This window comes from Georgenia halophila (assembly GCF_039541595.1).
Window position 1 is genome coordinate 1 of sequence record NZ_BAABGN010000004.1, and the last position, 115343, is coordinate 115343.

At 71.5% G+C, this 115343-nt stretch carries 96 protein-coding genes, 1 tRNA gene and 2 pseudogenes (1 of these 99 running past the window's edge); 34 read left to right on the forward strand and 65 right to left on the reverse strand.

All coding sequences use genetic code 11. The annotated features are described in order from the left end of the window. On the reverse strand, positions 1-271 hold a 271-nt coding region (locus ABD907_RS05520), incomplete at its 3' end, for a hypothetical protein (protein WP_345214759.1). 682 nt (positions 272-953) lie between these two features. Between ABD907_RS05520 and ABD907_RS21225 the strand changes: the two are divergent. Further along, a pseudogene (locus ABD907_RS21225) lies at positions 954-2770 on the forward strand (L-lactate permease). Between the two features lie 78 nt (positions 2771-2848). Here ABD907_RS21225 and glcF read toward each other — a convergent pair. The 6 genes from glcF to ABD907_RS05560 all read right to left on the reverse strand — a co-directional run bounded on the left by glcF (position 2849) and on the right by ABD907_RS05560 (position 11668). Beyond that, on the reverse strand, positions 2849-4294 hold the full coding sequence (gene glcF / locus ABD907_RS05535) for a glycolate oxidase subunit GlcF (RefSeq protein ID WP_486334049.1): 1446 nt from the start codon (positions 4292-4294) through the stop codon (positions 2849-2851). Between the two features lie 26 nt (positions 4295-4320). After that, positions 4321-5592, reverse strand: coding sequence for an FAD-binding oxidoreductase (locus ABD907_RS05540; protein WP_345214763.1), 1272 nt, complete (start codon positions 5590-5592; stop codon positions 4321-4323). Further along, entirely contained in the window at positions 5592-7052 is a 1461-nt protein-coding gene (locus ABD907_RS05545) for an FAD-linked oxidase C-terminal domain-containing protein (RefSeq protein WP_345214764.1), read from the reverse strand. The genes ABD907_RS05540 and ABD907_RS05545 overlap by 1 nt, the downstream gene beginning before the upstream one ends. Before the next feature lie 91 nt (positions 7053-7143). Continuing rightward, positions 7144-8694, reverse strand: coding sequence for a malate synthase A (gene aceB, locus ABD907_RS05550; protein WP_425555692.1), 1551 nt, complete (start codon positions 8692-8694; stop codon positions 7144-7146). Positions 8695-8959: 265 nt separating this feature from the next. Further along, positions 8960-10078, reverse strand: coding sequence for a glycerate kinase (locus tag ABD907_RS05555; RefSeq protein ID WP_345214766.1), 1119 nt, complete (start codon positions 10076-10078; stop codon positions 8960-8962). 81 nt (positions 10079-10159) lie between these two features. Beyond that, positions 10160-11668, reverse strand: a complete 1509-nt coding sequence (locus ABD907_RS05560; RefSeq protein WP_345214767.1) for an NAD-dependent malic enzyme — start codon at positions 11666-11668, stop codon at positions 10160-10162. A gap of 92 nt (positions 11669-11760) precedes the next feature. Between ABD907_RS05560 and ABD907_RS05565 the strand changes: the two genes are divergently transcribed. Next, positions 11761-12504, forward strand: a complete 744-nt coding sequence (locus ABD907_RS05565; protein ID WP_345214768.1) for an IclR family transcriptional regulator — start codon at positions 11761-11763, stop codon at positions 12502-12504. A 158-nt stretch (positions 12505-12662) separates the two neighbouring features. Here the strand turns inward: ABD907_RS05565 and gatB are convergent, their stop codons facing one another. The 4 genes from gatB to ABD907_RS05585 all read right to left on the reverse strand — a co-directional run bounded on the left by gatB (position 12663) and on the right by ABD907_RS05585 (position 16501). Continuing rightward, positions 12663-14186 (reverse strand): Asp-tRNA(Asn)/Glu-tRNA(Gln) amidotransferase subunit GatB, encoded by a 1524-nt coding sequence (gatB, locus tag ABD907_RS05570; RefSeq protein ID WP_345214769.1) that lies wholly within the window; start codon positions 14184-14186, stop codon positions 12663-12665. Beyond that, entirely contained in the window at positions 14183-15709 is a 1527-nt protein-coding gene (gene gatA, locus ABD907_RS05575) for an Asp-tRNA(Asn)/Glu-tRNA(Gln) amidotransferase subunit GatA (protein WP_345214770.1), read from the reverse strand. The genes gatB and gatA overlap by 4 nt, the downstream gene beginning before the upstream one ends. After that, positions 15706-16005, reverse strand: coding sequence for an Asp-tRNA(Asn)/Glu-tRNA(Gln) amidotransferase subunit GatC (gene gatC / locus ABD907_RS05580; RefSeq protein ID WP_345214771.1), 300 nt, complete (start codon positions 16003-16005; stop codon positions 15706-15708). Before gatC ends, gatA begins: the two co-directional genes overlap by 4 nt. 76 nt (positions 16006-16081) lie before the next feature. Then, positions 16082-16501 carry a pilus assembly protein CpaE gene (locus ABD907_RS05585; protein ID WP_345214772.1) on the reverse strand — a complete coding sequence of 140 codons (420 nt, stop codon included), beginning with the start codon at positions 16499-16501 and terminating at the stop codon, positions 16082-16084. A gap of 182 nt (positions 16502-16683) precedes the next feature. Here ABD907_RS05585 and ABD907_RS05590 point away from each other — a divergent pair, with 182 nt between their 5' ends. Beyond that, positions 16684-17970 (forward strand): phospholipase D-like domain-containing protein, encoded by a 1287-nt coding sequence (locus ABD907_RS05590; RefSeq protein WP_345214773.1) that lies wholly within the window; start codon positions 16684-16686, stop codon positions 17968-17970. Positions 17971-18009: 39 nt separating this feature from the next. On the opposite strand, the gene ABD907_RS05595 is transcribed toward ABD907_RS05590, so the two are convergent. Together ABD907_RS05595 and ligA are read right to left on the reverse strand one after the other, a co-directional pair. Further along, positions 18010-18576 (reverse strand): GNAT family N-acetyltransferase, encoded by a 567-nt coding sequence (locus ABD907_RS05595; protein WP_345214774.1) that lies wholly within the window; start codon positions 18574-18576, stop codon positions 18010-18012. Between the two features lie 14 nt (positions 18577-18590). Continuing rightward, positions 18591-20900 carry an NAD-dependent DNA ligase LigA gene (gene ligA / locus ABD907_RS05600; RefSeq protein ID WP_345215398.1) on the reverse strand — a complete coding sequence of 770 codons (2310 nt, stop codon included), beginning with the start codon at positions 20898-20900 and terminating at the stop codon, positions 18591-18593. Between the two features lie 235 nt (positions 20901-21135). On the opposite strand from ligA, the gene ABD907_RS05605 reads away from it, so the two are divergent. The 4 genes from ABD907_RS05605 (at position 21136) to ABD907_RS05620 (ending at position 26707) form a co-directional block, all read left to right on the forward strand. Beyond that, positions 21136-22479: a sensor histidine kinase gene (locus ABD907_RS05605; protein ID WP_345214775.1), complete on the forward strand. Its 1344-nt coding sequence runs from the start codon at positions 21136-21138 to the stop codon at positions 22477-22479. Beyond that, positions 22469-23200: a response regulator gene (locus ABD907_RS05610; RefSeq protein WP_345214776.1), complete on the forward strand. Its 732-nt coding sequence runs from the start codon at positions 22469-22471 to the stop codon at positions 23198-23200. The genes ABD907_RS05605 and ABD907_RS05610 overlap by 11 nt, the downstream gene beginning before the upstream one ends. Positions 23201-23384: 184 nt before the next feature. Continuing rightward, complete coding sequence (locus ABD907_RS05615; protein ID WP_345214777.1) at positions 23385-24149, forward strand: ABC transporter ATP-binding protein; 765 nt, start codon at positions 23385-23387, stop codon at positions 24147-24149. Continuing rightward, positions 24146-26707 carry an ABC transporter permease gene (locus tag ABD907_RS05620; protein ID WP_345214778.1) on the forward strand — a complete coding sequence of 854 codons (2562 nt, stop codon included), beginning with the start codon at positions 24146-24148 and terminating at the stop codon, positions 26705-26707. The genes ABD907_RS05615 and ABD907_RS05620 overlap by 4 nt, the downstream gene beginning before the upstream one ends. 118 nt (positions 26708-26825) lie before the next feature. On the opposite strand, the gene ehuA is transcribed toward ABD907_RS05620, so the two are convergent. The 4 genes from ehuA to ABD907_RS05640 are packed head-to-tail and all read right to left on the reverse strand — an operon-like array spanning position 26826 to position 29921. Continuing rightward, positions 26826-27650: an ectoine/hydroxyectoine ABC transporter ATP-binding protein EhuA gene (gene ehuA, locus ABD907_RS05625; RefSeq protein WP_486334040.1), complete on the reverse strand. Its 825-nt coding sequence runs from the start codon at positions 27648-27650 to the stop codon at positions 26826-26828. Beyond that, the gene (locus tag ABD907_RS05630; protein WP_345214779.1) at positions 27637-28278 is read right to left on the reverse strand and encodes an amino acid ABC transporter permease; all 642 of its coding nucleotides are present in this window, start codon (positions 28276-28278) and stop codon (positions 27637-27639) included. Before ABD907_RS05630 ends, ehuA begins: the two co-directional genes overlap by 14 nt. After that, a complete protein-coding gene (locus ABD907_RS05635; protein ID WP_345214780.1) occupies positions 28278-28988 on the reverse strand; it encodes an amino acid ABC transporter permease in 711 nt (236 codons plus the stop codon). The genes ABD907_RS05630 and ABD907_RS05635 overlap by 1 nt, the downstream gene beginning before the upstream one ends. Positions 28989-29000: 12 nt before the next feature. Next, positions 29001-29921, reverse strand: coding sequence for a transporter substrate-binding domain-containing protein (locus tag ABD907_RS05640; protein ID WP_345214781.1), 921 nt, complete (start codon positions 29919-29921; stop codon positions 29001-29003). A 650-nt stretch (positions 29922-30571) separates the two neighbouring features. Here ABD907_RS05640 and ABD907_RS21075 point away from each other — a divergent pair. Both ABD907_RS21075 and ABD907_RS05645 read left to right on the forward strand, forming a co-directional pair. Next, positions 30572-30703, forward strand: a pseudogene (locus ABD907_RS21075) (FHA domain-containing protein); the annotation flags it as partial. Positions 30704-30862: 159 nt separating this feature from the next. Continuing rightward, positions 30863-33835 carry an FtsK/SpoIIIE domain-containing protein gene (locus ABD907_RS05645; protein ID WP_345214782.1) on the forward strand — a complete coding sequence of 991 codons (2973 nt, stop codon included), beginning with the start codon at positions 30863-30865 and terminating at the stop codon, positions 33833-33835. Here ABD907_RS05645 and ABD907_RS05650 read toward each other — a convergent pair. After that, positions 33796-34206 (reverse strand): hypothetical protein, encoded by a 411-nt coding sequence (locus ABD907_RS05650; RefSeq protein ID WP_345214783.1) that lies wholly within the window; start codon positions 34204-34206, stop codon positions 33796-33798. The two genes, ABD907_RS05645 and ABD907_RS05650, sit on opposite strands and share 40 nt — an antisense overlap. Before the next feature lie 262 nt (positions 34207-34468). Here ABD907_RS05650 and ABD907_RS05655 point away from each other — a divergent pair, with 262 nt between their 5' ends. Beyond that, complete coding sequence (locus tag ABD907_RS05655) at positions 34469-34717, forward strand: WhiB family transcriptional regulator (protein ID WP_345214784.1); 249 nt, start codon at positions 34469-34471, stop codon at positions 34715-34717. Between the two features lie 228 nt (positions 34718-34945). Here the strand turns inward: ABD907_RS05655 and ABD907_RS05660 are convergent, their stop codons facing one another. Beyond that, positions 34946-36406 carry a sensor histidine kinase gene (locus ABD907_RS05660; RefSeq protein WP_345215400.1) on the reverse strand — a complete coding sequence of 487 codons (1461 nt, stop codon included), beginning with the start codon at positions 36404-36406 and terminating at the stop codon, positions 34946-34948. A 93-nt stretch (positions 36407-36499) separates the two neighbouring features. On the opposite strand from ABD907_RS05660, the gene ABD907_RS05665 reads away from it, so the two are divergent. Next, positions 36500-36997 carry a DUF2505 domain-containing protein gene (locus tag ABD907_RS05665; RefSeq protein WP_345214785.1) on the forward strand — a complete coding sequence of 166 codons (498 nt, stop codon included), beginning with the start codon at positions 36500-36502 and terminating at the stop codon, positions 36995-36997. Positions 36998-37165: 168 nt separating this feature from the next. Here the strand turns inward: ABD907_RS05665 and ABD907_RS05670 are convergent, their stop codons facing one another. Beyond that, positions 37166-38602, reverse strand: coding sequence for a glucose-6-phosphate dehydrogenase (locus ABD907_RS05670; protein WP_345214786.1), 1437 nt, complete (start codon positions 38600-38602; stop codon positions 37166-37168). Positions 38603-38669: 67 nt separating this feature from the next. Between ABD907_RS05670 and ABD907_RS05675 the strand changes: the two genes are divergently transcribed. The 7 genes from ABD907_RS05675 (at position 38670) to ABD907_RS05705 (ending at position 43798) form a co-directional block, all read left to right on the forward strand. Then, positions 38670-39128, forward strand: coding sequence for an OsmC family protein (locus ABD907_RS05675; protein ID WP_486334050.1), 459 nt, complete (start codon positions 38670-38672; stop codon positions 39126-39128). After that, the gene (locus ABD907_RS05680; protein WP_345214788.1) at positions 39125-39808 is read left to right on the forward strand and encodes a hypothetical protein; all 684 of its coding nucleotides are present in this window, start codon (positions 39125-39127) and stop codon (positions 39806-39808) included. The genes ABD907_RS05675 and ABD907_RS05680 overlap by 4 nt, the downstream gene beginning before the upstream one ends. Before the next feature lie 50 nt (positions 39809-39858). Beyond that, positions 39859-40596, forward strand: a complete 738-nt coding sequence (locus ABD907_RS05685; protein ID WP_486334051.1) for an aldo/keto reductase — start codon at positions 39859-39861, stop codon at positions 40594-40596. Between the two features lie 22 nt (positions 40597-40618). Then, positions 40619-41596, forward strand: coding sequence for a prolyl aminopeptidase (gene pip, locus ABD907_RS05690; protein WP_345214790.1), 978 nt, complete (start codon positions 40619-40621; stop codon positions 41594-41596). A gap of 304 nt (positions 41597-41900) precedes the next feature. Beyond that, entirely contained in the window at positions 41901-42347 is a 447-nt protein-coding gene (locus ABD907_RS05695) for an Hsp20/alpha crystallin family protein (protein WP_345214791.1), read from the forward strand. Positions 42348-42527: 180 nt separating this feature from the next. Continuing rightward, complete coding sequence (locus ABD907_RS05700; RefSeq protein WP_345215401.1) at positions 42528-43301, forward strand: thymidylate synthase; 774 nt, start codon at positions 42528-42530, stop codon at positions 43299-43301. Continuing rightward, positions 43301-43798, forward strand: coding sequence for a dihydrofolate reductase (locus ABD907_RS05705; RefSeq protein ID WP_345214792.1), 498 nt, complete (start codon positions 43301-43303; stop codon positions 43796-43798). The genes ABD907_RS05700 and ABD907_RS05705 overlap by 1 nt, the downstream gene beginning before the upstream one ends. A gap of 20 nt (positions 43799-43818) precedes the next feature. On the opposite strand, the gene ABD907_RS05710 is transcribed toward ABD907_RS05705, so the two are convergent. Beyond that, positions 43819-45531, reverse strand: coding sequence for a dihydroxy-acid dehydratase (locus ABD907_RS05710; RefSeq protein WP_345214793.1), 1713 nt, complete (start codon positions 45529-45531; stop codon positions 43819-43821). A gap of 365 nt (positions 45532-45896) precedes the next feature. On the opposite strand from ABD907_RS05710, the gene ABD907_RS05715 reads away from it, so the two are divergent. After that, positions 45897-47054, forward strand: a complete 1158-nt coding sequence (locus ABD907_RS05715) for a DUF6880 family protein (RefSeq protein WP_345214794.1) — start codon at positions 45897-45899, stop codon at positions 47052-47054. Here ABD907_RS05715 and ABD907_RS05720 read toward each other — a convergent pair. Continuing rightward, positions 47051-47836 carry a hypothetical protein gene (locus ABD907_RS05720; protein WP_345214795.1) on the reverse strand — a complete coding sequence of 262 codons (786 nt, stop codon included), beginning with the start codon at positions 47834-47836 and terminating at the stop codon, positions 47051-47053. The two genes, ABD907_RS05715 and ABD907_RS05720, sit on opposite strands and share 4 nt — an antisense overlap. Positions 47837-47862: 26 nt before the next feature. Continuing rightward, the gene (locus ABD907_RS05725) at positions 47863-48945 is read right to left on the reverse strand and encodes a hypothetical protein (RefSeq protein WP_345214796.1); all 1083 of its coding nucleotides are present in this window, start codon (positions 48943-48945) and stop codon (positions 47863-47865) included. Between the two features lie 345 nt (positions 48946-49290). Here ABD907_RS05725 and ABD907_RS05730 point away from each other — a divergent pair, with 345 nt between their 5' ends. After that, the gene (locus ABD907_RS05730) at positions 49291-50304 is read left to right on the forward strand and encodes a zinc-dependent alcohol dehydrogenase (protein ID WP_345214797.1); all 1014 of its coding nucleotides are present in this window, start codon (positions 49291-49293) and stop codon (positions 50302-50304) included. 94 nt (positions 50305-50398) lie between these two features. Here ABD907_RS05730 and ABD907_RS05735 read toward each other — a convergent pair. Further along, a tRNA-Met gene (locus tag ABD907_RS05735) sits at positions 50399-50472 on the reverse strand. Positions 50473-50546: 74 nt separating this feature from the next. Further along, entirely contained in the window at positions 50547-53576 is a 3030-nt protein-coding gene (locus tag ABD907_RS05740) for a UPF0182 family membrane protein (protein ID WP_345214798.1), read from the reverse strand. Positions 53577-53777: 201 nt separating this feature from the next. On the opposite strand from ABD907_RS05740, the gene ABD907_RS05745 reads away from it, so the two are divergent. Then, complete coding sequence (locus ABD907_RS05745; protein ID WP_345214799.1) at positions 53778-54353, forward strand: PPA1309 family protein; 576 nt, start codon at positions 53778-53780, stop codon at positions 54351-54353. A gap of 38 nt (positions 54354-54391) precedes the next feature. On the opposite strand, the gene ABD907_RS05750 is transcribed toward ABD907_RS05745, so the two are convergent. Then, positions 54392-55546 (reverse strand): YlbL family protein, encoded by a 1155-nt coding sequence (locus tag ABD907_RS05750; protein ID WP_345214800.1) that lies wholly within the window; start codon positions 55544-55546, stop codon positions 54392-54394. Positions 55547-55685: 139 nt separating this feature from the next. Here ABD907_RS05750 and ABD907_RS05755 point away from each other — a divergent pair, with 139 nt between their 5' ends. Both ABD907_RS05755 and ABD907_RS05760 read left to right on the forward strand, forming a co-directional pair. Beyond that, entirely contained in the window at positions 55686-57200 is a 1515-nt protein-coding gene (locus ABD907_RS05755) for a zinc-dependent metalloprotease (RefSeq protein WP_345214801.1), read from the forward strand. 173 nt (positions 57201-57373) lie between these two features. Then, positions 57374-58429 carry a ubiquitin-activating E1 family protein gene (locus tag ABD907_RS05760; protein ID WP_345214802.1) on the forward strand — a complete coding sequence of 352 codons (1056 nt, stop codon included), beginning with the start codon at positions 57374-57376 and terminating at the stop codon, positions 58427-58429. A 60-nt stretch (positions 58430-58489) separates the two neighbouring features. Here ABD907_RS05760 and ABD907_RS05765 read toward each other — a convergent pair whose 3' ends face one another. Both ABD907_RS05765 and ABD907_RS05770 read right to left on the reverse strand, forming a co-directional pair. Beyond that, a complete protein-coding gene (locus ABD907_RS05765; protein ID WP_425555693.1) occupies positions 58490-58750 on the reverse strand; it encodes a WhiB family transcriptional regulator in 261 nt (86 codons plus the stop codon). Between the two features lie 534 nt (positions 58751-59284). Next, positions 59285-61342, reverse strand: coding sequence for an ATP-dependent DNA helicase UvrD2 (locus ABD907_RS05770; protein WP_345214804.1), 2058 nt, complete (start codon positions 61340-61342; stop codon positions 59285-59287). A 141-nt stretch (positions 61343-61483) separates the two neighbouring features. Between ABD907_RS05770 and ABD907_RS05775 the strand changes: the two genes are divergently transcribed. After that, on the forward strand, positions 61484-61744 hold the full coding sequence (locus ABD907_RS05775; protein WP_345214805.1) for a mycoredoxin: 261 nt from the start codon (positions 61484-61486) through the stop codon (positions 61742-61744). Between the two features lie 5 nt (positions 61745-61749). Here the strand turns inward: ABD907_RS05775 and nudC are convergent, their stop codons facing one another. The 5 genes from nudC to ABD907_RS05800 form a co-directional block, all read right to left on the reverse strand. Beyond that, positions 61750-62712: an NAD(+) diphosphatase gene (gene nudC / locus ABD907_RS05780; protein WP_345214806.1), complete on the reverse strand. Its 963-nt coding sequence runs from the start codon at positions 62710-62712 to the stop codon at positions 61750-61752. 144 nt (positions 62713-62856) lie between these two features. Further along, the gene (gene mnmA, locus ABD907_RS05785; protein ID WP_345214807.1) at positions 62857-63984 is read right to left on the reverse strand and encodes a tRNA 2-thiouridine(34) synthase MnmA; all 1128 of its coding nucleotides are present in this window, start codon (positions 63982-63984) and stop codon (positions 62857-62859) included. Beyond that, on the reverse strand, positions 63984-65189 hold the full coding sequence (locus tag ABD907_RS05790) for a cysteine desulfurase family protein (RefSeq protein ID WP_345214808.1): 1206 nt from the start codon (positions 65187-65189) through the stop codon (positions 63984-63986). The genes mnmA and ABD907_RS05790 overlap by 1 nt, the downstream gene beginning before the upstream one ends. A gap of 94 nt (positions 65190-65283) precedes the next feature. After that, positions 65284-66261, reverse strand: coding sequence for an electron transfer flavoprotein subunit alpha/FixB family protein (locus ABD907_RS05795; RefSeq protein ID WP_345214809.1), 978 nt, complete (start codon positions 66259-66261; stop codon positions 65284-65286). A 9-nt stretch (positions 66262-66270) separates the two neighbouring features. Further along, positions 66271-67089 carry an electron transfer flavoprotein subunit beta/FixA family protein gene (locus tag ABD907_RS05800; RefSeq protein WP_345214810.1) on the reverse strand — a complete coding sequence of 273 codons (819 nt, stop codon included), beginning with the start codon at positions 67087-67089 and terminating at the stop codon, positions 66271-66273. 133 nt (positions 67090-67222) lie between these two features. On the opposite strand from ABD907_RS05800, the gene glgX reads away from it, so the two are divergent. Beyond that, the gene (glgX, locus tag ABD907_RS05805; RefSeq protein ID WP_345214811.1) at positions 67223-69529 is read left to right on the forward strand and encodes a glycogen debranching protein GlgX; all 2307 of its coding nucleotides are present in this window, start codon (positions 67223-67225) and stop codon (positions 69527-69529) included. A 143-nt stretch (positions 69530-69672) separates the two neighbouring features. Continuing rightward, positions 69673-70788, forward strand: a complete 1116-nt coding sequence (gene trpS, locus ABD907_RS05810) for a tryptophan--tRNA ligase (protein ID WP_345214812.1) — start codon at positions 69673-69675, stop codon at positions 70786-70788. 149 nt (positions 70789-70937) lie between these two features. Here the strand turns inward: trpS and glgP are convergent, their stop codons facing one another. Beyond that, the gene (gene glgP / locus ABD907_RS05815; protein WP_345214813.1) at positions 70938-73532 is read right to left on the reverse strand and encodes an alpha-glucan family phosphorylase; all 2595 of its coding nucleotides are present in this window, start codon (positions 73530-73532) and stop codon (positions 70938-70940) included. A 119-nt stretch (positions 73533-73651) separates the two neighbouring features. Here glgP and ABD907_RS05820 point away from each other — a divergent pair, with 119 nt between their 5' ends. The 4 genes from ABD907_RS05820 (at position 73652) to glgB (ending at position 81543) form a co-directional block, all read left to right on the forward strand. Further along, the gene (locus ABD907_RS05820; RefSeq protein WP_425555654.1) at positions 73652-75727 is read left to right on the forward strand and encodes an alpha-1,4-glucan--maltose-1-phosphate maltosyltransferase; all 2076 of its coding nucleotides are present in this window, start codon (positions 73652-73654) and stop codon (positions 75725-75727) included. After that, complete coding sequence (gene treS / locus ABD907_RS05825; protein ID WP_425555655.1) at positions 75724-77754, forward strand: maltose alpha-D-glucosyltransferase; 2031 nt, start codon at positions 75724-75726, stop codon at positions 77752-77754. Before ABD907_RS05820 ends, treS begins: the two co-directional genes overlap by 4 nt. After that, positions 77754-79232: a maltokinase N-terminal cap-like domain-containing protein gene (locus ABD907_RS05830; protein WP_345214814.1), complete on the forward strand. Its 1479-nt coding sequence runs from the start codon at positions 77754-77756 to the stop codon at positions 79230-79232. The genes treS and ABD907_RS05830 overlap by 1 nt, the downstream gene beginning before the upstream one ends. A 100-nt stretch (positions 79233-79332) precedes the next feature. Then, the gene (gene glgB / locus ABD907_RS05835; protein WP_345214815.1) at positions 79333-81543 is read left to right on the forward strand and encodes a 1,4-alpha-glucan branching protein GlgB; all 2211 of its coding nucleotides are present in this window, start codon (positions 79333-79335) and stop codon (positions 81541-81543) included. A gap of 63 nt (positions 81544-81606) precedes the next feature. On the opposite strand, the gene ABD907_RS05840 is transcribed toward glgB, so the two are convergent. The 3 genes from ABD907_RS05840 to ABD907_RS05850 all read right to left on the reverse strand — a co-directional run bounded on the left by ABD907_RS05840 (position 81607) and on the right by ABD907_RS05850 (position 84972). Beyond that, positions 81607-82575: a tetratricopeptide repeat protein gene (locus tag ABD907_RS05840; protein ID WP_345214816.1), complete on the reverse strand. Its 969-nt coding sequence runs from the start codon at positions 82573-82575 to the stop codon at positions 81607-81609. 127 nt (positions 82576-82702) lie between these two features. Beyond that, on the reverse strand, positions 82703-83716 hold the full coding sequence (locus ABD907_RS05845; protein WP_345214817.1) for a DUF8094 domain-containing protein: 1014 nt from the start codon (positions 83714-83716) through the stop codon (positions 82703-82705). After that, complete coding sequence (locus tag ABD907_RS05850) at positions 83713-84972, reverse strand: hypothetical protein (protein ID WP_345214818.1); 1260 nt, start codon at positions 84970-84972, stop codon at positions 83713-83715. The genes ABD907_RS05845 and ABD907_RS05850 overlap by 4 nt, the downstream gene beginning before the upstream one ends. A gap of 254 nt (positions 84973-85226) precedes the next feature. On the opposite strand from ABD907_RS05850, the gene ABD907_RS05855 reads away from it, so the two are divergent. Further along, on the forward strand, positions 85227-86552 hold the full coding sequence (locus ABD907_RS05855; protein ID WP_345214819.1) for a coiled-coil domain-containing protein: 1326 nt from the start codon (positions 85227-85229) through the stop codon (positions 86550-86552). A 10-nt stretch (positions 86553-86562) separates the two neighbouring features. Here the strand turns inward: ABD907_RS05855 and ABD907_RS05860 are convergent, their stop codons facing one another. Then, positions 86563-87045, reverse strand: coding sequence for a GNAT family N-acetyltransferase (locus ABD907_RS05860; protein WP_345214820.1), 483 nt, complete (start codon positions 87043-87045; stop codon positions 86563-86565). 116 nt (positions 87046-87161) lie between these two features. Here ABD907_RS05860 and ABD907_RS05865 point away from each other — a divergent pair, with 116 nt between their 5' ends. Continuing rightward, positions 87162-87593 carry a hypothetical protein gene (locus ABD907_RS05865; RefSeq protein WP_345214821.1) on the forward strand — a complete coding sequence of 144 codons (432 nt, stop codon included), beginning with the start codon at positions 87162-87164 and terminating at the stop codon, positions 87591-87593. 224 nt (positions 87594-87817) lie between these two features. Further along, positions 87818-88057, forward strand: coding sequence for a hypothetical protein (locus tag ABD907_RS05870; protein ID WP_345214822.1), 240 nt, complete (start codon positions 87818-87820; stop codon positions 88055-88057). A gap of 11 nt (positions 88058-88068) precedes the next feature. Here the strand turns inward: ABD907_RS05870 and ABD907_RS05875 are convergent, their stop codons facing one another. From ABD907_RS05875 to ABD907_RS05970, 20 genes are all read right to left on the reverse strand, one after another. After that, on the reverse strand, positions 88069-88875 hold the full coding sequence (locus ABD907_RS05875; protein ID WP_345214823.1) for an alpha/beta fold hydrolase: 807 nt from the start codon (positions 88873-88875) through the stop codon (positions 88069-88071). A gap of 50 nt (positions 88876-88925) precedes the next feature. Then, positions 88926-90152, reverse strand: coding sequence for a CehA/McbA family metallohydrolase (locus tag ABD907_RS05880; protein ID WP_345214824.1), 1227 nt, complete (start codon positions 90150-90152; stop codon positions 88926-88928). Next, complete coding sequence (locus ABD907_RS05885) at positions 90149-91003, reverse strand: ChbG/HpnK family deacetylase (RefSeq protein ID WP_345214825.1); 855 nt, start codon at positions 91001-91003, stop codon at positions 90149-90151. The genes ABD907_RS05880 and ABD907_RS05885 overlap by 4 nt, the downstream gene beginning before the upstream one ends. Further along, the gene (locus ABD907_RS05890; protein WP_345214826.1) at positions 91000-92409 is read right to left on the reverse strand and encodes an MFS transporter; all 1410 of its coding nucleotides are present in this window, start codon (positions 92407-92409) and stop codon (positions 91000-91002) included. Before ABD907_RS05890 ends, ABD907_RS05885 begins: the two co-directional genes overlap by 4 nt. 216 nt (positions 92410-92625) lie before the next feature. Then, the gene (locus ABD907_RS05895; RefSeq protein WP_345214827.1) at positions 92626-92931 is read right to left on the reverse strand and encodes a hypothetical protein; all 306 of its coding nucleotides are present in this window, start codon (positions 92929-92931) and stop codon (positions 92626-92628) included. Continuing rightward, complete coding sequence (locus tag ABD907_RS05900) at positions 92931-94388, reverse strand: glycoside hydrolase family 1 protein (protein ID WP_345214828.1); 1458 nt, start codon at positions 94386-94388, stop codon at positions 92931-92933. The genes ABD907_RS05895 and ABD907_RS05900 overlap by 1 nt, the downstream gene beginning before the upstream one ends. Continuing rightward, positions 94385-95581, reverse strand: coding sequence for an N-acetylglucosamine-6-phosphate deacetylase (locus tag ABD907_RS05905; protein ID WP_345214829.1), 1197 nt, complete (start codon positions 95579-95581; stop codon positions 94385-94387). Before ABD907_RS05905 ends, ABD907_RS05900 begins: the two co-directional genes overlap by 4 nt. 244 nt (positions 95582-95825) lie before the next feature. After that, on the reverse strand, positions 95826-96521 hold the full coding sequence (gene nucS, locus ABD907_RS05910; protein ID WP_345214830.1) for an endonuclease NucS: 696 nt from the start codon (positions 96519-96521) through the stop codon (positions 95826-95828). Positions 96522-96630: 109 nt separating this feature from the next. Then, positions 96631-97008, reverse strand: a complete 378-nt coding sequence (locus tag ABD907_RS05915; protein WP_345214831.1) for a DUF2550 family protein — start codon at positions 97006-97008, stop codon at positions 96631-96633. A gap of 36 nt (positions 97009-97044) precedes the next feature. Continuing rightward, positions 97045-97305 carry a F0F1 ATP synthase subunit epsilon gene (locus ABD907_RS05920; protein ID WP_345215404.1) on the reverse strand — a complete coding sequence of 87 codons (261 nt, stop codon included), beginning with the start codon at positions 97303-97305 and terminating at the stop codon, positions 97045-97047. Positions 97306-97343: 38 nt separating this feature from the next. Then, on the reverse strand, positions 97344-98804 hold the full coding sequence (gene atpD / locus ABD907_RS05925) for a F0F1 ATP synthase subunit beta (protein WP_345214832.1): 1461 nt from the start codon (positions 98802-98804) through the stop codon (positions 97344-97346). Between the two features lie 22 nt (positions 98805-98826). Beyond that, on the reverse strand, positions 98827-99726 hold the full coding sequence (locus tag ABD907_RS05930; RefSeq protein WP_345214833.1) for a F0F1 ATP synthase subunit gamma: 900 nt from the start codon (positions 99724-99726) through the stop codon (positions 98827-98829). Positions 99727-99729: 3 nt separating this feature from the next. Beyond that, positions 99730-101364: a F0F1 ATP synthase subunit alpha gene (gene atpA, locus ABD907_RS05935; RefSeq protein ID WP_345214834.1), complete on the reverse strand. Its 1635-nt coding sequence runs from the start codon at positions 101362-101364 to the stop codon at positions 99730-99732. A 70-nt stretch (positions 101365-101434) separates the two neighbouring features. Beyond that, entirely contained in the window at positions 101435-102250 is an 816-nt protein-coding gene (locus ABD907_RS05940; protein WP_345214835.1) for a F0F1 ATP synthase subunit delta, read from the reverse strand. Further along, entirely contained in the window at positions 102250-102822 is a 573-nt protein-coding gene (locus tag ABD907_RS05945; RefSeq protein ID WP_345214836.1) for a F0F1 ATP synthase subunit B, read from the reverse strand. The genes ABD907_RS05940 and ABD907_RS05945 overlap by 1 nt, the downstream gene beginning before the upstream one ends. Next, positions 102822-103046, reverse strand: coding sequence for an ATP synthase F0 subunit C (atpE, locus tag ABD907_RS05950; protein ID WP_345214837.1), 225 nt, complete (start codon positions 103044-103046; stop codon positions 102822-102824). The genes ABD907_RS05945 and atpE overlap by 1 nt, the downstream gene beginning before the upstream one ends. 95 nt (positions 103047-103141) lie before the next feature. Beyond that, positions 103142-103927 carry a F0F1 ATP synthase subunit A gene (gene atpB, locus ABD907_RS05955; protein ID WP_345214838.1) on the reverse strand — a complete coding sequence of 262 codons (786 nt, stop codon included), beginning with the start codon at positions 103925-103927 and terminating at the stop codon, positions 103142-103144. Between the two features lie 268 nt (positions 103928-104195). Further along, positions 104196-104759 (reverse strand): Cg1360 family ATP-synthase-associated protein, encoded by a 564-nt coding sequence (locus tag ABD907_RS05960; protein WP_345214839.1) that lies wholly within the window; start codon positions 104757-104759, stop codon positions 104196-104198. A 78-nt stretch (positions 104760-104837) separates the two neighbouring features. After that, complete coding sequence (locus tag ABD907_RS05965; RefSeq protein ID WP_345214840.1) at positions 104838-105953, reverse strand: MraY family glycosyltransferase; 1116 nt, start codon at positions 105951-105953, stop codon at positions 104838-104840. Then, positions 105950-106690 carry an L-threonylcarbamoyladenylate synthase gene (locus ABD907_RS05970; protein WP_345214841.1) on the reverse strand — a complete coding sequence of 247 codons (741 nt, stop codon included), beginning with the start codon at positions 106688-106690 and terminating at the stop codon, positions 105950-105952. The genes ABD907_RS05965 and ABD907_RS05970 overlap by 4 nt, the downstream gene beginning before the upstream one ends. A 52-nt stretch (positions 106691-106742) precedes the next feature. Here ABD907_RS05970 and ABD907_RS05975 point away from each other — a divergent pair, with 52 nt between their 5' ends. Continuing rightward, positions 106743-107195: a VanZ family protein gene (locus ABD907_RS05975; protein ID WP_345214842.1), complete on the forward strand. Its 453-nt coding sequence runs from the start codon at positions 106743-106745 to the stop codon at positions 107193-107195. Here ABD907_RS05975 and prmC read toward each other — a convergent pair. From prmC to ABD907_RS06010, 7 genes are all read right to left on the reverse strand, one after another. Next, the gene (gene prmC, locus ABD907_RS05980) at positions 107143-108036 is read right to left on the reverse strand and encodes a peptide chain release factor N(5)-glutamine methyltransferase (protein ID WP_345214843.1); all 894 of its coding nucleotides are present in this window, start codon (positions 108034-108036) and stop codon (positions 107143-107145) included. The genes ABD907_RS05975 and prmC overlap by 53 nt on opposite strands. 13 nt (positions 108037-108049) lie before the next feature. Beyond that, positions 108050-109156 (reverse strand): peptide chain release factor 1, encoded by a 1107-nt coding sequence (gene prfA, locus ABD907_RS05985; protein ID WP_345214844.1) that lies wholly within the window; start codon positions 109154-109156, stop codon positions 108050-108052. A gap of 108 nt (positions 109157-109264) precedes the next feature. Next, positions 109265-109474 (reverse strand): 50S ribosomal protein L31, encoded by a 210-nt coding sequence (rpmE, locus tag ABD907_RS05990; protein WP_345214845.1) that lies wholly within the window; start codon positions 109472-109474, stop codon positions 109265-109267. A 186-nt stretch (positions 109475-109660) separates the two neighbouring features. Continuing rightward, the gene (rho, locus tag ABD907_RS05995; RefSeq protein WP_425555657.1) at positions 109661-111790 is read right to left on the reverse strand and encodes a transcription termination factor Rho; all 2130 of its coding nucleotides are present in this window, start codon (positions 111788-111790) and stop codon (positions 109661-109663) included. A gap of 274 nt (positions 111791-112064) precedes the next feature. After that, a complete protein-coding gene (gene thrB, locus ABD907_RS06000; protein ID WP_345214846.1) occupies positions 112065-112961 on the reverse strand; it encodes a homoserine kinase in 897 nt (298 codons plus the stop codon). Positions 112962-112965: 4 nt separating this feature from the next. Then, entirely contained in the window at positions 112966-114066 is a 1101-nt protein-coding gene (gene thrC, locus ABD907_RS06005; protein WP_345214847.1) for a threonine synthase, read from the reverse strand. Positions 114067-114070: 4 nt separating this feature from the next. Next, positions 114071-115343 carry the 3' portion of a homoserine dehydrogenase gene (locus ABD907_RS06010; RefSeq protein ID WP_345214848.1) on the reverse strand. The gene runs 47 nt beyond the window's last position, so only the last 1273 of its 1320 coding nucleotides appear in the window; its start codon lies off the right edge, out of view; its stop codon occupies positions 114071-114073.

Here is a 115343-nt window from a genome sequence, read left to right on the forward strand (position 1 = left end):
GTTCGTCCTGAGCCAGGATCAAACTCTCCGTTAAAAACATTCCCCAGCAGCACCCGACCCGAAGACCAGGCACCACGAGAAAAACCATACGAAGAAAACCCCCACCAAAAAAGCAGGAGCCATCAAAACCCAGCCCAACACACCAACCCAAGGACGGGGCCCCAGGCCAGCGCATCAAACCAAAAATACAAAACAGAACACCCAGAACAACCAGCAACCCGACCACCCCAAAAAAGGACCAGCCAAAGCCACCGACGCCCAGGCATCCCACATGGCATCAAAAAACTTGGCACACTGTTGAGTTCTCAAAAAACAGACACACACCGAACGAACCAGAACAACCGCCCTGACCCGAACCGGGGCAACCTCACCAATCTAACTGAGGCGACCGACGCTGTCAATTCGGCCGACTAGTGCTGACCAGGTCGCGCTGATCACATCGATTGGTATCCCGAGCAGGCGCGCCGAACTGCGGCGCTTCTGCTGTTTGGGAGCTCCGCGGGACCGGCCACCTTCTCGGTGTCCGTGCCTCCCTGGCGGAACTCGACAATATTAGGCAGGCGCTCGAGCGAGGGTCAATCCGGACGGACATGGCCTGAGTCACAGGCCGACGTTCACCCCGCGTTTACGGCAGGTTCCTGCCGTTCAGGGCGGTTCAGCGCAGCTTTGCGGGCGCTGCCGTGCTCAGACAGGGACAGGTCCGTTGCCTCCACCGCGCACGAGGGCCTCCTGGGCCCGTCTCCGTCCGCCCGTCTCCGTCCGCCGGTTTCCGTCCAGCCGTCTCCGTCCGCCCGTCCCGGATGCGCCCCTGCGTCCTGACCGACACTGACTCTCCCCGCCGTGCCTGTGTCGCGTCAGGCATGCTCGGTGCTAGGTAGACCGCGGCGTGGAGTGATTATTTCATTCTACGGAAAGTCGTCGATCCGGTGATGATGCCGGTACCTGGAGTGCTCATGGATAACCTCGCGGTCCTCGCACTGCTCGCCGTCCTGCCGATCCTCGTGATCGGCACCCTGCTGATCGGCTTCAGATGGCCGGCCAAGAAGGCCATGCCGGTCGGCCTCGTCGTCGTCATCGTCATCGCCCTGAGCGTCTGGCAGATGTCGTTCACGACGATCGCCGCGTCGATCGTGCAGGGCCTGCTCATCGCAGTGGGTCTGCTGTGGATCGTCTTCGGCGCGCTGCTGCTCCTCGAGACGATCACCAAGAGCGGCGCGCTCCAGTCCATCCGCGCCGGCTTCACGAACATCAGTGCCGACCGGCGTGTCCAGGTCGTCATCGTCGCGTGGCTCTTCGGGTCCTTCATCGAGGGCGCCGCCGGCTTCGGCACGCCGGCCGCCGTCGTCGCCCCGCTGTTGCTGGCGCTCGGGTTCCCGGCCATGGCCGCCGTCATGGCTGGCCTGATCATCCAGTCCACACCGGTGAGCTTCGGCGCGGTCGGAACACCGATGATCACCGGCATCGGCACCGGTCTCGCCGGCAGCGACGGCTCGCTCGTGAGCGGCGCGCAGGCACGCGCCGACTCGCTCGGGCTGGACCACATGGGCTTCGTCGCCCACACCGCCGCACAGGTCGCCACGATCCACGCCATCGTCGGCATCCTCGTCCCGCTGTTCCTGGTCACTCTCATGACCGGCTTCTTCGGCGAGAAGCGCAGCTTCCGGGACGGCCTCGCCGTCTTCCCGTTCACGGTCTACGCGGCGCTCGCGATGATCGTCCCGTACGTCACCGTCGCGTACGTCCTCGGCCCGGAGTTCCCGGCGATGATCGGCGGCTTCGTCGGCCTGGTGCTCGTGATGTACACGTCCTCCAAGGGCTTCCTCATGCCGAAGAAGATCTGGGACTTTCCGCCCCGGGAGCGCTGGAGCAACCGCTGGATGGGCACGGTGAACCCTGACGCGGAGGCCGCGACCCTGACGAAGCGCATGTCCCTGCCGCTCGCCTGGAGCCCATGGTTGTCGTCGCCGTCCTGCTGCTGATCACGCGGAACGTGCCGGCCATCCAGGAGTTCCTGAACGTGACGGCCGTGATCCCGATCCAGAACATCTTCAGCACCGGGATCTCTCAGGACATGAACCTGCTGTACTCCCCCGGCGCGATCTTCCTGGTGGCGTGCCTGACGACCTACCTCCTGCACCGGATGGGCCGCCGGCAGATTGCCTCCTCGTGGAAGGTCGCGAGCGGCCAGCTGGCCGGGGCGGCGTTCGCCCTGCTGTGCGCGCTGCCGCTGGTGCGGATCTTCATCAACTCCGGGCAGGGATTCAACGGCGCCGGGCTCGACTCCATGCCGATCACGCTGGCCGAGGCCGCGGCGAACGCAGCCGGTCAGGGCTGGCCGGTGCTCGCTCCCTTCATCGGCGCCCTCGGCGCCTTCGTGGCAGGGTCCAACACCGTGTCCAACATGATGTTCTCGTTGTTCCAGTTCTCCACCGGTGAGGGAATCGGCGCCTCCGCCCCGGAGACCGTCGTCGCCCTCCAAGCGGTCGGCGGCGCGGCGGGCAACATGGTCGCCGTGCACAACGTGGTGGCCGCGTCCGCCACCGTCGGACTGCTCGGCCGCGAGGGCGACCTCATCCGCAAGACCATCGTCCCGATGACCTACTACTGCCTCGCTGCGGGTTCGATCGGCTACATGTGGATCTTCGGGATCGGTCTCAACGTCGGCACGATCGTGTTCCTGGTCGTGGTCGCTGCGCTGGTCCTCGCGGCGGTACGCATCACGACGAAGACGGACATGGACAACCCGGAGCTGCAGCTCGCCAAGGTCTGACGGCCCACGTACCAGGCCCCCGTCGCGTTCGTCGCGGCGGGGGCCTGGTACATGCTCGAAGGGCGTGCCAGCGGGTGCTCAGCCGCCGCAGCCACCGTCCTTGCCGCACGCGCACGTGCCGCCGTCGGACGTCGTCCGGGCGACGTCCTGCCGGCCGGAGGCCGGCGGCTCCTGCAGAAGCGTCTCGATGCCCTTGCCGCGCAGGGACGCGTCCAGCACGAGGATCATGTGCGCCGTCGACATGTGCTTGCCCTGCCGACCGAGCGCGTCGGTGATCTGCAGCAGGCAGCCCGGGTTGGACGTGACGAGCAGCTCGGCCTCGGTGGCGGCCACATTGGCGGCCTTTCGCTCACCCAGCTCGCGTGCCGGCTCCGGGTTGGTGAGGTTGTAGATGCCGGCGGAGCCGCAGCACAGGTCACCCTCGGCGATCTCCTTGATCGTCAGGCCGGGGATCGCGCCGAGGAGCTGCCGGGGCTGCGAGCGCACGCGCTGCGCGTGGGAGAGGTGGCAGGCGTCGTGGTACGCGACCGTCACCGGAAGCGGATGGCGGCTGGCCACCGGACCGAGCTCGACCAGCACCTCGCTGATGTCGCGGACCTTCTCCGAGAACGCCTGGGCACGCTCGGCGTAGTCCGGGTCGTCGGCCAGCAGGTGGGCGTAGTCCTTCATGGTCGAGCCGCAGCCCGCGGAGTTCACCACGACGCGCTCGACACCGGCGTCAGTGAAGGCGTCGATGAGTCTACGGGCATACCGGAGGCCTTCCTCCTCGCGCCCGGAGTGCACCGACAGGGCGCCGCAGCAGCCCTGGGCCTGCGGCGTGACGACGTCGCAACCCTCCATGTTCAGCACACGCACCGTGGCCGCGTTGACACCCGGGTAGAACTCGCGCTGCACGCAGCCGAGCAGCAGCCCAACCGTCATCCGCTTCTCGCTGCGGGCGCGGACGAGCTCCGGGATGCGCACCTGCCGCTGCATCGGCGGCGCGATGGCCTCCATCGTCGCCAGCGTCGGGGAGAGCTTGTCGAGCACCCCGGACCGGCGCACCAGTGCGCTGAGTCCGCTGCGTTGGTACAGCGAGAGCGGTCCGCGAACGAGTCGGAGGCGGTCCGGCCGCGGGAACAGCGCGAAGATGGCCTCGCGGAGCGCACGGCCGGCCACCGAACGGTGCTGAGAGCCGCGACGCTCGACCTGCTGGCGCGTGGCCTCGATGAGCTTGTCGTACTGCACGCCGGAGGGGCACGCCGTCACGCACGCCATGCAGCCCAGGCACGCGTCGATGTGCTGAACCATCGCCGGCGACATGGGCTCGCCCTCGAGTCCTTCCTTCATCAGGTAGATGCGCCCGCGCGGCGAGTCCATCTCCTCGCCCCACAGCGTGTACGTCGGGCACGCGGGCAGGCAGAAGCCGCAATGCACGCAGTCGTCGACCAGCTCACGTGCCGGTGGGTGGTGGGCATCGAAGGCAGCCAGGCCGAGCACGTCGGGCAGGGTGCTGCCCGCCTCGACCGGTTCCGCCTCCCCCATCTGGCCCTTCGGGGCGTCGACGCTCATCAGATCCCTCCCACGAATCGTCCCGGCGCGAGGTTGCGGCCCGGGTCGAGCTGGTTCTTGATGCTGCGCATGAGGTCCAGACCGGCGACCGGACCCCACGCGTCGAGCCCGGCGCGCAGCTCCGGCGGCGCGACCAGCACCGTGACGGTGCCTTCGCGCGCGCTCGGGGCCGCGGCACGCAGACGGCCGACGACTGCGGCCACGGCGGCCGGGTCCGGCGCCGTGATCCCGAGGTGCAGCACACCGACGGCGGAGCCGCGCACCGCGACCGCGGCACCGTGCTCCTGCTCGGCCGCGCGGGCCGTCCTGAGCAGATCGCTGACCCCGGTGAGCGTGGCGGTGGCCTTGGCGGTCACATCACCGCCGGGCATCCGGGCCCACCACGACGGCGGCGCCTCCCCGACCTCGCCACCGACGAGCGCGGCGGCCTCCGCCGACCGGGACCGGACGGCGTCGTGGGTGCCCTCGAGCAGCACGGCGAGCGTCGCCTGGTCGCTTCCTGCCGCGCGGTCCAGCTCGACGGCGGCCGGTGCGAGCTGGGAGGCGACGACCTGACGCGCCAGGCGGGCGACCTCCTCCGTGGGACCGGCGCGGGTCACCGTGGCGCGCTCGGGGCGTGCGGGGTGGAGCCGGAAGGCTGCCTGCACGATGACGCCGAGGGTCCCCAGCGAGCCGGTCATGAGCTTTGCGAGGTCGTACCCGGCGACGTTCTTGACGACCTTGCCGCCGGAGGCGGTCACGGTCCCGTCGGCGAGCACGACGGTGGCGCCGAGGACGAGGTCGCGCAACGCCAGCCGCTGGAGGCGGCGGGGGCCGGAGGGGCCGGTGGCCAGGGCACCGCCGACGGTCGAGCCCGCGGCGAGGCGTTCGGGCGGCAGGTCAGCGACCAGCTCCTGGCCGGCACGGCCGACCCGCTCCTGCAGATCGCGCATCGCCAGACCGGCCTGGGCGACGACGACGAGGTCGCCGGCCTCGTGCTCGACCAGGCGGTCGAGCGCGGTCGTCTCGAGTAGCAGGTCGGCCCGCTCGGGCGGGTTGCCCCAGCTCATGGCCGTGCCCGCTCCGCGCGCGACGGTGACCAGCCCCTGCCCGGTCGCCTCGCGCAGCAGGGCGGACAGCGCTGCGACCGAGCTGGGGCGCGCGACGGCGGAGGCAGGGACGCCGTCGACCATGTCGTCGGGGCCGGCCTCACGGATCTCTCCGGCGCCGTCGAGACTGCGGTTGAGCGCAGCGAGATCGACCGGTGCGGCGGGGGACGTCGACGTCACCATCAGAAGACCTCCGCCACGCCGGCCTCCTGCAGCGGGTGCGCGCCCTGCTGCCGTCCGGGCCGCTCGCCGCACAGTCTCGGTGTGGGGAAGACCTTGCCCGGGTTGGAGACGTGGTCGGGGTCGAAGGCGCAGCGCACGGCCTGCATCGTGTCCAGGTCGTCCTCGGTGAACATCCTCGGCATGTACTTGGCCTTGTCCGAACCGACCCCGTGCTCACCGGTGATGGACCCGCCGTTGGTGATGCACAGGTCAAGGATGCCGCCGGCGACCTCCTCGGCCCGCTCCACGGCGCCCTCCTCCGAGTCGTCGAAGAGCACCAGCGGATGAAGGTTGCCGTCGCCGGCGTGGAAGACGTTCGCCACCCGCACGCCGTGCTCGGCGCCCAGGTCGGCGATCTGGCGCAGTACTGTCGGCAGCGCAGTACGAGGGATCACTCCGTCCTGGACGATGTAGTCGGGGCTGATGCGGCCGACGGCGGCGAACGCCGACTTCCGGCCCTTCCAGATCAGGGCGCGCTCGACGTCGTCGGCGGCGACGCGCGTCTCGAAGGCGCCGTTGTCCTGGCAGTGGTGCATGACCTCGTCGAACTCGCCGGCGACGTCGGCGGCGTGGCCGTCGAGCTCGATGACCAGGACGGCGCCGGCGCCGTCCGGGTAGCCGCAGTGCACGGCCGCCTCCGCGGCCTCGATCGCGAGTGCGTCCATCATCTCGATGGCGGCCGGGACGACGCCGGCCGCGATGATGGCGGACGTCGCGGCGCCGGCGTCGTCGATGGAGCGGAAGCCGGCGAGGATGGTACGCACCTCCTGCGGCAGCCTGGTCAGGCGCACCGTGACGGACGTCACGACGCCGAGGGTGCCCTCGGAGCCGACGAGGGCCCCGAGCAGGTCGTATCCGGGCGGGTCGGGCGCCGTCCCGCCGATCTCGACGAGCTCGCCCGCCGGGGTCACGAGATCGAGACCGGTGACGTGGTTGGTGGTGAAGCCGTACTTCAGACAGTGCGCGCCGCCGGAGTTCTCGGCGACGTTCCCGCCGATGGAGCACACGGACTGGCTCGACGGGTCGGGCGCGAAGTAGTACCCGTCCGGGCTCGTCGCCCCGGTCAGCTGGAGGTTGATCACGCCGGGGTCGACGACGGCGCGCTGGTTCTCGATGTCGATCTCGCGGATCTGCCGCATCTGGGACATCACGACGAGGACGCCCTCGGCCTGGGGCAGCGCGCCCCCGGACAGGCCCGTACCGGACCCTCGAGCCACGAAGGGGACTTGGTGCTCGGCGCACGCCCGCACGGTGGTGCGCACATCGTCGGCGTCGCGGGCGAGCACGACGAGGCCCGGCACCACCTTGTACTGGGCGAGCCCGTCGCACTCGTAGGTGCGCAGGCGCTGCCGGTCGGTGATGACCCGGTCCGGGCCCAGGGTCCCGGTGAGCTGTGCGGTGACGCTGCTCAGCGCTGACATGGCGTCAACCTCCTGCTGCCTGGTCGGTCTCGGTACCGCGCGACGGCGATGGCTCGGCGGCACGTACAGACTGCCACGCGAGACGAGGTGGTCAGGCCATGCGCTCGTATGCCGGCAGCGTCAGGAAGTCGGCGTAGTCGTCGGCGACGGCGACCTCGAGGAACGTCTGCTTCGCGTCCTCGTATTCTGCCGGGTCGCCGGGCAGCTTGGCGATCTCCTCGTCGACGATGCGGTCGATGAGCTCGCGGGTGACCGTGTGGCCGGTGTCGGCGAGCGTGACGTCGTTGTGCAGCCACTGCCAGACCTGAGAGCGCGAGATCTCCGCCGTCGCCGCGTCCTCCATGAGGTTGAAGATGGCGACGGCGCCGAGCCCGCCGAGCCAGGCCTGGAGGTACTGGATGCCGACGGAGACGTTGTTGCGCAGGCCGTTCTCGGTGCACTCGCCCGGGGTCGAGGCCACGTCGAGGAGCTGGGCGGCGGTGACGTCGACGTCGTCGCGGGTGCGCTCGATCTGGTTGGGGCGCTCGCCGAGCACGGAGGTGAAGACCTCCTTGCAGACCTCGACCATGCCCGGGTGCGCCACCCAGGAGCCGTCGAAGCCGTCGTTCGCCTCGCGCGTCTTGTCGTCGCGGACCTTGGCGTAGGCGGCCTCGTTGACCGCCTCGTCCTTGCTCGGGATGAACGCTGCCATGCCGCCGATCGCGTGCGCGCCGCGCTTGTGGCAGGTGCGCACGAGCAGCTCGGTGTACGCCCGCATGAACGGCACCGTCATCGTGACGGCGTTGCGGTCGGGCAGTAGGAAGTCCTTCCCGCGAGTACGGAAGCACTTGATGACGGAGAACATGTAGTCCCACCGGCCGGCGTTGAGGCCCGAGGAGTGCTCGCGCAGCTCGTAGAGGATCTCCTCCATCTCGAAGGCCGCCGGGTAGGTCTCGATGAGCACCGTGGCGCGCACGGTGCCGCGCGGGATGCCGAGGAGGTCCTGGGCGATGACGAACGCGTCGTTCCACAGCCGCGCCTCGAGGTGGGACTCCATCTTGGGCAGGTAGAAGTACGGGCCTTGGCCCTTCTCGATCTGGCGCAGACCCGCCGTCGCGATGTACAGCGCGAAGTCGACCAGCGACCCCGAGGTCTCGCGGCCGTCGACAAGGATGTGCTTCTCCGGCAGGTGCCAGCCACGGGGCCGGACGATGATGGTCGCCAGCTCGTCGTCCGGCTTGAGGGTGTAGGTCTTGCCGTTGTCGCCGGTGAAGTCGACCTTGCGGTCGATGGCGTCCAGCAGGTTGAGCTGCCCGCCGACGACGGCGCTCCACTGCGGGGTGTTCGCGTCCTCGTGGTCGGCGAGCCAAGCCTTGGCGCCGGAGTTGAGGGCGTTGATCGTCATCTTGCGGTCCGTCGGGCCGGTGATCTCCACGCGGCGGTCCTCGAGACCGGGCGCCGGCGGTGCGACGCGCCAGCTGTCGTCCTCACGGATGTGCTTGGTCTCGGGCAGGAAGTCGAGCGTGCCGCCGCCTGCCAGGTCCTCGATGCGACGCTCGCGGGCCTCGAGGAGCTCGAGGCGGCGGTCGTCCAGCTGGCGGTGCAGGGTGGCGATCACCTCGAGCGCCGCGGGAGTCAGCACCTCCTCGTACCGCTCGCCCATCTCGCCGTTGATCGTCACGCCGTCCGGAATCGTCACGCCGATCCTCCCTCTTCCGCAGTACGGAATCTAGTGTTTCCCTGGTGGAAACTCTAGGGCAGCGCGGTACCGCGGTCAACGCGGCTCGGGGCATCACGAACTGGCCCCGGACCCGTCCTCGGACTCGGGTGCGGCTTCCTGATCGGCCCATCCCGAACGCCCGTACCGCGGGTACGTGCAGCCCTCGAACCGGGCGCTCGCGTGGCGGGGCCGCGAGGTGGCGTTGCGGTCAGAGGGAGGCTGCGATGCGAGCGGCGAGGCGCTCGAGCAGGTTGCCGGCGTCGGCCACGCACCGAGCGACGTCCGGCTCGATGTCGGTGAGTGCGTGGACCGACTGCAGGCCGGCGTCACGTGCCCGCCGGGCATCGAGGGTGCTCCGGCCGCACACGGCGACGACCGGGATCCCGTGCGCGGCGGCGGCCCGGGCCACCCCGACCGGCGTCTTGCCGTGGAGTGACTGCTCGTCCAGGCTGCCCTCACCGGTGACCACGAGGTCCGCGCCCTCGAGGCGGCGGTCGAAGCCGGCCAGGTCGAGGACGACCTCGACCCCGGGCCGGAACTCCGCGCCGAGCAGCAGGCAGCCGTAGCCAACTCCCCCGGCCGCGCCGGCGCCCGGTTCCTCGGCGAGCCGCCGGGCCTCCGGCCGGACCGGCTCGAGCGCCGCCACCCAGGTGGCCAGCGCCGCGTCGAGGTCGTCCACGGTGGTGGGGTCGGCGCCCTTCTGCGGGCCGTAGACGGCCGCGGCGCCGGCGGGCCCGAGCAGCGGGTTGTCGACGTCGCTCGCCAGGACCAGGTGGGCGTCCGCCAGGCGTGGATGCAGCCCGCCCAGGTCCACGCGGGTGAGCGTGCGCAGCGCCTCGCCGCCGTTCGGCACGTCGCCGTCCGGGCCGGACAGGCGGGCGCCGAGCGCGGCGAGCATGCCGGCGCCGCCGTCGGTGCTGGCCGATCCCCCGATGCCGACGACCACGGTCTTGGCGCCGTGGTCCAGGGCGTGGGCGATGACCTCGCCGAGCCCGCGGGAGCTCGCCCGCCGGGCGGTTCCGCCGTCGGGCGTGATCATCTGCAGGCCGGTGACGGCGGCCATCTCGACGACGGCGACCTCCCCGCCCACCGCGTAGCGCGTCTCGACCGGTTCACCGAGCGGGCCGGTCGCGGTGACACGGACCGGCCGGAATCCGGCGGCCAGGGCGGCCTCGACGGTGCCCTCTCCGCCGTCGGCGACCGGCACCTCGTCGACGTCGACGGCGGGCCTTTCGCCGCGCAGCCCGGCCGCGACGCGCGCGGCCACCTCTGTGGCGCTGAGGGATCCCTTGAACTTGTCGGGGGCGACGACGACGCGAGGTGACATGGTGCTCAGTCAAGCAGGGCCGGCGTCGCCGGCCGAGGGGGTTCCACGAGACAGACTCAACCGCCGACGGCGGACCGTCCCTCAGTACGCCGGGTCGATCGACGGCCCACTGGCGGGGTCCATGGCGTACAGGGCCGGCGGCGAGGTGTCCGGCTCGTTTCCGGACTCGTCGGTCGACGCCCGCAGGCGGCGCTCCGCCTCGCTGCGCACGGCTTCGGCGACCGCCTCGGCCACGCGGGTGTCGAAGACGCCCGGGATGACGAATGCGGGGTTGAGCTCGTCATCGGAGACCACCTCGGCGATGGCCACGGCGGCGACCCGCAACAGCTCGTCGGAGATGTGTGTCGCACCGATGTCGAGCAGGCCGCGGAAGAGGCCCGGGAACGCGAGCACGTTATTGATCTGGTTCGGGAAGTCGCTGCGGCCGGTGGCGACGACGGCGGCACTGTCCCCGGCCGCGATCGGGTCGACCTCCGGCGTGGGGTTGGCGAGCGCGAAGACGATCGCGTCGTCGTTCATGCGGGCGACGTCCTCGCCGGTGAGGATGTTGCCGGCGGAGACGCCGATGAAGACGTCGGCCCCCTCGAGGCCGTCGCGGAGCGTGCCGGTGAACCCCTCGGGGTTCGTGCGGTCGATGATCCAGTCACGGTGCTGGTCGTCGTTGCGGACGCCGCCGTGGAGGGCACCGTTGCGGTCGAAACCCACGACGGTGCGGGCGCCCTGGGCGAGCAGGAGCTTGATGATCGCGGAACCCGCCGCACCGACGCCGGAAACGGCGATGCGCACGTCCTCCATCGACTTGCCGACGACCTTCAGCGCGTTGATGAGGGCGGCCAGGACGACGATGGCGGTGCCGTGCTGGTCGTCGTGGAAGACGGGGATGTCGAGCTCTTCGCGCAGCCGGGCCTCGATCTCGAAGCACCGCGGTGCGGAGATGTCCTCCAGGTTGACGCCGCCGTAGACAGGGGCGATCGCCTTGACGGTCGCGATGATCTGCTCCGTGTCCTTGGTGTCGAGGCACACGGGCCAGGCGTCCACGCCGGCGAACTGCTTGAACAGCGCCGCCTTGCCCTCCATCACGGGAAGGGCCGCGGCGGGCCCGATGTCGCCCAGACCGAGCACGGCCGTGCCGTCGGTGACCACGGCGACCGTGTTGCGCTTGATCGTCAGGCGGCGCGCGTCCTCGGGCTTGTCGGCGATGGCCAGACACACCCGGGCGACGCCCGGCGTGTAGGCGCGGGAGAGGTCGCGGCGCGTCTTCAGCGGGACCTTGGGGTTCACCTCCAGCTTGCCGCCGAGGTGCATGAGGAAGGTCGAGTCGGACATCTTGAGCACGCGCACGCCGTCCAGCGCGTCCAACGCGTTCCGAACCTGCTCACCGTGCTCGGCGTCGACCGTGTCGCACGTGACGTCGACGGTCAGCGAGGTCGTCGACGAGTGCGCGATGTCCACGCCCATGACGGCCGCGCCCGTTTCCGCGACGGCGTGCACGACGGTGCCCGTGGCCCGCTGCGACGCCGGGACCTCGACGCGCAGCGTGATGGTGTAGCTCGGGCTGGGCAGCGTGGACGGCGTGGAGCTGGCACCCATGTGGAGGTCCTTTCGGGAGACGCGACACGTGCGTTTCGACATATGAAAGACTACTTCCGATCTGGGCGCAGCAGTGACAGGGAAGGAACCACGTGGCCGAGTCAGGAGTCCAGTCGGTCGACCGGGCGATCGATCTGCTCGAGGCACTGACGGACCTGGGCGGCGACGCGGGCCTCAGCGAGCTGTCGGTCAGCTCGGGCCTCCCGCTGCCGACGATCCACCGCCTCATGCGGACCCTGGTGAGCCGAGGGTATGCCCGTCAGCTGCCCTCCCGCCGCTACACGCTCGGGCCACGGGTCATCCGGCTCGGCGAGGCCGCGGGCCGGCAGCTCGGCGCGGGAGCCCGCCCGTACCTCGAGCACATCGCGCGCGAGCTGGGCGAGACGGCCAACCTCGCGATGCTCGACCGCGAGATGGCGGTGTACGTCGCACAGGCGTCGTCCACGCACTCGATGCGAATGTTCACCGAGGTGGGGCGGCGCGTGTACTGCCACTGCACCGGCGTGGGCAAGATGGTGCTCGCCCAGCTCGACGACGACGCGGTGCGCGACCTCACGGCCCGCACCGGCCTGCCGGCCGCCACCGACCGCTCCATCACCGACATCGATGCCCTGCTGGCCGAGCTGGCCACCATCCGCGAGCGCGGGTACGCCGTCGACGACGGCGAGCAGGAGATCGGTGTCCGGTGCTTCGCGGTACCCGTGCCCGGCGCCCCGACGCCGACGGCGGTCTCGGTCTCCGGTCCGGCGGCGCGCGTCACCTTCGCGTTCGGTGAGCGTGCCGTGCCGGTGCTGCGCGAGACGGCCGTCGCCGTCGGCGAGCAGCTCGCCGGCTGACTGCCGAGAGTCGAGCACCCTCCCGCCGAGAGTTGAGCACCCTCCCGCCGAGAGCAGGCATCTGCACCGAAAGCAGCCGTTGAAGCACCAGCACTCGGTGCGATCGGCTGCTCTCGGCATGGGTGGGCGGTCGGCATGGGTGGTCGGTCGGGTCGGAGTCAGCCCTCGACTCGCGACATGATGATCTCGCGGACCCTGCCCGCGTCCGCCTGCCCGCGCGTGGCTTTCATGACTGCGCCGACGATCGCACCGGCGGCCTGGACCTTGCCGCCGCGGATCTTCGCGACGACGTCCGGGTTGGCGGCCAGCGCCTCGTCGACGGCGGCCTCGAGCGCACCGTCGTCGGAGACGACCTCGAGACCCCGGGCGGCCACGACCTCCTCGGGCGATCCCTCGCCCGCGAGGACGCCGCCGAGAGCCTGCCGGGCCAGCTTGTCGTTGAGGCGCCCGTCGTCGATCAACCGTTGCAGCTGCGCGATCTGCAGCGGGGTGACGGCGAGGTCCTCCAGCGTCACGCCGTCGGTCTTCGCGGTGCGGGAGAGCTCACCCATCCACCACTTGCGTGCGGCCGCGGGTGCGGCGCCGGCGGCGACGGTGGCCTCGATGAGGTCTGCGGCACCGGCGTTGACCAGGTCCCGCATCTCGGGGTCGGAGAATCCCCATTCGCCCTGCAGGCGGCGACGACGCAACGCGGGCATCTCGGGAAGGGCGGCCCGGATCTGCTCCACCCACTCCCGCGGTGGCGCGAGCGGCACCAGGTCGGGCTCGGGGAAGTACCGGTAGTCCTCCGCGTCGGACTTCACGCGCCCGGGCGAGGTCACGCCGGTGTCCTCGTGCCAGTGCCGGGTCTCCTGGACGACGGCGCCGCCGGCGTCCAGGACCCCGGCCTGGCGGGAGATCTCGTGGCGCACTGCGCGGTCGATGGACCGGAACGAGTTGACGTTCTTGGTCTCGCTACGGGTGCCCAGCGGCGAGGACGGGTCGGGTCGGAGCGAGACGTTGACGTCAGCACGCACGTTCCCGCGCTCCATGCGCGCCTCGGAGACGCCGAGGGCGCGGAAGATGTCGCGCAGCGCCGAGACGTAGGCGCGCGCCACCTCCGGGGCGCGCTCGCCCGCACCGACGATCGGCTTGGTGACGATCTCCACCAGCGGGATCCCGGCACGGTTGTAGTCCACCAGGGAGTACTCGGCCCCGTGAATTCGCCCGGAAGCGCCCACGTGGGTGTTCTTCCCGGCGTCCTCCTCCATGTGCGCGCGCTCGATCTCGACGCGGAAGACCTCGCCGTCGTCGAGCTCGACGTCCAGGTGGCCCTCGAAGGCGATCGGCTCGTCGTACTGGGAGGTCTGGAAATTCTTCGGCACGTCCGGGTAGAAGTAGTTCTTCCGGGCGAACCGGCACGTCTCAGCGATCTCGCAGTTCAGCGCCAGGCCGATGCGGATCGCGTACTCCACGGCTGTGCCGTTGACCACGGGCAGCGCTCCCGGCAGTCCCAGGGAGACGGGCGTGACCGCGCTGTTCGGCTCGTTGCCGAAGGTCTGCGGGGCGCCGTCGAACATCTTGGAGGCGGTGCCGAGCTCGACGTGCACCTCGATGCCCAGCACCGGGTCGTAGCGGCGCACCGCCTCGTCGTAGTCCACCATCGAAGCGGATGGCGTCGGCTGAGTCGTTGGCTGAGTCATCGGCTCGTCTCCAGCTCGGGGGCCTTGTCCAGGATCGGGCCGCCCCACTCCTGCGTCAGCAGACGCTCGAGCACCCCGCCGACGCGGTACAGGCGGGCATCCTCGCGCACCGGGGCCAGGACCTGGAAGCCGACGGGCAGCCCGTCGTCGCTCAACCCCGAGGGCAGGGAGAGGCCCGGGACCCCGGCGAGGTTCGCCGGGATGGTGGCGACGTCGTTGAGGTACATGGCCAGCGGGTCGTCGACCTTCTCGCCGAAGCGGAACGCCGTCGTCGGGGCCGTCGGGCTCACGAGCACGTCCGCCTGCGCGAACGCGGCGGCGAAGTCCCGCTGGATCAGCGTGCGGACCTTCTGCGCGGAGCCGTAGTACGCGTCGTAGTAGCCGGCGGACAGTGCGTGGGTCCCGAGGATGATGCGGCGCTTGACCTCGTCGCCGAACCCGGCGCCACGGGTGGCGGCCATCACCGTCTCCGCGGTCACCGGCCCCTCGTGCGGCTCCACGCGCAGCCCGAACCGCATGCCGTCGAACTTGGCGAGGTTGGAGGAGGCCTCGGCCGGCAGGATCAGGTAGTAGGCCGCGAGGGCGTAGTCGAAGCTCGGGCAGGAGACCTCGACCACCTCGGCACCAGCGCTGCGCAACAGCTCGACGGAGTGGTCGAAGCTGGCCCGCACGCCGGGCTGGTACCCCTCGCCGCCGAGCTCCTTGACCACGCCGACGCGCATGCCGGCGAGGTCGCCGGACCTGGCCGCCTCGACGAGCCCGCCGGCCGGGTCGGTCAACGACGTGGAGTCCAGCGGGTCGTGGACCCCGATGACCTCGTGCAGCAGGGCCGAGTCCAGGACGGTGCGCGAGACCGGGCCCGCCTGGTCCAGGGAGGACGCCAGGGCGATCAGCCCGTACCGGGAGACGCCGCCGTAGGTCGGCTTGACGCCCACCGTGCCGGTGACGGCCGCCGGCTGGCGGATCGAGCCGCCGGTGTCGGTACCGATGGCGATGGGCGCCAGATGAGAGGCGACGGCGGCCGCCGACCCGCCGCCGGAGCCGCCGGGGATGCGGTCGGTGTCCCACGGGTTGCGGGTGGGTCCGTACGCAGAGTGCTCCGTGCTGGAGCCCATCGCGAACTCGTCGAGGTTGGTCTTGCCGAGGATGGGCATGCCCGCCTCGCGAAGCAGCCGCACGAGCGTCGCGTCGTAGGGCGGGACCCAGTCCTCAAGGATCTTCGAGCCCGCCGTGGTCACCTGGTTCTTGGTGACGACGATGTCCTTGACCGCGATCGGGACGCCGGCCAGTCCGGGGAGGTCCTCCCCCGCGCCGCGGCGAGCGTCGACGTCGGCCGCGGTGGCGAGCGCCTCGTCGGTGTTGACGTGCAGGTAGGCGTGCACGGCACCGTCGACGGCGGCCATGCGGTCCAGGTGCGCCCGGGTGACCTCGACGCTGGAGACCTCGCCGGCCCTGAGGAGGTCGGCGAGCTCGGCGGCGGTCCTGCGGGTCAGGCCGTCCGCGTTCATGTCGGCAGTGCTCATGCGTCCTCCCCGAGAATCTGCGGCACCGCGAACATGCCGCTCGCGGCCTTCGGGGCGGCCCTCATGACGTCCGCGACGTCCAGGGTCTCGACCACCACGTCCTCGCGCCAGACGTTGGTCAGCGGGACCGGGTGGGAGGTGGCAGGTACGTCGGGGGTGGCGACCTCGTTGACCCTGGTCACGGCGTTCGCGATGACGTCGAGCTCGCCGGCGAGCCGGCCGATCTCCTGCTCCGTCAGCGCGATCCGGGCCAGGGCTGCGACGCGCGCGACCTCGTCGGAAGAAATGGTGGACATGGTGGCGATTCTACGGGCAGCCCCGGCCCCGGCTGTGCGGACCACCAGCTGCGGCGCTCGGGCGCTCAGGCGCTCGTCAGCCGTCCGAGCGGGCGATGAGGTCGAGGAGGGCTGCGCCGTAGGCGTCGGCGGCGGCCGGCGCAGCGTGCTCGACGTCCTCGCTGTCGCCGCCGGCCGGGAAGGTCGCGCGCACCCGGAAGTGGCCGTTCTCGCGCTCGAGTCCACGGAAGGTGCCACCGAGCAGCTCACGGAGCTGGTCCTCGCGCGGCAGCCACAACGTCTCCTCCAGCTCCACGGAGTCCAGCGCCCACTCGGTGGTGCCGTTGAAGCCCAGCACGGTGCCGGTCGAGAAGTCGTGCGGCTCCACGGTCATGTCCGAGACGGTGAAGACTTCCCCGGTCAGGTCGGGCTGGTCGATGGTGAAGCGGTCGCCGGACACCGGCTTCCACTGCAGGCCGGCGTCGGCAAGGGCACGGGCAAGGTCGAGAGAGATCACCCCTCCAGTATCGGCAATTCTCGCGCCGCGCACATGCAGAGCCGGCCGGCGCGCGGATTTGGGGCGCCGAGCCGCCGTGGCGGACGTCCGATCCGCCTCCAGATCGAATGGATCGGCGGGAAGACGACGGCGCACGGCACGGCCTGACGACGCAGGCCACCAGGTGTCCTAGGTTGCTTGTCATGCCCCTTCACAGCCGCCGCGCCACCCAGGCCCGCTTTCCGTACGTCCGTGTCCGCGACATCTGGCTGGCGGCCCGGTGGTACCTCGGCACCGTTGCCACGCTGCAGGCCGCCGCCGTGGTGGCCGTCCTCGCCGTCGACCGGGTCCGAAAACGACGGGAGCCGCCGTCGGGCGAGTTCCCGCACACCAGTCCCAAGACGGTGGACGTGGCCGAGTCCAAGGTGACCACCTTCACCTACGGGGCGGAGCTGTACGCCGACATGCTCGCCCGGATCAACGCGGCCGAGCGCACGGTCTTCTTCGAGACGTTCATCTGGAAGGCGGACGAGACGGGCCACGCCTTCAAGGACGCGCTCGTGGCGGCCGCAGAGCGCGGCGTCGACGTGTTCATCGCCTTCGACAGCTGGGGCAACGGCGTGGTGCCGCCGTCGTTCAAGCGCTTCCCCGAGATGCCGAACCTGCACGTGCTGCGCTTCCCCTTCTTCCGCCCAGGGGTGCTGACGTTCAACGTGCGCAAGACCGGCCGGGACCACCGCAAGGTGCTCGTCATCGACGCCACGACCGCCTACGTGGGTGGCTACAACATCGGCGACCTGTACGCCACGCGCTGGCGGGACACCCACATCCGCGTCGACGGGGCCTCGGCGTGGGAGCTGGAGAACGCGTTCGTCGACTTCTGGAACGACCACCGCAAGCGGGGCCAGCCGGCGATCCCGGACCGCGGCGCACGCTCGTGGGACGCGCGGATCCGGGCGGCGCAGAACTACCCGACACGGTTGATCTTCCCGGTGCGCGGGATCTACCTCGACGCCATCGACCGGGCGGAGCACCACGTCTACATCACTCAGGGCTACTTCATCCCTGACCGCGAGATCCTCGCGGTCCTCGTCGCGGCGGCCCGCCGCGGCGTGGACGTGCGCGTACTGATCCCGGAGGTCTCCAACCACGTGGTGGCCGACTGGGCGGCCCGCACCTACTACGCCACGCTCCTCGAGGCCGGCGTCACCATCTGGCTGTACCAGGACGCGATGGTGCACGCGAAGACGATGACGGTCGACGGCCGGTGGACGACCGTGGGGACGACGAACATCGACCGGCTCTCCATGACGGGAAACTTCGAGATCAATCTCGAGCTGTTCGACCGTGACCTCGCCGAGCACATGGAGACGGTCTTCCGCACCGACCTGACGAACTGCCGCCAGCTCACGCTCGAGGAGTGGGAACGCCGCGGCCTGCTCGCCCGGGTCGCCGAGCGGCTGCTCAAGCCGCTGGGTCCCCTGCTGTAGAGGTCGCGCCGGTCGTGGATCGGGGCGGCGGCCGCGGCGTCACTCGAGCGGCAGCTCGTACACCCACATCGACGGCTGCGGCTCCCACCAGCCCACGTAGTCGCGGGCCTGGTCGCGGCGGAAGCCCATGCGTGCGTACAGCCGGTGCGGCCTGCCGGGGCCGTCGGTGCTGACCACGGACAGCACGAGCGCCCGATGCCCCCGCTCCTCCGCCCAGCGCCGCGCCCCCCGCAGGAGCGCTTCGCCGGCGCCGCGACCCTGGACGCCCGGATCGACGGCGAGCATGCGCACCTCGACCTCGCCGTCGCGCGCCAGATCGGCCCAACGGCTTCCCGCCGGAGCGAGTGTGAGCGAGCCGAGGACGACCCCGCCCGCCCTGGCCACGAGGACGACGCCGTGGGTGGCACGTTCCTCGACCGAGCGCAGCGCCTCGGCGTACTCCTCGTTCAACGAGGGCTGCAGGGAGTCGGCCGCGGAGTAGGCCACGACCCCGATCTCCCCGATCCGCGCGAAGTCCTCGGGCCGCGCGGCCTCGACGGCCAACGGGACGGTGGTCACGGCCCCACCGGCGAAATCTTCCCGGGTCAGGGCGCCTTCCCGGGTCACGGCACCTTTCCGGGTCACGGCTTCTCCCCCAGCTCGACGCGGTCAGCGACGGCGTCCGGTCCGCCCTCGAGCAGGGCCGCGAAGCCGTCCTCGTCCAGGATGGGCCGGCCCAGCTCGCGGGCCTTGACCTCCTTGGAGCCGGCGTTGTCGCCGACGACGACGAAGTCGGTCTTCTTCGACACCGAACCGGACGCCTTGCCGCCCCTGGCGAGGACGGCCTCCTTGGCGGAGTCGCGGCTGAAGCCGGTCAGCGACCCGGTGACGACGACGGTGAGGCCTTCGAGCGTGCGCGGCGTCGACTCGTCCCGCTCGTCCGCCATCCGCACCCCGGCCGCGGCCCAGCGCTCGAGGATCTCGCGGTGCCAGTCGACGACGAACCACTCGGCGAGGGACTCGGCGATCGTGGGCCCCACGCCGTCGACGGCGGCGAGCCGCTCGACGTCGGCCTGCCGGATCGCGTCCAGCGAGCCCAGCTCGGTGGCCAGGGCGCGTGCCGCCGTCGGGCCGACGTGCCGGATCGACAACGCGACAAGGACCCGCCACAGCGGTTGGGACTTGGAGTTCTCGAGCTCGGCGAGCATCCGCTCGGTGTTCGCGGTGGGCTTGGCCTCCTCGCGGACCGTGCCGTCGGGGCGCAGCTTGGGCTGCGTCCAGAAGAACGGGCGCTGCTCCCAGAACCCGGTCCCGGCGCCTTCCTTGCGCACCTCGCGCCAGATCTTGACGTCCTTCAGGTCTTCGGCGGTGAGCTCGAAGAGTCGCGCCTCGGTGCTGAGGACCGGTTCCTGCCGGGGCGGCAGCTCCGCCTCGGCCGCTGCGAGCGCCGCCTCGTCGGGCACCGGTTCCTGACCCGACACGATCGCGCGCGCCGTCACCACCTTCTCGCGGGCGGCCTCGGGGTCGGTGAGCGCGAGGGCCGCCTCGCCGCCGAGGGCTTCGACGTCCAGGGCGCCCCGGGAGCCGATGTGCGCGATCCGCTCGGTAAGCTGGGCAGGACAGGAACGGGCGTTCGGGCAGCGCAGGTCGACGTCGCCCTCCTTGGCCGGGGCCAGGGCGGTACCGCACGAGGGGCACACCTCCGGCATGGCGAAGGCGCGCTCGGCGCCGTCGCGCAGGTCGACCACCGGCGCGACGATCTCGGGGATGACGTCCCCGGCCTTGCGCAGCACGACGGTGTCACCGATGAGCACGCCCTTGCGCTCGACCTCGCTGGCGTTGTGGAGGGTCGCCTGGGTGACGGTCGAGCCGGCCACCAGCACCGGCTCCATGACGCCGTAGGGCGTGACCCGGCCGGTGCGGCCGACCTGGACGCGGATGTCGAGCAGCCGGGTGTTGACCTCTTCCGGCGGGTACTTGTACGCGGCCGCCCAGCGTGGCGCCCGGGACGTCGAGCCCAGCTGGCGCTGGAGGGCGAAGTCGTCGACCTTGACGACGAGGCCGTCGATCTCGTGCTCGACGTCGTGCCGGTGATCGCCGTAGTAGGCGATCATCTCCTCCACCTCGGTGAGCGAGGTCACCAGGCGCGTCCGCGCGGAGACCGGCACGTGCCACGACGCCAGCAGCTCGTACAGGTCAGACATCGAGGACCACGGCTCGGGCGGCCCGGCGAGGCCCCAGTCGACGTGCCCGACGCCGTGGGCGACCATGTCTAGCGCCCGGGATGCGGTCACCCTCGGGTCCTTCTGGCGCAGCGAGCCGGCGGCCGAGTTGCGGGGGTTGGCGAACGGGGCCCTGCCCGCGTCCACCAGCGAGGCGTTGAGGGAGCGGAACGCCTCCACCGGGAAGAAGACCTCGCCACGGATCTCGATGGCCGCCGGGTGCCGGTCACCCGCGAGCTGGTGCGGCACCGAGTCGATCGTGCGCACGTTGAGAGTCACGTCCTCACCGGTCCGGCCGTCGCCGCGGGTCGCCGCCCGCACCAGCCGGCCGTGCTCGTAGAGCAGGTTGACGGCCAACCCGTCGACCTTGAGCTCGCACGTCATCGCGACGTCGCTCCGACCGATCTCGGCGTGCACCCGCGCGGCCCACTCGCGCAGCTCGTCGAGCGAGAACACGTCGTCGAGGCTCTGCATCGGCCGGAGGTGCTGGACGGTGGCGAACTCGGTCGAGTAGGTGCCGCCGACCCGCTGGGTCGGCGACGACGGCACTCGTAGGTCCGGGTGCGCCTCCTCGAGGGCCTCGAGCTCGCGCAGCTTGGCGTCGTACTCGGCGTCGGAGACCGTCGGGGCGTCACGCACGTAGTAGGCGAACTGCGCCGCGTCGAGGGCCTCGGCGAGCGCCGTCCACTCCTGCCGCGCGTCGGCGTCCGCCGCGGGCGGCGCGGTCACGTCGGCGGTCGCGGTGGCCTCGGCGGCGGCTGCTCCGGCGGGTGCAGCGGTGCTGACGGCTTCTGAGTCGGGCGAGGACGCGTTCACGGTCCCATGATGGCGCACGCCACCCACAGCGCGGCAGCCCGCTGATCCCTCGGTATGACGTCCCGAGCCGTGCCTGCGACCGTGGTGTGATGTGGTCGCGCCCGCGGGCCGATCCGCCCGGGCGGCGCGCTCTCTAGGCTGGGTGGCCATGGAGACGATCGGAAGGCTGCTCGCGCGGCTGCGCGATCCCGCCTCCTACCAGCGCGTCGACACCGTCGTCGCCGCCGTCGCTCTCGTCTTCCTCGGGATCCCGGGCGTCGTCGTGGCCGTCGGGTTCAGCCAAGGCGGGATGGCCCTCGGCCTCGTCACGGCCGCCGTCGCCGGCCTCTGCGCCCTCGTCCAGAGCGTCGCCATGGCCTGGCGCCGCACCCGGCCCGTCCACTCGGCAGTCATCGTCTACGCCGCGGCGCTCGTGCACTTCTGCGTGGGCGCCTTCACGCTGCCGACGGACGTCCTCGTCCTCGTCGCCCTCTACTCGGTGACGGTGCACACCGAGCCGCACCAGCGGTGGGCGCGCCGCGCCGGCCTGGCCGGCGCCCTGCTCGGTGCGCTGATGATGGGCGTGCTGCTCGCCGGCGGACCGGTCACCGCGGTCCGCGACGCCTCGCTCCTCGCCGGCGGCTTCCTCACCGTCGCCGCCATGGTGTTCGCCACCTGGGCGATCGCCCTGGCCCGGCGTGGCCGCGTCGAGCGGCTGGAGTCGCTCGAGGATCGCGCCCGGCGCCTGGAGATCGAGCAGGACCAGCAGATCCGGCTCGCCACGGCGGCCGAGCGCACCCGCATCGCGCGCGAGATGCATGACGTCGTCGCACACTCTCTCTCCGTGGTCATCGCCCAGGCCGACGGCGGACGGTACGCGGCCCGGACCGACCCGGCCGCCGCCGAACGCACCCTGTCCACCATCTCGACCATGGGGCGGGACGCCCTGGCCGACATGCGCCGCATCCTCGGGGTGCTGCGTGCCGACCCGGGCGGTGAGGGCGTCGCCCCGACCAGTCCGGAGCCCCAACTCGACGGCGCCGACCTGGAGACGCTGGTGGCCCAGGTGCGCGACGCCGGCCTCGCGGTCTCCCTGGTGCGCACGGGCGAGGCGCGTCCACTGCCGCCCGGTGTGGGCGTCGGCGCCTACCGGATCGTCCAGGAGGCGTTGACGAACGTGCTCAAGCACGGCGGGCCCGGTGCGCGCGTCACCGTGCTCCAACAGTGGTTGCCGGACCGGCTGGTCATGCAGGTCGAGGACGACGGCCGCGGCGCGGCCGCCAGCTCCGACGGGCAGGGACAGGGCATCATGGGCATGCGTGAGCGTGCCGAGCTCTTCGGCGGCAACCTGACGGCCGGCCCCAGGGCCGGCGGTGGCTTCCGGGTCCGGGCCGAGATCCCGCTGCCCGGTGGGGGCGGCACGTCCGCCGTCGAGTGGCAGCAAGCGCCAGACGACCACATGCCCGGCTCCCCCGGCCACCCGGCCGGCCCGACCCCCGTGAATGAGGCCTGAGTTGGACCCAGCGATCCGCGTCGCGCTCGTCGACGACCAGCAACTCGTGCGCGCCGGCTTCGCCATGGTCATCTCCTCGCAGCCGGACATGGAGATCGTCCTCGAGGCCGGCGACGGCGCCCAGGCGCTGCGCCTGCTCGGCTCTCACCCCGTGGACGTGGTGCTGATGGACGTGCGCATGCCGACCATGGACGGCCTGGCGGCGACCCGCGAGCTCACCGGCGCAGCGAACGGCAACGAAGGCGGAGGCAGCGCGGGCAGCGGCAGCGACAGCGCCGACGGCACGCCGAAGGTCATCATCCTGACCACCTTCGACCTCGACGAGTACGTGCTGCACGCCATCAAGGCGGGAGCGTCCGGCTTCCTGCTCAAGGACGCGCCGCCGGAGGAGATGCTGGCGGCGATCCGCACCGTCCGGCGCGGCGACGCCGTCATCGCGCCGTCCTCCACGCGGCGGCTGCTCGACCACCTCTCGACCTTGCTGCCCGGTGAGGAACGCGCCTCCCCGGACCTGCTCGACGGGCTGACCGAGCGTGAGCGCGAGGTCCTCGTCCTGATGGCCCGCGGCCGCTCCAACACCGAGATCGCGAACGAGCTGTTCGTGGCCGAGGCGACCGTCAAGACCCACGTGGGCCGGGTGCTGGCCAAGCTCGACGCTCGGGACCGGGTCCAGGCCGTCGTCATCGCCTACGAGACGGGCCTGGTCTCCCCCGGCTCCTGAGTTCCTGCGGCTGCGAGCGCGTCTGTCCTCATCTGCCTGCGTCCTCGGGGGCGAACCGTCCCGCACGGGTCCACCCCCGGGATGACACCGGAACCAGACCTGGGCGCGACGACGTCGCGGGGCCTGCTCCGTAGCGTCGTGGGTACCGGGTCTTCCGGACCACCCACCATCGTCAAGGAGTGTCATGAACCAGACGCCGCCCCCCGCCGCGAGTGCCGCGGGCCTGGCCAAGATCTACGGGAGCGGTGACATCGCCGTGCGCGCCCTGCGGGGGATCGACGTGTCCTTCGCCGCCGGCGAGTTCACCGCGATCATGGGCCCGTCCGGATCTGGCAAGTCCACCCTCATGCACCTGCTGGCCGGCCTCGACGAGGCGACGGCGGGAACGGTCTTCCTCGGCTCGACGGACCTGACGGCGCTCGACGACAAGCGGCTGACGCTGCTGCGCCGCGAGCGCGTCGGCTTCGTGTTCCAGTCCTTCAACCTGCTGCCGATGTACACCGCCGAGCAGAACATCACGCTGCCGTGCGAGCTGGCCGGCACCGCCGTCGACCGCGCCTGGTTCGACCACCTGGTCGACATCCTCGGGCTGCGGGACCGGCTGACGCACCGCCCGTCCGAGCTCTCCGGCGGCCAGCAGCAGCGGGTCGCCATCGCCCGTGCCCTGGTGACCCGTCCCGACGTCGTCTTCGCGGACGAGCCCACCGGCAACCTGGACTCCTCGGCCGGCGCCGAGGTCCTGTCCTTCCTGCGCTCCTGCGTGCGCGAGCTGGGGCAGACCGTCGTCATGGTGACTCACGACCCGGCCGCGGCGGCCTACGCACAGCGCGTGGTGCTGCTGGCGGACGGACGCCTCGCCGGCGAGATCAGCGACCCGACGCCGGACTCGGTCCTGGCCGGTCTCGACGCCCTGCGTGGTGCCGAGGTGGCCGAGGTGACAGGGCGATGATCCGTTTGACTCTGGCGCAGATGCGCCGAAGCGTCGGCCGCCTCGCCGCGGCCGGCATCGCCATCGCCGTCGCCACGGCGTTCGTCACCGCGACCCTGCTCGCCGGCAACCTCATCACGGGTACCACCAACAGCGCCGTGACCGCCTCCCTCGCGGACGCCGACGTCATCCTTCGTCCCACCGGCGACCCGGTCGGCGCTCAGCAGGTCACCGAGCTAGCCGAGCTGCCGCAGGCGGGCACCGCCGAGGGCGTCGTCGAGATCTTCGGTCAGGTCAGCGCCGAGGGCCAGCGCGACGCCGGCCTCATCACGCCCGTCCCGGGCACCGAGGAGCTCGACCCGTACGAGCTCGCGTCGGGCGAGCGCCCGGGCCCCGGCGAGGTGGCGCTGACCGAGTCCGTAGCCGAACGGCTCGCGGCCGAGCCCGGTGACACCGTCACCGTCGGCGTCGACCTGCCGGACGGCGAGGGCGGCTGGAACACGCAGGACAGACAGCTCACCCTCTCCGGCACGATCGTCGACCCGCCGGCGATCGTCGCACCGGTCGGAACGGTCCTCGTCGATCGTGCCTTGGCCGAGGAGTGGGGCGCTGCCATGGGTGGCGGCCAGCTGTCCTACGACTCCGTGCTGATCACCGCGGCCTCGGGCGTCTCGCCGGACGCCCTCGCCCGGTCGGTCAGCGCCGAGGTCCCCTCGGCACTGGTCCGCACCGCCGAGGAGGAGGCCGCTGCCAAGACGGCAGAACTGACCGGCAGCACCGACATGCTCATCGGTCTCGTGCTCGCCTTCGCCGCGGTCGCGGTGTTCGTCGCGGCCATCGTCATCGCCAACACCTTCCAGGTGCTGGTCGCCCAGCGGCGCCACACCCTCGCCCTGCTGCGGTGCGTCGGCGCCACCCGTGCCCAGATACGCCAGTCCGTCCTCGTCGAGGCCGTGCTGCTCGGGCTGGCCGCCTCCCTCGGCGGGATCGCGGCCGGTCTCGGCCTCGGTCAGATCGCCTTGTGGTTCCTCGGCAACGCCGACCTCGGCATCACGATTCCCAGCGTCATCGCCCCGACCGTCTGGACGGTCCTCGTGCCCCTGGTGACCGGCACCGCGGTGACCCTGCTCGCCGCGCTGGCCCCCGCCCGTGCCGCCACGAGCGTGGCGCCGGTGAGTGCGCTGCGCCCGGCGAGCGATCCCGGCACCCGAGCGGCCGGCGGCAAGCTGCGTCGCGCGATCGCCATCGTCCTGTTCGTGCTCGGAGCGCTGCTCCTGGTGGGCGCCGTCGTCGCCGTCCTCACCCTCTCGGAGCCGGATTCGGGCTCGGTCACGATGCTGGCCCTGGCCGTCGGTGTGCTGGGCGGGATGCTGTCCTTCGCCGGCGTGCTGGTCGGAGCCGTGTACCTGGTGCCGCAGCTCGTGCGAGCCCTTGGTACCGCATGGGCGCGTGTGGCGAAGCGGTCGCGGCCCACGGTCCAGCTGGCTACGGCGAACTCTCGGCGCAACCCGCGCCGGACCTCGGCCACCGCTTCCGCCCTGCTCATCGGCGTCGCGCTGGTGACGATGATGGCCACGGGCGCGGGCAGCGCCCGCTCGAGCCTGAACGCCGCCCTGGACTCACAGTTCCCGGTCGACATCATGGTGAATTCGAGCGGTCGGCAGATCACCCGCGACCAGGTCCAGGCCGTGGCGGAGGCCGAGGGCGTGGAAGACGCCGTGCCCGTGCGCTCGACGACCACCACGATCGAGGGTGGCTCCTCACCCACGCAGACGACCGTGATGTGGATGGATCCCGCCGACCGGGACGTCCTGCGTGACCGCGACATGCTGGCGGGTCTCACCGAGGACGTCGTGCTCCTGGGACAGGACGTCGCGGACGACGCCGGCATCACCGACGGCGGTCAGGTGAGACTGACCGGGCCGGCCGGTGCGTACACGGGCACCGCCGTCGTCCTTCCGGATGCCGGTACGACCGTCGTCGCGCCGCTCAGCGGCCTGGACGACGTCGAGCCGGACGCCCCCGTCACCTCTGTCTGGGCCCGGATCGCGCCGGACGTCGCCGCCGGTACTACCGTCCTGGCCGTCCAGGATGCGCTCGCGGAGTCAAGCGGTACCGGGACGGTGCCGTATGCCCAGGGGGCCGCCGTCGAGCGAGCGGCCTTCACCCAGGTCATCGACACGCTCCTCGCAGTGGTCATCGGCCTCCTCGGCGTGGCCGTGGTCATCGCGGTCGTGGGCGTGGCGAACACGTTGTCGCTGTCGGTGATCGAGCGCCGCCACGAGCACGCCCTGCTGCGCGCGGTCGGCATGACGCGCGGGCAGCTGCGCGGCACGCTGACCGTCGAGGGCGTCCTCGTGGCCCTGGTCGGCACGGGGGTGGGCGCGGTGCTCGGGCTGCTCTACGGCTGGGGAGGTGCGGCCATCATCTTGACCGGCACCGGTGACCTGCAGCTGGTGGTGCCGTGGCCCTACCTCGGCACGGCGGCACTCGGCGCCGTCCTGGCGGGGTTCGTCGCCTCGGTCCTGCCGGCTCGTTCGGCCGCAAAGACTCCTCCGGTGGCCGCGCTGGCTGCCTGAGGAACAGCGAAGGCCCCGGTGACCAGCCCGCTCGGAGGGAGCGGAGGGGGTCACCGGGGCCTTCTGCGTACCCGCGGTCCGTGCCGGAGTCAGTGAGGCACGGCGGCTCGCCGTCCGCTCACAGGACGGCCTTGAGGAACGCCTGCGTGCGCTCGTTCTCCGGCTCGCTGAACATCTGGGCCGGGGGCTTGTCCTCGATGATGTGTCCCCCGTCGAACATGAGGACCCGGTGCGAGACCTCCGAGGCGAACTGCATCTCGTGCGTGACGATGAGCATCGTGATGTTCGTCGTCTCCGCGACGTGGCGCAGCACGTTCAGCACCTCGCCCACCAGCTCCGGATCCAGCGCCGACGTGACCTCGTCCAGCAGCAGCACTTCCGGGTCCATCGCGAGCGCGCGGGCGATCGCCACACGCTGCTGCTGCCCGCCCGAGAGGCGCATCGGGTGCTCGTCGACCTTGTCGCCGAGACCGACGTTCTCGAGCAGCTCCCGGGCCCGTTCCTGAGCCTCGGCCTTTGACCGGCCGAGGACGTGGATCGGCGCCTCGGTCAGGTTCTCCATCACCGTCATGTTCGGGAACAGGTTGAACTGCTGGAAGACCATCCCGATCCGCGTGGTCATCCGGGCGACGTCCTTCTTCTTCCGCTCGACCCGCTTGCCGCCGCGCATCTCGTGCGTGAGCGGATGGCCGTCGACGTAGATGAACCCCCCGGTCAGGTGCTCGAGGGTCATCACGAGGCGCAGGATCGTCGTCTTGCCGGAGCCGGACGGTCCGATGAGCGTGACGCGTTCGCCCTTCTTGACATCGAAGTTGAGGTCGTCGAGGACGGTGTTGTCACCGAACTTCTTCACGACGTTCTCGAACCTCAGGACCGGTGGCGCCTCCGCGCCGGAAGTTCCGGACGGGGTCGCCGTCGCGGATGTGTCATCAGTAGCGGGCAAGTCGCACTTCCAATCGCCTCATGAGGATGGCCGTCGGGTAGCTGGCTGCGAGGAAGATCAGCCCGGCGATCGTCATCGCCTCGACGTAGCGGAACTCGTTGCCGCCGTACACGCGCGCCGCGGTGACCATCTCGCCGACGCCGATGACGATCAGGAACGGCGTGTCCTTGAACATGGCGATCGCCCAGTTGCCCAGGGACGGCAGCGTGGCCCGCAGCGCCTGCGGCAGGATCACGGCCCGCCAGGTGCGGGACTTCGGAAGGGACAGCGCGGTCGCCGCCTCCCACTGGCCGGCCCTGATCGACTCGACACCGGCGCGGTAGGACTCCGCCATGTACGTGGAGTAGTGGATCCCGAGGACCACGATGCCGATCGTCAGCAGGTCCAGGTCGACGAACAGGTGAAAGATCAGGAACGCCTGCATCGGCAGCGGGGTCATCCGGATCACGTCGAGGAGCCACGCCACGGGCGCGCTGATGACCCGGGGCGTCTCGCGCACCAAGACCGTCCAGACCAGACCGAGGACGGCCGCGATCAGCGAACCCAGCACGGTCAGCACCAGGGTCTTCGTCGCGAAGGCCTCGAGCAGCCGCGGCAGGACCTCCAGGGCGCTCTGCATGTCCCACATCAGGCCACCGCCTCCGCCGTCGCTCGTGTCGTTCTAGCCTTCGAGGGCGCCAGTCCCAGCCTCCGCTGGGCACGGCGCTCGAGGAACCGGAGGAAGGACGAGAACCCGAGGGCGATCAGGTAGTAGAGGGCGAACCCGATGCCGAAGGCGAAGGCCGTGCCGTGGTCTTGCCTGACGACCTCGTCGGTGAAGTAGGTCAGGTCGTGCAGGAAGATCAGCAGCGCCAGCGCGGTGCCCTTGATCAGCATCACCATCAGGTTGTTCATCCCGGGCAGCATCAGCGCCCAGGCCTGCGGCCAGATGACTCGCCGGATCTTCGTCGCCCAGGGCATGGACAGGGCCGTGGTGGTCTCCCACTGTCCCTGCGGCACCGCGTTCAGGGAGCCGCGCACCACCTCGGCGCCGTACGCCCCGTAGTTCAGCCCGAGGGCCAAGATGCCGCAGGCCAGCGGCTCCAGCTGGTACCCGAACTGGGGCAGCACGAAGAACAGGAAGAACAGCTGCACCACCAGGGAGGTGCCGCGGAAGAGCTCCACGATGATTCGTGAAGTCCCCCGCAGCACCCCGACCCCGGTGATCGCGGCCAGTCCGAGGACCACGGCGATGACGAACGCGAGGATCGCGCCGCCGACGGACAGCTGGAGCGTGACGACGATGCCGTCCCAGTACCGTGGCCAGCTATCGATCAGGGCCTGTATGAAGTCGCTCAAGACCGGAGCCGATCAGCCCTCGTCCGGAACGGCCTCGGACTGCTCGGCGTCCGGCAGCTCGCCCTCGCAGAGCTGCTCGGTGGTGATGTCCTCCGGCGGACGCCACGGCTCACCGAACCCGAACTCGCCGAGGACCTCCTCGTACTTCTCCTGGGAGCCGACGATCTTGTCGAGCTCCTCGTTCCAGGCCTCGAGCAGGTCCTGGTCGCCCTGGCGGAACACCGCGGCGCCGGCGCCGACCTGCTCCTTGCCGTTGACGATGGCGATGAAGGGCTCGGTGGCCTCGACGGGCTGGTCGCTGTTCTCCACCATCGAGTTCAGCGAGATGGCGGTGAGGGCGAAGACGTCGGCCCGGCCGCTGACCACCGCGTCCATGCCGTCCTCGGCGTTCTGCAGCGTGAGCGTGTCCTCGATGCCCATGTCCTGGGCGTACGTGTCCTCGATGGCACCGGTGAGCACGGCGAGCTGGGCGCCGGACTCCTTGACGTCCTGGAGGTCGTTCAGGTTCATCGGGTTGCCCTCGGGGACCAGCAGGCCGGTGGTGTACATGATCGTCGGGTTGGCGAAGGCGGCCTGCTCGCACCGCTCCGGCAGGATCGACATGCCGGCGCTGATCTGGTCGAAGCGGCCGGCGTTCAGCCCCGGGATGAGCGAGTCCCAGGCCACGACCTGGGTCTCGATGTCGTCGATGCCCAGCTGGCCGTAGATCTCCTCGGCGATGGCGATCGTGGCACCGGTCGGCTCACCGTCCTCCATGTAGGAGTAGGGCCGCTCGCCGGCGATGCCGAGCGTGACGGTGCCGGACTCCTGAATCTCGGCCAGGGTGCCGCTGCCGCCACCGTCGCCCCCACCGCCGTCGCCGCCGTCGCCCCCGTCGCCGCCGCCACCTGCTGGGTCTGTCTGGCTGCACGCCACCATGCCGACAGCGAGCATGCCCGCTCCGGCGATGGCAACGGCCCTACGTCGGGTCGTCCTGATCATCATGGTCCCTTCGGTTCGGAGACGAGGCACTGCCTCCCGGCTCCGCCCGACCCCTCCTGGGTGCGCGGCACCGGACGGGTCACCCCGAGTTCTCATGGTGCTCAGCCACGTTAGAAAGGTCTCCGCGACCACACAAACCCCTTCCGCTCACCAGTGGTGTTGCGGCAGGTCTGCCCAGGCGGTCGGCGAGCAGCACTTTTCCCGCACAGTGGCGCGGATCACGATGGGCAAGACTGCGGTGCGGTGGTGCCGTTCCGGCGGGGAGAGGCACGTAGGTGATTGTTATTCGTCTGTGACGTATTTGCCGTAGCCCTGAGAAACGTTGTCGAAGCGTGAACATCACGTGACTCTATCTTGACTGAGGGCATCCGCCGGCGCACCTGTCCACAAACGTTGTGGCGCGGGTCCTGTCCACAGGCGCGCGCACCTTCGGACACGGTCCGGCACACCCTGTTGCCGTGTCCCCGCCGTCCCCACCACCACTCGCCCCCGGGCCGGATCCGCGGGCCGACCCACACTCGGCGCTGCGCTGCCCGTGGCACCTCGCCGTCGTGTCCGGGCCGGACACCGGGTGGTGCCTCGGTCTCGGTCCGGACGCGGTGGTGGTCGGGCGCGGGACAGCTGATCTGGCCCTCACCGACGCCCAGGTCTCCCGGCATCAGCTCACGGTCCGGGCGCGCCGGGGCCGGATCGAGGCCCGCGACCTGGGCTCGGCGAACGGTTCCGCGTGGCTTAGGCCGCAACGGCGCCGGAGCCGGCGGCGACGGCCCGGGCGCCGCCGATGGTCGCCGCCCCGGCGGCTACCCGCCCGGTGGCGCCGGCTGCCGGAGGGTGCTCGCCTCGTGGCCGGGTCGACGGTGCTCGAAGTGCGCCGTCGTCCGGAGGATCTTCGGGTGCCGGCACCACCGGAGCCGCAGCAGCCGAGGCCGAAGCGGGACCTGATACGGCTGGCGCTGCCGCTGGTCGCGTGCCTCGGCATGGTGCCGCTGCTGCTGGCCGGAACGGCGTCACCGTGGCGGTGGGTCATTCTCGCGGTACCGGTCGGGCTGGTCGTCGCGGTGCTCGCCGGCCGACGCAGCTCCCCGCCCGCCGAGCTCCCGGACCCGGCCACGGTCCTCCTGCTGGCCGCGACCCGCGCGCTGCCCCCTCGGCCCGGCGCGACGCTGCGTGCTCGGCTCACCGCGACCCCGCGGCGGTGCCGCTCACCCGACCTCCTCGACCTGGTCGACGGCGACCGGATCGCGTTCATCGGGCCGCCGGAGGACGTCGCCGCGACCGTGCGATGGGTGGTCGCCCAGCTGGCGACGTGCCACCGCCTCGCCCTCGAGCTGCCCGCGCCGTGGCCGTGCCTGCCCCGCGAGGACGTCACGTGGCGCGTCGTCGTCCACGCGGAACCGCTGCGGGGCGAAGCGGCCGGGCCGGCGCCGGCGCGCAGCACGCCGAACGCGTCCGGCCGCGAGACCTGCGAGGTGCATCTCGTCCTCGCCGGGTCGATCGAGCAGGTGCCGACGTGGTGCACGCGCGTGGTGCCGGTGCCGGCCGACGGCGTGGGCCGGTCGTGGGCGGCGCTCGTCGCCGAGCTGCTCGCCCCGGCCGGCGAGACAGCACCGCAGAGCCTGCCCACCGACGTGCAGCTGAGGGAGCTGCTCGGCGGCGCATCGGAGGTCGGACGAGAGTGGTCAGGTGGCCGGGACGGGCTGTGCGCACCGATCGGGGTGGACTCCGACGGGCCGGTCGAGCTCGACCTCGTCGAGCACGGTCCCCACGCGCTGCTCGCCGGGACGACCGGCGCCGGGAAGTCGGAGATCCTGCTGGCCTGGCTCGTGGCGCTCGCCGTGCGGTACTCGCCGGCGGACCTGCAGCTCGTGCTCGTCGACTACAAGGGCGGCGCCACCTTCGCCGGCCTGACCGAGCTGCCGCACGTCGCCGGGGTGCTGACCGATCTCGACCCTGCCGCGACCTCCCGCGCCCTGAGCAGCCTGCGGGCGGAGGTACGCCGCCGCGAGGCGCTGCTCGCCCGGGCCGGCGTCAAGGACCTGGTTTCCTACCGCGCCACCCGGCCCCATGAGGAGCTGCCCCGGCTGCTCGTCGTGGTGGACGAGTTCCGGGCGCTGGCCGATTCCCACCCGGACGTCCTCGGCTCGCTCGTGCGCCTCGCGACGCAGGGCCGGTCCCTCGGGGTCCATCTGATCCTCGCCACCCAGCGCCCGGGCGGCTCGGTGACGAGCGAGGTGCGCGCCAACCTCACCGTCCGCATCTGCCTGCGGGTGCTGGAGCCGGCGGAGTCGCACGACGTGGTGGGGTCGTCGGAAGCGGCCGAGCTGCCGGCCGTCCCCGGTCGCGCGGTGCTGCGCACCGACCGTCTGCGCACGGTCCAGGCGCCGTGGTGCGGGACGGGCCGCTGGGTGGAGGAGGTCGTCCAGGAGACCCGTCGGGGATGGCGCGCACGGGCCGGTGGCCAGGCCCCGCCGCGACCCTGGGCGCCGCCGCTGCCGGAACGGGTAGGGCTCACCGAGGTCGTCGAGATGGCCACCGAGGAGGCCGCCGACGCCCGCAGCACGCGAACCGGCACCATCCGCACGGCTGACGTGCCAGGACTCGTGCTCGCGCGCACCGATCTGCCCCAGCAGCAACGACTCGGCACGTGGATCTGGGACCGTACCGACCTGCTGGTCGTCGGCGGCCCCGGCACGGGTCACACGGAAGCGCTGCGGACGGTCGTCGCGGCGGCCCTGGGTGCCGGCGTGACCGTGCACGTGGTCGCCGCCGATGCGCGTCGCTTCGCCGACCTGCGCGGACCGTCGCTGGGCACCGTCGTCGGCGGCGACGACCCGCGCCGCATCGCACGGCTGCTCGAGATCCTCACCGGGCCGGCCGTGCTCGTGGTCGACGACGCCGAAACCGTCGTCGAGCAGCTCGACCTCGTCGCGGGCGCCGGGCAGGGCACGGCGCTGCTCTCCCGCGCCGTGCGCGACGGCCGCCGGGCCGGCGTCTCGGCCGTGCTCTCCGGGCCTGCGTCGCTCGTCGGTGCCCGGTGGCTCGAGTCCGTGCGCACCCGGTTGGTCCTCGCGCCCCGTGACGAGAGCGAAGCGCTTGTCGCCGGCGTGCCGCGCGACCTCCTCGGCGGTCCCCCGATCCCCGGCCGGGGTGTGCTCCTCGAACCCGGCGGGGCCACGGCGCTCCAGATGGCGCTCTGCGGCCCGCTCGACGTCGGGACCCCCGGACCCGACGTTCCTCGGGTTGCTGCCCTGCCCGACCACGTCACGCTCGACGCCGACCTCCTGGGCAACCTCGGCAGGGAGCCGTGGCCGGCCCTCGGCCGCGGCGGCGACGACGGCTCGGCCGTGCACGTCTCGTGCGAACCCGGTGAGGTGGTGCTCGTCGTCGGACCGTCCGGCAGCGGCCGGACGACGGCGCTGCAGACCCTGCGCAGTCAGCTCACCGGCGGCGGCCGAGACGTGGTCTCGCCCGATCCGGGTGAGCCGGTGCCGGACGGGGCCGGCGTCGTCGTCCTCGACGACCTCGACCGATGGCCGCCGAACCATCTCGACGAGCTCGCCGCGGCACTGGCCGGCCGCCGCGACCTCACGGTGCTGGCCGCCGCCCGCAGCGAGTCGGTCGCCGCCGCCTACCGCGGTCCGCTCGCGCTCTGGCGGCCGCGGGCGACGCTGCTGATCCTGCGGCCGGCGCACGCGTTCACCGCGCAGCTGACGGACGTGAACCTGCGCTCCGTCGTGGACCCCGTGCGGCCGTACCAGCCGGGGCTCGGTGTGGTGGTCCGGCGTGGTCGTGCGATGCCCGTCCAGGTCGCGCGGGCGAGAACGGCTCAGAGGACCGCCGACGTCGAGCGGGTCGTCGAGGCGTAGTCGCGCGACGACGGCCAGAGCGTGCCGACGACGATTCCGACCGAGACGGCGAGCGCGGCGGCGACGCCCCAGGGCGGCACGGTCCCCAGCACGGTCAGCACGGTCACGATCTGCAGCAGCTGCCAGGTGATGACCGGGCCACGGCCCCATCGCATGCCGCGCCACTGGGCGCGTGAGGAACCGACGAGAAGGAGGGCGAACACGATGAGCAGGACCGCGAACGGGACGGCGACGCCCAATCCGCCCGGCCCGCCGAGCACCGCCGAGGCAACGGCTCCGACGGCGAATGCGGCGAGGCACAGCGCCTCCAGGCACGCCCCCGCCAGGGCCAGCCGCAGCGGGGCGGGGACGTCCGAGAAGGTCGGGCTCATGGGTGACGAATCTACCGGTTACGGCCGCTTCGGGGCCGTGTCGTGACCGCGGCCGGACCGCCTTCGAACCGCCCTGACGGGCCGCTGAGAGCCGCCCGACCAGCCGTGCCGACCCTGTGAGAAACCGCACGGCGTCACCCTCACGTCATTTTCCGGAAACCCTTGTGAGGGATTCAAGGGCCGTGAAAAGGTTGTCGCAGCACCTGATCCTGGACCGCCTCTTCCGGAGCTGCCGGTCCTTGCATGCACTAAGGAGACCCTCATGGACTGGCGTCACCGCTCTGCCTGCCTCACCGAGGACCCGGAGCTTTTCTTCCCCATCGGCAACACCGGTCCTGCACTCGTACAGATCGAGGAGGCCAAGGCCGTCTGCCACCGGTGCACCGTCGTCGACACGTGCCTGAAGTGGGCGATGGAGACCGGGCAGGACTCGGGTGTCTGGGGCGGACTCAGCGAGGACGAGCGCCGGGCGCTCAAGCGCCGCACCGCCCGCGCACGCCGCGCCGGCTGACACACAGGACGTTCCGACACGACGCCGCCGGGTGACCGGCGGCGTCGTCGTCTGTCCGGCCGCGACTCGTCACCTCTGTGCCGACTCGTCATCCCTGTGCCGACTCGTCACCTCTGTGACGACTGGTCACGTCTCGATGTCGAGACATGACCAGTGGGCACGGTGATGACCAACGGACACGCCGATGACCAATCGGCACGGCAGTGACGAATCGGCACGGGCGGGGCGTCAGAACCGGCGGATGATCTTGCCGGGCACGCCGATCCACGCCGACAAGGTCACCTCGGTGCCGCCCTCCTCGCGGCGGCTCCACTCGATCGAGCCCTTCAGCTCACCCTTGACCAGCGTCTCGACGATCTGCGTCCCGAGCCCGGAGAGCACCCGGCCGTCCTCGATGCCGGTGCCGTCGTCGCGCACCGTCACCGACAGGTGCGGGCCGGTCCGGGAGGCCGCCACCGTGACGGTACCCGAGCGGCCCGAGAGGCCGTGCTCGACGGCGTTGGACACGAGCTCGGTGAGCACCACGGCGAGTGAGGTGGCGACCTCGGCACCGACCTTCCCGAAACCACCCTCGACCACCGTGCTCACCTTGGAGTCCGGGGAGGCGACGTCGGCGGCCAGCCGCATCAGCCGCCCGAACACCTCGTCGAAGTCGACGACCTCGTCCAGGCCCTGCGAGAGGGTCTCGTGCACCATGGCGATGGTCGAGACCCGGCGCTCTGCCTCGTCGAGGGCCGACTTGGTCTCCGGGTTGGGGCTCCGGCGGGACTGCAGCCGCAGCAGCGCCGAGACGGTCTGCAGGTTGTTCTTCACCCGGTGGTGGATCTCCCGGATGGTGGCGTCCTTCGTGATGAGCTCGCGCTCGCGGCGGCGCACCTCCGAGACGTCGCGGCACAGCAGCAGTGCGCCACGGCGCTCGCCGTTCTCCGTCAGCGGGACCGCCCGGATGGTCAGGGTCACGCCGCGCGACTCGATCTCGGTGCGCCAGGCCGCCCGGCCCATCACGACGACCGCCATCGTCTCCTCGACCGTGCTGTGGTCCTCGATGAGCTCGGTGACGACCTCGCCCAGCACCTGCCCCTTGATCTCGCCGATGACACCGAGGCGGTGGAAGTTGCTGAGCGCGTTCGGGCTGGCGTAGATGACCCGGCCCTCGGGATCGAGGCGCACCAGGCCGTCGCCGACGCGCGGAGCGCCACGGCGCTGGCCGGTCGGCGCTCCCTGCTGCGGAAACTCGCCGCGGCTGATCATCCCGCACAGCACGTCGGCGATCTCGATGTAGGAGACGTCCAGCCTGGAGGGCACCCGAGAGGTCGGCAGACCGACCTCCCGGGTCAGCACCCCGAGCACTCGCCCCGCGTGCACGACGGGCAGCAGCACCTCTCGCATGGGGAGCGAGGCGCGCCCCTGCGGGTCCGCGCGGACGTGGATGCCACGGTCCTCCATGGTCTGCGCCATCAAGGTCCGGCGGACCTCTGTCGGGTGCTCCCCGACGATGTCCTGGTAGTGCACGGTGGCCGCGGTCGAGGGCCGGCAGTGGGCGGAGGCGACGAAGTCGCCGTCGGACGTGGGCAGCCAGAGCACAAGGTCCGCGAAGGCGAGGTCGGCCACCACCTGCCAGTCACCGACGAGCTGGTGCAGCCACTCGGCGTCGTCCCGCTCGTCGAGGTGGCCGGACTGGGCGATCATCTGGGCGAGCGTGTGGGGCACGGGCCCCAGCGTAAGCCCGGTGCGAGCCCCACTACGCTGACTTCACCGTTCGTCACCATCCGAGGAGTCACCGTGCGCTTCGCCGCCACCATCGCCTACCCCGCGGACGTCGAGACCGTCGCCGCCATGCTCGCGAACGAGGAGTTCGTGACGCGGAAGATGTCGGCCGCCGGAGCGCTGCGCTCGAGCTGCGACGTCGCCCGGGACGGGGCCGCCTTCACCGTGACGACACGGGCGGACATGCCGACGACGAAGATCCCGTCGGCGTTCCGCTCCTTCGTCGGCGAGTCGCTCGAGGTGACCATGGTCGAGGCGTGGGGCGGACCGGCGGCCGACGGCTCGCGCACCTCGACGCTGACGCTCGAGATCAACGGCGTCCCGGTGCGCGTGCGCGGCGGCCAGCGCCTCGTCCCGACGCCGCAGGGGTGTGAGGAGACCTACGAGGGCGACGTCACGGCGTCAGTGCCGCTGATGGGCCGCAAGATCGAGCGGACTGCCGTCGGCACGGTCGACGACGTCGTGGCGGTCGAGCGGCGGCTGGGCCTGGAGCACCTGGCGAAGACGTCCTGAGCCTGGCGAACGGGCGGTGCCGAACGCGTTCCCGCGTAGCGAAGCGTCAGTAACGAGGCGCCAGTAGCGAGATGCCGAGTGAGGTGCCCTGGCTCGCCATTGAGCCAGGTGCGTGCACCACGGTACCCGGATGTGACCGAAGCCACGGCCACTTTCAGGAACGATTTCTCACTGGCCCAGGAACCACTCGTGAGGAGCGGGCAGTCGGCGGGCCTCCTCCGGCCCCCAGGACCCGGGCACGTAGGGCAGCGGGGCCGGGCGCGCGTCGCCCTGCAGCGGCGCGAAGGCGGTGAAGGCTCCCTGCAGCGCCTCCGCCGTCGTGAACAGCGAACGGTCCCCGAGGAGGACGTCGTGGATCAGTGACGCGTACGGGGAGATCGGCTCGCCCCCGGGCACGTCGTCGAGGTCGAGGACAGCCGTGCCTGAGGAGTAGGTCAGGTCCGGGCCGGGAGTCTTGACCGTGATGCCGAGCCGGACCTCGCCGGAACCGCTGAAGTCGATCTGGATGGAGTTGGGCGTGTCCAGCTCGGGGTCCAGCGGCCCGTAGGGCGGGCCCAGGACCAGCGTGATCCGCTGCGCCTTGGCCGCCATCCGCTTGCCCGTGCGCAGGAGGAACGGCACGCCGCGCCAACGCTCGGAGTCGACCCACAGCCGCACGGCCACGTACGTGTCCTGCTCGGAGTCGGGCGCCACGCCCTCGATGTCGCGGTACCCCTCGAACTGCCCGAGCACGACGTCCTCGGCCGGCTCCAGCGGACGGAAGGAACGCAGCGCGTCCTCCCTCGCCTGATGGATGGCGGCAGGCTCGCGCAGGCTGCGCGGCGGCTCCATCGCGACCTGCCCAGCCACCTGGAACAGGTGGGTGACGATCATGTCGAGGGCCGCTCCGGTCGCCTCGTAGAAGCCGATCCGGTTCGCGACGTCCAGATCCTCCGGCACATCGATCTGCACCTGTTCGACGCTCGCCCGGGACCACTCCGAGCCGAAGAGCTGGTTTGCGAACCGCATGACGTAGATGGTCTGCACCCCCTCCTTGCCGAGGAAGTGGTCGATCCGGAAGATCTGCTCTTCGTCGAGGACCTCCTTGACAGCGCCGTCGAGCTCGACGAACGACTCCAACGACGTGCCGTAGGGCTTCTCGAAGACGACACGAGCGCCCTCCGCGAGACCGTGCGCGCCCAGCCCGCGCGCGATGGGCGCGAAGGCTCCCGGCGGGACGGCGAGGAAATGCAGGACCAGCGGCTCGGCGTCCGTCTCGCCGGCCAGGTCCTCCCGTACCTCGTTCAGCACGCCGGGCAGGTCGCCCGGATCCTCGGCGCTGAAGCCGCCCCCGGCGTACCGAACGCGGCCGAGCACCTCGTCGACGTCGTCGGGGGTTCCTTGCTCGCTGCCCTCGAGCGCGGCCGCGACACGGTCACGAAAGGCGTCGTCGTCCAGCCGGCCGGTCGAGCACCCGACGAGCCGCCAGTGAGCGGGCATGAGGCCGCGCCTTCGGACCTCGTCGATCGCCGGCAGCACCATGCGGCTGGCCAGGTCTCCGGTCGCGCCGTACAGGACGACGATGGCGGCCTCGGGCAGGGATTGCGGGCTCTCGTACGTTGTCACGTTTCCCAACGTAACGGCGCGGGCGCACAGCGGCCTCTCACGTGCGACGATGGCAGCCATGACAGGCATGCCCGAGAGGGAACCGTCCGCAACGCCGGACGAGGAAGAGGCGCCGTCGAAGGCCCTGTGGGCCGAACGGACGGGCACCCGCTCCTACACCGGTCGCAACGCGCGCGGGGCGGAGGTCCTCGTGGGCGACGGCGAGGGCCGGTTCACGCCGGGCGAGCTGCTCCAGATCGCCCTGGCGACGTGCAGCACACTGTCCGCCGACCACCGCCTCGCCCATGCGCTGGGTGACGACTTCGCCGCCGTCGTCGGCGTCTCGGCCGAGAAGAACGCCGAGGACAACCGCTACGGCTCGATCACGGCGGAGATCGTCACCGACCTCTCCCGCCTCGACGAGGAGACCATGGCCAAGACCGTCGAACGTGCCGACGCCGCCATCGAGCGGCAGTGCACCGTGAGCCGCACCCTCACCGCGGGCGCCGGCAACACCGTCTTCTTCACGAACGAGGCGGTCCGATGACGAGGCAGGAGAGCCGAGGTCCCGATCTGGCCGACCGCCGAGCTCTCGACCGGCTGCTGGACGCCGCGGTCCGCCGGGCCGACAAGGGCGAGGACGCGGTCGCCGAGCTGCGGCGCGAGCATGCCGGTATCTCGCCGGCCGAGCTGATCGGCCGGCTCGAGAAGCGGTATCTCGCCCGGAGCGCACGCCTCGGCGGCGCGGTGGGCGCGGTCGCCGCCTTCCCCGGCATCGGCACCCTGGCCGCCGTCGGCCTCACCGGGGCCCAGACGGCAGCCTTCCTCTCGGCGTCCGCCAACCACGTCATGGCGGTCGCCGCCGTCCACGGCGTCGCGGTGGACGACGTCGAGCGTCGCCGCGCCCTGCTCCTCGCCGCCCTGCTCGGTGAGGACGGCGCCAAGGCGGTCTCCGGTCAGCTGGGCCTCGGCACCCTCTACTGGGCCCGTGCGGCGCTGACCCGGCTGCCGCTCGGCACCATCAGGGCGGTGAACAAGACGCTGACCCGCCGGCTCGTCCAGGCAGGGCTGGCCCGCGCCGGAGCCGTCTCCCTCGGCCGACTGGCGCCCTTCGGCGTCGGAGCAGTCATCGGTTATCAGGGGACGAAGATCATGGGCAAGAACGTCCTGGACGGCACTCGGGAGGCTTTCGGTCCCCCGCCGGCGACGTTCGGAGCGACGTCGTGAGCCCCACCGTGCCGGCAGTCCACCTCACCGCGCGCGACGGCGCGGTCGACATGCCGCTGCTCGGACTGGGGACCTGGCAGGCGCGTGGCGAGGAGGCGTACCGGATGGTGCGCACCGCGCTGGAGCTGGGCTACCGGCACCTCGACACCGCGACCATGTACGGCAACGAGGCAGAGATCGGGCGTGCCCTGACGGACTCCGGCCTGGCCCGTGAGGACGTCTTCGTCACGACGAAGTGCCCGCCGGAACGGGTCGGCCGGGAGGACGAGACGCTCGAGCGCTCGTTGTCGGACCTCGCGCTCGACCACGTCGACCTGTGGCTGGTGCACTGGCCGCCGCGCGGCGACAACGCCGGCGTCCGCATGTGGGAGCGTGTCGTCGCCGCGCAGGAGGCCGGCCGCGCCAGAGCAATCGGGGTCTCGAACTACTCGCCGGACCTCATCGACGAGCTCGTGGGCGCCACCGGCGTCTCCCCCGCCGTCGACCAGGTCCCCTGGAGCCCGTCCGACCACGACGCCGCCCTCGTCGACGCGCTTCGCGAGCGCGGCGTGGTGCTCGAGGGGTACAGCCCGTTCAAGCGGACCGACATGGACGACCCAGTGCTCGCGAAGGTCGCCGCGGCCCACGACGCGACGCCCCAGCAGGTGGTGCTGCGCTGGCACGTCCAGCACGGCTACGTCGTCATCCCGAAGTCTGTCCACGCCGATCGGCTCGAGGCGAACCTCGCGGCGGCGGACCTCGATCTGACGGACGAGGAGATGGCGGCCGTCGACGCCCTCGGCAGCTGAGGCCGCTGCTACCGTCCCGATTGTGTTCCCCAAGTCGCCCGTGCGGCGTTCCGGTCATCTGCCCGTCGAGGGCGACCACGAGATCTACTGGGAGGAGTCGGGCAACCCCGACGGCATCCCGGCGATCTACCTCCACGGCGGACCCGGCGGCGGTCTCGGAAACGGCGGGTACCGCGCCAAGCTGGACCCCGAGCGGTTCCGCATCATCGCCCTGGATCAGCGTGGCTGCGGGCGGTCGCGACCGCTGGTGACCGAGCCGGGCTACGACCTGGCCGAGAACACCACCGCCCACCTGATCCGCGACATCGAGCGGCTCCGCGAGCACCTGCAGGTCGAGGCGTGGCTGGTCAACGGGGTCTCGTGGGGCTCGACGCTCGCCCTCGCCTACGCGCAGAAGCATCCCGACCGGGTGCACGGCGTCGTCCTCATGGCTGTGACGACGACGAGCCGGTTCGAGGTCGACTGGATCACCGAGACGGTCGGTGCGCTCTTCCCCGAGGCCTGGGAGAGGTTCGCCGGCCACGCGGAACGGGCGGGTGCCTGCCGCAGGGGTGACGACCGGCTCGTCGAGGCGTACCTGCGGCTGCTGACGGACCCGGACCCCGCCGTGCGCGATGCCGCATCCCAGGCATGGGCGGACTGGGAGGACACCCACATCTCGATCGGCACCGGCAGGGTCCACCGTGACCCGCGTTGGGACGACGACAGGTTCCGGCACGTCATGACGACGCTCGTGACGCACTACTGGGCGCACGACGCCTTCCTCGACCCACCGCTCCTCGAGCGCGCGGAGCGGCTCGCCGGCATCCCGGCCACGCTCATCCATGGGCGCCGTGACGTCAGCGGGCCCGTGGTGACGGCCTGGCGCCTGCACCGAGCATGGCCCGGCAGCGAGCTGCTCGTCGACGAGGGCGAGGGGCACGGCGGAGGCGACATGGTGCAGGCGTGGTGCGCGGCGAACTCCCGGCACGCGGACCGGATCGAGAGCGGCCGGTCCTGAGCGGTCGGGCCGTGTCTGAAGTGCCGGGCCGCCGGCCGGCACCTTCGCCGCCCTCAATCCGCCCCTCCACGACGCTCTGGGCCGCCTCGCCTGGTTCCGGAGCATCGGCCTGACCTGCGTCGATACCGCTGCTTGAGCGCGACGCGCTCAAGTTTTCGCCCTGAGCGATCACCGCTTAGCACTCGAATAAGGAGAGTGCTAAAACTGTTGCTGTGAACGAAGCATCCGACCGGGCCACGAGGGCGGTCCCGGCCGGGCGGCCCGGAGGGTCCGGGCCGGCAGAGTTGAACCAGAGGTGATCTTCATGGCAACCCGTTTCGACCCGTTCCGCGAGATGGACGACTGGCTCGCCACCATGCGGCGCCAGGCCCCGACCGTCCCGGGCATGCCGCTGGACCTCTACCGCGAGGGCGAGTCCTACGTGGCACGCATCGACATGCCGGGCGTCGACCCCGCGAGCATCGACGTCGACGTCGAGGACCGGACCCTGACGGTCCGCGCCGAGCGGCGCACGGAGGTCCCGCAGGACGCCCAGTGGCTCAGCCACGAGCGTCCGACCGGCACCTTCGCCCGCCAGCTCTCCCTCGGCAACGGCCTGGCGCTCGACCGCATCGAGGCCGGCTACGCCGACGGCGTGCTCACCCTGACGATCCCGGTGGCCGAGGAGGCGCGGCCCCGCAAGATCGAGGTTGCGCACTCCGGCAACCGCGCCGAGGTCGAGCAGCGCAAGCAGGAGCCGGCCGTCGCCTGACGTTCCGACCGCTCCAGACGCCCGCGTCCGCCACGGACGCGGGCGTCTTCGCGTGGCTTCTCCTGCCGTGTCGCCACCCGGACCTACGATGGTCGCGTGACTCAGACGCCGACCCGTCCCCCCGGCGAGGACGCCGCCGCGACGGCCGAGACCCGTGGCCCGAACACCGCGTACGAGGACCTGCTGCGGCACGTGCTCGAGAACGGCACCCCGAAGGGCGACCGCACCGGAACGGGGACGCGCAGCGTCTTCGGGCACCAGATGCGGTTCGACCTGCGCGAAGGGTTCCCCCTCGTGACGACGAAGCGGGTCCACCTGCGCTCCGTGATCGGCGAGCTGCTGTGGTTCCTCCGCGGGGACAGCAACGTGCGCTGGCTGCAGGAGCACGGTGTCCGGATCTGGAACGAGTGGGCCGACGAGGACGGCGAGCTCGGCCCGGTGTACGGCGTGCAGTGGCGCTCGTGGCCCACCCCGGGCGGCGGGCACGTCGACCAGCTGGAGCGGGTGCTCGAGACGCTGCGCAGCAACCCCGACTCGCGTCGCATGCTGGTCTCCGCCTGGAACGTGGCCGACCTCGGCGAGATGGCGCTCATGCCGTGCCACGCGTTCTTCCAGTTCTACGTCGCCGACGGTCGGCTGAGCTGCCAGCTGTACCAGCGCAGCGCCGACCTGTTCCTCGGCGTGCCGTTCAACATCGCGTCCTACGCCCTGCTGACCCACATGGTCGCTCAGCAGACCGGCCTCGAGGTCGGCGACTTCGTCTGGACGGGCGGCGACTGCCACATCTACGACAACCATGTCGACCAGGTTCGCGAGCAGCTCGGCCGCGACCCCTTCCCGTTCCCCACCCTCGTGCTCCGCAAGGCGGCCTCGCTCGACGACTACGACTTCGACGACGTCGAGGTGCTCGACTACCAGCACCACCCGGCCATCAAGGCGCCGGTCGCGGTCTAGTGCTGGGACTCATCTGGGCCCAGGCCCACGACCGCATCATCGGCGCGGACGGCACCATGCCCTGGCACGTGCCGGAGGACATGGCCCGGTTCGTGGACGTCACGTCCGGGACGAGCGTGGTGATGGGCCGCACCACGTGGGAGTCCTTCCCGCCGCGCTTCCGGCCGCTGCCCGACCGTCGCAACATCGTGCTCACCCGCCGCCCGGACTACGAGGCGCCGGGCGCGCACACGGTGCCGGATCTCGCGGCCGCTCTCGAGCTGGCCGGCGAGGGTGGCGGTGACGTGTGGATCCTCGGCGGCGGGGAGGTGTACGCCCGGACCATCGGCCGTGCCGACGTCCTCGAGGTCACCGACATCGACGTCACGGTCGACGGCGACACTCGGGCCCCGGAGATCGACCCGGCCGTGTGGCGACTGACCGCTGCGGACCCGGCCGAGGGCTGGCACGTGTCCGCCAAGGGCCCGCGCTACCGGTTCCTGACCTACCGCCGCTGAAGGCCTCGGCCGAGCCGACGTCAGTGCGACTCGCGTGCGACCCGGTCACCCGTCGCGCCGACGAGGAAGTCCAGGTCGGCGCCGGTGTCGGCCTGCAGGACGTGCTCGATGTAGAGCTTCTCCCAGCCGCGCGTCGGCGCCGCGTAGGCGGCCGCGGCCGTCGCGCTGGGCTCCCGTTCGGCGAGCTCGGCCGCGGGCACGTCGAGGCTCAGGCGCCGCCCGGGCACGTCGAGCTCGATCCAATCACCGGTGCGCACCTTCGCCAGCGGACCGCCGGCGGCGGACTCCGGGGCGACGTGCAGGATGACGGTGCCGTAGGCGGTGCCGCTCATACGGCCGTCGCAGACGCGCACGACGTCGCGCACGCCCGCCTCCAGGAGCTTCGTCGGCAGCGGCATGTTGGCCACCTCCGGCATGCCGGGGTACCCCTGCGGGCCGCAGCCCCGCAGCACCATGACGGAGTCGGCGTCGATGTCGAGGTCCGGGTCGTCGAGCCGCGCGTGCAGGTCCTCGATGCTGTCGAAGACCACCGCACGGCCGCGGTGCTGCAGCAGGTGCGGCGAGGCGGCCGCAGGCTTGATGACGGCACCCTGCGGCGCGAGACTCCCGCGGAGAACGGCGATGCCGCCCTCCTCCAGGACCGGGGCCGCGCGCGGACGGATGACCTCCCGGTCCCACACGGCGGCGTCGTCGAGGTGTTCGATGTACCGCCGGCCCGTCACCGTCAGGGCCGCCGGGTCGAGAAGGTCCCGCACCTCTCCCATGACGGCCGCCAGCCCGCCGGCGCGGTGCAGGTCCTCCATGAGGAACCGGCCGGACGGCAGCAGGTCCGCCAGGAGCGGCACCCGTGACCCGATCCGGTCGAAGTCGTCCAGCGTCAGGTCGATGCCGAGACGGCCGGCGATCGCGAGCAGGTGCACGACGGCGTTCGTGGAGCCACCGATGGCGCCGAGCGCCACGATCGCGTTGTGGAACGAGGCCGTGGTCAGCACGTCGCTGGGACGGCGCTCCTCGCGGACCAGCTCGACGGCGAGCCGTCCGGCGGCGTGCGAGGACTCGAGCAGGCGGCTGTCCGGTGCCGGGATGCCGGCCGTCCCGGGGATGACCGTGCCCAGGACCTCCGCCAGCGCCGCCATGGTGGAGGCGGTGCCCATCGTGTTGCAGTGGCCGCGGCTGCGGATGGTCGCCGACTCCGACGTCACGAAATCTTCCTGGGACAGCGTGCCCGCCCGGACCTCCTCCGACAGTCGCCACACGTGGGTGCCGCAGCCCAGCGGCGCGCCGCGGAAGGTGCCGGTCAGCATCGGCCCGCCGGGCACCAGCACGGCCGGAAGGTCAACGGACGCCGCCGCCATGAGGAGCGAGGGGATCGTCTTGTCGCAGCCGCCGAGCAGCACCACGCCGTCGACCGGGTTGGCGCGGAGCATCTCCTCGGTCGCCATGGCGGCCATGTTCCGCCACAGCATCGCGGTGGGCCGCACCTGGGTCTCCCCGAGGGACACGACGGGCAGCTCGAGCGGGATGCCGCCCGCCTCGTAGACGCCGTTGCGGACCGAGGCGGCCACCTCGCCCAGGTGCGCGTTGCAGGGCGTCAGGTCCGACGCCGTGTTCGCGATCGCGATCTGTGGCCGGCCCTCGAACGCAGAGCCCGGTACGCCGCGGCGCATCCACGCCCGGTGGATGTAGGCGTTGCGGTCCTCGCCGGAGTACCAGGCGTCACTGCGCAGGGGCATCGTCGCGCTTTCCGTTCGTCGGGGCGGCCGGTTCGCCGCACGGCCGTCAGCAGGCTAGCCCATGACGTTCCGCCGCTTCCGTACCGGTCCGTGACGTGGCGCCCGGTCGGCGACCGCGGTACCGCAGAGATCCGATGCGGCATCCCGTACGGTCCCCGTCAGGAGGTCGATCGATGCGTGCGTTCGTCATCACCGCGCCCGGCCGCAGCGAAGTGCGGGACGTCCCCGGGCCGGGATCGAGGCTGTGAAAGTTCTGGGCGTAGAGAATGAGAGGGTGACCTCGCTGGCAAAACACCGTTCTCCCGCTAATCCGCACACGCTCGGACCTCTACCGCTACAGCGCCGCGAACGCCCATGGTTGCGAAATGCATGAGGCCGTCGACATCCTCGAGAACGCGATCCCGACGACGGATCCGGCCGAGATCTACACCGTGACGCACAAGGCCCTGGCATCGGCGATCAGGGTGATCGCACGCGCGGACGACTCCAGCGGGGTCATCGGGGACGCATGCCGTCGTCTGCTGGACCTACACCCGAAGGCGGCTGCCGCCGCCAAGACTCCGGTCGACAAGCTGGTCGACTGGATGATCACGTTTCAGTTCGACGATGACCAGGTCGACTACTTCGAGCTCGACCCTGTGGCGTATGCACCGGCGCTTGGGGATGTCGGCATGGCGGCGTACCGGAGGCGGCTATCCGAAGTGGAAGCCGGCCTCGGACCCCGGCCCTCCGAAGAGGATCGCTGGACATCGCGTCACTCGCACGAGTGGTTCGCCCTCGACTGGAACGCACAACGGCTCGCGGTGCTCGACCGCGACATCGACGCGATCATCCGTACGCACGCGAAGGACCGGAGGGTCGCGGCCTGGCTGGAGGACACCGCCGAGGCGTTCGAGGAGATCGGCGAGATCGACGTCGCCATCGACTGGGCAAAGCAGGCCAGCGACTTCGACCATGGTCACCAGTCGCAAAAGGCCGCGGACTACCGGTGCCGACTTCTCGAGGAGCACCGGCCCGACGAAGCTCTCAACGCGAGGCTTGCGATGTTCCGGCGCTGGCCTTCGTCGACAACTGCGGCTCGATTGCACAAGGCTGCGGGGAAGGCGTGGCCCGAGCTCCGCGACGAGGTCGTTGCCACCTTGGCAGCGAGCCCGAACGACGCCGCCCTCCTTGTGCTCCTCACCCTTAAGGAGCCTCAGTTCGCCTGGGAACTCGCGCACTCACTCGCCCTCGACAGCGACCACACGTGGGCGGAACTGGTGAAGTCCTACGAGAAGATCGACCCGACCGCAGTCCTCCCGATCCATCAGCGACTCGTGGAGAAGGAGTTGGCGAATGCGGGCGCGCAGTACTACCGACTCGCGGCACGGAGGCTGGGGAAGATGCGCAAGCTGGCCGCGGGGACCGAGCACGCTGCCGACGTCGACGACTTGATCGCGAGACTGCGTGAGACCCATCAGCGCCGGCCGCGGTTGCAGCAGGAGTTCGACCGCGCTGGCCTTCCGCGCTCCCAGGAAACCTAGGAGACAAGGGCCTCAAGGAGGTCCTGCGCCAGCAGCGCCACACTCTCCGACACGGCAGCCGGGTCACCAACCAACTCCTCCGCGGCGCCGGCCATGAGGGAGCCGCGGGCACTTGCTCCTTGTGCGAAGAGGTCTCGGAGTTGGTCGAGCGCCTCGCGGGTCACCTTCGCGCTGACGTCCTCGGCCCGCAGCCGACTGATCGCTTCGACGAAGTCCTGGGTCTCGATTGCGCGCAGCAGACGGTAGACGTCGTGGGCGTCCTTGTTGTCCTGCCTCGAAGGCTTCTCGAGCCGGTCGTGGATCTTGTGCAGCTTGGCCACCAGCAGCGCTGCGGACCCGGCCACGGAGACCTCGAACTCTCGAGCGTCAACTGCACGGTCGAGTGCCCGGATCAGCATCTTCGAGTTGTCGACCAGCGCCGCCTCGATCCCTCGCGCTCTTCGCATCGACTTGTCGTTGTGCGGCGGCACGCGGACGCTTCGGCGTCCGGCTCCCGCGACAGCGTCGGGCACCATCAAGTCGACCGGAACTCCGCGCGCGGAGATCCAGGAGCCGATCGCGCTCGGCCGCCGATCCGGCGTGAAGCCCGCGGCGCTCATCGCCTCCTCCACCAGCGGATCGGAACTCAGCACCTCGGGGTCCACTGCGACGTCGCCGTCGGTAGTGAACTCGGCAAGGGCAATCTCCGTGGCCCCCGTGTGGAGGTAGACGGCCTGTGCGCCGATGATGACGAGCGCGTCGAGATGCGACTCCAGTGCTTCCAGCGCGTCAAGCAGCCCCATGCGCGCCAGGGTCACGGGTCACTTCGTCAGCCACGGCGCCAGCGCTTCTCGTTGGCCTTCATCCATTCGATGAGGTACTCACCTTCGGCGGGTTCGCGCCCCGGTCCGTTCAGGAGGTCGGCCGCCACCTGCGCGGGAGCCGCTACCAGGTAGCCTCCCTCGGCCGGCGCGGTGTTCTGGAACGGGACGTCGCCGACCGTCTTGGGCTCCAAGAGGATTACGTTTGGCGCAGCCGCATTGGGTCGCAGCCCCCACTGCTCCGATGCCTCCTGAATCGACGAGACATAGACGTAGGCGGCCTTGGCTGGCGCGTAGGTCGCCCACTCCTTGGCAGCGATTGATCCCGTCACCGCCTTGGGGAATGTCGACCGTTGGGCTACCTTCGCCAGGAAGGCATCCACTCCCCTCGGTTCGATGAACGCCATCACGCGCGTAGTCAGCTGGAAGGCGGCATCGGTACTCCATGCGCGCAGCAACCGCTCCCAGTCGGTCACTCGATAACGCTTGCCATCCTTGACGACAAGATCCTCGCGTTCCAAGTACTCCAGCACCCGGTAGGCCGCACCCGTGGATGCGCCCGACGCAACAATCAGCTCACGGACTGTCCAGTCGCGGTCGTAGTCCAACAGAGCGCGAGCGACGCGCGCGGCGGGCTCACCCTTGAGCGTTCCCCGCGGCCGGCCCTTGCGCCACGGATCCCGGTCCTCACCCCGGTCGGCGATGAACAGGGCCGGAGAGTGGACAACGACGCGCATGTTGCCCGTGGCGTCTACGTAGGAGAGACCGTCCTCCGCCAGAGCCTCGCGAACCGATGGCGACAGATAGCGAGCTGCCACGATGGGAACGTCGCCGGCGTCCGCCGCCATGAGGCGAACCTGGTCCGCGAGACGCGCAACGTCGCGGCGCTCGACGACCTGCTTGACCTCGACGACGAGTCTCGCAGCCCTCCCGTCAGGCCCATCAAGCTGTATCGACAGATTGGGCCGCCGCGAGTCCGGCCCTGGCTCAGCGGCGTCCGTGACCATCCAGGTAACGGGCAGGCGGTCACGCAAGAGGTTGACGACGCGACGCTCTACCTCCGCAGCATTCAGCACCACATCGGTTGCCATGGGTTCACCACCTCTGTTCAGGTATCAGGCGGACTCCGCTGGCGGCGGAATTTGAGACTTTCCCGAACAGCCTAACATGTTCGGAAAACACACACTCTCCGCTGGCGGCGGACATCGTGCCTTACCCGAACAGCGGCCGCCGCTTCCTAGTCCTCCGTGGCGCTCACCCGACCGCGTGAACGCCGCGTCGAGCAGGTCGGCGGTCGGCGGTCGGCGGTCGGCGGTCGGCGATTCACGTGATCGCCGTCGGCCGCGTACCGGCCCGCGACGTGGCACCCGTGTGGCAACCCCGCGGCGCTCCCTCGTGACCGGCATCCCGTACGGTCCCGGTCAGGAGGTCGATCGATGCGTGCGTTCGTGATCACCGGCCCCGGCCACGGCGAGGTTCGGGACGTCCCGGAGCCGGAGGCCGGTCCGGGACAGGTCGTCGTCGACGTCGAGCGCGCCGGCGTGTGCGGCACGGACGCCGAGTTCTTCAGCGGCCACATGGCCTACCTCGCCACCGGGGACGCGTCGTACCCGGTGCGTATCGGCCACGAGTGGTGCGGCCGGGTCTCGGCCGTGGGCGCCGGCGTCGACCCGACGTGGGCGGGCCGGCGAGTCACCGGCGACACCATGCTCGGCTGCCGGCGGTGCGAGCGGTGCCGCGCCGATCGCCAGCACCTGTGCGCGGACCGGTTCGAGATCGGCGTGCGCGGGGGCTGGCCGGGTGCGCTCGCCGAGCGGCTCCCCGTGCCGGTCTCGGCGCTCGTGCCCCTGCCGGACGCCGTGGACGAGACGCTCGGGGCACTGGTCGAGCCGGGCGGCAACGCCGTGCGATGCGTGCGCGCCGCTGACGTCCGGCCCGGCGCACGGGTGCTCGTGCTCGGCGCCGGCACCATCGGCCTGCTCGTCGCCCAGGTCGCTCGTGCGCACGGCGGGGAGGTCAGCGTACTGGAACGCAGTGAACACGCACGGGACTTCGCCGCCTCGCTCGGGTTCCACCAGGTCGCGACGGCGCGTGACCTCGAAGGGCTCGCCCTCGACGCGGTGGTCGATGCGACCAACGGCGCGGAGATGCCCTCGTTCGCCGTCGAGCGGGTCGAACCGGGCGGGCGGGTGGTCCTGATCGGACTCGCAGCCCAGCAGAGCGTCATCGACACGCGCCGGCTCGCCCTCAAGGACGTGACCGCCGTCGGCGTCCTGTCCGCGTCCGGCGGGCTGGCGGGCACCGTGGAGCTGTACGCCTCGGGGCGGGTCGACCCGCGACCGCTCGTCGCCGCGACGGTCGGCCTGGAACGGGTCGGGGACGTCCTTGCGGGTGAGCGACCGCCGACGGCGGGGCCCGGCCCCAAGATCCACGTCGACCCCCGGCTCTGAGCTTCCGCCCCGACACTGCGGACCAGCCGTACAGACCGGAGCTCGCGACAACGACGAAGGCCCGAACCAATCGGTCCGGGCCTTCGTCTTCTCGTAGCGGGGGCAGGATTTGAACCTGCGACCTCCGGGTTATGAGCCCGGCGAGCTACCGAACTGCTCCACCCCGCGCCGTCCTGTACAGGTTACTTCGCGGGTGCTCCGCTCAGCAAATCTGCCAGGGGTGGGCTGACTCACACCGGTGGTCAGCCCTCGGTCGGCTGGTCGGTGGGCGTCTCACCGCCGCTCCCCTCGGCCGCGGCGATCTCCTCCTCCGCGGCCAGGGCCTCGTCGATGGCCTCCTGCAGGCGCTGCTGGGCCTCGCCGTACGCCGCCCAGTCACCCGAGGTGCGCGCCTCGTTGGCCTCCACCATGGCCTCCTGCGCCGCGGCGAGCGCCTCGTTCAGCCGCTGCTGGGCCTCGGCCGGCACCTCGGTGGTGCCGCCGGGCTCCTCGGCGCCTTCCTCGGGCTGCTCATCCTCGGGCTGCCCCTCCTCCGTCGGAACGTCGGTCTCACCGGTCTCGGCACCGGAGTCGCCACCGAAGACCTGGTCGAGCGCCTCGTCGAGCGTGGACGCGAACCCGATCTCCTCGCCGAAGGACACGAGCACGCGACGCAGCAGCGGGTAGGACGTGCCGGCCGAGGACTGCACGTACACCGGCTGGACGTACAGCAGTCCACCACCGATCGGCAGCGTGAGCAGGTTGCCGTGCGTCACCTCGGAGTTGCCCTGCGACAGCAGGTTCAGCGCGGAGGAGATCTGCGGGTTGGAGTTGAAGTTGTTCTGCACCTGGCCGGGGCCGGGCACGGTGATGTCCGAGGGCAGCTCAAGCAGCCGCATCTGGCCGTACCCCTCGCGCACCTCGCCGGCCGAGTCCCCGGTCTCGGAGTCGACGGCGAGGAACCCGGTGAGGATGTTGCGGTCCGTCTGACCGCCCGGGATGAAGCTCGACGTCAGCGAGAACCTCGCGTCCTCCTGGTCGGGCATCTGCATCGACAGGTAGTACGGCGGCTGCAGCTCACCGGTGTTCGTGGTCGGGTCGGTCGGCAGGTTCCACTCGTCCGAGCCGGAGTAGAAGGTCGATGGGTTCGTCACGTGGTACTCGGAGAGCAGCGTGCGCTGGACCTTGAAGAGGTCCTCGGGGTAGCGCAGGTGGCTCATGAGGTCCCCGCTGATCTCCGACGTGGGCGTTATGTGGCCGGGGAAGACGTTCTGCCACGTGTCGAGGATGGGATCCTCCTGGTCCCACTCGTACAGCGTCACCGACCCGTCGTAGGCGTTCACCACGGCCTTCACGGAGTTCCGGATGTAGTTGACCTGCTCGGGAAGCGCCCCCACGGAGGCGTTGCCACCCTGCGCCTGGACGATGGTGTCGGTCGTCGCCTCCTCGAGGGACTCCCGGGCCGAGTACGGGTAGTCGTTCGTGGTGGTGTACGCGTCGACGATCCAGACGAGCTGCTTGGGCGTCGAGGAGTCGTCGTCGTTGTCGACGACGGCCGGGTAGGCACGGTTGTCGAGCGTCAGGTACGGCGCGGCCTTGGCGACGCGCTCGTGCGGGTCGCGGTCGTAGAGGATCTGGGACTCGTCGGTGACCCGGTCCGAGAACATGATCTGCGTGTCGCCGAACTTCAGTGCGTACAGCAGCTTCTCGAAGAACGAGCCGATGGTGGGGCCGCCGTCGCCGCTGTACGTGGTCGGTTCGTAGGAGTTCGCGGCGTCGTCGTCCGGGTAGTCGAGCTCCCAGGGGTCGGCGCCCTCGGGCGCACCGACGATGGAGTACGTCGGCATCTGCTGGCCGAAGTAGACGCGGGGCTGGTAGTCGCCGAGCTCGCCGACGCTGGGGATGCCCTGCTGGAAGAAGGCCGGACGCCCGTCCGGGCCGGTGGTGTTGCCGTACGCGGCGACGACGCCGAAGCCGTGCGTGTAGACGGTGTGGTCGTTGATCCAGCTGCGCTGCTCGGGGGCGAGCCCGTCCAGGTTGAGCTCCCGTACGGCGATGACCGTGTCCCGGCTCTCGCCGTCGATCTCGTAGCGGTCGACCGCGAGGACGTCGGCGAAGCCGTAGTACTGCCTGGACTGCTGCAGCTGGTTGAACGTCGGCGAGACGATGTTCGGGTCGAGCAGCCGGATGGAGGCGGTCGACTCGCTGTACTCACGCAGCTGGCCGGCCTCGGCCTCCGTCGTCGCCGAGTACGTCTCGGACTGCACGTCCTGCAGTCCGTAGGCGGCGCGCGTCGCGTCGATGTTGCGCTGGATGTACCGGCTCTCCGCCGAGATGGCGTTCGGGTCGACCTGGAAGCGCTGGATCATGGCGGGATAGGCCGTGCCGACCACGAGGGCCGAGACGATCATGACGGCGATGCCGGCCGCGGGCAGCGTCCAGCTGCCGCGGAACGCCGTCACCACGAACAGCACGACGACGATGAGCGCGATCCCGGCCAGGATCAGCTTCGCGGGGAGCACCGCGTTGATGTCGGCGTACGAGGCGCCGGAGAAGCGCCCGTTGTCACCGACCAGCAGGGAGTACTGGTCCAGCCAATAGCTCAGGGCGATCAGCAGGACGAACACCGCGGCGAGGATCGACAGGTGCACGCGGGCGGCCGTGCTGACGCGCTGCTGTCGCGGCGCCAGCGAGACGCCACCGTAGAGGTAGTGGGTGATGATCGCGGCCACCGCGCTGAGGAACACGACCGTCATGAGGAACGAGACGATCGAGCGCACGACGGGCAGGGTGAAGACGAAGAAGCCGATGTCGATACCGAACTGCGGGTCCGTCGCGCCGAAGGGCTCCTGGTTGAGGAAGGTGAGCACCGAACGCCACATGCCGCTGAAGGACGCGCCGGCGAAGAGGCCGAGGACGACGGGGGCACCGAACATGATCAGGCGGCGCAGCGGCTCGATGCTTTCGCGATAACGGTCGAGGTTGCGCTCCTCCGGCGTCGTCGGCGGGTAGATCTGGCGCCGGGAGTACGCCAGGTGCAGGTTGAGCCAGACCGCCGCTCCCATGACCAGGAAGCCGATGACGAAGAGCACCCCACGGGTGGTCCACTCGCGGATGAGCACGTCGGTGAAGCCGAGCTGCTCGTACCACCGGATCTCGGTCCAGACCTGCGCCAGCGCGAGGACGACGGCCGCCACCACGGCGAGGACCACGAGGGTCGGCACGAGGGCGCCTCGGCGGCGCGGGCCCCTCTCCTCCCGGCCGGACGAACGGGGGACGGATGCGAACGTCACTGAGTAGCACCTCTAGGTTCTCGAACAAGCGTGTGTGTGGCCGCCTGGGGCGCCCTGGTCCGGCCGCGCACGACGTGCGCAGCCACCATGGCCAACGTGCCGGCCTGGTACTAGGTTCCCATACCGCGGGCCACGGTGCGCAAAACGCCGCGGAAGTCCGGTGCTCGGAGCGCCCGGAGCCGAGCACGCGATGATGGGGGCATGACGGACGACACGACCCCAGAGGCACCCACCACCGAACCGACGGGTCGCGCGCTCGCCCTGCGCGTCGCCGTCGGCGACATCGAGCGGCACGTCGCGGCGCGTGGCTGGGACGGGCCGGTGGCCGTCTTCGCGCTCGTGCGCACGACCGACGCGCTCGCCGCCACTCCCGCGCTCGGCGAGGAGCTGCCCGCCGACGCGCTCGCCGCGGCCGAGCGGGATCCGGAGCACCTGACGAGCATCGAGCAGGAAGGCCTCCCGGCCGCGGAGACGATCGAGGAGCTGCTCGGCCAGCTCGGGTGGCCGGAAGAGGTGGACGGCGCCGCCGTCGTCCTCGAGCGGATGGTGGTGCCGCCGGAGGCGGAGCAGGGACTGCCGGAGGACCAGGAGGAGGCCGTCGAGCAGCTGATGGCCCACCCCGAGCGTCAGGACGTCCGGATGGCGGCCGGCGTGCTGCGCAGCGGCGAGTCCTGGTGCGCGATCCGGAGCCGGCGCCACGACTCGGACGACGCGGTCGCGGGGTCTGCCGACGCGGTGCCGGGGCTGGTGGAGGCGCTGCACGCGACCCTGCGCTGACCGCGAGAGGTCTGGCGCAAAGGGGCGGCCGGCGTAGGTCAGGAAGCTTCGGCCGCGCACGTGGGAAGGTCGTCGCCCTCGTGCGCACCGATGGCCTGGACGGCGTCCCGCGCCTCGCTGAGCGTGTCGACGCTGACCACACGAAGGCCGTCCGGGACGTGGCCCACGACGTCGCTGCAGTTGCCCTCCGGGGCCAGGAACCACTGCGCACCGTCGCGGCGGGCACCCACGAGCTTCTGCTCGATGCCACCGATGGCCCCGACCTGTCCGGCGAGGTCCATCGTCCCCGTACCGGCGATCTGCTCGCCGCCGGTCATCTCGCCCTCCGTGAGCCGGTCGATGATCCCGAGCGCGAACATCGTGCCGGCGCTGGGTCCGCCGATGTCGTCGATGTCGAAGTCGACCTCGAACGGGATCTCGACGTCGGGCTCGAGGAAGACGCCCAGCACGGACCCCTCCTGATCGGAACCGTGCCCGGGATCGCTGGTCTCGACCTCGAGCTCGACCTGCTCGCCGTCGCGCGTGACGCCGAGGCTGACCGTGGTGCCGGGTTCGGTCCGCCGCAGCACCTCGACGAGCTCGGAGAAGGCCTGCACCCTTGTGCGCTCCTTCCCGGGCACCTCGATCGAGGTGATCACGTCGCCGTTCTCGACGACGCCGCGGGCACCGCTCCCCTGCGCCGTGCCCGTCACGGTGAGCACCATGGGTACCTCGCGGCCGAGCTCCTCGAGGGCGGAGACGGTGGCGTTTGTCTGCGACGAGGCCATCTGCTGGCTGGACCGCTCGTCGAGCTGCTCGCGGGTGGCTTCGTCGGGGAAGAGCGCCTCGACCGGTAGCACCACCTGGTCGGACCGGAGCCAGCCGATGAGCACGTCGAACGCCCCCACCGGGTATTCCGGTCCCCCGATCACCGAGACGGTGGTCAGCATCAGCGCGCCCGAGGTGGCATAGGTCTGGGCGCCATCGACGTGGATGAGCGGCTCGCCGTCGTGCTCACCGAGCGTGTCCACCGTCGGCCCGGGCCGCTGCACGGCGTAGGGCAGCGGCACGAGCATGGCGACCAGGAGCGCGAGCGCGAGCAGGCCGCCGGAGATGACGAGCGTGACGGCGCGCCGCGAGGAGCGTTCGGCCGGCGCGGCGGTCTCGTCCCGCCCTGGGAACTCGACCGGGGCCGCGGACTCCTGCTCACGCACCGGCCCATCATGCCGCACGTGTCGGAGCGCCGCGTCCGCTGCGCCCTGAGCGAACCCCGGCCGAGCGGGCCGGTTGCCGCTCACCCGCCGGGCCGCGGCGGTTTACCGTGGAGTCCCACCACCCGTTTCAGGAGCCGCCATGAGTCAGGAACCCGCGCGCAGCGAGGGCGAGGAGCCCGGCAGCTGGGAGGAGCTCCTCCGCTCGATGATGGGTGGACCCGCCGCCGAGGAGGCCATGCGTGCCATGCGGGCCTCGGGCATGGATCCCGAGGCGATGTCGCAGGCGGCCGGTCTGCCCGCCGACCGCAATCAGCTGATGCTGATGATCTCCCAGATGCAGCAGATGCTGGCCTCCGGCGGTGGCGAGCCGGTCAACTGGCGCGTCGCCCACGACCTGGCCCGTCAGGCCGCCCACGCGGGTGGCGACCCCGCGGTCACCGCCGCCGAGGCGCAGCGGGTCCGAGAGGCCCTCTCGGTCGCCGACCTGTGGCTGGACACGGCCACGGAGCTCGATCCCGCCGGCGGGACACAGGAGGCGTGGAGCCGGGCGGACTGGGTCGAGCGCACGATGCCGACCTGGAAGCGGCTGTCTGAGCCCGTGGCGACTTCCGTCTCCGACGCGCTCGTGGAGACCATCCGGTCGCAGGCTGAGCAGCTGCCGCCCGAGGTCCAGGCGATGGCCGCCGACTCCGGGCCCGTGCAGGGCATGCTGCGTCAGCTGGGCAGCGCCGTGTTCGGCATGCAGGTCGGTCAGGCGGTCGGCGCCCTCGCCCGCGAGGCGTTCGGCCCCTCGGACACCGGTCTGCCGCTCGTCGAGAACACGACGGCGGCACTCGTCCCCGCGAACGTCACCGACTTCGCCGAGGGCCTCGACGTGCCGGAGGAGGAGGTACGCCTCTTCCTCGCCGTGCGAGAGGTGGCGCACGCGCGCCTCTTCGCGCACGTGCCGTGGCTGCGTGCGCATCTGCTCGGCATCGTCGAGGCGTACGCGCGCGAGATCACCATCGACGTCGAGGCGATGGAGGAGGCCGTCCGCGGGATCGACCCGACCAACCCCGAAGAGCTCCGCGAGGCGCTGTCCGGAGGGGTGTTCGCGCTCGAGCAGTCCCCCGCCCAGCAGGCGGCCCTGGTCCGCCTGGAGACGGCGCTGGCCCTCGTCGAGGGTTGGGTGCAGGAGGTCGCCGGCAAGGCCGTCGCCGCACACCTGCCACAGGCGGTCGCCCTTCAGGAGATGCTCCGGCGGCGGCGGGCGACGGGCGGGCCCGCGGAGCACACGTTCGCGACGCTCGTCGGGCTCGAGCTGCGGCCCAGGAGGCTGCGGGAGGCGGCCGCGCTGTGGGCTGCGCTCGGGGCGGAGTACGGGACGGCCGAGCGTGACGCGCTGTGGTCGCACCCGGACCTCATGCCGAGCGCGGACGAGCTCGACGACCCGAGCGGTTTCGTCGCCGGCCGCAAGGCCGCCCGCGCCGCCGAGGAGGACGTCGACGCCGCGCTCGCGGCCATGCTCGACGGCACGCTGGCGAGCGAGGACACCGACGAGACCGACCGGTCCGACACCTCCGACGAGGGCGACACGTCCGACGATGCCGGCACCGAGACCGGCGGGACGGGCAGCACCGGCGAGACCGGCGACGCGGACGGCCGGGACTCGTAGGGCGTTCGCCGGCACTCGGCGTGGTGACCGGGGGCCGGGCGCGCTGAGCGGCGGTCTTCGGCGCCTCCGCGTCCACCGCACCCGCCGCTGCTCCCCTTGTCCACACGCTGTGGAAGCCGTCTGCACCGACGCTCGGCCGCGTGCGAGAGTCCCTCGCACGACGAGGAGGCGGCATGCGGTTACGGACAGGACTCTCGGTGCTGTGGCGCGGGCAGGGCGAGAGCCAGATCGGCGTCGACCCGCGGTGCGCGGTGGTCCTCGAGGACCTCTCCCCCGGCGAGCAACGCGTCCTCGACCACCTCGACAGGGGCGGCTACGAACCGACAGAGGCGGACCTCGTCCGGGTCGGCCGGACCGCGGGGGTACGGGCAGGTCGGGTCCGCGAGCTCATCCGGCTGCTCGAGCGTTCCGGAGTGCTCGACCCGGTGGCCGACCGGGCCACCAGCACGCCCGTGCCGCCGGAGGACGCGTACTGGTCGCGCCTGCTGCCGGACGGTGACGGCCCGGCGCTGCTCGGACGCCGCTCGGAAGCGGTGGTCACCGTGGTCGGCCTGGACCACGTGGGCCTGCGGATCGCGTCGCACCTGGCGGAGGCCGGCATCGGCACGGTGCTGCTGGAGGACGACGGGCCGGTCGACCCGTTCGACGTCGGTCCCTACCATCCCGCCGATGTCGGCGACCGGCGAAGGGTCCGGGCCGAGGCGAGGCTGCGGTCGACGTTCGACCGGCTGAGGACCGAGGCCCCGCCGGGACGGCGGCCGGACATGGTGGTGGTGGTCTGCTCCCGGGTCGCCGATCCGGTGCTGCTGCTGCCGCTCGTGCGGGACGACGTGGCGCACGTTCCCGTGGTGGTCGGCGAGGTCGACGTCGTGGTGGGCCCGCTCATCATCCCGGGCGACGGGCCGTGCACGCGCTGCATGGACCTGCACCGGACCGATGCCGACCCGGCCTGGCCGGCCGTCGCCACCCAGCTGCGGTGCTCACCGGCGGCGGTCGCGACCAGCCAGCTGGGCCAGATGGGCGCGGCGTTGACGGCGCACCAGGTGCTCGCCGCGATCGACGGGCGAGAGCTCGTGGCGGACCGTGCCAGCCTCGAGGTGAGCGCTCTCAGCCCGTTGCCGGTGCTGCGACCGTGGGCCGTGCACCCCGACTGCGGGTGCGCAGGAGTGTCCCTGGATGAACCGACGCCGGAGAAGCCGGTGGCCGGGCGGGCACAAGAACCCGCCTGACCACCGGCCGCTGCCGACGTTCTCCGCGTCCGCTGATTCGCCGCCGCACCCGACGGCGTATCAGGCCGCCTCGTCCTTGCGCGGGCGGCCACGTCCACGCTTGCGCGGGACGACGACGCCGTTGGCGAAGACCTCGCCGCCCCAGACTCCCCACGGTTCCCCGCGCTCGAGCGCGCCTGCCAGGCAGGCCTCACGCACGGGGCACTCGCGGCACAACGCCTTCGCCAGCTCGACGTCGGCGGTACGCTCCGCGAACCACAGGTCGCTGTTCTCGGCGGACTGGCACGGGATCGCCGCGCCGCCGGCCGAGGACGCGGGCAGGACTCCCCAGCCGGCCTCGCCGTCGCGGTTCGTCGCGGGCGGGGTCGCGGGCCAGGAGACGGATGATCCCTGGCTGATCTGGTCGAGTAGAGCCGTGAGCTGCACTGCTGCTCCTTGGTCGTTCTCAGTGTCAGTGTCCTGGTCGTGGGGACTCCGGACGCCTCTGACAACGACGGCCGCGGTCCCGGTGGGATCGCGGCCGGAGCAAACAGCTCGATGAGCTAGGTCCGGACAGCGATCCCCTTCTCGCCAATGCGGTTGCGCACGACGGCGCCATCCGTGGCGAGGGCGTACTTGCCCCCGGGGGTGGCGAAAACCGGCGCGATCAGATCGACGCGAATGTGGCAAAGCTTCATCGTTTTCGACACCTCCCTCGGGATCGGGAACCCTCTGTGCTGGCTAGGCAGGGTCCGGCGGACTCAAGACACGTTGAGCCTAGACCCGCCGTTCCATGGAGGGCAATGTCTTTTTCTCGGAACTTTTTCCTCGGTGCGTTCCGCCCTCCTACGGCTCCTCGCGCGCCGTCGACCTGGCTCATCGCGTCAACCACGCGTCCACGTCCACGGCGTCGCCCCGGACGACCGCGAGCACCTGACCGCCGTACGCGTCGAGCTTGGTCGCGCCGATCCCCCGCAGGACCGCAAGCTGGCGCAGATCCTTGGGCTTCGCCGTCGCGATGGCCTGGAGCGTCGTGTCGTGCAACACCGTGTACGCCGGTTTGCTGATGGCCTTGGCGACCTCACCTCGCCAGCTGCGCAATCGTTCGTAGAGCTCGACGTCGGCCGGATTCTCCTCCAGGAACGTCTCCGCGCGCTGCCGAGCTGCCCCGCGACGGGACATGCCGCCGCGCCGACCGGCAGCACCGTCGTCGGGCCAGATGCCGTCGAGGAACCGGGACCGCTTCCGGGAGGCTCGGCCGCCGACCGTGCGGGCGCGCGCGTAGGAGAGCTGGAGGTGTTCGCGGGCGCGGGTGATCCCGACGTAGAGCAGCCGCCGTTCCTCGGCGATCGCCTGGTCGCCGTCGGCCAAGGAGATCGGGAGCAGCCCCTCGGAGACCCCGACGAGGAAGACCGCATCCCACTCCAGGCCCTTCGCGGCGTGGAGGGTCGCCAGCGTCACGCCGTCGACCGTGGGGGCGTGCTGAGCGGTCGCGCGCTCATTCAGCTCCGCGACGAGCTCGGCCATGCCGGCGTCCCTGGTGACGTGGAGGTCGTCGGCGAGGTTGACCAGCGAGTTCAGCGACTCCCAGCGTTCGCGCGCCGCCCCCCGCGCCGCAGGCGGGGTCACCGACCACCCGACCGAGGCAAGCACGTCGCGCACCGCCTCGGTCACCGGCTGCCCGGCGCTGGAGCGCACGGCGGCCCGCAGCATGGCGATCGCCTCCTTGACCTCCCGTCGGGAGAAGAACCGTTCGCCACCGCGGACGAGGTAGCCGACACCGGCGTCCGCCAGGGCCTGCTCGAGGGCCTCCGACTGCCCGTTCGTGCGGTAGAGGACGGCGATCTCGCTCAGCGGGACGCCGTCCTTCTCCAGGGCCGCGATGCGTTCTGCGACGCCGCGCGCCTCGGCCAGGTCGTCGTCGTAGGTCTCGTACCGGACCGCGGCCGACGACGGACGCTGCGCCACCAGCTCGACCGCGCCGGAGTCGCGGAACCGTCCCGCCCGGGTCAGGACGTTGTTCGCGAGGTCGACCACCTGGGGGGTCGACCGGTAGTCGCGTACGAGCCGCACCACGGGCGCGTCGTTGTACCGGCGCGGGAAGTCGGTGAGGAATCGCGGTGTGGCGCCGGTGAACGAGTAGATCGTCTGGGACACGTCGCCGACCACGCACAGCTCGCGGCGGTCGCCGAGCCACAGCTCGAGGAGCCGCTGCTGGAGCGGCGACACGTCCTGGTACTCGTCGACGACGAAGTGCCGGTACTGGCCACGGACCTGGGCAGCGACGTCGTCGCGCTCGAGCAGGATGCCGATGAGGAGCAGCAGCACGTCCTCGAAGTCGATCACTCCGCGCTCGTTCTTCACGTCCTCGTAGACGCTCAGCAGGCGCGCGATGGTCGCGTGGTCGTGACCGCCGACCGCCTCGCGTCCCGCGCGGGCGGCCCTGGAGACGTAGTCCTCGGCGGTGATCAGGGACACCTTTGCCCACTCGACCTCGCTGGAGAGGTCGCGGATGGCGGTCCGGTCCGCGCCCAGGCCGAGGCGACCCGACGCCTCGCCGACGAGGGAGGCCTTGTGCTCAGCGATGCGCGGGACGCCGCCGCCGATGACCGAGGGCCAGAAGTAGGAGAGCTGGCGCAGCGCCGCGGCGTGGAACGTGCGTGCCTGGACGCCGCCGACACCGAGATCACGCAGGCGCGAACGCATCTCGCCGGCGGCCCGCGCGGTGAACGTCACGGCGAGGACGGTCTGGGGGTTGTAGGTTCCGGAACGCACTCCGTTGGCGATGCGGTAGGTGATCGCTCGAGTCTTGCCGGTACCGGCGCCGGCCAGCACGCACAGCGGTCCGGTCAGCCGCTCGGCGACCGCGCGCTGGTCCTCGTCGAGGGCGTCCAGGAGCTCGTCGGTGCTCGTCGCGAGCTGGTCCATGCTCATCCCGCCCAGTGTCTCAGGACGCACCGACATGGTCGGTACGCGCCGTGGGCCCTGTGGACGTCGGCGGGCCAGAAGGTGATGGTCCCACAGGGAAGAATGTGGCGGTCGGCGGCGTTGGCGCCGACGACGGAAGGAGACTCCATGACCACAGAGGTCCCCGAGAACGACACGATCACGATGTACTCCACCAGCTGGTGCGGCTACTGCCGCCAGCTGAAGTCGCAGCTCGATCGCGAGGGCATCGCCTACAACGAGGTGAACATCGAGGAGAGTGCGGAGTCGGCGTCGTACGTCGAGTCGGTCAACGGCGGGAACCAGACGGTCCCGACCGTCGTCTTCCCGGACGGCAGTGCGGCGACGAACCCGTCGTTGAAGGAGGTCGTGCAGCGTCTCGGCGCCTGAAGGCGTCAGGTCCCGGAGATCTCGAGCGGTCCGCCGTACCACTCCTCGATGAGCGAGCGGGCGATCGACGAGCGCATCGGTAGCAGCACCTCGCCCGCCCGGACGGCGTGTGCCAGCTCCGCGCGGGTGAAGAACCTTGCATCGGTGATCTCGACGCCGTCGACGCGTACGTCGTCGCTCGCTCCCTCGGCGAGGGCGGCGCGGAAGCCGAGCATGAGCGAGGCGGGGAACGGCCACGGCTGGGAGGCGACGTACTCCACGTCCCCGACCTCGAGGCCGACCTCCTCCATGACCTCGCGAGCCACCGCCACCTCGATGGACTCGCCCGGCTCGACATAGCCGGCCAGCGTCGAGAACCGCCGTTCCGGCCAATGGGCGGCATGCCCGAGCAGGATGCGGTCGCCGTGGTCGGTCACGGCCATGATGACGGCGGGATCCGTGCGCGGGTAGTGCAGGGAGCCGTCAGTGTTGCAGCGTCTCACCCAGCCGGCGTCGATCACCTCCGTGGGCTCGCCGCACCTCGGGCACCGCGGGTGCCGCTCGTGCCAGGCGCTGACGGCCACGGCCGTGGTGGCGAGGCCGGCGTCGCGGTCGTCGAGCACGTCGCCGACATCACGCAGGTGGGTCAGACGCAGCCCCGACACGAGATCGGCGAGGCGTGCGTCCTCGACGGCCGGCCCGCCGTCGGGATCGCGCTGCGCGCCCAGCTGCGCGGGCAGCGTCACCGCGAGGTACGCATGGTCGGCGTCGCGGCCGAGGTAGACGACCTCGCCGGTCCACGCGTCGCCCGGCACATCGGCGGGCTCGCGCAGGTCGAGCGCGTCACCGTCGCAGGCGACGAGGCCCCGCTGGAGCAGCAGCACCCGCGTCGTGGGGTCGGCGACCAGCCGGCGCACCAGCGTGTCGTCGGTGCGGGAGACGGCGTCGGGGTCGACCGCGGTCCGTGCGAGCGGAAGAAGATCGTGCACGCTGGCAACCGTAGGCCCACGGGACCGAGGGCGCAGGCGGCGCTCAGCCGGCGGCACCGGCCGACGTGCGCGACCGGGGGCGAAAAGACCCGCGGGCACGCCGCGTGGGGTGACCGGGTGCCGATCTCAGCAGCCGTCGCGACCTCAGGCGTGCACGGGAGCACCGCGGCGGGCCGATGTGATCGTCGACTGTCCCAGCACCCGGGGGCCGGCGTAGACGACGAGCGACTGGCCCGGTGCGATCCCGCGCAGGGGCGTCACCAGCCGTGCCAAGACACTGCCGGCGTCCCGTTCGTCCCGGCGCACGCGCGCCGGCACGGGCTCGCCGTGGGCGCGGATCTGCACCTCGGCGTCGGTCCATTCGCCCGCGGGCACGTCCTCGGCGAGCCACACGGTCTGGTCCGCTCGTAGCTCGTCGACGCTGAGCAGCTCGTTCGGTCCGACCACGACCTGGTTCCTCTCCGGCCGCACCTCGAGGACGTAGCGCGGGTCGCCGTCGGGCGCGGGCCGAGTCAGGCCGAGGCCCTTGCGCTGCCCGACCGTGAACGCGTAGGCGCCGTCGTGCTCGCCGAGGACCTCCCCGTCGACGTCGACCACCTCGCCGGGCCGGCTCCCCAGGCGGGACTGGAGGAACCCGCGAGTGTCGCCGTCGGCGACGAAGCAGATGTCGTAGGAGTCGGGCTTGGCGGACACGCTGAGTCCCCGGGCGGCGGCCTCGGCGCGGACGTCCTCCTTGGACACCACGTCCCCGAGCGGGAACAGCGAGCGCTCCAGGCGCTCCTGCCCCATGACTGCGAGCACGTAGGACTGGTCCTTGGCCGAGTCGGCGGCGCGGTGCAGCTCGCGCCGAGCGGTGCCACCACCGTCGTCGGGCACGTCCACGATGCGGGCGTAGTGCCCGGTCGCCACCGCGTCGAACCCGAGCGCGACGCCGCGGTCGAGCAGGGCCGAGAACTTGATGTGCTCGTTGCAGCGCACGCACGGGTTCGGGGTGCGGCCTGCCTCGTACTCAGAGAGGAAGTCGGCGACGACGGTCTCCTCGAACTCCTCGGACAGGTCCCACACGTAGAACGGGATGCCCAGGACGTCCGCGGCCCGTCGGGCGTCGGAGGAGTCCTCGATGGAGCAGCAGCCGCGTGAGCCGTTGCGGTGCTGGGCACGTGAGCGCGACAGAGCCATGTGCACACCGACGACGTCGTGCCCGGCGTCGACGGCTCGTGCCGCGGCGACCGCGGAGTCGACGCCGCCGGAAAGAGCGGCCAGCACGCGCATCAGGCCACGCTCCCCGAGGTCGCGGCGGGTCGTGGCCGCCGGGTGGCGTACGCCTTCCGGGCATTCTCGATGACGGAGGGAAGGGCGGCCAGGACGGCGTCGACGTCGTCCCGGGTCGACGTCCGGCCCAGCGAGAACCGCAGCGCGGACCGGGCCTCCTGCGGGTCGCGGCCCATCGCGACGAGGACGTGCGAGGCCTGCTGGACGCCCGCCTGGCAGGCGGACCCGGACGACGCCGCGACACCGGCCATGTCGAGGCCGAGCAGCATCGCGTCGACGTCAGCGTCGGCCACGGTCAGGTGCGCGTGGCCGGGCAGCCTCGTCTCGGCATCGGCCGGTCCGGTGAGCCGCAGCCCGTCGACGGCGGAGACCGCCCCGGCGACCAGCCGGTCCCGCAGCCCGCGCAGGCGGTCGGCCTCGGCCTCCTGGTCGGCGACGGCCAGCTCGACGGCGAGCGCCAGCGCACGTGCGCCTGCGACCGCGAGGGTCCCGGAGCGCACCCCGCGCTCCTGTCCGCCGCCGTGCTCGACCGGGGTCAGGGTGAGATCGCGCCTCGCCACCAGGGCGCCGGTGCCGACGGGTGCGCCGAGCTTGTGGCCGGTCAGGGTCATGGCGTCGAGCCCGGAGCGCGCGAAGTGCACGGGGACCTTGCCGACCGCCTGGACGGCGTCGGAGTGGACGGGCACGCCGGCGGCGTGGGCTCGGGCGGCGACCTCGGGAACGGGCAGCAGCACGCCGGTCTCGTTGTTGGCCCACATCGTCGAGACGACGGCGACCGTCCCGGGGGCGAGCACCTCGTCGAGGTGGTCGAGGTCGAGCGTGCCGTCGGAGTCGACCCGGAGCTGGGTGACGTCGGCGCCCTCGTGCTCGCCGAGCCACTCGGCGGCCTCCAGCACGGCGTGGTGCTCGACGGCGGAGATGGCCACGGCGCGCAGCGCCGGGTCGGTGGCTCGGCGGCCCCAGTAGGCGCCCTTGACCGCGAGGTTGTCGGCCTCGGTGCCGCCGGAGGTCAAGACGACCTCGGCCGGCTCGGCGCCGATCGCTGCGGCGAGCTGCTCGCGTGCCTCCTCGAGGCGGCGCCGTGCTTCCCGGCCGGCGCCGTGCAGGGAGGACGGGTTGCCGAGGCGGCCGAGCTCCTCGGTGTAGGCAGCGGCCACCTCGGGGCGCACCGGCGTGGTGGCGGCGTGGTCGAGGTACGTGGTCACCGAGCCAGTGTAGGGACGCGCGACGAGTCGGGCGGGGCCGCCGGTCACCTCGGGGCGGCCGCCAGCCGGCGACCGTGTGTCGGCCCGCGTGGGCCTACTGCTGCGCCTTGCGGCGGCGGAGCTCTGTGAGGGCCTGCGGGATGATGTCGTTCAGGTCCCCGACGACGCCGAGGTCGGCCATCTCGAAGATCGGGGCGTCGGTGTCGTTGTTCACCGCGACGATCGTCTGGGCGCTCTGCATGCCGGCGGTGTGGTGGATGGCGCCGGAGACGCCGACGCCGATGTACAGCCGCGGGGAGATCGTCACGCCGGTCTGACCCACCTGGGCGGCGTGGTCGATCCAGCCCTCGTCGGTGGCGACGCGCGTGGCGCCCACGGTCGCGCCGATCTCGTCGGCGAGCTCGGTGACCAGCGAGAAGTCGCCCTCGACGCCCCGCCCGCCCACGACGACGGTCCGCGCCTCCGTCAACGGTGCGCGCCCGCGCGGGTGCTCCGTGCGGGAGAGGACCTGGACGGCCCGTGCGGTGGCGGAGAAGGTGACGGGCACGTCGACGACTTCCGGCACGTCCGCCGTCTCGTCCTGCTCGGCGGGCTCGGCGTCGACGACCGTGGGCTTGACGGCGATGACCGGGACGCCGCTGGTGACCCGGCACGTCGTGGACCAGGTGCCCTGCAGGACGACCTTGGAGGCGACGAGGCCATCGTCCGACGCCTCGACGCCGGTGGCGTCGACGATGGCGCCGGAGCCCAGCGACACGGCAAGGCGGGCCGCCAGCTCCTTCCCGGCGAAGGTGGAGACGAGCAGCACGGCGGCCGGCTCGACGCCGTGCACGGCCGCGAGGACCGCCTCCGCGGCGACGGCGGAGACCGACGGCGCCAGGCCGTCGAGCTGCGGGACGTGCACCGCGCGGGCGCCGTACCTGCCCAGCGCGGCCAGGTCCGGCGTCGTGAGCGCCACGGCGTCGACCGGGCCGGTGGTCAGCGTGCGCGCCAGGGTGAGGACCTCGGCGGACGGTGTCGTGAGGGCGCCGTCGACGTGATCGACGACGACGAGGACCGGATCAGTGCGCATGTCTTCCCGTCAGACCAGCTTGTTCTCGACCAGGTACGTGGCCAGCTTCGTGCCGGCGTCCCCGGTGTCGGTGATGATGCGGCCCGCCTCGCGCGGCGGCAAGGGTTCGGCGGTCACGACGGTCGTCGCGGCCAGTGCGCCGTCGCCGCCGGGTTCCGCGTCTCCGGCCAGCTCCGCGCCGCCCGCGAGGTCGTCGAGGGACCAGGTCGCGACCGGCTTCTTCCGCGCGGACATCAGGGACTTCGCTCCCGGCAGCCGCGGCTCGTTCAGCTGGTCGGTCACCGACAGGACCACGGGCAGCTCCGCGGCCTGCTCCTCGTCCGCCTCGCCGATGCTCCGCGTCATGGTCAGGGTCCTGCCCTCGAGCGACACGCGACTGGCCAGCGTCAGCGCCGGGCGGTCGAGCTCCGCGGCGAGCGCGGCGGGGACCATCGAGGACAGTCCGTCCATGGTCGCCATGCCGGTGACGACCACGTCCACCGGACCGTCCTGCTCGATGGTGCGGACGGCGGCAGCGAGCACCCGCGCCGTACCCATGACGTCGGCGCCGGCGACCCGGTCGTCGAGGACGTGCACGCCTGAGGCGGCGCCCATCTGCAGGGCTCTGCGCACGGCGTCCACGGCGTCGTCGGGGCCGACCGCGAGGGCGACGACCTCGGCGGCCGTGTCCTCGCCGGCGGCCTCGGCGAGGCCGAGGGCGGCCTCGACGGCGTTCTCGTCCAGCTCGTTGATGCCGTCGTCGAGGCCTCGCACGAGGTGCCCGTCGGCGTCGAGCGACCGCTCCGCCTGCAGGTCCGGGACGTACTTCACGCACACGACGATCCGCATGGCACCAGGGTGCCACCTGGGCGCCGTCGGCGCGGAATCGGGAGACGGACGTCCGAGGCGCGGCCATCCACGCGAGGTGAGATGTCGCGCAACGTGTCCAAGACGGCCCGGCTGCGCAGCGTCGTGGAGTTGAATGGGCAAAATGACCTACACCGCCGTCGAAGGCAGGACGTACGCCGACGTCCCCGCCGAGCCCGCCCGGTCACCCGCCGCGAACCCGCGGCGTCTCGGTGCGCACCTGGTGGGTGACGGCATCGACGTGGCCGTGCATGCCTCGCAGGCCGAGCGGGTGGACCTGTGCCTCCTCGACGAAGGCGGCGACGGGACCCCCACGGAGCGGCGGTTCTCCCTCTGCGGTCCGGTCGACGGGATCTGGCACGGGCACGTCCCGGGAGTCGGCGCGGGCCAGCGCTACGGGTTCCGCGTGCACGGGCGGTGGGACCCGGACGCCGGGCTGCTGCACAACCCGGCCAAGCTGCTCCTCGACCCGTACGCCCGCGCCCTGGCCGGCGCCGTGGAGCCGGCACCGGCGATCTACTCGCACGTGGTCGGCGACGACCTCGCGCCCCTGGACGGCCCCTGGCAGGCCGACGGCCGGGACTCGGCTCCGCACGTCCCTCACGGCGTCGTCGTCGACGACCGTTTCGACGCCGCCGTGCCCGGCCCGGGCACCCCGTGGGCGGACACGGTCCTCTACGAGGCCCACGTGCGCGGCCTGACGATGCGGCTGCCGGAGGTGCCGCCCGAGCTGCGCGGCACCTACGCCGGGCTCGCCCACCCGGCGACGGTGGCGCACCTGAAGGAGCTCGGCGTGACCGCCGTCGAGCTCCTCCCCGTCCACGCGAAGTTCCCGGAGCCGTTCCTCACCCAGAAGGGCCTGACGAACTACTGGGGCTACAACACGCTCGGCTACTTCGCGCCGGAGCCCAGCTACGCGACCAAGGCCGCGCAGCAGGCCGGGCCCGAGGCGGTGCTCGCCGAGGTCAAGGGCATGGTCGCGCTGCTGCACGCGGCCGGCCTCGAGGTGATCCTGGACGTCGTCTACAACCACACCTGCGAGGGCGGTGGTGACGGACCCACCCTCAGCTTCCGCGGCCTCGACAACACCGGCTATTACCTGCACGACGGCGCCGCCCCCGCCCGGCTCGTCGACGTCACCGGGTGCGGCAACTCGCTCGACTTCCGCCGCACCCGGGTGGTCCAGCTCACCCTGGACTCGCTGCGCTACTGGGCGAGCGAGGTCGGTGTGGACGGGTTCCGTTTCGACCTCGCCGTCACCCTCGGCCGCGACGCCGCCGACTTCAGCCCTCGCCACCCGTTCCTGGTGGCCATGGCCACCGACCCCGTGGTCGGCGCGACGAAGCTCATCACGGAGCCGTGGGACCTGGGACCCGCCGGTTGGCGCACCGGCCAGTTCCCCGCCCCGGCCGCCGACTGGAACGACAGATTCCGCAACACCGTCCGCCGCTACTGGCTCGCCGACCCGGCCACGGCGGCCAAGGGCGGCACCGGCAAGGACCTGCGCGAGCTCGCCACCCGGCTCGCCGGCAGTGCGGACCTGTTCTCGCACGGCGAGGTGCCCGGCGGTCGCGGTCCGCTGGCGTCGGTCAACTTCGTCACCGCGCACGACGGCTTCACGCTGGCCGACCTCGTCACGTACGACCACAAGCACAACGCCGCGAACCTCGAGGACAACCACGACGGCACGGACGACAACCGGTCCTGGAACCACGGCGTCGAAGGATCCGTCCCGCGTGACTCCCCCGCCGCGGAGATCGTGCCCGTGCGGCGCCGATCGATGCGCAACATGCTCGGCACGATGCTGGTCGCGGCCGGCACACCGATGCTCACCGCCGGCGACGAGATGGGGCGCACTCAGGGCGGCAACAACAACGCGTACTGCCAGGACAACGACATCTCCTGGCTGGACTGGAACCGGGACGGCTGGCACGCGGACCTGCTCGCCACCTCGACGTGCCTGCTGCGGCTGCGGCGCGAGCACCCGGTGCTGCGGCCCGAGGGGTTCTGCACCGGGCGTCCGGCCGGCGACGACACCGTCCCGGACCTGTCCTGGTACGACGAGACCGGCACGCCGATGACCCCGGAGGCATGGGCCGACCCGCACCGCCGGGTCCTGCAGATGCACCGTTCGGGCCGTCCGCTGGGCGACGTCGACGCCCTCGTGGTGCTCAACGGCTCGCTCGACGAGCAGACCGTGGTGCCGCCCATCGGTCGCGGCACGGGCTACGACCTCGTCTGGGACTCGGCCTGGGAGACGCCCGGCGACGGCCACGGCGCGAGCCTCGAGAACCCCGACGACTGGCCCGAGCAGTCCGACGGTGAGGACGGGAACGGCCAGCACGTCCCGCCGGAGCCGGGCTACGCCGTCGAGATGGAGTCCCTCAGCATGCGGATCTACCTGGCGCGGCCCTCCCGTTAGAGTTGTCCCCATGCAGCGCCCCCGCGTTCCCCGGTCCCGGCGGTGGCCGTCCTGACGACGGCCACACCGAGCGACCCGACGCCCCGGCCGTCCTTGCGCGGCGGCCGTCCGCCCGCGGGACGGCCCCGACCACCGAGGACCACATGACCGAGCAGCAGAACGCCGTGACCGACCTCGCGGAGTCCACCTCCGATGCCTCCCTCGAGCGCACCCGACGCCGGAGCGAGGAGATCGAGGACCAGATCGCCACGGACCCGGGCCGCTTCCGCGTCCTCACCGGCGACCGTCCCACCGGGAGCCTCCACGTCGGGCACTACTTCGGGTCGCTGCGCAACCGGGTGCGGCTCCAGCGCGCGGGCGTGGAGACGTTCGTGCTCGTCGCCGACTACCAGGTCATCACCGACCGGGACGGCGTCGGACCGATCCGCGAACGCGTGCTGTCCCTCATCGCCGACTACCTCGCCGTCGGTATCGACGCGGAGAGCGCCGGCACGATCTTCACCCACTCCGCCGTACCGGCGCTGAACCAGCTGATGCTGCCGTTCCTGTCGCTGGTCACCGACGCCGAGCTGCGCCGCAATCCCACCGTCAAGGCCGAGCTCGAGGCCACCGGCGACCGTCCGATGTCCGCGCTGCTCCTCACGTACCCCGTGCACCAGGCCGCGGACATCCTGTTCTGCAAGGCCAACCTCGTCCCGGTGGGCAAGGACCAGCTGCCGCACCTGGAGCAGTCCCGCGTGGTCGCCCGGCGGTTCGACGAGCGTTACGGCCGCGCCGGCGACGGATCGGTGCCGGTCTTCCCGCGACCGGACGCGCTGCTCTCGGAGGCGGCCAGCGTGCTCGGCACCGACGGGCAGAAGATGAGCAAGTCCCGCGGCAACACCATCGACATCGGCATGGACGCCGACACGACGGCGAAGCTGCTCAAGCGGGCCGTCACCGACAACGACCGGCACATCACCTACGACCCGGTGAACCGGCCCGAGGTCTCCAACCTCGTCCTGCTCGCCGCCCTGGCGAGCGACCGCCGGCCCGAGGACGTCGCCGCGGAGATCGGCGACGGCGGGGGCGGCACGCTCAAGAAGGTCGCCACCGAGGCCGTCAACGAGATGTTCGCGCCCATCCGTGCGCGGCGCGCCGAGCTGGCCGCCGACCCGGGCTACCTGCTCCAGGTGCTCCGGACCGGCAACGAGCGCGCCAACGCGATCGCGGAGTCCACGCTCGCCGAGGTTCGCGAGGCCATGCAGATGGTGTACTGAGCGCTCTCGACCGAACATCTGCCGGGACGACGTCGGGCGGCGCCAGGCGTCCACTCCGCCGCCGAGCGAGCGGCATGTCACTGGTTCCGTGAGATGTCACCCGCGCGGCCAGACGTCACCCGCTCGGCCAGATGTCACCTTCGGCGGGGCTACGAGGTGGAGGTGGCCAGGCCCAGCTCGGCGGGGGCCGCCAGCAGGGGGTGGCTCGGCACGACGCGGACCGTGTAGCCGAACGGGCCGGTGCCCTCGAGCACGCGGGACACGGAGAACGCGTACCGGCCGCCCTCGTAGGACTCCTTCAGGCGCAGCGGGAAGACGCGCACCTCGGTGAGGTTGTCCTGATCGTCGACACGGCCGCCGACGACCTGGACCTCGACGTCGTCGGGACACAGGTCGTGCAGCGAGACGTACGCCGTCACCTCCACCTGGTCCCCGACGTTGACGACGTCTCCGATGCCCTCGGACTCTACGTGGTCGACGTGCACGGACGGCCAGGCGGCGCGCACCCTGGCCTTCCACGTGGCCAGCTCCTGCGCGGCACCGTGGCTCGTGCCGTCGAGAGCGCGCGAGCTCGCCGCGACCGGGGTGTACAGCTCGGTGACGTACTCCTTGACCATGCGGGTCGCCTGCACCTTGGGGCCGAGGGTGCCCAGGGTGTGCCGGACCATCTCCATCCAGTGCCGCGGGACGCCGGCCTCGTCGCGCTCGTAGAAGCGCGGGACCACGGTGTTCTCGAGCAGGTCGTACAGCGCTGCCGCCTCGAGCCGGTCACGCTCGGTCTGGTCGTGGACGCCGTCGGCGGTGGGGATGGCCCAGCCGTTGCGCCCGTCGTACCACTCGTCCCACCAGCCGTCGAGGATCGAGAGGTTGAGGCCGCCGTTGAGCGCACACTTCATCCCCGACGTCCCCGACGCCTCCAGCGGACGCAACGGGTTGTTGAGCCAGACGTCACAGCCCGGCATGAGGCTCTGCGCCATCGCGATGTCGTAGTTCGGCAGGAAGACGATCCGGTCGCGCACGCGAGCGTCGTCGGCGAACTGCACGAGCCGCTGGATGAGCCCCGTGCCCTGCTCGTCGTCGGGGTGGGACTTGCCCGCGACCACGATCTGGATGGGCCGTTCCGGGTCCGTGAGGAGCCTCGTGAGCCGCTCGGGCTCGGAGAGCATGAGGGTCAGCCGCTTGTATGTCGGGACGCGGCGGGCGAAGCCGATGGTCAGGGCGTCCGGGTCGAGGACGTCGTCGGTCCAGCCGACCTCGGCCGGCGAGGCACCTCGGTCCAGCCAGGACCTGCGCACCCGGGCTCGGGCCTCGACGACGAGCTTCTCCCGGAGCCTGGCGCGCATGGCCCACAGCTCCTCGTCGGAGATCCCACCCTCCTCCGGCTGCAGCAGGAAGCCCTCGCCGGAGGTGATCTGCTCGGGACTCAGGCGCTCGCTGACCAGATCCGAGAACGACGGGTCGGTCCAGGTGGCGCCGTGGACACCGTTGGTGATCGAGGTGATCGGCACCTCGCTGACGTCGAAACCGGGCCAGAGCTGGTGGAACATCCCGCGGGAGACCTTGCCGTGCAGCTGTGCCACGCCGTTGGCCCGGCGGGCGGCCCGCAGGCCCATGATCGCCATGTTGAACACGGCCGGGTTGCCGCCCTCGAACTCCTCGGAGCCGAGCGCCAGCACCCGCTCCAGCGGAACGCCGTCGATCTCGGCGCCGCCGCCGAAGTACTCGGAGACCAGGTCGGTGCCGTAGCGACTGATGCCCGCGGGCACCGGCGTGTGCGTGGTGAAGACCGTGCCGGCCTTGACCGCCTCGAGCGCGGCCTCGAACGTCAGGCCCGCGTCCTGGACGAGCTCGCGGATCCGTTCGACCGACAGGAACCCCGCGTGCCCCTCGTTGCAGTGGTAGACCTGCGGCGCCGGGGTGGCGGTGATGCGGCAGTACTCCCGCACTGCCTTGACGCCGCCCATGCCGAGGAGGAGCTCCTGCCGGAGCCGGTGGTCGGCGCTGCCGCCGTAGAGCCGGTCGGTGACCCGCCGTGAGACGTCGTCGTTCTCGGCGATGTTGGAGTCCAGGAGCAGCAGCGGCACGCGGCCGACCTGCGCCACCCAGATCTGGGCGTGCAGCGTGCGCCCGGCGGGCAGCGCGAGGGAGACCCGTGCCGGGGTGGCGTCCTGTTCCCGCAGCAGGGTCAGCGGCAGGTTGTCGGGGTCGAGCAGCGGGTAGGTCTCGTGCTGCCAACCGTCCCGGGTCAGCGACTGCTTGAAGTAGCCGGCGCCGTACAGCAGCCCGACGCCGACGATGGGGACCCCGAGGTCGGAGGCCGACTTGAGGTGGTCGCCGGCGAGGATGCCGAGGCCGCCGGAGTACTGGGGCAGGACCGCGGTGACGCCGTACTCGGCCGAGAAGTAGGCGATGGTGTCCGGCTTGTCGGCGTGCTGCCCGTCCCCGTCCAGCTGCTGGTACCAGCGCGGCTCCGTCAGGTAGGTCCGCAGGTCGGCGTCGAGGCGCTCGACCTCACCCACCAGGCCCGGGTCCTGCGCCAGCTGCTCGAGCCGCTGCGGGCTCAGCGAACCGAGCAGCTCGACCGGGTCGCCGTGCACCCGCTCCCACAGCTCGGGGTCGAGCGAGGCGAACAGGTCCCGCGTCGGGGTGTGCCACGACCAGCGCAGGTTCAGCGCCAGCGTGTCGAGCGGGGCCAGCCTCTCGGGCAGAACGTTGCGGACGGTGAATCGGCGGATGGCTCTCACTCGAGCGAGTCTAGAGGCGCGCCCGGCGTGCCTCTTCCTCGTCCACGGATGCCTGGCGAGCCGGTCCCGCGACCCTCGAGAGACTGCAGCTCCCGCCCCGACCTGGTTAGGTTCTTCGTGTGACCTTCAGACGCGACCCCGCCCCCGCGCACGAGACCGTGTCACCGACACCGCGCCCGGCGCCGTTCGCACCCGTCGGACGGATCCCCGTGGTCGAGGTGTCACCCGTCGTCGAGGACGGCCGCTGGCCGGCCAAGGGAACCGTCGGCGAGGCGTTCCCCGTCCGCGCCACGGTCTTCCGGGAGGGGCACGACGCCGTCGCCGCCACCGCCGTCCTCGTGGCCCCGGACGGCACCGACCACTCCTCGGCCCCGATGGCGGACATCGCCCCGGGGCTGGACCGGTACGAGGCCTGGCTGTGCCCGGACGCGCCCGGCGCGTGGGCGTTCCGCGTGGAGGGCTGGTCCGACCCTTACGGCACCTGGTCCCACGACGCGGCCATCAAGGTGGCCGCCGAGGTGGACACCGAGCTCATGCTCGCCGAGGGCGCGATCGTCATCGAACGAGCGCTGCGCGGGCCGTCCGCTCCCCCCATGCCCGAGGAGGCGGCACAGATCCTGGCCGACGCCGTGCAGGCGCTGCGGGACACCAACCGGCCCGCACCGGCCCGGCTCGCCGCGGCCACCAGCACCGAGGTCCGCGGCGTGCTCGCCGCCCACCCGTTGCGTGAGCACGTCTCGCCGTCGGCCACCTACCCGCTCGCGGTGGACCGCGAACGCGCGCTGTACGGCTCCTGGTACGAGATCTTCCCGCGCTCCGAGGGCGCCCACCGCGACCCGGAGACGGGCGAGTGGAGCACCGGGACGCTGCGCACGGCCGCCGAGCGGCTCCCGGCCATCGCGGACATGGGCTTCGACGTCGTCTACCTCACGCCGGTCCACCCGATCGGTACGACGAACCGTAAGGGCCGCAACAACACGCTCGAGGCGGGCCCGGACGACCCGGGCTCGCCGTACGGCATCGGCGGGCCCGAGGGCGGGCACGACGCCATCCATCCCGAGCTGGGTACGTTCGAGGACTTCGACGCGTTCGTGGCCAGGGCTCGCGAGCTGGGGATGGAGGTGGCCCTGGACGTCGCGCTGCAGACCTCCCCCGACCACCCGTGGGTGAGCGAGCACCCGGAGTGGTTCACCACCCGGGCGGACGGTTCGATCGCGTACGCCGAGAACCCGCCGAAGAAGTACCAGGACATCTACCCGTTGAACTTCGACAACGACCCGGAGGGCATCTACGTCGCCGTCCGCGACGTCCTCCAGGTGTGGGTCGACCACGGCGTGACGGCCTTCCGCGTCGACAACCCGCACACCAAGCCCCTGAACTTCTGGCAGCGCCTGCTCACCGATTTCCGCGAGCGCCACCCGGACGTGCTCTTCCTCTCCGAGGCCTTCACCCGGCCGGCGATGATGCGCACCCTGGGCGCGATCGGCTTCCACCAGTCGTACACGTACTTCACGTGGCGCACGACCAAGGAGGAGGTCGGCGAGTACCTCACCGAGCTCGCCACCGAGACCGACGCGCACCTGCGCCCGAGCTTCTGGCCGACGACGCACGACATCCTGACGCCCTACATGCAGCAGGGCGGCCGGGCGGCCTTCGCGATCCGCGCCGTCCTGGCCGCCACCGGCTCACCCTCCTGGGGCGTCTACGCCGGGTACGAGCTCGTCGAGAACGTCGCCCGCCCCGGTGCCGAGGAGCAGATCGACAACGAGAAGTACGAGTACAAGGAGCGCGACTGGTCGCGTGCGGCTCAGCTCGGCATCGCGGACCTGCTGCGCACCCTCAACCGGGTGCGCCGCGAGCACCCGGCGCTGCAACGGCTGCGGAACGTCCACGTCCACCCGACCACCGACGACGCCATCCTCTGCTTCTCGAAACGCGTCCTGCCCGAGCACTGCCCGAACGGCGTCGAGGACACAGTCATCGTCGTGGTCAACCTCGACCCGTACACCACCCGGGACGGGCTGGTGCACCTCGACCTGAGCGCGCTCGGCCTGACGGAGGGCGGCGCGGACGTGCCGGTCATGGAGGTCCACGACGAACTGAGCGGCGAGACGTACTACTGGGGTGGCCATCCCTACGTCCGGCTCGACCCGCACGGCGTCTGTGCGCACGTGCTGTCCGTGAGGGCCCTGTGAGTACCGTGCACCCGCCGTCGGGGGCGGCACCGGAGCCACCGGCGGGCGCCCTGCCGCCGCGCGTCGAGCCGGTCAGACACCTCGGCGCGGACCACCCGGGCATCGGTGAGGACCCCGACTGGTACCGCACCGCGGTGTTCTACGAGGTGCTGCTGCGCGCCTTCCACGACTCCGACGGCTCCGGCATCGGCGACCTGCGCGGGCTGATCGACCGGCTCGACTACCTGCAGTGGCTGGGCATCGACTGCCTCTGGGTGCCGCCCTTCTACCCCTCCCCGCTCCGCGACGGCGGCTACGACGTCTCCGACTACACCTCGGTGGACGAGAAGTACGGCACGCTCGAGGACTTCACCGAGCTGATGGAGGAGGCGCACGCCCGGGGCATCCGGATCATCGTCGATCTGGTGATGAACCACACCTCGGACCAGCACCCCTGGTTCCAGGCGTCCCGGTTCAACCCGGACGGCCCGTACGGCGACTTCTACGTCTGGTCCGACACCACGGAGCTCTACCAGGACGCCCGCATCATCTTCGTCGACACCGAGACGTCCAACTGGGCCTTCGACCCGGTGCGGCGGCAGTACTACTGGCACCGGTTCTTCTCGCACCAGCCCGACCTGAACTTCGAGAACCCAGACGTGCGCGAGGCGATGTATGAGGTCGTCCGGTTCTGGTGCCGCGCGGGGGTGGACGGCTTCCGGCTCGACGCCGTGCCGTACCTCTTCGAGGAGGAGGGCACCAACTGCGAGAACCTGCCGCGCACCCACGCCTTCCTCGCGGACCTCCGCGCGATGATGGAGCGGGAGTTCCCCGGCACGATCATGCTGGCCGAGGCCAACCAGTGGCCCGAGGAGGTCGTGGAGTACTACGGCACCGAGGACCGTCCCGAGTGCCACATGTGCTTCCACTTCCCCGTCATGCCGCGGCTCTACTACGCGTTGCGCGAGCAGCGGGCCAGCGCCGTGCGCGAGATCCTCGCCGACACTCCCGACATCCCGGCCGGGGCGCAGTGGGGCACGTTCCTGCGCAACCACGACGAGCTGACGCTGGAGATGGTCTCCACCGAGGAGCGCGCCGCCATGTACGGCTGGTACGCCGAGGACCCGCGCATGCGCGCCAACGTCGGCATCCGCCGTCGTCTCGCGCCGCTGCTGGGCAACTCGCGGGCGGAGATCGAGCTCGCCCACGCCATGCTGCTGTCCCTGCCGGGCACGCCGACCCTGTACTACGGGGACGAGATCGGCATGGGCGACAACATCTGGCTGCCCGACCGCGACGCCGTGCGTACGCCCATGCAGTGGACGCCGGACCGCAACTCCGGCTTCTCCACCTCCGACCCGGGGAAGCTGTACCTGCCCGTCGTGCAGTCGCTGGTCAACCACTACGCGGCGATCAACGTCGAGGCCCAGCTGGCCCAGCCGACGTCGCTGCTGCACTGGGTGCGCGGCATCCTCGACGTCCGGCGCCGTCACCCGGTCTTCGGCGACGGCGACTTCGTGCCCGTGGAGGCCGACAACGACGCCGTGCTCGCCTTCACCCGCAGCAACGACACCGAGACGATGCTGTGCCTGATGAACCTGGCGAACACCCCACGTGCGGCAACGATCCGGATACCGCGGCACGCCCGCCGCAACCTCACCGACGTCTTCGGCGGCGCCCGCTTCCCCTCGGTCGGCCGTGACGGCACGGTGTCGGTCACGCTGGGCTCGCGCGACTTCTTCTGGTTGCTCGTCTCCAGCCCCGAGGGGACCGAGGAGGCACCGCTGAGCGGCATCCCGGCGGAGGTGCTGCCCGAGGAGGAGCCGGAGGCGGCGCCGACGGGCGAGGTGCACGCGGTGAGCCCGGCACACCCGGCGCCGGACAGCCACGCCCGGCCGAGCACCTACGTCGTCCCGACGTCGTCCTCGGCGCCACGCGCACCCTCGTTCCCGACGACGTACGCCGACCCGGCCCCCGAGGTGCCGGCCGCGCCGTGGGGCCCGGACGCCGACCGGTCCGGGCCCACCCCGGAGGAGACGGAGGACTGATGGCGGCACTCGACCCACCGTTGGCGGAGCTCCTCCCCCGTTGGCTGGCGCGGCAGCGCTGGTACACCGGCAAGGGCAGCGAGCCCCGGCTGCGACAGGTCGGCGTGCTCCGGGTGCCCGGCCCCTCGGAGGGCGACCTCCCTGTCGACGGTGCTGTCGACCCCGCCGTCGACAGCGCTGCGGGCGGCCTCGTCGGCATCGAGGACCTCCTCGTCCTCGACGAGTCGCCGCGCACGCCGGTGCTGTACCAGGTGCCGCTGGCCTACCGCGACGCGCCGCTCGAGGGCGCCGCTCCGGAAGCGCTGGTGGCCACGGCCGAGCACAGCGACCTCGGCACGCTCTGGATCTACGACGCATGCCACGACCCGGCGGGCGCCGCGGCGCTGCTGCGCGCCCTCACCGAGGAGCTCGAGCTGACCGGCGAAGGCCTGCACGACGGCGGCCCGCAAGACAGCAGCCGGGCCCACGGTCACCGCACCGGCCTGCTGCCGGCCCTGCGGGTGCTCCGTGCCCGCGTGCTCGGCGGCGAGCAGTCCAACACCTCCGTCGTCATCGACACGGTCGACGCGACCACGACGGCCGAGGGCGCCGTCCGCCCCGTCATCCTCAAGGTCTTCCGCGTCCTGCACGCCGGAGACAACCCAGACGTCGAGGTCCAGCAGGCCCTGGCGCTCGCCGGGGCGGACCGTGTGCCCCAGCCGGTCGGCGACCTCCTGGGCCAGTGGCCCGGCCCCGACGGACAGCAGGTCAACGGTCACCTCGCGCTCGCCCAGGAGTTCCTGCCCGGCTCCCCGGACGCCTGGCGCGTCACCCGCGGGGCGCTGGAGCGTGGGGAGGATCCGGCGGACAGGGCACGCGCCCTCGGTGAGGCGACGGCGGAGGTCCACACCACCCTGGCCGTCGTCCTGCCGACGGCGGAACCCGACGTCGACGCCCGCGGACGGCTCATGACGTCCTGGGGCGCCCGGCAGGCCGAGGCCCTCCTCCGCGTCCCCGCCCTGCGGCAGCGTGACGACGAGATCAGGGCGGTCTTCACGGCCGCCGTGGACGCCGACTGGCCCCGGCTGCAGCGCATCCACGGCGACTACCACCTCGGCCAGGTCCTGGACGTCCCGGGCCGCGGCTGGGTGCTGCTGGATTTCGAGGGCGAGCCGCTGCGCCCGCTCGCCGAGCGGATCCTGCCGGACCTGCCCGAGCGCGACGTCGCCGGGATGCTGCGGTCCTACGACTACGCCGCCGCGTCGGTGGCCCTTGCCGGCGGCCTCGACGCCGAGACCGCGAACGCCTGGGCCACCCGTGCCCGTGAGGCGTTCCTCGACGGGTACACCCACCTGGCGCGCAGCGACCCGCGCGAGCAGCCCGCCCTGCTGCGCGCCCTCGAGCTCGACAAGGCCCTGTACGAGGTGGCCTACGAGGCGAGCAACCGGCCCGACTGGCTGCCGGTGCCGCTGCGCGGCATCGAACGGATCCTCGCGTGAGACCCGCCGCTCCTTCGGACGGGCACGCCGCCTCGCGGTCGGACATCCTCTCCACGTGCGTCGACGGCCCGCGTGGGGCAAGGATGGGAGAGTGAGCAGCATGGACGAAACTCCGGCCCCGGTCGACCCTGGCCTGCTGCACGAGGTCGCCCTCGGCCGCCACCACGACCCGCACGCCGTGCTCGGCGCGCATCCCGGCCCGGCCGGCGTCACGATCCGGACGGCACGGCACCTGGCCGACGCGGTCACCGTCGTCACGGCGGACGGCACCCACGACGCGGTGCACGAGCAGGACGGCGTATGGGTCGCCGTCGTGCCGGGTACCGAGGTGCCCGACTACCGGCTGCGCGTGACCTACGGCGAGCGCACCGTCGACACCGACGACCCGTACCGGTTCCTGCCGACCGTGGGCGAGATGGACCAGTACCTCATCGGCGAGGGCCGCCACGAGGAGCTGTGGAAGGCGCTCGGCGCCCACGTGCACCGCTACCCCAGCGCCCTCGGTGAGGTCGAGGGCGTCGGCTTCGCCGTGTGGGCGCCCGACGCACGGGCCGTTCGGGTCGTCGGCGACTTCAACTCCTGGGACGGCAGCGGCACGTCGATGCGGGTGCTGGGGTCCACCGGCGTGTGGGAGCTCTTCGTCCCTGGCATCGGCGCCGGCGAGCGCTACAAGTTCGAGATCGGGTACCGCGACGGCAGCTGGCACCAGAAGGCCGACCCGATGGCCCGGCGCACCGAGGTGCCGCCGTCGACCGCCTCCGTGGTGGACGAGTCCACGTACACGTGGGGTGACGACGCGTGGCTGTCACAGCGCGCCGCCAACGACCCGCACACCGGCCCGATGAGCCTCTACGAGGTGCACCTCGGCTCCTGGCGGCCAGGGCTGAGCTACCTCGAGCTCGCCGACGAGCTCATCGAGCACGTCCGCTCGCACAACTTCACCCACGTCGAGCTCATGCCGGTGGCCGAGCACCCGTTCGGCGGGTCCTGGGGCTACCAGGTCACCTCGTACTACGCGCCGACGAGCCGCTTCGGCACCCCCGACGAGTTCCGCCACCTGGTCGACCGGCTGCACCAGGAAGGCATCGGGGTGCTCGTCGACTGGGTGCCCGCCCACTTCCCGAAGGACGCCTGGGCGCTGGCCCGGTTCGACGGCACCGCCCTGTACGAGGACCCCGACCCGCTGCGCGGTGAGCACGAGGAGTGGGGCACGTACGTCTTCAACTTCGGTCGGCACGAGGTCCGCAACTTCCTCGTCGCCAACGCCCTGTACTGGCTCGAGGAGTTCCACATCGACGGGCTGCGCGTGGACGCGGTCGCCTCGATGCTCTATCTGGACTACTCGCGCAAGGCCGGCGAGTGGCGGCCCAACGCCCGCGGCGGCCGGGAGAACCTCGAGGCCATCAGCCTCCTGCAGGAGACCAACGCGACGGCGTACCGCAAGGTGCCGGGCATCGTCATGGTCGCCGAGGAGTCGACGGCGTTCCCGGGGGTGACGGCCCCGACGTCGGTGGGCGGCCTGGGCTTCGGCCTGAAGTGGAACATGGGGTGGATGAACGACACCCTCCGCTACCTCGCGGAGGAGCCGATCAACCGCCGCTACCACCATGGCGAGCTGACGTTCTCGCTGGTGTACGCGTTCTCGGAGCAGTTCGTGCTGCCGTTGAGCCACGACGAGGTGGTGCACGGCAAGGGTTCGCTGCTGCGGAAGCTGCCGGGCGACCGGTGGCAGCAGCTGGCCGGCGTGCGGGCGCTCCTGGCGTACCAGTGGTCGCACCCGGGCAAGCAGCTGCTGTTCATGGGTCAGGAGTTCGCTCAGGAGGCCGAGTGGAGCGAGGCCCGCGGGCTGGACTGGTGGCACCTGGACGACGCCGGGCACGCGGGCGTCTCCCGGCTCGTGGCGCGGCTCAACGAGATCTACCGCGCCCGGCCGGCGCTCTGGTCCGACGACTTCTCGCACGACGGGTTCGCCTGGATCGAGGCGGGCGACGGCGACCACAACATGCTCAGCTACCTGAGGCGGCAGAAGCCCGTCGACGACGGAGGTAGCGGCAGTGGCAGCGCGCCGGACGTGGTCGCCTGCGCCGTCAACTTCGCCGGCTCCCCGCACGAGGACTACCGGATCGGCCTGCCGCAGAGCGGGACCTGGCTGGAGGCCCTCAACACCGACGCCGAGGAGTACGGCGGTTCCGGCGTCGGGAATCTCGGCCGGGTCGTGGCCGAGGACTCACCGTGGCACGGTTATCCCGCGTCGGCGACCCTGCGGGTGCCGCCCATGGGGGCCGTCTGGCTGGTCCCCGAGCACCCGTAACCCGCCCGAGTACCCCGTAACCCGCCGAGGACATCGCCGGGACGGCTTGGTACAGCGCGCTGGTCAGTACAGCGCGCTGGCGAGCGCCCGGCGGGCCGGGCCGACCTCGGGATTCGTCGGTCCGGCGATCTCGAAGAGCTCGACCAGCCGCACGCGGGCCCTGTCCCGGTCCTCCCCGGCTGTGGCACCCACGACCGCGAGCAGCCGCTCGAAGGCCGCGCCGAACTGGCCGGTGGTCGCCTCGACGTCGGCGGCCGAGAGCTGGACCTCGAGGTCGCTCGGTGCCGCCTCGGCGGCGGAGGCCAGCACCTCGTCGGGGTCACGGGCCTCGACCCGGCGGATGAGCTGGACCTGCAGGAGCGCGGCGTGCGCCTCGCCGTCGGCGGGGTTCTGCTTGAGGGCCTTGGTGTAGGCCTCCTCGGCGGCGGCGAGGTCGCCGCTCTCGATGGCGGCCATCGCCTCGGCGTGCAGCGGCGGCAGCGGTGGCTCCTCGGGCTCCTGCTCGGCTCCCTCGGCAGGCTCGCCGGAGGGCTGCAGCACACCGGTCACGCCGGACTGCGCCGCGAGCTTCAGGACCTCGTCGAGGACCTGGCGGAGCTGGTCCTCGGGGTAGGCGCCCTGGAACAGCGGGACGGGACGGCCACCGACGACGGCGACCACGGTCGGCAGGGACTCCACCTGGAAGGCCCCGGCGACCTGTGCGTTGTTGTCCGCGTCGATGTTGGCGAGCTGGAACCTTCCGCCGTACTCGCGGGCCAGCTTCTCCAGCACGGGGGTGAGCTCGGCGGAGGCGGCCGAGCGCGCGGAGGTGAGATTGACCAGCACCGGCACCTGGGAGGAGCGCTGGACGAGGTCCCCGAACGTGGCCTCGGTGACGTCGATGACGAGCTCACCGGGCACGCTGGCGCCGGCGGGGGCCCCGGGCCCCGCGCCGGGCGCACCGCCGTTCCCGGCCTGGCCGGGGCGGCTCTGGGCGAGCGCCGAGAGGTCGACGGCGCCATGGAGGTTCATACCGGACGTGGGCTGGCTCATCCCTGGTGGTCCCTGATCTCGGTTTCGGTTGGTCGGTCCGGGGGAAACCCTACGCCGCTCGCGGCGCGAGGGGCGCGACGTAGGGGTGCCGGCGGTGCTCGGGAGCGGCCCCAGCCTCAGAGCTCTGCTACTCCGGCGCGGCCTCGTCGTCGCGGTTGACCTCTGTGAGGACGCTCGTCGCGCCGATGGGCCTGATCGTCTCGTCCTCGGCTCCGGCCGGCGGCACGTAGAACGCCACCGTGACGTCGGAGACGCCGGAGACCGTCCCGACCACCTCGTCGTCGTCCAGGAGCGCCGCGATGTTGCCACCTGCGGTGAGCTCGCTCTCCGGGACGGTGCGGCTCATCGTCAGCGTAGAGCGCAGCTCGCCGAGGACGATGGCGCCGCCGTCGGCCGTGGCGAGCGACAGCGGGCCGTCGTCGGCGACCTCGGCCTCGACCGACGCCGAGCCGGCGGCCTCGATGGCGTCGTCCAGCTCCTGGGTGGTCGATCGCGAGGTGTCCTTGTACGGGTCGTCCGCGAAGGCGTCGGCGTGCTCGCTGTCGTTGTCGTTCAGGGTCTGGGCGTACCGGGCGACGACCTCTTCCGGCGTGGCCACGAGTCCCTCCGCATCCGGCGGCACGGCGGCGGAGCCCGTCTCCGGCCGTGCCATGGGTGGCACCTCGATGCCCGGAAAGAGGGTGACCCAGCCCCAGAGCGAGTAGGGATCGCGCGGGTTCTGCTGAGTCAGACCGAGCAGCAGCGGCAGGTTCTCACCCTCCGGGATCTCGGTGACCACCATCGCCGGTCGTGGCCAGCCCTCGGCAGCGGCGACCGCAGCGACCTGCGGGGCCGTGACGATGGGCTGCGGGGAGAAGTCACCGTCGGTGGCCCGGGCGAGCCGGTACTCGGCGGCGCGCATGTCCTGCGCGGGGCTGATGATCCGGGGGCCGAGAAGCTCGGCGTCCCTGGCCTCGTCCGCCTCGGCCAGGGTGGCGTCGATCTCGGACAGGATGTCCTCGAGCCGCGCGCTGTCCAGGGCGGGCGGCGGGGTCTCGGGGGCCGCCTCGGGCTGCGGCTGCGGCAGCTCGGTGGTGCAGCCGGCGAGGAGCCCGGCGGAGATCGCGAGGGTCAGCCCGGCGAGGGCGCGGCGTGCACTCATCGCTGCTCCTTCCCTTCGTCGTCGGCCGGGCCTTCGTCGGTGCTCGTCTCGCTGGAGGTGCCGAAGCCCCACATGGCGCGCCAGCCGGAGGCCGGTGCCGTCGGCGTGGCGTCGTCGGCGCGGGCTCCTTCGTCGGCGCCCGCAGTGCCTTCGTGAGCGGCAGTGCCTTCATGGTCGGTACTACCTTGGTGATCGAGCTCGGCCTGGCATCGCGCGTCGTCGGAGGCATCGCCGTCCGACCGTTGGTCGGGGTCCCGTGCGGTCCGGAGCTCGGCGGCACGCGGAGACGCCGGCAGGATGCCGGCGCCTCGAGCGGTGCCGGCCTCGTCGACCGCCCGGGTCGTCGTGTCCGTCGTCGAGGTGTCGTCCAGCGCCGCGGCGGCCGTCGCCTCGGGTGAGGCGTCACGGCGGCTACGGCGGCTGCGGCGGCCGTGCTCGCGCCGGGTGTCTTCGGAGCCGACGGCGGTGATCACGGCGGTCTCGTCGGCGCGGGCGTCCACGGTCGCGGCCCTGCGGCTGACCCGTCGGTCGGCGCGGATCTGGAGGATGAGCAGCCCGATGCCCAAGAGCATCAGTACAGCACCCGCGATGATGCCCGGCACGAGCCACGGCGTGCGTACCTCGACCGGCCAGGTGAGGGAGACCTCGGGGGCGGGGCCCGCGCCGTCGGTTGCGGCGAGCAGGCTCCAACGGCCCTCCTGGTCGGTCCACTGCATCTCGGCGGATCCCGTGCCGGTCTGCTCGGCGACCCAGAGGTCGGAGCCGGCGGGGTTCGGGACGGTCGTCTCCCCTTCGGAAGACTCCCCTTCGCCGTCGTTCCCGGTTGACTCCTCGGTGGACCCCTCCGTCGGCGAGGTTGCCTCCGTAGCCTGTTCGGTGCCCTCGCCGGTCGGGCTGGCCTCGTCCGTGGCTTCGGGGCTCTCGGCGCCCGAAGTGCCCACCTCGAGCTGTTCCCAAGAGGCCAGGCCGGTGATGCGCTGGTGCGCGGCCTCGCCGACCCAGGCGTCGACGTCGGCGCTCCGGCCGATGGCCAGGGTCACGGGCTGGTCGTCACCCGCCGTCGCGCGGATGGTGACCTCGGGCGCCACGGCGTCGAGCACGCCCGGGTCGGAGACGACCACGGGAGCGTCCGGACGGGAGGGCAGCGAGAGCGTTGCAGTGTCCGTCGGGCGCCAGATGGTCGCGGAGGCGATCGCCGCCAGGACGGCGACGAGCCCCAGGACGATCAGCGCGACGGAGATGATCCGTCGTGTCACGTGAGTGGGTGTCCTCCCGTCGGGATGCCCGAAACGGCATCGTCAGCACGTCACAATACGTATCTCGATCAAGCGGTGTGCCCCGTCGTGCGCCATTTCACTCCGGTGCTGGGGCGCCTCACAAGGGTAGCCGGACCAGCGTCGACGCTGTCTGGACGGCACCTGGACGCCGTCTGGGACGTGTCACCGTTTCTGCTGGCACCGCGGGCCGACTACGGTTTGTCGAGGTAACACGAGCGTCAGGAGCCCCGGAGATGAACCAGCCCGCCGACCACGACGACCGCCCGGCCTTCCCGGTGGTCATCCGCGGGTACGACCGCGCCCAGGTGGACCAGCGACTGCACGCCCTCGAGACAGCCCTTGCGGACGCCCGGAACAAGGTGGGTGCGCTCGACGCGCGCCTCCTGAAGGTCTCGGGCGAGCTCTCGGAGGCGCAGCTGCACCTGAAGGAGAACGAGCGGCCCAGCTACGCGGGTCTCGGTTCGCGCGTCGAGCGGTTGCTGCGCTCGGCCGAGGAGCAGGCCTTCGACGTCGTCTCGCGTGCGAACGCCGACGCCGAGCGGATCGTGACACGAGCGGAGCAGGCCGCCCGTTCGCTGACGCAGCAGGCGGAGCAGGAGGCCGGGACGCTGCTCGCCGACGCGCGCCGCGAGGCCGAGCAGGTCACCCGGACCGCCAACGAGACAGCACAGACCAGCGAGGACAACGCACGGCGCCGCGCGGAGGAACTTGTCGGTTCGGCGGAGCGAGAGGCCGAGCGCCTGCGCATCGGGATCGAGACCGAGGTGTCGGAGAAGCGGGCCGGGGTCGAGCGGGAGGTCGGGCTCGCCCGGGCGCTGGCCGAGAAGGAGGTCGCCGAGCTGCGGCTGCGCACGGAGAACGAGGTCGTCCAGCTGCGCGCCGAGGCGGAGCAGGCGGCCAAGGAGGCTCACGACGAGGCGGTCGCGAAGACGGCCGCGGTCGTCCAGGACACCGAGCGTCGGGCCGGGGAGGCCGAACGGCGCCTCGCCGAGGCCGTCGAGCGCACCGAGAAGATGGTGCTCGAGGCGGACCGGGCGGCCCGGACCCGGCGCGAGGAGGCGGAGTCCGAGGCCGCGCGCACCCTCAATGACGCCCGCGGCGAGGCCGCACGTCTGCGGACCGAGGCCGAGTCGGCCGCCGACTCGGCCCGGGCCACCGCGGCCCGGCAGGTGGAGGAGCTGACCAAGCAGCGCGAGTCGATCTCGTCCTACCTGGACGACATGCGGACCCTGCTCGCGAACCGGGAGGGCGAGACGCCGCCGCCCGCGCCACCGGCCGATGACCTTCCGGTCTCGTCCGGGGCCGGGGTGGACGGGCCGGTCAACACTGCGACCGCTGCGGAGGACGAGTCGACCGCACCCGGCCCGGTCTCAGCCGAGGTGGCCTCGGCCGAACCGACCTCACCAGCGCCGAAGGGTCAGGCGACCCCCGCGGAGCCCGAGCGCGCAGGCTCCGCCGAGCCGACGTCGAAGCCTGCGGGCGACGACGGCGAGCACCAGAGGTCCGACGCCGGCGAGGGCACCGCACCCACGGACGAGGCCCCGCGACCCAAGCGCTGAGGCCGAGCCGTCACCGGAGCATGCGGACCTCGGTGAGGTGACCGTCGACGGCCGGGCGCCGGGCGCCATCGAGCTCGAATCCGTGCTGCCGATAGAAGCCGATCGCTTCCTCGCTGTCCTCGACCACCCACAGCAGGCAGGGCGCGTCCCCGACTGCGAGCTCGAGCAGGTGGGTGCCTGTACGCCTGCCGTGCTCGGCGGCGAGCACGAAGAGGTACTTCAGCTCGAGCGAGCGGATCTTGCCGGCGCCGGTAGCCACCGCCTGGGCGACCCCCACCGCCTCGCCGTCACGCTCGGCGAGCCACGTGGCGGGGCCGTCCGGGTCGGCCAGCGTGGCCTCCCACTCCCCCGGCCAACGCACCGCCCGATCCGTGTAGACCTCCTCCGGAACACGGTCACCGAAGGTCTCGCGCCAGGCCTGGAGGTGCACCGCGGCCACCGCGGCGGTGTCGAGCACGGTGGCAGGGCGGATCGGGGCGTTCCTGGTCGGCATACGCCCAGCCTAGATCGGCCATCACGGGGCACTCGACCGTGGTGGGCTGCCTGACCGGCTGCCACGTTTCCCGACGCAGCGGTTCAGGGTCGGCCGGACGGCCGTAGGCTGGCAGCGTGAACGGTACGCAGTCCTGGGCGGAGCGGCGCCGGGAGGACGCCGCGGCAAAGGCCGAGCTGCTGGATCGCCGGCGCCGGGCCGAGAACGAGCGTGCGCGCGCCATGCTGACCGCCTTCGTCGCCGCCGCGGAACGGTCCGGGCCCGAACCGGAACCCCTGCGGCTGCAGGACTACAACGGTCGTGGCACGGCCCGGACCGACGTCAGCGGCTGGTACCTGCGCCGCGACCGCACCGTGGCGGTCGGTACCGACGGTCAGTTCTACATCCTCACCGGCAAGCTGAGCCTGGCGGACCGGCTCCGCGGCGCCGAGGTCGCACCGTCGGATCCCCCGCTGGTGATCGGTGCCTCCGGCAAGGACGGCGACTCGATCGCGCTCGACGTCGCGCTCGATCGGGTGCAGCCGGCCTGGCGCAGCTCCACGGGCTGAGGGCCCGCAGTACGCAGGCGCGCTGCCCGAGATCCGCACGTCCACGAATCCAAAGACCGCACGCCCACCTACCTCCGGACGGAACCGGTCGCGGCTGTGGACGGCTCAGCTCTGTCGGTGTAGGAAGGACAGGTCGAGCAAGGGCCCCGGCCGGATGCTCGACGGCCGCTCGTCCGTCAGCTGACGAACACGAACGGCCCTATCCCGAGGAGGTGGCGAGCTCGATGTTCGCACTGAACGCGACCGAGGTCATGGTGGTCGTCCTCTGGATTCTCGGAGTCGCCGCCGCTCTTGCTGCGTGGCCCATGACGTCGAACCTTCTGCAGCGCATCGCCCTGATATTCGTGGCGATCGCCGTGCCCGTCGTCGGGTCCGCCGCGGTGATGGCCATCGTCCTCGTCATGGGCCTGCGCGGTCGTGGGCGGCGCCATCCTGCCGGTCCGCGAACGTCGGTGTCGCCCTGAGTCTCAGCCGTTCAGCGGCAGCGCATGTACAGCGACCGCAGCGCCGTCGCCACCTCGCGGGGCTCCTCCACCGCGCTGAGATGACCGGCGCGCGGGACGACGACGAGCTCGCCGTCGTGCAGGGCGTGCTCCATCGCCTCGGCGTCGTCCATGCTGCTGCTGGCATCGTCGGTTCCGCGTAGCACCAGGCCGGGCACCTCGAGACGCTCGAGAACCGCCAGCCGATCGGGTCGGGCCGCCATGGCCCGCTGCGCCCACGAGACGCCGTTCGGAGGGGCCGTGGCCAACCAGTCCCTGACCGTCGCGACGACGTCCGGACGCTCGCGGTGCGTTCTCGGGCTGAGCACCGCGTCGACCATGGGTGCCACGGCGCGAGAACCCATCGCTCCCACGGCCTGATCGGCGACGCGGATGCGGTTCGCCCGCGCCTCCGGCCCGTCCGTACCCGCCTTGGTGTCGAGTAGCCCGATCCCGGCGAGCAGGCCGGGGTGGCGTTCCGCCACCTCGAGGGCGGCGTACCCGCCCATGGACAGGCCGGCCACCACGGCGCGGTCGACGCCGGCGTCGGTGAGCGTCAGGGCGATCGCCTCGGCGTAGGTCTTCAGCGACGGCGCCACGGGACAGCCCAGCTCGTCGGCGAGCTCGCGGGGCGACGGCGAGTCACCGAAGCCGGGCGCGTCGAGCGTCACGACGCGGATGTCGTCGAGCTCGCTGATGACGTCCTGCCACATGCGGGAGTCGAGCGGGAAGGCGTGCAGCAGGACCAGTGGAAGCCCGTCGGAGGGTCCAAATGTCTCCAGCGACAACCGCACACTCATGCGACGAGGATGGCACGGCCTGCAGCAGTATGCACGGGGCTGCGGCGTGCTCAGGGCGAGACCGCGAGGATCTCGCCACCCGGCGACTCGAGGCGGAACGGGCCGGTGCCGGCACGTTCGGCGGGCAGGACCACCCGGTCGCCGTGGAGCAGGCGACGCCGACCCTCCATGTCGCCCAGGACGGTGCCCGCGGCCGCGAGCGCCACCAGGTCGTCGCCGATGCGCACGAGGGCCGGCGCGTCCGGGCTCGGGAGCCTGGTGATGGCCGTGCGGCCGGCGTGCAGCCCGTCGAGGAGCGCGTCCGGGCTGCGGTCCTCCGCCGCGACCCAGGTGACGGGCGTCCCCGGCAGGTACCCGTGCCGCGGGTGATGGTAGTCGCTGCCCCCGAGCAGGATCGCGTCGTCCCGCCAGCGCGAGAGGAGGGTCCACGGCGCGGTCGCGGTGGACTCGCGTAGCCAGGTCACGTGCCACAGCTCGATCGCCCGGGGAAGCGTTGCGAGGGGGTGCTGCCACGCCCACTCCTCCTGGAGGGGATGGCAGACGCTCAGCACGCCGCCGCGGTCCGCCACCTCCGAGACGAAGCGGTCGGGATGCTCACGGAAGTCGATCCAGCCGATGTCGCCGAACGCGTTCGCGTGCCCCCGCGACGTCGTGACCTCCTGCCCGGGCAGGAGGGTGATGTCGTGCGCTGCCCCGACGTCGGCGAGCAGCGGGTGGTGGGAGACGGTGTTGTGTTCGGTGACGGCGAGGAAATCGAGGCCGTTGCGGACTGCGAGCGCGGCGAGCTCGCCGAGCGACTGCTCGCCGTCGGAGTGGGTCGAGTGGGCGTGGAAGTCGCCCGCGAACCAGGTGAGCCCGTCGGGCGCAGGCAGGGCCCGTGCACTCGCTCGTGGAGTGGCCGGCTGGCGCCGGCCGGCCGGCTCGGGCGGCACCTGTGAGGTCGCCGGCGTCTCGATCGTGACCCGCACCTCGATCGGCTCGACCGGCAGCCGGTACAGCCCGAGCTGGACGTGCCACTCCCCCGGCTCGAGCGGCCCGGGCACGTATCCCGGGGTGGCGGCGGCGGGGCGGATGACGAAGCCCTCGCGGGCCCCGCCGGACCAGCCGCGCCAGCCGTCCGGGCCGGCGCAACCGAGGTCGACGACGGCGCGCTCGCGGTCGTACTCCAGCGTCACCTCGACGCTCTGCTCGCCGTCGACCTCGAACGGCACCGTGCGCAGGTCCTCGGCGAGGAGATCGTCGAGGCCGAACCGCAGGGCGCGGACCAGCCGGGTCACGACCACCACCCACCCACGAGCTCGATGCCGGAGCGGTCCAGGGTCTCGCGCCACACGGGGTCACGCAGCAGTCGCGCTTCCCAGGCGCGTAGCCGGTCAGGCGTGCCTTCGTCGCGACCGTCGGCGGCCGTGCGGCGGTCGTCGGCAGGGTGCAGGAACAGCTCGCTGACTCCTTCCGGGAGGGTCTCGAGGCGGGCGAGCAGGTCGGTGCAGAGGGTCTCGTAGGAACCCAGGTCCTGCGCCGCGCGCCGGTTCGTGAGGATGACGTCGGGAAGGCGCACGCCGAGGTCGTCAGCGAGGGCCACGGCCGCGGCATGCCGCTCGGCGAGCTCGGGCGGAAGGCGGCCCATGTAGGGCTCGGCATCGCGGGGCAGCCGGAACGCGAGCTGGTTCCGTGCACACCAGGCGAGGGTCTCGGCCAGCCAAGAGCCGTCGGAGCGTCCGTGCAACCCGTAGAGGGTGCCGGCGTGCGAGTCCGCGGCGGCCGGCCGAAGGTCGTGCGCGTGCATCCAGCCCAGTTGCGCCTCCAGCTCGGCGACGACGTCGGCCGTCTGCGCCCGCTCGGCGAGGACGTGCGGGTCGTCGGTGAGGGCGCCGTCCGGGCCCGTGAGGCTCGAGACGCCGCTGAGCGCTCGCCAGGGCGGGCGCCCGCGCTCGCTCGTCAGGGTCAGGTGCAGCCGCGGCTGGACGTCCAGCTCCCGTGCGCGACGTGCCGCGACGCCCGCGTGCGGCGAGACGGGGATGAGTGTGGTCGCCGTGACGCTGGAGTCGCCGAGGAGGTCGAGGACGACGACGTCGCTAGCCGGGTCCCGCGCGAGGTCGTCGGCCGTGATGACCAGCTGGCGCGTCATCGACCCGTCTTCTCGACGGCGGCCGCCGCGGTGCCGCCCAAGGCTTGGTCCGCCGTCGGCTCGGGTACGGAGACGAGCCGGGAGGCGACGGCACCGATCGTGGTGAGGACGAACGGATAGACGCACAGGTACATGCGGAACGCGAGACCTGGGTCCTGGCCGGGGTCGTCGCCCGAGTTGTAGCCGAAGAAGACTCCGAGCGAGGTCAGGGCCAGGCCGGTGATGACGCCGTTCAGACGTCCGAAGAAGCCGAACGCCGAGAGGAACAGCCCCTCGCGGTGCTCACCGTGCGTCGAGGCATCGGCGTCGAGAACACGCGCGACGATGAGGTCGTTGGTGGCCAGCATTCCTGACCAACCGATGCCGACGAGAGCGCCGGCCAGCATCGCGGGGACCAGTCCGGTGGCGAGGAAGAGCCCGGCGAAGCTGACGGCGAGGATCGCGTACGCCACGCGCCAGGTCCACAGCGCGCCGCGCCGAGCGACGATGCGGGTCCACACGGCGAGCCCGCCGGCCGCGACGAGGATGACGACGGCCTGCAGGAACAGTGCGTCGGCGACCGGCAGGCCGAGCGAGTAGCGCACGTACAGCTGGACGCCGGACAGGACCAGGGCCATCGCGACGCCGTAGCAGGCCCCGACCAGGCCGACCTTCCAGAACAGCGGGTTGCGCACGATGGCTGCGACGCCGGACAGGAGCGCAGGACGACGGTCGGCCGCATAGCGCGGGTTCTCGCGGACACCGACCGCCATGTAGACGATGACGATGCAGGCCACGGCGGCGTAGAGGATTGCCGTCGTCGCGAAGCCGCCCGTCGTCTCCTCGGTGCCGAACACCTGGGTGGTGAGCAGCGGGGTCACGGCCAGAGAGATGACGAGCGCGACCAGCTGGAAGCCCTGCCGCAGGCCGTTGGCGACGGCACGCTGCCGCTCGCGCGGGAACAGCTCGGGCAGCAGGGCGCCGTAGTTCGCGTTGAGGACGGAGTCGAACGCCTCGGTCAGAATCGCGAACACGGCGAACCAGAGCACGAGCGCGACGCCGTCCAGGCCGGCGGGCGCGGAGAAGAGCGCGATCATGCTCGCCGCGAGCAGGGGTGCACCGACGACGAGCCACGGCCGGCGCCGGCCGAACCGGGTCCGGGTGCGGTCGGAGAGATAGCCGAGGATCGGGTTGTCGATCGCGTCGATGATCGCGTAGATCGTCATGACGACGCCGTACGCGCGCACGTCGAGGCCGAGGATGTCGACGTAGTAGAGAATCACCGATCCCTTGACCATGTTGATCGGGATCGAGGTGCCGAACATGCCGATCGCGTACCGCCACGGTGGCGTGCGGGCGGCGGTGCCGTCGGAAGCGTGACCGGGACCATCGTCGGAAGCAGCTGTGGGTGCGGCGTGGCTGCTCACCGTCCGCTCCTCTCCGACGATCGCCGCGCGCACGTCGGACTGCGTCCGCGGGACGCGGCCGACCGCGCCGACCGCCCGACGACCGCCGTGGCCGTCACGCTCACACTAGGCGGGAACCGCCTGTTACGGAGCGGGAATCGCCTGTTACGCAGCGGGACCCGCGGTTGGATCGGGCGCGGTCGGCCACAGGTGCCGACACCTGGCGGTGGCCCTGCCTCAACGCGTGGGGCGACGCTTCGCCGTCCAGCAGGAGCTGTGCCAGTGCCGGCGCTCGTCCAGGCCGGCCTGGGCGCCAAGGATGTGCTCGGTGGACCAGGCGACCACATGCGCGACGCCGGGTGGGATCAGCTGGTCGCATCCCGGGCAGCGGTAGGACTTGTCTGACCCGGAGACCCGCCGAACGGCGTACTCCTCGCCGCCCGGACCGTGCTCCGTGCGCGTCATCCCCCGCAGCCGGCCCTCGTCCAGCGGCACGTGGCCCTGGCCGTAGGGCCGGCGGCTCGAGCGGCGGGACGAGGGCATCAGACGCCCTCCGTGGCTCCCACGTTCGCGGTGGCGGGAACGTTCACGATGCCGGTGCGGATGACGTCGGCGTACCAGCGTGCCGAGTCCTTGGGGGTGCGGACCTGGGTGTCGTAGTCGACGCGGACGATGCCGAAGCGACGGGTGTAGCCCCAGGCCCACTCGAAGTTGTCCAGCAACGACCACACGAAGTACCCACGCACGTCGGCGCCGTCCTCGATGGCCTGCGCGACGGCGTCCAGGTGTCGCGCGACGTAGTTGATGCGGTTCGTGTCGTGGATCTTCCCGTCGTCGGAGACCTCGTCGTCGAACGCTGCCCCGTTCTCGGTGACCATGAGCGGAAGGCCGTCGTAGGCGTTGTCCAGGGCGGTGAGCAACTCGTACAGGCCGTCGGGCTCGATGTTCCAGCCCATCGCGGTCAGGGGGCCCGTCGGGGCGAGGAACTCGACGTCGTCGAGCGACACCCACGGGCTGCCGGCCCCGGACCCGTGCCCGCCGGAGCCGCCGCCCGGTGCCTCACCGGGGGCGAGCTGGCGTACGTAGTTGGTCGAGTAGTAGTTCACGCCCAGCACGTCGACCCGCTGGCGGATCAGGTTCAGGTCCCCCTCGCGGACGAACGACCAGTCGGTGACGTGTCTCGTCAGCTCGGTCAGCTCCATCGGGTAGGAGCCGTCCAGGATCGGGCCGAGGAAGATGTGGTTGCCGACGAGGTCGACGCGGTGGGCGGCGTCCAGGTCTGCTGCGCTCTCCGGGTCGGCCGGCCGGGTGACGTGCAGGTTGAGCGTGATGGACACCTGCGCGTCCTGCCCGAGAACCTCGCGGACCGCGGTGGTGGCCAGGCCGTGGGCGAGGTTGAGGTGATGCGCTGCCGTGAGAGCCTCGGCAGGATCGGTGTGGCCCGGGGCGTGCACGCCGGACGCGTAGCCGAGGTAGGCCGTGCACCATGGCTCGTTCAGGGTGGTCCAGACCTTCACCCGGTCCCCCAGCTCGCGGGCCATCGCCCGGGCGTACTCGGCGAACGCGTACGCGGTCTCCCGGTTCGCCCACCCGCCGGCGTCCTGCAGCTCCTGCGGCAGGTCCCAGTGGTACAGCGTCACGACGGGGTCGATCCCTGCCTCGATCAGCCCGTCCAGGAGGTCGCGGTAGAACGTGACGCCCTCCGCGTTGAGCACGCCGGTGCCGCCCGGCTGGACCCGAGGCCACGCGATCGAGAGCCGGTAGGACTGCAGCCCCAGCTCCTGCATCAGGGAGATGTCCTCGCGCCACCGGTGGTAGTGGTCGTCCGCCACGTCGCCGGTGTCGCCGTTCAGCGTCTTGCCGGGTGTGTGGGAGAACGTGTCCCAGATCGACCGTCCACGGCCGCCCTCGTTCGCCGCGCCCTCGATCTGGTACGACGCGGTCGCCGAACCCCAGACGAAGGAGTCGGGGAACCGACGCTCGATGATGGGCTGAGTCATGTGATCTCCCTGCCTTGACGGATGACGCGAACGGGATGGAGCCCGTCGTCGGTGATGACGACGTCGGCACGGCGGCCGGCCTCGAGCGCTCCGATGCCGGGGTCACCGAGGACGGCGGCCGGGCCGGTCGAGGCCATGTAGACGGCGTCGACGAGCGGCACGCCGGCGTCGACGGACGTGCGGACGATGTCGAGCAGATGGGCGGTGCCGCCGGCGATGCTGCCGCCCGGGTTCAGCCGGGCGACGCCGTCGGCGACGGTGACCGTCCTGCTGCCCAGCTCGTAGTCGCCGTCGGCCATACCTGTCGCGGCCATGGCGTCGGTGACCAGGACAGCGCTGTCGCGGCCCACCATCCCGTGGACCTCACGGACGATCGCCGGGTGCAGGTGCGTGCCGTCGCCGATCAGTTCGACGACAACCTGGCCACGGGCAGCGGCCGCGAGAAGCTCACCGATCGGGCCCGGGTCCCTGTGGTGCAGGGGCCGCATGCCGTTGAAGAGGTGGGTGACGGTCGCGCGCGCGGACCGTCCCGTCCCTGCGGCGAGATTGTCGGCCGAGGCAGCGACCGCGCTGCGGGTCGAGTCGGGATCGGAGTCGGTGTGCCCCCATGACGGGAGGGCGCCGCCCGCAACGAGGGCCGCGGCGACGTCCTGGACGCCGTCACCCTCGGGAGCGAGCGTCATGGTCACGACGTGTCCGCGGCCGAGCCGCAGGAGCTCCTCGGTGAGGCGGGCGTCGGGCGCGATGATCAGCTCCGGGTTCTGAGCGCCGCAGCGGGCCGCTGACAGGAAAGGCCCCTCGATGTGAATGCCGGCAATCTCGCCGGAGTCCGCGATGTCGGCGAGCAACGTGACACGGTCACGCAGGTCGTCGGGTGCCGCCGTGACGAGCGAGACGACGACGGAGGTTGTGCCGTGGCGGCGATGCTCTGCGACGCCCCGGAGGACGTCCTCCGGGGTCGTCGCGTCAGGGAACGACGTTCCCCCGCCACCATGGTTGTGCAGGTCAACCAGCCCCGGCAGCACGTAGCCGTCATGAGTCGGCATCTCGCTGAGCGCACCACCCCAGCCGGCCGCGGCGGCGTGGGAGGCGGGGCCCACCCAGGCGAGCTTCTCCCCGTCCACGACGACAACGCCGTCGTCGATCACCGAGTCCTTGGTGACCACTCGCCCACGCACGACAGTCTCATTCATGGGGACCATCCAACACCCCTGGGCGGTGCTGGCCCGAATCCGTCCGTCCAGCGTCGTGAGGCGCCTGCTCGACGCGGCGCTCGCTGGGTCTTCTCCTCGCCTGTGCCGCGGAGGGCGACACCTGCCCCCGTTGTCCACGACCACGACTTGGCTGGCGCCCGATGCGGGTGGGCTCGTCTCGCGTTGCATTCATGGTCGAACCGGTGGAGTCGGGGCGAGGGCCCGGAGCAGCCTGGGCTAGAGCTCAGAACAGCCGCGAATCCACATCATCGATGCCCCGCATCGCGTCGTAGTCGAGCACCACGCAACGGATGCCCCGGTCGCCGGCCAGCACGCGAGCCTGCGGCTTGATCTCCTGAGCCGCGAACACTCCCCGCACCGGCGCGAGCAGCGGGTCCCGGTTGAGCAGCTCGAGATAACGCGTGAGCTGCTCGACGCCGTCGATCTCGCCACGGCGCTTGATCTCGACGGCGACGGCGGTGCCGTCCTCGTCCCTGGCCAAGATGTCGACGGGGCCGATCGCCGTCGGGTACTCGCGCCGCATCAGCTGGTGTCCCGGGCCGAGGATGTCGATCTGCTCGGCGAGAAGCTTCTGCAGGTGCGCCTCGACCCCGTCCTTGACGAGGCCTGGATCGACGCCAAGGTCCACGCTGTGGTCAGCGAGGACCTCGTGGATGCGGACGACAAGCCTGTCGTCGTTCTTGGTGTGCTGCACGGTCCACACCGCGTCCACCCCGGTGGCCGCCTCTTCCTCGGAGGGCTCGGCGACGTCCAGCCGGCACGGCGGACTCATCCAGTTGAGCGGTTTGTAGGAACCGCCGTCCGAGTGGACGAGTACCGACCCGTCCGCCTTGACCATGAGCAGCCTCGTGGCGAGCGGCAGATGGGCGTTCAATCTGCCCGAGTAGTCCACCGAGCAGCTCGCGATCACCACGCGCACCTAGAGACCTCCTGGACGAGCAGCGGACTACAGACGGGACGAGCACTTGCGGGTGGTCGAGGGCGTAGACGCAGCAGCGGGCTGGACGGCTGTGCCTCTGGTGTGAGTACTAGACGAGCGGCTCCCCACGCGGCGGCGCTGCTTCCAGCCAGCTCACCAGCCCGGCGAGGCACTCCCGGCGCATCGCGAGGCTCACCTCTTCGCCGTCGTAACGACAGCGCACCTCGACGAACTCGTCGGGCGCTCCACCACGCCGCTCGACGAGGTCGAGGCTCTCACGGGTGAATGTCCTCGTCGGCAGCAGGGAGAGTGAGACGAGCCGGTACCACTGCACCCGACCGACCCCGTAAACGGCGATACCGCCACGCCAGTCACGCCCACCGGAACGTACGGCGCACTCGAAGGAACCGACCCTGCGATCCAGGCGTCGCACACGCACGGCGAAGACGACGAGACCGGTGAGGATGACGACGGCGACCGCGGCCACTACGGCCCATGCGATCCCCGCCGACGTCAATGAGGCCTACTTCGCGTCCGCGGGCGTGCCGCTCTCGACCACGACGGTGACCGCGTTGTTGTCCACCGACACGAAGCCCTCGCTCACCTCTACCTCGACCTGGCTCCCGGACGTAGGTGTGATCCGCACGGTGCCGGGCTGCAGCAGGGACAGCACCGGCTCGTGGCCGGTGAGGATACCCATGGAGCCGTTCGCGGCAGGCACCACCACGCTGGACGCCTCACCGGTCCACAGCGCGGCCGTCGTCGAGACGACGTCGACATTCATCGCCACGGTGGCGACCTCCTCGCGTTAGTTCTGGATCCTCAGCGCATCTCGGACTGGAGCTTCGACCACGCCTGCTCGAGGTCCTCGAGGCCGCCGATGTTGTAGAAGGCCTGCTCCGGTACGTGGTCGTACTCGCCGTCGGCGATCTTCTTGAACGCCTCGACGGTCTCCGACAGCGGCACGGTGGAGCCCGACACGCCGGTGAACTTCTCGGCCATGTAGGTGTTCTGCGAGAGGAACTGCTCGATCCGGCGCGCACGGGCGACCGTGACCTTGTCCTCCTCCGAGAGCTCGTCGACACCGAGGATGGCGATGATGTCCTGCAGCTCCTTGTTCTTCTGCAAGATCGACTTCACCCGGTTCGCGACGTCGTAGTGCTCCCGGCCCACGTACTGCGGGTCCAGGATGCGTGACGTCGACGTCAGCGGGTCCACGGCCGGGTACAGACCACGCGAGGCGATCTCGCGGGAAAGCTCCGTCGTGGCGTCCAGGTGCGCGAACGTCGTGGCGGGCGCCGGGTCGGTGTAGTCATCCGCCGGCACGTAGATCGCCTGGAGCGAGGTGATCGAGTGACCACGCACCGAGGTGATGCGCTCCTGCAGCTGGCCCATCTCGTCCGCCAGGTTCGGCTGGTAGCCCACCGCGGACGGCATGCGGCCCAGCAGCGTGGAGACCTCCATACCGGCCTGGGTGAAACGGAAGATGTTGTCGATGAAGAGCAGCACGTCCTGCTTCTCGACGTCGCGGAAGTACTCCGCCATCGTCAGCGCGGACAGTGCGACGCGCAGACGCACGCCGGGCGGCTCGTCCATCTGGCCGAAGACGAGCGCGGTCTTGTCGAAGACGCCCGCCTCCTCCATCTCCACGATGAGGTCGTTGCCCTCACGCGTGCGCTCGCCGACGCCGGCGAACACCGACACGCCGCCGTGGTTCTGGGCCACGCGCTGGATCATCTCCTGGATGAGGACCGTCTTGCCGACGCCCGCACCACCGAAGAGGCCGATCTTTCCGCCCTGCACGTACGGGGTCAGCAGGTCGATGACCTTGATGCCCGTCTCGAACATCTGGGTCTTCGACTCCAGCTGATCGAACTCCGGGGGCTCACGGTGGATGGGCCAGCGCTCGGTGATGTCGAGCTGCTCGCCCTCCTGGAGGTTGAGGACCTCGCCGGTGACGTTGAAGACGTGACCCTTGGTGACCTCGCCGACGGGGACGGTGATCGGCGACCCGGTGTCCGTGACCTCGGACCCGCGCACAAGGCCGTCGCTCGGCTTCAGGGCGATGGCACGCACGATGTTGTCACCGAGGTGCTGAGCGACCTCGAGCGTCATCGTGGTGGTCTCGTCCCCGAGGGTCACCTCAGTGGTGAGGGCGTGGTACATCTCCGGGATGGCGTCCGGCGGGAACTCGACGTCCACGACGGGGCCCGTGACGCGGGCGATACGCCCCACGCCGGGCGCACCGGTCTGCTGCGTCGAGTCGGTGGCAGTGGCGGTCATTGGTCCTGTCCTTCTTCTCGCTTCATCGGCTGGACGCGCTGAGCGCGTCGGCACCGGAGACGATCTCGGTGATCTCGGTGGTGATGTCGGCCTGTCGTGCGGTGTTCGCGAGTCGCGTGTACTCGTTGATGAGGTCCTCGGCGTTGTCCGTGGCGGTCCGCATCGCCTGTTGGCGAGCAGCCAGCTCGGACGCGGCCGCCATGAGGAGCTGGGCGTGGATCCGGCGCCGCACATACATGGGCAGCAGCGCGTCGAGAACCTCCTCGGCGCTCGGCTCGAACTCGTACAGCGGCATCGGCTCCGCGCCGGGCTCCGCGACGCCCTCCACGATCTCCAGCGGCAGCATGCGCCGAACCTCCGGCACCTGACTGACCATGGAGACGAACCGTGTGTAGACCACGTGCACGCCGCTGACGCCGCCCTCCTCGACCGGGGCGAGGAAGGCACCCAGCAGGGCCTCGGCGATCTCGTGCGCGCGCTCGACGGTCGGTGCGTCGGAGCCGCCGGTCCAGGACTGGGCGATCTCACGACCGCGGAACCGGAAGTAGCTCTCGCCGCGCCGACCGCTGACGAAGAGCACGGGCTCCTTGCCGTCCTCCACCAGCTCGGCGAGGAGGCGCTCCGTGGCGCGCAGCACCGTCGCGGAGTACGCACCGGCCTGGCCACGGTCCGCCGTCACCACGAGCACCGCGACCCGCTTGGTGTCGTTGCGGCCCTCGATGAGCGGGTGAGCCAGATCCGCGTGCGCGGAGACCGCCGACACCGCTCGGATGAGCGCCTGCGTGTACGGGTCGGCGGCCTTGGCCGCGTCGCGTGCCTTACCGATGCGCGAGGCCGCGATGAGCTCCATGGCCCGGAACATCTTCTTCAGGGTCTGCGTCGTCCTGATCTTCTGCTTGTAGACCCTCTGCTCACCGGCCATGGCTCAGCTCCGCTTCGCGCTGACGATCTGCTCCTGCTCGCGCTCCGCCTCGACCTCGTCCGCACCCGGCTCGGCATTCAGCGCCTGGCCCGAGGAGTCGAGGAAGCCCTTGCGGAACTCCTCGACACCGGCGCGCAGCGCGTCCTCGGTCTCGCCACCGAGCTTGCCCGTCTCGAGGATCTCGGGCAGCACGTTGGTGTGCCGCTTGAGGTGGTCGAGCATCTCCGACTCGAAACGCGCGACGTCACTGACCTCGACGTCATCCAGGAAGCCGTTGGTGCCGGCCCAGATCGAGGCGACCTGCTCCTCGACGGGGTACGGGGTGTACTGCGGCTGCTTGAGCAGCTCCATGAGCCGCTCACCACGAGTCAGCTGCTGGCGCGTCGTCGGGTCCAGGTCGGACGCGAACATCGCGAAGGCAGCCATGGCGCGGTACTGCGCCAGGGTGATCTTCAGCGTGCCGGAAACCGACTTCATCGCCTTGACCTGAGCGTCACCGCCCACACGCGAGACGGAGATACCGACGTCGATCGCGGGGCGCTGGTTGGCGTTGAACAGGTCCGACTGCAGGAAGATCTGGCCGTCGGTGATGGAGATGACGTTCGTCGGGATGTACGCCGAGACGTCGTTCGCCTTGGTCTCGACGATCGGCAGACCGGTGATCGAACCGGCGCCCAGCTCGTCCGAGAGCTTCGCGCACCGCTCGAGCAGACGGGAGTGCAGGTAGAACACGTCGCCCGGGTAGGCCTCACGGCCCGGCGGACGCCGCAGGAGGAGCGAGACCGCGCGGTAGGCCTCGGCCTGCTTCGAAAGGTCGTCGAAGATGATCAGCACGTGCTTGCCGGAGTACATCCAGTGCTGCGCGATGGCGGAGCCGGTGTACGGAGACAAGTACTTGAAGCCGGCCGGGTCGGACGCGGGGGCGGCCACGATCGTCGTGTACTCGAGCGCTCCGGCCTCCTCGAGGGCGGCACGCACACCGGCGATGGTCGAGCCCTTCTGGCCGACCGCCACGTAGATGCAGCGGACCTGCTTGGCCGGGTCGCCAGACTCCCAGTTCGCCTTCTGATTCAGGATCGTGTCGAGCCCGACGGCGGTCTTGCCGGTCTGTCGGTCGCCGATGATGAGCTGGCGCTGTCCGCGACCGATCGGGGTCATCGAGTCGATGGCCTTCAGGCCGGTCTGCAGCGGCTCGTGCACGGACTTGCGGTCCATGACGCCGGGTGCGCGCAGCTCCAGCGCACGCCGGCCCTCGATGCCGGTGATCTCACCGAGACCGTCCAGCGGCTCACCCAGCGGGTCGACGACCCGGCCCAGGTAGCCCTCGCCGACGGGCACCGAGAGCACCTCACCGGTCCGGCGGACCTCCTGGCCCTCCTCGATGCCGGTGAAGTCACCGAGGACGACGATGCCGATCTCGCGCTCCTCGAGGTTCATCGCCAGTCCCAGCGTGCCGTCCTCGAACCGCAGCAGCTCGTTCGTCATGGCACCGGGAAGCCCCGAGACGCGTGCGACGCCGTCGGCCGCGAGCGTGACGTGCCCGACCTCTTCGCTCGCTGCCTTGGTGGGTTCGTAGGAACTCACGAAGCTGTCCAGCGCAGCCCGGATCTCCTCCGGCCGGATCGTCAGCTCAGCCATTGATCTTCCTTCGTTCTGTTGCTCCCCGCCTGGTGCGGCGGTCGGTCAGGTCTGTGTAGTTCGATGAGGATCAGCCGGCCAGCCTGCGCCTTGCGTCGGCGATCCGCGAGGCGAGGGTAGCGTCGACAACATTGTCGCCGACCTGCACGCGCAGGCCGCCGACGACCTCTGGGTCGATGCCGACGTGGATCTGGACCTCGCTGCCGTGCTGACGCTGCAGGATGTCGGTCAGCCGGTCGATCTGCGCGTCGGTCAGCGGGACCGCCGACGTCACGGAGGCGACCAGTCGTTGACGGCGCGCGGCGGCCTGCTCAGCGATACCGCGCAAGAGGCTGTGCACGCTCCTGCCACGGGGCGCGGAGGCGGCCCGCACAGCGAGCAGCTCGCTCTCCGGAGTGACCTTCCCGCCCAGGACCGACGACATCAGGCGGCCGCGGTCCTCGTCCGAGCGTTCGTGCGCCGACAGCGCCCGACGCAGCTCGCGCTGGTCGATGAGGATCCGGTCCAGCCGGTAGACCTCGTCCTCGACCTCTTCCAGCCGGCCGGCCTGCTGGGCCGACGCCAAGACCGACGAGGCCGCGAGGGCCTCGACGGCGTCGGTCAGATCGGCAGCCTCGGACCAGCGCTCACGGACCAGCCCGGCCACCAGGTCGAGCACCTCCGGCTCGACCTTGCCGCCGAGCACCGCCTGGGCGAGCTTGGCCCGGTCCGCCCCGTCCCGGGACGGATCGGTGAGGGCTCGTCGCAGGGCGACGGCGGAGTCGAGCAGGTCGACGACGCCGAACAGCTGCTCGCCGTAGCCTCGTGCGGACTCGCCCGAATCGCGCAGGACCGGCTCCCACCGCTCCTCCGCCCGGGCAAGCGCGGACGTGCTGGTCGCTCGCATCACGCCTCCTGGCCAGCGCGTGTCTGGCTCCCGGTGGCACCGACGCTCTCGGTGTTGTCGAGCTCGTCGAGGAACCGGTCGATGACGCGCGACTGCAGCGCCTGGTCGTTCACGGACTCACCGACGATCCGGGACGCGAGCTCGGAAGCGAGCATCCCGACGTCGGCCCGCAGAGAGATCTGCGCGGCCTGGCGGTCCGCCTCGATCTGGCGCGTGGCATTCTCGGTCACCCGGTCGGCCTCGGCCTGTGCCTTGTCCCGCGCCTCGGCGACGATCTGCTTGCCCTCTTCCTGGGCCCGCTCGCGAACCTCGGCGGCCTCGCGGCGCGCCTCGTTCAGCTCGGCGGCGATGCGCTTCTCCGCCTCGGCGGCAGCCTTCTCCGCGCGATCGGCCTGGGTCAGGCCGTGCTCGATCTTCTCAGCACGCTCGTCGAGGACCTGCGTCAGTCGCGGCACCGCGTACTTGACCATGAAGAACGCGATGATGGCGACGGCGACCAGGGACCAGATGATGTCGTAGTCGGCCGGGAGCAGCGGATTCTGCTCCGTCTCCGCCAGCAGCACGGAAGTCATCACGGGAACACGAAGCCAGCCGCGAGGCCCAGCAGACCGAGCGCCTCGACCAGGGCGATACCGATGAACATGTTGGTGCGCAGCGGGCCGGCCAGCTCGGGCTGACGGGCGATCGACTCCTGGGTCTTACCGATGAGGACACCGACACCGATACCGGGGCCGATGGTGGCGAGACCGTAGCCGACGGCATTGAGGTTGCCGGCGAGTTCGAGCGTTCCCTCCATGGGGAGTACTTCCTTCCTGTGTGGCGTGATCGTGCGATCACGTCGGTGGGTCGAGCCGCAGCGAGAGCCACGGAGTCTCTGGGTCGTTGTTGCGGTCAGTGAGCCTCGACGGACAGCTGGATGTACACGGCCGTGAGCAGCGCGAAGATGTACGCCTGCAGCGTCGCGATGAAGATCTCGAGGAGGGTGAACGCCAGGCCGCCGATCCCGGTCACCACACCGAACAGCGCCAGCGGGCCACCGGCCTCGAAGAACAGGTAGTGCGTCGCCGAGAAGCAGAGCACCAGGAGCAGGTGGCCCGCGATCATGTTGGCGAGGAGTCGGACCGTCAGGGTGACCGGCCGCAGGATGAACGTCGAGAAGAACTCCAGCGGGGTCAGCAGGATGTAGATCACCTTCGGGACACCGGGCGGGAAGAGCTGGTCCCTGAAGAAGTGCCCGGTGCCGCGCTCCTTGATGCCGGCGCGGATGAAGGCCACGTAGGCGATGGCCGCGAAGACGATCGGCACGCCGACCACGGAGGATCCCGCCAGGTTGAGGAACGGGACGACGCCGGTGATGTTCATTGCCAGTACACCGAAGAAGATGACGGCCAGCAGCGGCGTGTACCGGCGGCCGCGCTCCCTGCCGAGCGTCTCTTCCGCGATGCCCGTGCGGACGAAGTCGACGGCCATCTCGCCGAGCGACTGGACCCTCGACGGGACGAGCCGGGCCCGGCGGGCGGCGAGCCAGAAGAAGAGAACCAGCCCGGCGACCGCGATGAGGCGGACGAGCATGACCCGGTTGAACTCGAAAAGCGTGCCCTCGGCAAAGAGTGCAGGGGGGAAAAAGTCCGCGAGGCTCGGCGCGTGGAACCCGCCGCCCTCCTCGGCGGCGGTCACGTAGCTATGGAGCGTCAAAGACGATGCGGCAGACAGGGCGTCCCCCTGGGTGGGCTCGAGTCGGTCACAGTCGGGGTCCGGGCACGTCCGACGACGGACGAATCCCCGGGAACATAGAGAGCCTAACGCATGTGCCGGCCTGCTCCGAACCGCGGCGGCCCACCGGAGACGCACCGTGCACCGGTTACCAGAACGCCGCGTCGGTCGCCATAGCGAGCTGCGCCGGTCGCGAGCGATCCGTCGAGTGACGGGCGGTTCATCCTCGTCGTCACCGGCGCTCGTCCGGTTCCGTATCGGTCGCCTGGTCGGGACCGCCGCCGCGTGGGCCGTCGTCTCCGGTGGACGTCGCCGGTGAGGCCGTGGTGGAGGTCGAGGCGGAGGCTGCCGACGGCGCCGACGATGAGGGCTCGACGGTCGGGACCCGGGAACGCAGCACACCGAGCGACTCGATGAGCAGCGAGCCGAGGACCGCGACGACGAGGACGGCGAAGAAGACCCCCGGCGAGTAGAAGTCCCTCCCGCTGACGAGGAGGAGCACCACGAACACCAGTGCCATCTTGACGATCCAGCCACCCACCGCGGCGCCGGTGACGACGGTGAGCGATTTCTCCGCGGTGACAAGCATGGTCACGACGGTGGCGAGCATGAACAGCGCCGCGATGCCTGCGCCGAGCAGCGCACCCCACATGCCGGGGCTCCCGGCGACCAGGTGGCCGACGACGCCGCCGCCGACCGCGAGGACCGCGACGAGGACGCCCATGCGGCGCAGCATGGTGGTGTACATCTGCCGCAGTGCGGTCGAGGTGCCGTTGGATCGGCTCGGGGTGGTCATCTCGGGTGCTCTTTCTCATGGTCGGTCACACGGTCGGTCCGGGATGCTGCTGCCTCGTGCCGGCGACGCGCCGGGATCCTATTCCGCCCCCTGCAGGTCGCCCGCCCCACGCCGGCCCGACAGCTGCGACCACGTGATGATGATGGCGACGACGACGGCGACTCCCCCGCCGATCGCCACCTGGGTCGGGGTGAAGAGGGCGAGGGCCACGGCGCTGAAGGACACCACCGCGGTCCACAGATACAGGATCAGGGTCGCACGGCGCTGGCTGTGCCCCAGGTCGAGGAGCCGGTGGTGCAGATGTAGCCGGTCGGGGTGGAACGGTGACTTCCCCGCACGCACCCGCCGCATGACGGCGAGCGTCATGTCGAGCAGCGGGAGCAGGAGCACGGCGACCGGCAGGAGGATCGGCACGTACGCCGGCAGGACCTGCGAGGTGCTCACCCGGCCGGGGTCGATCTGCCCGGTGACCACGATCGCCGCGGCCGCGACCGTCAGGCCGAGCAGGTAGGCGCCGGAGTCCCCCATGAATATTCGCGCGGGATGGAAGTTGTGGGGCAGGAAGCCCAGACACGCACCGACCAGTGCCGCGATGACCGCGGTGGCGATGTTCGAGTAGTCGCCCGGTGAGGCGGCACGGGTCAGGAGATAGGAGTACACGAAGAACGCCGCGCCCCCGATCGCGATCATGCCGGCTGCCAGGCCGTCGAGGCCGTCGACGAAGTTCACGGCGTTGATGGCGACGACGACCACGAGGATCGTCGCGACCAGCGATAGCCGCGAGGACCCGATGGTGAGGCCGAAGACGGGGAAGGTGATGAGCTGGACGCCGTACAAGGCCATGAAGCCGGCAGCGAGGACCTGGCCGACGAGCTTGGTCATCCAGTCGAGGTCCCAGATGTCGTCGGCGACCCCGAGCAGGCAGATGATGGCCGCGCCGGCGAGGATCGCCCACACCGTCGAGGTCTCGGAGAAGGCGCCCTCGAGGAACGGGACGCGTGAGCCCACCAGCAGCGAGACAGCCAGTCCGGCGAGCATCGCGACTCCTCCAAGACGCGGGATCGGAGTGACGTGCACGTCGCGGTCGCGCACCGCCGTGATGGCGCCGGTGGCGAGAGCGATTCGACGCACGACCGGCGTCGACAGGAAGGTGACCGCCGCGGCCGTCAGCATGACAAGCAGGTAGACCCTCACGCCGGGCCCGAACCCTCGTCTCGCGGCTGCTCCGTGTCGGTTCGCTTGCTCTGCGCGGCCTGCTCGTCCCGCGCGGTCTGCTCGTCCTGCTCGGGCACGTCAGGAAGCAGCTCGGGCGCGATCTCTGCCAGCTCCTCCACCGCCAGGGCACCCCGGCGCAGCACGACGAGCCGCTCCGCCGTCGCATCCACGATGGTGGAGGCGACGGCACCACCGGACTCGCCGGCGTCGAGATAGACCGGCACGGTGTCGTCGAAGTAGCCGACCGCCTCGGCGGCCGTGGTCGCCGCCGGCTGACCCGAGCGGTTGGCGCTCGAGACGGCGAGCGGCCCGGTGCGGCGCAGCAGCTCGAGCGCGGTCTCGTCGTCGGGCATGCGCAACGCGACGCTGCCGTCGGTCTCTCCCAGATCCCAGGCGAGCGACGGCTGGGCGAGGCAGACGATCGTCAGCGGTCCGGGCCAGAACCGTGCGACGAGGTCGCGGACGACCTTCGGCACCTCGGTGGCGAGCCCGTCGAGCGCCGTCGCGGCGCCGACGAGCACCGGCGGCGGCATCTGCCTGCCGCGGCCCTTCGCGGCCAGGAGGGCGGCGACGGCCGCCGGGTCGAATGCGTCCGAGGCGATGCCGTAGACGGTGTCCGTGGGGATGACGGCTAGCCCGCCGCGACCGAGGACGTCGACGGCCTCGTCGAGTCCGGCGCGACGCTGCTCGGGGTCCTGACAGTCGTACACGCTCACGCGGGTGAGTCTGTCATGGGCCGGGGCGCCGCCGTGACATCCTGGCCGTGACATGAGCCCTATCCCCCGGCGCCGACTCGCCCGGTCCGCCGTGGTGGCGGTCTCCCTGGTGGTTCAGCTGCTCGTGCTCTACATGCCCGACGCGCCGGACGCACCGGGCGGCGTCGAGATCCCAGGCGCCGACAAGGCGGCCCACCTCCTCGTGTTCGCCGCCGTGAGCTACGCCGCTCTGCGGGCCGGCGTACCGCGGACCCTCGTGGTGGGCTACGGCCTCGGTCAGGCCCTTCTCAGCGAGCTCGTCCAGCACCTGTGGCTGCCGCTGCGCACCGGTGACCCGCTCGATCTCCTTGCCGACCTCGCCGGCGTGGCGCTCGCGCTCACCCTCACCCGCGCGCTCGCGCGCCGGTATCCGCGCACCGGCCGCAGGGCCGGGGCCGGAACAGCGAGCTCGCTCACCGGACGGCGGTCACGTACCGGTCGCGACCCGTCAGATCCGAACCGGTGACCACCCGCGAGAACCCCGCCGCGGTCACCATCTCGCGCACGGCGGCGGCCTGGACCTCCGCGTGCTCCATGACGAACCGGGCTCCCGGGCGCAGCAGCCGCGCTGCGGACGCGACGACGGCGCGGGGCACGTCGAGCCCGTCCGTCCCGCCCCCGTAGAGGGCAGCGTCCGGGTCGTGCTCGCGCACCTCGATCTCCAGCGGCACCTGGTCCGGCGGGATGTACGGCGGGTTTCCCACGACGACGTCCACCTCGCCGTCCAGCGCGGGCAGCGCCGTCGCCGCGTCACCGGCGACGAGGTCGACCTGCGGTGCCAGGGCATCGATGTTCCGGCTTGCGATGGCGAGCGCCTCGGCGGACAGCTCGACGGCGTGGACCTCGGCGCCGGCCACCTCCGTGGCGACGGCGAGCGCGATGGCGCCCGAGCCCGTGCACAGGTCGACCACGACGGGTGTGCGCCCGGCGGCGAGAACGTCCTTCGCAGCGTCGATCGCGACGCCGGCGACGACCTCCGTCTCCGGCCGCACGACGAACGCACCCGGACCCGCGACGAGCGTGAGATACCGGAACGCCATTGTGCCGGTGAGGTGCTGGAGCGGCTCGCGGCGGCGGCGCCGCTCCACGAGCGTGGCGTAGCGAGCGAGGGCGTCGGCCTCGGCCATGGGGGGCGCGAGCACGAGCGAGGTGCCGAGCAGATGTTCGGCGAGCAGCCGGGCGTCGACCTCCGGGGACGGGACGCCGGCCTCGGCGAGCACCTGGGCGGCACCACGGATCGCCTCGCGCCACGTCGGCACGGTGGTCTCGGACTCGCCGGCCGGTCGCTCGGGCGCCGGGCCAGGCACGTCGGTACCCGTCTCAGTACCCGTCGGCGAGCCGGGCCGCCTCGTCCATCTCCACGGCGGAGGCGATGACCGGCCCGAGGTCGCCGTCGAGGACCTGGTCGAGGTTGTAGGACTTGTAGCCGGTCCGGTGGTCGGCGATCCGGTTCTCCGGGAAGTTGTAGGTCCGGATGCGCTCGGACCGGTCGACCGTGCGGACCTGGGACCGTCGCTGCTCGGAGGCGGCGGCGTCGGCCTCCTCCTGCTGGGCGGCGAGCAGCCGGGCACGCAGCACACGCATGGCCTGCTCGCGGTTCTGCAGCTGCGACTTCTCGTTCTGCATCGACACGACGATGCCGGTGGGCACGTGCGTGATGCGGACGGCGGAGTCCGTGGTGTTCACCGACTGCCCGCCCGGCCCGGAGGACCGGTAGACGTCGATCCGCAGGTCGTTGTCATGGATCTCGACCTCGCCCGGGTCGTCGACCTCCGGGAACACGAGCACCCCGGCGGCTGACGTGTGCACCCGGCCCTGGGACTCGGTGACGGGCACCCGCTGGACGCGGTGCACGCCGCCCTCGTACTTCAGGCGTGCCCACACGCCTTCGGAAGGCTCAGTGGGGGCGGTCCGGGTCTTGATCGCGACGGAGACGTCCTTGTAGCCGCCCAGGTCGGACTCGGTGGCGCCGAGGATCTGCGCCGACCAGCCCATGCGTTCGGCGTAGCGCAGGTACATGCGCAGCAGGTCGCCGGCAAAGAGCGCCGACTCCTCTCCTCCCTCGCCGGCCTTGACCTCGAGGATGACGTCGCGACCGTCGTCGGGGTCGGTCGGCAGCAGCACCCGGCGCAGCTCCTCCGCGGCCTCGGCCGCGGCGGCCTCCAGCGCCGGCAGCTCCTCGGCGAAGGCGGGGTCGCTCTCGGCGAGGTCCCGGCCTGCGGCCAGGTCCCCGGCGGCGGCGCGCTCGGCGCGGTAGGCGCGCACCACGCGGCCGAGCTCGGCGTAGCGGCGGCCGAGCGAGCGCGCGCGACCGGGGTCGGCGTGCACGGCCGGATCGGCCATGGCCTCCTCGATCTGGGCGTGCTCGTCGAGCATCGCCTCGACGACGCGATCGGAGGACTCGGACGCCGTCTCGGTCTTGTTCATCGGCTCACAGGGGCTCGGGAGATGTACGGGCTGGAAGCGTGCAGATACAACAGCGCCGGCGGGAGCCGCGGACAAGTCCGCGGCGTCACCGCCGGCGCTGGTGGGTCGCTACTTCTTCTTGCCGTAGCGGGCCTCGAAGCGGGCCACGCGGCCACCGGTGTCGAGGATCTTCTGCTTACCGGTGTAGAAGGGGTGGCAGGCGCTGCACACGTCGGCGCGGATCTCGCCGGACGTCGCGGTGCTGCGGGTCGTGAACGTGTTGCCGCACGTGCACGTCACCGTGGTGGTGGTGTACTCGGGGTGGATGCCCTGCTTCATGCTGTCTCCTAGATCGTGTGTGCCACCGGGTCGCACGCGGATGCGCACGTGAACCGGAGGCCGACTGGACATTTTGCCAGAGTCTGACCCTGGCCGGTAGTTCGGACGTCACCGCCCCGGCTGGAGGAACGTCACACCCGGGTCGGATGTTCCCCCGGGCGCGGCGTGTCCTCGGCCCCGCGGCGATCAGCGGATCGCCAGCTCCGGCTCGCCCGACGGCGCGGGCGTGTTCTTCTGCACCGTCATGAGGAACTCGGCGTTCGAGCTCGTCTCGCGAAGCTTGCCCAGCAGGAGGTCGCTGGCCTGCTGCTGGTCCAGCGCGCCCATGACGCGGCGGAGCTTCCAGACGACCTTGATCTCCTCGGCGCCCATGAGCAGCTCCTCGCGGCGGGTGCCGGAGGCGTTGACGTCCACGGCCGGGAAGATCCGCTTGTCGGCGAGCTGGCGCGACAGGCGCAGCTCCATGTTGCCGGTGCCCTTGAACTCCTCGAAGATCACCTCGTCCATCTTCGAGCCGGTCTCGACCAGCGCGGTGGCGAGGATGGTCAGCGACCCGCCGTTCTCGATGTTGCGGGCGGCGCCGAAGAACTTCTTCGGCGGGTAGAGCGCCGAGGCGTCCACACCACCGGAGAGGATCCGGCCCGACGCCGGAGCGGACAGGTTGTAGGCGCGGCCCAGTCGGGTGATGCCGTCCAGCAGCACCACCACGTCCTGCCCGAGCTCGACGAGCCGCTTGGCCCGCTCGATCGCCAGCTCGGAGACCGTCGTGTGGTCCGACGCCGGCCGGTCGAAGGTGGAGGAGATCACCTCGCCCTTGACCATCCGTTCGAAGTCGGTGACCTCCTCAGGACGCTCGTCGACGAGCACCACCATGAGGTGGACCTGCGGGTTGTTCACGGTGATCGCGTTGGCGATCTGTTGCATGATGATCGTCTTGCCCGCCTTGGGCGGGGAGACGATGAGCCCGCGCTGGCCCTTGCCGATCGGCGCGACCAGGTCGATGACCCGCGGCGTGATCGCCTTCGACGACGTCTCCAGCCGCAGCTGCTCCTCCGGGTACAGCGGGGTGAGCTTGGTGAAGTCCGGGCGCTTGCGCGACTGCTCGACGCTCATGCCGTTGATCGTGTCGAGACGCACGAGGGCGTTGTACTTCTGGCGGTTGCCCTGCTGCTGATCGCCGTCGTGGGGCTGGCGGACCGCACCGGTGATCGCGTCACCGCGGCGCAGGCCATTCTTCTTGACCTGACCCATCGTCACGTAGACGTCGTTCGCCCCGGCGAGGTAGCCGGAGGTGCGCACGAAGCCGTAGTTGTCGAGGATGTCGAGGATGCCGGCGACGGGCAGCAGGACGTCGTCCTCGCTGACCTCCGCGGGTTCCTCGACGGCGAAGTCGTTGCCTCCACGGCCACGGCGCTTGCGGTCCCTGTTGCGGTCCCGGTTCCGACGGCGGGAGCGGCCGGGTCCGCCGGGGCCGCCACGGTCGTCGTCGTCGCGACGGTTCCGGCCGTTGCCCTGGTTGTTCTGGCCGGCGTCGCCGTCACCGTCCTGGCGGCTGCGGCGGCGGGCCGCCGCTTCGCCGAGGGCGTCCAGGGACAGGGGCGAGTCGTCGGCGGAGCCGGCGTCACCCTCGCCCACGGAACGGTCGGCGAGCTCACGCTTGAGCGCTTCCTTCGAGTCGGCGGCGCCGGCCTCGCTCGCGTCGCGGTCCTGGCCGGCGGCGAACTCGTTCCGGCCGCCGCGGCGCCGGTTCGCGCCCGCCTTCTGGTTCGCTGGCGCCTGCTGGCTCTCGGGCGCCTGCTGGTTCGCGGCCTCCGGGGCGTTCGCCGGCGCCTGCTCGTTCTCGGCAGTCTGCTGGTTCTGGCCGTTCACGGGTTCCTGCTGGTTCACGGTCGCCTGCCCGTTCGCGGGCGCGACCGGTTCCGGCTGTGTCGGCGTCGCTGCGGGCGCCGTCGCTGCCGGCGCGGTGGCTGCCGGCGCGGTGGCTGCCGGCGCGGTGGCTGCCGGCGCGGTGGCTCGGCGGGAACGACGGCGCTGGGGCGGGCCGGCGGGCGCTTCGGTGCGCTGCTCGCTCTCGGCCGGCTGACTCGCGGGCTCGGACGCGCCGTCCCGGCTGCCGGCCGGTGCGGTCGGGGCATCCTGACCCGGCGACTGCGCGTCGCGGATCGCAGCGATGAGGTCACTCTTGCGCATGCGCTTCGTGCCCTTCAGGCCCAGCCGTCCGGCCAGCTCCTGCAGCTCGGGAAGACGCATGGTGGTCAACGAGCCCCCGTTGCCTGCGGACGTGCCGGACTGGGGGGCGTCGACGGTTTCTGTCACGAGGTTCCTTCCCTCGGTGTACGTCCCTTGCTTGAGATGTGGGACGCGGGGTTCGGGTCGCCCGACCCGGAGGCTGGGCGGTGGTGACGGCCCCGGGCACGCAACGTACAGCGTGACTGGCGGGGCAGATCTGCACAGTCTGTCCGGAGTGGTCGTCGCAAGACTGGGACGACGGCCGGAGGGATTCGGTGCGCTTCCGATGGTAGCAGTCCCGATGCAGCACGTATGCCGTTCTGCGGACGGTGTTGCCCCCGTCACGGTGAGACGTTGCCCATCATGGTGAGACGAGGTGTGCACCCTCCGCGGCCACTCCGGGATCGAGGACGCGCCATCCGTGCCTGGACAGCGTCTCGGCGGTGGGGCGGTCGAGCCTCTCGAGGACGAGGACGCTCGGTCCGGCGCCGGAGACGACCGCCGGCCAGCCGGCCTCCCGCAGCGCCCTGACCGCCTCCGCCGTCGGCCGCATGACGTCGGAACGATAGCCCTGGTGGAGCCGGTCCTCGGTGCCGGCGAGCAGCAGGTCCATGCGCCCCCCGAGGGCGAGGACCAGCAGCGCCGCACGGGCCACGTTGTGGGCCGCGTCGGCGTGCGGGACCTGCGCCGGCAGCACCCGGCGGGCGGATGACGTGGTGAGCCTGGCGTCGGGGACCAGGACCGTGGGCCGCAGACCCGGCGCCAGCGGAACCTCGACAGCGTGCGGGCCCTCGTCGTCCACCCACGCCGTCGTCGCTCCGCCGAGGAGCGCCGGCGCAGCATTGTCGGGATGGCCCTCGAGCTCGGTGGCCAGCGCGAGCACGGTCGCGTCGTCGAGCGCCGCCGGGTCCGAGATCAGGCCGCGCGCGGCGATCAGGCCGGCGACGACGGCGGCCGCCGACGACCCCATGCCTCGCCCGTGCGGAATCGCGTTGCGGCAGAGGAGCTCGAGGCCCGCCTGCGGAGCTCCGGCCATCTCCAGCCCGCTGCGGACGGCCTTGACGACGAGGTGGCCCTCGCCGTCGGGCAGGTTGCCGTTGCCCTCGCCCTCGACGACCACCCGGGTCGGTCCCGCCACGGCACGGACGGTGAGGTCGTCCCACACGCCAAGCGCCAGGCCGAACGCGTCGAAGCCGGGGCCGAGGTTCGCCGACGTCGCCGGGACCCGGACCCGGACGTGCTCGTGCGCGATCTGCATACGGTTACAGGCCGAGCGTCTCGACGACGGCGGCCAGGGTGGGCGCGACGACGGTCGGCGCCACCTCGGCACGGCCGAGGGCGGTCGCGGTGTCCTTGAGCCCGTTGCCCGTCACCGTGCACACGATGCGCGCGTCCTTGGGCACCTCGCCGAGCTCGGCGAGGGCGAGGAGGCCGGCCACGGATGCGGCGGAGGCCGGTTCGACGAAGACGCCCACCTCGGAGGCGATGAGAGACTGCGCGTCGAGGATCTGCGCGTCCCCGACGGCGTCGATGCGCCCCTCCGAGTCGTCCCGGGCGGCCTGGGCCAAGGACCAGGATGCCGGGTTGCCGATGCGGATCGCGGTGGCGACGGTCTCGGGGTGCTCGACCGCCGCACCCTTGACGAAGGGGGCCGCACCTTCGGCCTGCACTCCCCACATGCGCGGGACGCGCGTCGCCACGGGCTCCAACCGGGTGGCCACGTCGTCTACCGAGGCGGCCGTGGTGCGGCCCGCGTACTCGTTGTAACCGAGCCAGTAGGCCGAGATGTTCCCCGCGTTGCCCACCGGCAGGACATGGATGTCCGGCGCGTCACCGAGGGCGTCGACGACCTCGAAGGCGGCGGTCTTCTGCCCCTGCAGGCGATACGGGTTGACGGAGTTCACCAGCTCGACGGGATACTCCTCGGCGAGGCCGCGCGCGATGTTCAGGCAGTCGTCGAAGTTGCCGTCGACGGCGACGAGGGTCGAGCCGTGCACGATCGCCTGGGCGAGCTTGCCGGCGGCGATCTTCCCGTCCGGCAGGATGACCACGCAGCCCAGCCCGGCGCGGACCGCGTAGGCCGCCGCCGAGGCCGAGGTGTTGCCGGTGGAGGCGCACACCACCATGCGGGCGTCGCCGGCGGCCACCTTGGACATCGCCATCGTCATCCCGCGGTCCTTGAAGGATCCGGTGGGGTTGGCGCCCTCGACCTTGAGCCACACCCGCGCGCCGACACGCTCCGTGAGCGCGGGTGCCTCGACCAGCGGCGTGCCCCCCTCGCCGAGGGTGACCACCGGGTCGTCGGGCCCGATCGGGAGCCGGTCCCGGTACTCCTCGACGACGCCTCGCCACTGCCGTGCCATCAGCTCACTCCCCCTCGACCCTGCTCACCGAGACCACGTCCTCCACGCTCCGTTCGGCGACGAGTCGAGCGACGGTGCGCTCCAGCGCCGCCTCGGTGGCGACGTGGCTGGTGATGGTGATGCGCGCGACTCCCTCGTCGGACCGCTGCTGGTGGACGCTCTCGATGGAGACGTTCTCCTCGCCGTAGATCCCGGCGACCGCCGCGAGCGTGCCCGGCTGGTCGGCGAGGCTGATCTGGACCCGGGTGCGCGCCGGCGTCGCCTCCGGACCGAGCAGCGGCAGCTGCGCGTAGGTGGACTCCCGGGGCGCGTGCCCGCCACGGATGGCGTGACCGGCGGCGGCGACGATGTCGCTGAGCACCGCCGACGCGGTCGGGACTCCGCCGGCGCCCTGCCCGTAGAACATCAGCCGGCCCGCGGACTCCGCCTCGACGACGACCGCGTTGAACGGCCCGTGGACGGCCGCGAGGGGATGGGTCTCGGGCACGAGCGCGGGATGGACCCGCACCGCGATGCCGGCCGGACGGCCTCGCCGGGGGGTTCGCCGCGCCACTGCGAGCAGCTTCATGACGTAGCCGTTCTCGCGCGCCTGGGTGACGTCCTCGACCGTGACGTCGCGGATCCCGGTGACCGGGACGTCGTCGATGCCCACGCGGGTGTGGAACGCGAGCGAGGCGAGGATCGCGGCCTTCGCCGCGGCATCGTGGCCGTCGATGTCGGAGCTCGGGTCGGCCTCGGCGTACCCGAGCTGCTGGGCCTGGGCGAGCGCGTCGTCGAACGAGAGGCCCCGCATCGTCATCTCGTCGAGGATGTAGTTGGTGGTGCCGTTCACGATACCGGCGACCGTGACGACGTTGTCGCCGGCGAGGGACTCGCGCAACCCGTAGACCACCGGTATCGCGCCCGCGACGGCGGCCTCGTAGTACAGGTCGGCGTCGCCCGACTCGACCGCGGCGTGCACCTCGGGCCCGTGCGCGGCGAGCAGCGCCTTGTTGCCGGTCACCACGGTCCGTCCGCCCCGCAACGCCTCGAGCACGAGGGTACGGGCGGGCTCGATGCCGCCGATGAGCTCGACGACGACGTCGGTCCGCTCGATCAGTCCGGACACGTCCTCGGTCAGCAGCTCGCGCGGGACCCACGGGTCGCGTTCCGCTGCGGCGTCCCGTACCGCGATACCCACGAGCTCGAGCTGCGCGCCGGAGCGTGCGGCCCAGTCCTCGCCGTGCTCGGTCAGCAGTCGCACCACCTGGCTGCCCACCGTCCCGCAGCCGATCAGC

Excerpts from the sequence above, each read along its gene's own strand:
- glcF (WP_486334049.1), bottom strand. The coding sequence starts at position 4,294 with ATGGGGGAGGCGGAACCGGTCGAGGCGGGCAGCACCCTGCCCGACGTG.
- ABD907_RS05540 (WP_345214763.1), bottom strand. The coding sequence starts at position 5,592 with ATGGTGACGTCGACGTCCCCCGCCGCACCGGTCGATCTCGCTGCGCTC.
- ABD907_RS05545 (WP_345214764.1), bottom strand. The coding sequence starts at position 7,052 with ATGTCAGCGCTGAGCAGCGTCACCGCACAGCTCACCGGGACCCTGGGC.
- aceB (WP_425555692.1), bottom strand. The coding sequence starts at position 8,694 with ATGGGCGAGCGGTACGAGGAGGTGCTGACTCCCGCGGCGCTCGAGGTG.
- ABD907_RS05555 (WP_345214766.1), bottom strand. The coding sequence starts at position 10,078 with ATGTCACCTCGCGTCGTCGTCGCCCCCGACAAGTTCAAGGGATCCCTC.
- ABD907_RS05560 (WP_345214767.1), bottom strand. The coding sequence starts at position 11,668 with ATGGGTGCCAGCTCCACGCCGTCCACGCTGCCCAGCCCGAGCTACACC.
- gatB (WP_345214769.1), bottom strand. The coding sequence starts at position 14,186 with ATGACTCAGCCAACGACTCAGCCGACGCCATCCGCTTCGATGGTGGAC.
- gatA (WP_345214770.1), bottom strand. The coding sequence starts at position 15,709 with ATGAGCACTGCCGACATGAACGCGGACGGCCTGACCCGCAGGACCGCC.
- gatC (WP_345214771.1), bottom strand. The coding sequence starts at position 16,005 with ATGTCCACCATTTCTTCCGACGAGGTCGCGCGCGTCGCAGCCCTGGCC.
- ABD907_RS05590 (WP_345214773.1), top strand. The coding sequence starts at position 16,684 with ATGCCCCTTCACAGCCGCCGCGCCACCCAGGCCCGCTTTCCGTACGTC.
- ABD907_RS05605 (WP_345214775.1), top strand. The coding sequence starts at position 21,136 with ATGGAGACGATCGGAAGGCTGCTCGCGCGGCTGCGCGATCCCGCCTCC.
- ABD907_RS05610 (WP_345214776.1), top strand. The coding sequence starts at position 22,469 with ATGAGGCCTGAGTTGGACCCAGCGATCCGCGTCGCGCTCGTCGACGAC.
- ABD907_RS05615 (WP_345214777.1), top strand. The coding sequence starts at position 23,385 with ATGAACCAGACGCCGCCCCCCGCCGCGAGTGCCGCGGGCCTGGCCAAG.
- ABD907_RS05620 (WP_345214778.1), top strand. The coding sequence starts at position 24,146 with ATGATCCGTTTGACTCTGGCGCAGATGCGCCGAAGCGTCGGCCGCCTC.
- ABD907_RS05630 (WP_345214779.1), bottom strand. The coding sequence starts at position 28,278 with ATGTGGGACATGCAGAGCGCCCTGGAGGTCCTGCCGCGGCTGCTCGAG.
- ABD907_RS05640 (WP_345214781.1), bottom strand. The coding sequence starts at position 29,921 with ATGCTCGCTGTCGGCATGGTGGCGTGCAGCCAGACAGACCCAGCAGGT.
- ABD907_RS05650 (WP_345214783.1), bottom strand. The coding sequence starts at position 34,206 with ATGAGCCCGACCTTCTCGGACGTCCCCGCCCCGCTGCGGCTGGCCCTG.
- ABD907_RS05655 (WP_345214784.1), top strand. The coding sequence starts at position 34,469 with ATGGACTGGCGTCACCGCTCTGCCTGCCTCACCGAGGACCCGGAGCTT.
- ABD907_RS05660 (WP_345215400.1), bottom strand. The coding sequence starts at position 36,406 with ATGATCGCCCAGTCCGGCCACCTCGACGAGCGGGACGACGCCGAGTGG.
- ABD907_RS05675 (WP_486334050.1), top strand. The coding sequence starts at position 38,670 with ATGCCCGAGAGGGAACCGTCCGCAACGCCGGACGAGGAAGAGGCGCCG.
- ABD907_RS05680 (WP_345214788.1), top strand. The coding sequence starts at position 39,125 with ATGACGAGGCAGGAGAGCCGAGGTCCCGATCTGGCCGACCGCCGAGCT.
- ABD907_RS05685 (WP_486334051.1), top strand. The coding sequence starts at position 39,859 with ATGCCGCTGCTCGGACTGGGGACCTGGCAGGCGCGTGGCGAGGAGGCG.
- ABD907_RS05695 (WP_345214791.1), top strand. The coding sequence starts at position 41,901 with ATGGCAACCCGTTTCGACCCGTTCCGCGAGATGGACGACTGGCTCGCC.
- ABD907_RS05710 (WP_345214793.1), bottom strand. The coding sequence starts at position 45,531 with ATGCCCCTGCGCAGTGACGCCTGGTACTCCGGCGAGGACCGCAACGCC.
- ABD907_RS05715 (WP_345214794.1), top strand. The coding sequence starts at position 45,897 with ATGCATGAGGCCGTCGACATCCTCGAGAACGCGATCCCGACGACGGAT.
- ABD907_RS05720 (WP_345214795.1), bottom strand. The coding sequence starts at position 47,836 with ATGGGGCTGCTTGACGCGCTGGAAGCACTGGAGTCGCATCTCGACGCG.
- ABD907_RS05725 (WP_345214796.1), bottom strand. The coding sequence starts at position 48,945 with ATGGCAACCGATGTGGTGCTGAATGCTGCGGAGGTAGAGCGTCGCGTC.
- ABD907_RS05730 (WP_345214797.1), top strand. The coding sequence starts at position 49,291 with ATGCGTGCGTTCGTGATCACCGGCCCCGGCCACGGCGAGGTTCGGGAC.
- ABD907_RS05745 (WP_345214799.1), top strand. The coding sequence starts at position 53,778 with ATGACGGACGACACGACCCCAGAGGCACCCACCACCGAACCGACGGGT.
- ABD907_RS05755 (WP_345214801.1), top strand. The coding sequence starts at position 55,686 with ATGAGTCAGGAACCCGCGCGCAGCGAGGGCGAGGAGCCCGGCAGCTGG.
- ABD907_RS05760 (WP_345214802.1), top strand. The coding sequence starts at position 57,374 with ATGCGGTTACGGACAGGACTCTCGGTGCTGTGGCGCGGGCAGGGCGAG.
- ABD907_RS05770 (WP_345214804.1), bottom strand. The coding sequence starts at position 61,342 with ATGAGCATGGACCAGCTCGCGACGAGCACCGACGAGCTCCTGGACGCC.
- ABD907_RS05775 (WP_345214805.1), top strand. The coding sequence starts at position 61,484 with ATGACCACAGAGGTCCCCGAGAACGACACGATCACGATGTACTCCACC.
- mnmA (WP_345214807.1), bottom strand. The coding sequence starts at position 63,984 with ATGCGCGTGCTGGCCGCTCTTTCCGGCGGCGTCGACTCCGCGGTCGCC.
- ABD907_RS05795 (WP_345214809.1), bottom strand. The coding sequence starts at position 66,261 with ATGCGCACTGATCCGGTCCTCGTCGTCGTCGATCACGTCGACGGCGCC.
- ABD907_RS05800 (WP_345214810.1), bottom strand. The coding sequence starts at position 67,089 with ATGCGGATCGTCGTGTGCGTGAAGTACGTCCCGGACCTGCAGGCGGAG.
- glgX (WP_345214811.1), top strand. The coding sequence starts at position 67,223 with ATGGGCAAAATGACCTACACCGCCGTCGAAGGCAGGACGTACGCCGAC.
- trpS (WP_345214812.1), top strand. The coding sequence starts at position 69,673 with ATGACCGAGCAGCAGAACGCCGTGACCGACCTCGCGGAGTCCACCTCC.
- ABD907_RS05830 (WP_345214814.1), top strand. The coding sequence starts at position 77,754 with ATGGCGGCACTCGACCCACCGTTGGCGGAGCTCCTCCCCCGTTGGCTG.
- glgB (WP_345214815.1), top strand. The coding sequence starts at position 79,333 with ATGGACGAAACTCCGGCCCCGGTCGACCCTGGCCTGCTGCACGAGGTC.
- ABD907_RS05840 (WP_345214816.1), bottom strand. The coding sequence starts at position 82,575 with ATGAGCCAGCCCACGTCCGGTATGAACCTCCATGGCGCCGTCGACCTC.
- ABD907_RS05845 (WP_345214817.1), bottom strand. The coding sequence starts at position 83,716 with ATGAGTGCACGCCGCGCCCTCGCCGGGCTGACCCTCGCGATCTCCGCC.
- ABD907_RS05855 (WP_345214819.1), top strand. The coding sequence starts at position 85,227 with ATGAACCAGCCCGCCGACCACGACGACCGCCCGGCCTTCCCGGTGGTC.
- ABD907_RS05860 (WP_345214820.1), bottom strand. The coding sequence starts at position 87,045 with ATGCCGACCAGGAACGCCCCGATCCGCCCTGCCACCGTGCTCGACACC.
- ABD907_RS05870 (WP_345214822.1), top strand. The coding sequence starts at position 87,818 with ATGTTCGCACTGAACGCGACCGAGGTCATGGTGGTCGTCCTCTGGATT.
- ABD907_RS05875 (WP_345214823.1), bottom strand. The coding sequence starts at position 88,875 with ATGAGTGTGCGGTTGTCGCTGGAGACATTTGGACCCTCCGACGGGCTT.
- ABD907_RS05885 (WP_345214825.1), bottom strand. The coding sequence starts at position 91,003 with ATGACGCGCCAGCTGGTCATCACGGCCGACGACCTCGCGCGGGACCCG.
- ABD907_RS05895 (WP_345214827.1), bottom strand. The coding sequence starts at position 92,931 with ATGCCCTCGTCCCGCCGCTCGAGCCGCCGGCCCTACGGCCAGGGCCAC.
- ABD907_RS05900 (WP_345214828.1), bottom strand. The coding sequence starts at position 94,388 with ATGACTCAGCCCATCATCGAGCGTCGGTTCCCCGACTCCTTCGTCTGG.
- ABD907_RS05905 (WP_345214829.1), bottom strand. The coding sequence starts at position 95,581 with ATGAATGAGACTGTCGTGCGTGGGCGAGTGGTCACCAAGGACTCGGTG.
- ABD907_RS05920 (WP_345215404.1), bottom strand. The coding sequence starts at position 97,305 with ATGAATGTCGACGTCGTCTCGACGACGGCCGCGCTGTGGACCGGTGAG.
- atpD (WP_345214832.1), bottom strand. The coding sequence starts at position 98,804 with ATGACCGCCACTGCCACCGACTCGACGCAGCAGACCGGTGCGCCCGGC.
- ABD907_RS05930 (WP_345214833.1), bottom strand. The coding sequence starts at position 99,726 with ATGGCCGGTGAGCAGAGGGTCTACAAGCAGAAGATCAGGACGACGCAG.
- atpA (WP_345214834.1), bottom strand. The coding sequence starts at position 101,364 with ATGGCTGAGCTGACGATCCGGCCGGAGGAGATCCGGGCTGCGCTGGAC.
- ABD907_RS05940 (WP_345214835.1), bottom strand. The coding sequence starts at position 102,250 with ATGCGAGCGACCAGCACGTCCGCGCTTGCCCGGGCGGAGGAGCGGTGG.
- ABD907_RS05945 (WP_345214836.1), bottom strand. The coding sequence starts at position 102,822 with ATGACTTCCGTGCTGCTGGCGGAGACGGAGCAGAATCCGCTGCTCCCG.
- atpE (WP_345214837.1), bottom strand. The coding sequence starts at position 103,046 with ATGGAGGGAACGCTCGAACTCGCCGGCAACCTCAATGCCGTCGGCTAC.
- ABD907_RS05960 (WP_345214839.1), bottom strand. The coding sequence starts at position 104,759 with ATGACCACCCCGAGCCGATCCAACGGCACCTCGACCGCACTGCGGCAG.
- ABD907_RS05975 (WP_345214842.1), top strand. The coding sequence starts at position 106,743 with ATGAGCCCTATCCCCCGGCGCCGACTCGCCCGGTCCGCCGTGGTGGCG.
- prfA (WP_345214844.1), bottom strand. The coding sequence starts at position 109,156 with ATGAACAAGACCGAGACGGCGTCCGAGTCCTCCGATCGCGTCGTCGAG.
- rpmE (WP_345214845.1), bottom strand. The coding sequence starts at position 109,474 with ATGAAGCAGGGCATCCACCCCGAGTACACCACCACCACGGTGACGTGC.
- thrB (WP_345214846.1), bottom strand. The coding sequence starts at position 112,961 with ATGCAGATCGCGCACGAGCACGTCCGGGTCCGGGTCCCGGCGACGTCG.
- thrC (WP_345214847.1), bottom strand. The coding sequence starts at position 114,066 with ATGGCACGGCAGTGGCGAGGCGTCGTCGAGGAGTACCGGGACCGGCTC.